The sequence below is a fragment of the Streptomyces durocortorensis genome, assembly GCF_031760065.1.
In the GTDB taxonomy this organism is placed as follows: Bacteria; Actinomycetota; Actinomycetes; order Streptomycetales; family Streptomycetaceae; genus Streptomyces.
Map to the genome: position 1 here is coordinate 3374953 of NZ_CP134500.1, position 114708 is coordinate 3489660.

General features: G+C 72.1%; 101 protein-coding genes, 1 tRNA gene and 1 pseudogene (2 of these 103 cut by a window edge). 60 read left to right on the forward strand and 43 right to left on the reverse strand.

Annotation, left to right across the window (positions count from 1 at the left end):
- From RI138_RS14870 to RI138_RS14890, 5 genes are all read left to right on the forward strand, one after another.
- Positions 1-8830, forward strand: partial view of a non-ribosomal peptide synthetase gene (locus RI138_RS14870; RefSeq protein ID WP_311120311.1) — the 3' portion only. The gene continues 2567 nt to the left of window position 1, outside the view; the window shows 8830 of its 11397 coding nt (coding positions 2568-11397); the start codon falls outside the window, past its left edge; the stop codon is at positions 8828-8830.
- The gene (locus RI138_RS14875) at positions 8827-9672 is read left to right on the forward strand and encodes an ABC transporter permease (RefSeq protein ID WP_311120312.1); all 846 of its coding nucleotides are present in this window, start codon (positions 8827-8829) and stop codon (positions 9670-9672) included. Before RI138_RS14870 ends, RI138_RS14875 begins: the two co-directional genes overlap by 4 nt.
- 214 nt (positions 9673-9886) lie before the next feature.
- The gene (locus RI138_RS14880) at positions 9887-10105 is read left to right on the forward strand and encodes an MbtH family protein (RefSeq protein WP_311120313.1); all 219 of its coding nucleotides are present in this window, start codon (positions 9887-9889) and stop codon (positions 10103-10105) included.
- A gap of 4 nt (positions 10106-10109) precedes the next feature.
- Positions 10110-11063: an ATP-binding cassette domain-containing protein gene (locus RI138_RS14885; protein WP_311120314.1), complete on the forward strand. Its 954-nt coding sequence runs from the start codon at positions 10110-10112 to the stop codon at positions 11061-11063.
- Positions 11064-11111: 48 nt separating this feature from the next.
- Positions 11112-12071: an ArsR/SmtB family transcription factor gene (locus RI138_RS14890; RefSeq protein WP_311120315.1), complete on the forward strand. Its 960-nt coding sequence runs from the start codon at positions 11112-11114 to the stop codon at positions 12069-12071.
- A 37-nt stretch (positions 12072-12108) separates the two neighbouring features.
- On the opposite strand, the gene RI138_RS14895 is transcribed toward RI138_RS14890, so the two are convergent.
- The 11 genes from RI138_RS14895 to RI138_RS14945 all read right to left on the reverse strand — a co-directional run bounded on the left by RI138_RS14895 (position 12109) and on the right by RI138_RS14945 (position 23695).
- Positions 12109-12624 (reverse strand): flavin reductase family protein, encoded by a 516-nt coding sequence (locus RI138_RS14895; RefSeq protein ID WP_311120316.1) that lies wholly within the window; start codon positions 12622-12624, stop codon positions 12109-12111.
- Positions 12621-13931, reverse strand: a complete 1311-nt coding sequence (locus RI138_RS14900; protein ID WP_311120317.1) for a cation:proton antiporter — start codon at positions 13929-13931, stop codon at positions 12621-12623. The genes RI138_RS14895 and RI138_RS14900 overlap by 4 nt, the downstream gene beginning before the upstream one ends.
- Positions 13931-15481: a tryptophan halogenase family protein gene (locus RI138_RS14905; RefSeq protein ID WP_311120318.1), complete on the reverse strand. Its 1551-nt coding sequence runs from the start codon at positions 15479-15481 to the stop codon at positions 13931-13933. Before RI138_RS14905 ends, RI138_RS14900 begins: the two co-directional genes overlap by 1 nt.
- Positions 15482-15682: 201 nt before the next feature.
- Positions 15683-18220: an ABC transporter permease gene (locus tag RI138_RS14910; RefSeq protein ID WP_311120319.1), complete on the reverse strand. Its 2538-nt coding sequence runs from the start codon at positions 18218-18220 to the stop codon at positions 15683-15685.
- Positions 18220-19011: an ABC transporter ATP-binding protein gene (locus RI138_RS14915; protein WP_311120320.1), complete on the reverse strand. Its 792-nt coding sequence runs from the start codon at positions 19009-19011 to the stop codon at positions 18220-18222. Before RI138_RS14915 ends, RI138_RS14910 begins: the two co-directional genes overlap by 1 nt.
- The gene (locus tag RI138_RS14920) at positions 19008-19766 is read right to left on the reverse strand and encodes a sensor domain-containing protein (protein ID WP_311120321.1); all 759 of its coding nucleotides are present in this window, start codon (positions 19764-19766) and stop codon (positions 19008-19010) included. The genes RI138_RS14915 and RI138_RS14920 overlap by 4 nt, the downstream gene beginning before the upstream one ends.
- Positions 19766-19999 carry a hypothetical protein gene (locus RI138_RS14925; protein ID WP_311120322.1) on the reverse strand — a complete coding sequence of 78 codons (234 nt, stop codon included), beginning with the start codon at positions 19997-19999 and terminating at the stop codon, positions 19766-19768. The genes RI138_RS14920 and RI138_RS14925 overlap by 1 nt, the downstream gene beginning before the upstream one ends.
- Entirely contained in the window at positions 19996-20352 is a 357-nt protein-coding gene (locus RI138_RS14930) for an ArsR family transcriptional regulator (protein WP_398863022.1), read from the reverse strand. The genes RI138_RS14925 and RI138_RS14930 overlap by 4 nt, the downstream gene beginning before the upstream one ends.
- A 90-nt stretch (positions 20353-20442) precedes the next feature.
- Complete coding sequence (locus RI138_RS14935) at positions 20443-21075, reverse strand: 4'-phosphopantetheinyl transferase family protein (protein WP_311120323.1); 633 nt, start codon at positions 21073-21075, stop codon at positions 20443-20445.
- Entirely contained in the window at positions 21072-22613 is a 1542-nt protein-coding gene (locus RI138_RS14940; RefSeq protein ID WP_311120324.1) for an amino acid adenylation domain-containing protein, read from the reverse strand. Before RI138_RS14940 ends, RI138_RS14935 begins: the two co-directional genes overlap by 4 nt.
- Positions 22614-22705: 92 nt before the next feature.
- Entirely contained in the window at positions 22706-23695 is a 990-nt protein-coding gene (locus RI138_RS14945) for a TauD/TfdA family dioxygenase (RefSeq protein WP_311120325.1), read from the reverse strand.
- A 231-nt stretch (positions 23696-23926) separates the two neighbouring features.
- Between RI138_RS14945 and RI138_RS14950 the strand changes: the two genes are divergently transcribed.
- Positions 23927-25426 (forward strand): anthranilate synthase component I family protein, encoded by a 1500-nt coding sequence (locus RI138_RS14950; protein ID WP_311120326.1) that lies wholly within the window; start codon positions 23927-23929, stop codon positions 25424-25426.
- Positions 25423-26025, forward strand: a complete 603-nt coding sequence (locus RI138_RS14955) for an anthranilate synthase component II (protein ID WP_311120327.1) — start codon at positions 25423-25425, stop codon at positions 26023-26025. The genes RI138_RS14950 and RI138_RS14955 overlap by 4 nt, the downstream gene beginning before the upstream one ends.
- Here RI138_RS14955 and pdxR read toward each other — a convergent pair.
- Positions 26012-27400: a MocR-like pyridoxine biosynthesis transcription factor PdxR gene (gene pdxR / locus RI138_RS14960; RefSeq protein WP_311120328.1), complete on the reverse strand. Its 1389-nt coding sequence runs from the start codon at positions 27398-27400 to the stop codon at positions 26012-26014. The two genes, RI138_RS14955 and pdxR, sit on opposite strands and share 14 nt — an antisense overlap.
- A 159-nt stretch (positions 27401-27559) precedes the next feature.
- On the opposite strand from pdxR, the gene trpD reads away from it, so the two are divergent.
- Entirely contained in the window at positions 27560-28633 is a 1074-nt protein-coding gene (gene trpD, locus RI138_RS14965; protein WP_311122898.1) for an anthranilate phosphoribosyltransferase, read from the forward strand.
- A gap of 40 nt (positions 28634-28673) precedes the next feature.
- Here the strand turns inward: trpD and trpC are convergent, their stop codons facing one another.
- A complete protein-coding gene (gene trpC, locus RI138_RS14970; protein WP_311120329.1) occupies positions 28674-29498 on the reverse strand; it encodes an indole-3-glycerol phosphate synthase TrpC in 825 nt (274 codons plus the stop codon).
- 189 nt (positions 29499-29687) lie between these two features.
- Between trpC and RI138_RS14975 the strand changes: the two genes are divergently transcribed.
- The 4 genes from RI138_RS14975 (at position 29688) to RI138_RS14990 (ending at position 34148) form a co-directional block, all read left to right on the forward strand.
- Complete coding sequence (locus tag RI138_RS14975) at positions 29688-29858, forward strand: hypothetical protein (protein WP_311120330.1); 171 nt, start codon at positions 29688-29690, stop codon at positions 29856-29858.
- Complete coding sequence (locus tag RI138_RS14980) at positions 29855-32149, forward strand: TOMM precursor leader peptide-binding protein (protein WP_311120331.1); 2295 nt, start codon at positions 29855-29857, stop codon at positions 32147-32149. Before RI138_RS14975 ends, RI138_RS14980 begins: the two co-directional genes overlap by 4 nt.
- Before the next feature lie 144 nt (positions 32150-32293).
- Positions 32294-33508, forward strand: coding sequence for a sensor histidine kinase (locus RI138_RS14985; RefSeq protein WP_311120332.1), 1215 nt, complete (start codon positions 32294-32296; stop codon positions 33506-33508).
- 28 nt (positions 33509-33536) lie between these two features.
- Complete coding sequence (locus RI138_RS14990; protein ID WP_311120333.1) at positions 33537-34148, forward strand: response regulator transcription factor; 612 nt, start codon at positions 33537-33539, stop codon at positions 34146-34148.
- A gap of 43 nt (positions 34149-34191) precedes the next feature.
- Here RI138_RS14990 and RI138_RS14995 read toward each other — a convergent pair whose 3' ends face one another.
- From RI138_RS14995 to RI138_RS15020, 6 genes are all read right to left on the reverse strand, one after another.
- Positions 34192-34818, reverse strand: coding sequence for an NADH oxidase (locus RI138_RS14995; protein WP_311120334.1), 627 nt, complete (start codon positions 34816-34818; stop codon positions 34192-34194).
- A 188-nt stretch (positions 34819-35006) separates the two neighbouring features.
- Positions 35007-35633: a hypothetical protein gene (locus RI138_RS15000; RefSeq protein ID WP_311120335.1), complete on the reverse strand. Its 627-nt coding sequence runs from the start codon at positions 35631-35633 to the stop codon at positions 35007-35009.
- Between the two features lie 23 nt (positions 35634-35656).
- Complete coding sequence (locus RI138_RS15005; RefSeq protein WP_311120336.1) at positions 35657-37180, reverse strand: HAMP domain-containing sensor histidine kinase; 1524 nt, start codon at positions 37178-37180, stop codon at positions 35657-35659.
- Positions 37177-37860: a response regulator transcription factor gene (locus tag RI138_RS15010; RefSeq protein WP_096630620.1), complete on the reverse strand. Its 684-nt coding sequence runs from the start codon at positions 37858-37860 to the stop codon at positions 37177-37179. The genes RI138_RS15005 and RI138_RS15010 overlap by 4 nt, the downstream gene beginning before the upstream one ends.
- Positions 37861-37883: 23 nt before the next feature.
- Positions 37884-39614, reverse strand: coding sequence for a murein biosynthesis integral membrane protein MurJ (murJ, locus tag RI138_RS15015; RefSeq protein ID WP_311120337.1), 1731 nt, complete (start codon positions 39612-39614; stop codon positions 37884-37886).
- 8 nt (positions 39615-39622) lie between these two features.
- A complete protein-coding gene (locus RI138_RS15020; protein ID WP_311120338.1) occupies positions 39623-40837 on the reverse strand; it encodes a lipid II:glycine glycyltransferase FemX in 1215 nt (404 codons plus the stop codon).
- Positions 40838-41135: 298 nt separating this feature from the next.
- On the opposite strand from RI138_RS15020, the gene RI138_RS15025 reads away from it, so the two are divergent.
- From RI138_RS15025 to RI138_RS15040, 4 genes are all read left to right on the forward strand, one after another.
- The gene (locus RI138_RS15025; protein ID WP_311120339.1) at positions 41136-42341 is read left to right on the forward strand and encodes a L,D-transpeptidase; all 1206 of its coding nucleotides are present in this window, start codon (positions 41136-41138) and stop codon (positions 42339-42341) included.
- Between the two features lie 298 nt (positions 42342-42639).
- On the forward strand, positions 42640-43149 hold the full coding sequence (locus RI138_RS15030) for a DUF3515 family protein (protein ID WP_311120340.1): 510 nt from the start codon (positions 42640-42642) through the stop codon (positions 43147-43149).
- Positions 43150-43256: 107 nt separating this feature from the next.
- A complete protein-coding gene (locus RI138_RS15035; protein WP_311120341.1) occupies positions 43257-44882 on the forward strand; it encodes a serine/threonine-protein kinase in 1626 nt (541 codons plus the stop codon).
- A 112-nt stretch (positions 44883-44994) separates the two neighbouring features.
- On the forward strand, positions 44995-46206 hold the full coding sequence (locus tag RI138_RS15040; RefSeq protein WP_311120342.1) for an NADH:flavin oxidoreductase: 1212 nt from the start codon (positions 44995-44997) through the stop codon (positions 46204-46206).
- Here RI138_RS15040 and RI138_RS15045 read toward each other — a convergent pair.
- The 5 genes from RI138_RS15045 to RI138_RS15065 all read right to left on the reverse strand — a co-directional run bounded on the left by RI138_RS15045 (position 46190) and on the right by RI138_RS15065 (position 51582).
- Positions 46190-47206, reverse strand: a complete 1017-nt coding sequence (locus RI138_RS15045) for a D-alanyl-D-alanine carboxypeptidase family protein (protein WP_311120343.1) — start codon at positions 47204-47206, stop codon at positions 46190-46192. The genes RI138_RS15040 and RI138_RS15045 overlap by 17 nt on opposite strands.
- Before the next feature lie 137 nt (positions 47207-47343).
- A complete protein-coding gene (locus RI138_RS15050) occupies positions 47344-48597 on the reverse strand; it encodes a sensor histidine kinase (protein WP_311122899.1) in 1254 nt (417 codons plus the stop codon).
- A gap of 29 nt (positions 48598-48626) precedes the next feature.
- Positions 48627-49400: a two-component system response regulator CseB gene (cseB, locus tag RI138_RS15055; protein WP_311120344.1), complete on the reverse strand. Its 774-nt coding sequence runs from the start codon at positions 49398-49400 to the stop codon at positions 48627-48629.
- A gap of 20 nt (positions 49401-49420) precedes the next feature.
- Positions 49421-50416 (reverse strand): endonuclease/exonuclease/phosphatase family protein, encoded by a 996-nt coding sequence (locus RI138_RS15060; protein WP_311120345.1) that lies wholly within the window; start codon positions 50414-50416, stop codon positions 49421-49423.
- Positions 50417-50637: 221 nt separating this feature from the next.
- Positions 50638-51582 (reverse strand): carbon-nitrogen hydrolase, encoded by a 945-nt coding sequence (locus RI138_RS15065; RefSeq protein WP_096632910.1) that lies wholly within the window; start codon positions 51580-51582, stop codon positions 50638-50640.
- A gap of 173 nt (positions 51583-51755) precedes the next feature.
- On the opposite strand from RI138_RS15065, the gene RI138_RS15070 reads away from it, so the two are divergent.
- The 8 genes from RI138_RS15070 (at position 51756) to RI138_RS15105 (ending at position 63447) form a co-directional block, all read left to right on the forward strand.
- Positions 51756-52826, forward strand: a complete 1071-nt coding sequence (locus RI138_RS15070) for a LacI family DNA-binding transcriptional regulator (RefSeq protein ID WP_311120346.1) — start codon at positions 51756-51758, stop codon at positions 52824-52826.
- A 233-nt stretch (positions 52827-53059) separates the two neighbouring features.
- Positions 53060-53245 carry a plantaricin C family lantibiotic gene (locus RI138_RS15075; RefSeq protein WP_096632908.1) on the forward strand — a complete coding sequence of 62 codons (186 nt, stop codon included), beginning with the start codon at positions 53060-53062 and terminating at the stop codon, positions 53243-53245.
- A gap of 101 nt (positions 53246-53346) precedes the next feature.
- Positions 53347-56373 (forward strand): type 2 lanthipeptide synthetase LanM family protein, encoded by a 3027-nt coding sequence (locus RI138_RS15080; protein WP_311120347.1) that lies wholly within the window; start codon positions 53347-53349, stop codon positions 56371-56373.
- Between the two features lie 101 nt (positions 56374-56474).
- Positions 56475-56675, forward strand: coding sequence for a class II lanthipeptide, LchA2/BrtA2 family (locus RI138_RS15085; protein ID WP_096632906.1), 201 nt, complete (start codon positions 56475-56477; stop codon positions 56673-56675).
- Between the two features lie 136 nt (positions 56676-56811).
- Positions 56812-59661 carry a type 2 lanthipeptide synthetase LanM gene (lanM, locus tag RI138_RS15090; protein ID WP_311120348.1) on the forward strand — a complete coding sequence of 950 codons (2850 nt, stop codon included), beginning with the start codon at positions 56812-56814 and terminating at the stop codon, positions 59659-59661.
- 11 nt (positions 59662-59672) lie between these two features.
- Entirely contained in the window at positions 59673-61823 is a 2151-nt protein-coding gene (locus RI138_RS15095; protein WP_311120349.1) for a peptidase domain-containing ABC transporter, read from the forward strand.
- Positions 61824-61861: 38 nt separating this feature from the next.
- Complete coding sequence (locus RI138_RS15100; protein ID WP_311120350.1) at positions 61862-62602, forward strand: ABC transporter ATP-binding protein; 741 nt, start codon at positions 61862-61864, stop codon at positions 62600-62602.
- On the forward strand, positions 62599-63447 hold the full coding sequence (locus RI138_RS15105) for an ABC transporter permease (protein WP_311120351.1): 849 nt from the start codon (positions 62599-62601) through the stop codon (positions 63445-63447). Before RI138_RS15100 ends, RI138_RS15105 begins: the two co-directional genes overlap by 4 nt.
- A gap of 99 nt (positions 63448-63546) precedes the next feature.
- Here RI138_RS15105 and RI138_RS15110 read toward each other — a convergent pair whose 3' ends face one another.
- The 4 genes from RI138_RS15110 to RI138_RS15125 form a co-directional block, all read right to left on the reverse strand.
- Positions 63547-63741, reverse strand: a complete 195-nt coding sequence (locus RI138_RS15110; RefSeq protein ID WP_096626472.1) for a hypothetical protein — start codon at positions 63739-63741, stop codon at positions 63547-63549.
- Positions 63742-63790: 49 nt separating this feature from the next.
- On the reverse strand, positions 63791-64414 hold the full coding sequence (locus RI138_RS15115; RefSeq protein WP_311120352.1) for a helix-turn-helix transcriptional regulator: 624 nt from the start codon (positions 64412-64414) through the stop codon (positions 63791-63793).
- A gap of 260 nt (positions 64415-64674) precedes the next feature.
- Positions 64675-65856, reverse strand: coding sequence for a sensor histidine kinase (locus RI138_RS15120; protein ID WP_311120353.1), 1182 nt, complete (start codon positions 65854-65856; stop codon positions 64675-64677).
- Positions 65853-66503, reverse strand: a complete 651-nt coding sequence (locus tag RI138_RS15125; RefSeq protein ID WP_311120354.1) for a response regulator transcription factor — start codon at positions 66501-66503, stop codon at positions 65853-65855. The genes RI138_RS15120 and RI138_RS15125 overlap by 4 nt, the downstream gene beginning before the upstream one ends.
- Before the next feature lie 457 nt (positions 66504-66960).
- Between RI138_RS15125 and RI138_RS15130 the strand changes: the two genes are divergently transcribed.
- The 14 genes from RI138_RS15130 (at position 66961) to RI138_RS15195 (ending at position 79714) form a co-directional block, all read left to right on the forward strand.
- Positions 66961-68289, forward strand: coding sequence for an ATP-binding protein (locus tag RI138_RS15130; protein ID WP_311120355.1), 1329 nt, complete (start codon positions 66961-66963; stop codon positions 68287-68289).
- On the forward strand, positions 68286-68690 hold the full coding sequence (locus RI138_RS15135; protein ID WP_311120356.1) for a roadblock/LC7 domain-containing protein: 405 nt from the start codon (positions 68286-68288) through the stop codon (positions 68688-68690). The genes RI138_RS15130 and RI138_RS15135 overlap by 4 nt, the downstream gene beginning before the upstream one ends.
- Positions 68687-69061, forward strand: a complete 375-nt coding sequence (locus RI138_RS15140; protein ID WP_096626484.1) for a DUF742 domain-containing protein — start codon at positions 68687-68689, stop codon at positions 69059-69061. The genes RI138_RS15135 and RI138_RS15140 overlap by 4 nt, the downstream gene beginning before the upstream one ends.
- The gene (locus tag RI138_RS15145) at positions 69036-69626 is read left to right on the forward strand and encodes a GTP-binding protein (protein ID WP_311120357.1); all 591 of its coding nucleotides are present in this window, start codon (positions 69036-69038) and stop codon (positions 69624-69626) included. Before RI138_RS15140 ends, RI138_RS15145 begins: the two co-directional genes overlap by 26 nt.
- 65 nt (positions 69627-69691) lie before the next feature.
- Complete coding sequence (locus RI138_RS15150; protein ID WP_311120358.1) at positions 69692-71107, forward strand: cytochrome P450 family protein; 1416 nt, start codon at positions 69692-69694, stop codon at positions 71105-71107.
- Between the two features lie 281 nt (positions 71108-71388).
- Entirely contained in the window at positions 71389-72519 is a 1131-nt protein-coding gene (locus RI138_RS15155) for a cytochrome P450 (protein ID WP_311122900.1), read from the forward strand.
- Positions 72516-73361, forward strand: a complete 846-nt coding sequence (locus RI138_RS15160) for an enoyl-CoA hydratase/isomerase family protein (protein ID WP_311120359.1) — start codon at positions 72516-72518, stop codon at positions 73359-73361. Before RI138_RS15155 ends, RI138_RS15160 begins: the two co-directional genes overlap by 4 nt.
- A gap of 31 nt (positions 73362-73392) precedes the next feature.
- On the forward strand, positions 73393-74394 hold the full coding sequence (locus tag RI138_RS15165) for a TerC family protein (protein WP_311120360.1): 1002 nt from the start codon (positions 73393-73395) through the stop codon (positions 74392-74394).
- A gap of 61 nt (positions 74395-74455) precedes the next feature.
- Complete coding sequence (locus tag RI138_RS15170) at positions 74456-74656, forward strand: hypothetical protein (protein ID WP_096626489.1); 201 nt, start codon at positions 74456-74458, stop codon at positions 74654-74656.
- A gap of 251 nt (positions 74657-74907) precedes the next feature.
- The gene (locus RI138_RS15175; RefSeq protein ID WP_311120361.1) at positions 74908-75711 is read left to right on the forward strand and encodes a VOC family protein; all 804 of its coding nucleotides are present in this window, start codon (positions 74908-74910) and stop codon (positions 75709-75711) included.
- A gap of 190 nt (positions 75712-75901) precedes the next feature.
- Positions 75902-76297, forward strand: a complete 396-nt coding sequence (locus RI138_RS15180) for a TOBE domain-containing protein (protein WP_103509654.1) — start codon at positions 75902-75904, stop codon at positions 76295-76297.
- A 79-nt stretch (positions 76298-76376) separates the two neighbouring features.
- Complete coding sequence (gene modA, locus RI138_RS15185) at positions 76377-77195, forward strand: molybdate ABC transporter substrate-binding protein (protein ID WP_311120362.1); 819 nt, start codon at positions 76377-76379, stop codon at positions 77193-77195.
- A gap of 83 nt (positions 77196-77278) precedes the next feature.
- Positions 77279-79225 carry an ABC transporter permease gene (locus RI138_RS15190; RefSeq protein ID WP_311120363.1) on the forward strand — a complete coding sequence of 649 codons (1947 nt, stop codon included), beginning with the start codon at positions 77279-77281 and terminating at the stop codon, positions 79223-79225.
- Between the two features lie 123 nt (positions 79226-79348).
- On the forward strand, positions 79349-79714 hold the full coding sequence (locus RI138_RS15195) for a PH domain-containing protein (RefSeq protein ID WP_096626497.1): 366 nt from the start codon (positions 79349-79351) through the stop codon (positions 79712-79714).
- 17 nt (positions 79715-79731) lie between these two features.
- Here the strand turns inward: RI138_RS15195 and RI138_RS15200 are convergent, their stop codons facing one another.
- Positions 79732-80502, reverse strand: a complete 771-nt coding sequence (locus tag RI138_RS15200) for a peptidoglycan recognition protein family protein (protein ID WP_311120364.1) — start codon at positions 80500-80502, stop codon at positions 79732-79734.
- Positions 80503-80674: 172 nt separating this feature from the next.
- Here RI138_RS15200 and RI138_RS15205 point away from each other — a divergent pair, with 172 nt between their 5' ends.
- Both RI138_RS15205 and RI138_RS15210 read left to right on the forward strand, forming a co-directional pair.
- Positions 80675-82210, forward strand: a complete 1536-nt coding sequence (locus tag RI138_RS15205) for an APC family permease (protein WP_311120365.1) — start codon at positions 80675-80677, stop codon at positions 82208-82210.
- A 1-nt stretch (position 82211) separates the two neighbouring features.
- Positions 82212-82637: a universal stress protein gene (locus tag RI138_RS15210; RefSeq protein ID WP_311120366.1), complete on the forward strand. Its 426-nt coding sequence runs from the start codon at positions 82212-82214 to the stop codon at positions 82635-82637.
- Positions 82638-82686: 49 nt separating this feature from the next.
- Here the strand turns inward: RI138_RS15210 and RI138_RS15215 are convergent, their stop codons facing one another.
- Positions 82687-83913 (reverse strand): cation:proton antiporter, encoded by a 1227-nt coding sequence (locus RI138_RS15215; RefSeq protein ID WP_311120367.1) that lies wholly within the window; start codon positions 83911-83913, stop codon positions 82687-82689.
- A 259-nt stretch (positions 83914-84172) separates the two neighbouring features.
- Here RI138_RS15215 and RI138_RS15220 point away from each other — a divergent pair, with 259 nt between their 5' ends.
- Together RI138_RS15220 and RI138_RS15225 are read left to right on the forward strand one after the other, a co-directional pair.
- Positions 84173-86440 (forward strand): MMPL family transporter, encoded by a 2268-nt coding sequence (locus tag RI138_RS15220; protein ID WP_311120368.1) that lies wholly within the window; start codon positions 84173-84175, stop codon positions 86438-86440.
- A gap of 50 nt (positions 86441-86490) precedes the next feature.
- Positions 86491-87576, forward strand: a complete 1086-nt coding sequence (locus RI138_RS15225) for an acyltransferase family protein (RefSeq protein WP_311120369.1) — start codon at positions 86491-86493, stop codon at positions 87574-87576.
- Between the two features lie 202 nt (positions 87577-87778).
- Here RI138_RS15225 and RI138_RS15230 read toward each other — a convergent pair whose 3' ends face one another.
- The 3 genes from RI138_RS15230 to RI138_RS15240 form a co-directional block, all read right to left on the reverse strand.
- Positions 87779-89365, reverse strand: a complete 1587-nt coding sequence (locus RI138_RS15230; RefSeq protein ID WP_311120370.1) for a DEAD/DEAH box helicase — start codon at positions 89363-89365, stop codon at positions 87779-87781.
- A gap of 201 nt (positions 89366-89566) precedes the next feature.
- Positions 89567-89770 carry a cold-shock protein gene (locus tag RI138_RS15235; RefSeq protein ID WP_015609674.1) on the reverse strand — a complete coding sequence of 68 codons (204 nt, stop codon included), beginning with the start codon at positions 89768-89770 and terminating at the stop codon, positions 89567-89569.
- A gap of 303 nt (positions 89771-90073) precedes the next feature.
- Positions 90074-90427, reverse strand: coding sequence for a MerR family transcriptional regulator (locus RI138_RS15240; protein WP_311120371.1), 354 nt, complete (start codon positions 90425-90427; stop codon positions 90074-90076).
- Positions 90428-90841: 414 nt separating this feature from the next.
- On the opposite strand from RI138_RS15240, the pseudogene RI138_RS15245 reads away from it, so the two are divergent.
- The 4 genes and pseudogenes from RI138_RS15245 (at position 90842) to RI138_RS15260 (ending at position 93964) form a co-directional block, all read left to right on the forward strand.
- Positions 90842-91398: pseudogene (locus RI138_RS15245) on the forward strand (hypothetical protein).
- Positions 91399-91408: 10 nt separating this feature from the next.
- Positions 91409-91996 (forward strand): uroporphyrinogen-III synthase, encoded by a 588-nt coding sequence (locus RI138_RS15250; RefSeq protein WP_096626515.1) that lies wholly within the window; start codon positions 91409-91411, stop codon positions 91994-91996.
- A 67-nt stretch (positions 91997-92063) separates the two neighbouring features.
- Entirely contained in the window at positions 92064-93326 is a 1263-nt protein-coding gene (locus RI138_RS15255; RefSeq protein ID WP_311120372.1) for an MAB_1171c family putative transporter, read from the forward strand.
- The gene (locus RI138_RS15260) at positions 93323-93964 is read left to right on the forward strand and encodes a phosphatase PAP2 family protein (protein WP_311120373.1); all 642 of its coding nucleotides are present in this window, start codon (positions 93323-93325) and stop codon (positions 93962-93964) included. The genes RI138_RS15255 and RI138_RS15260 overlap by 4 nt, the downstream gene beginning before the upstream one ends.
- Positions 93965-94057: 93 nt before the next feature.
- On the opposite strand, the gene RI138_RS15265 is transcribed toward RI138_RS15260, so the two are convergent.
- Positions 94058-95569 carry a ParB/Srx family N-terminal domain-containing protein gene (locus RI138_RS15265; RefSeq protein WP_311122901.1) on the reverse strand — a complete coding sequence of 504 codons (1512 nt, stop codon included), beginning with the start codon at positions 95567-95569 and terminating at the stop codon, positions 94058-94060.
- A gap of 249 nt (positions 95570-95818) precedes the next feature.
- On the opposite strand from RI138_RS15265, the gene RI138_RS15270 reads away from it, so the two are divergent.
- The gene (locus RI138_RS15270; protein ID WP_311120374.1) at positions 95819-96064 is read left to right on the forward strand and encodes a hypothetical protein; all 246 of its coding nucleotides are present in this window, start codon (positions 95819-95821) and stop codon (positions 96062-96064) included.
- A gap of 157 nt (positions 96065-96221) precedes the next feature.
- Here the strand turns inward: RI138_RS15270 and RI138_RS15275 are convergent, their stop codons facing one another.
- Positions 96222-96950 carry an alpha/beta hydrolase gene (locus tag RI138_RS15275; RefSeq protein WP_311120375.1) on the reverse strand — a complete coding sequence of 243 codons (729 nt, stop codon included), beginning with the start codon at positions 96948-96950 and terminating at the stop codon, positions 96222-96224.
- Between the two features lie 79 nt (positions 96951-97029).
- Here RI138_RS15275 and RI138_RS15280 point away from each other — a divergent pair, with 79 nt between their 5' ends.
- The 3 genes from RI138_RS15280 to RI138_RS15290 all read left to right on the forward strand — a co-directional run bounded on the left by RI138_RS15280 (position 97030) and on the right by RI138_RS15290 (position 99720).
- Complete coding sequence (locus RI138_RS15280) at positions 97030-97533, forward strand: peroxiredoxin (RefSeq protein ID WP_311120376.1); 504 nt, start codon at positions 97030-97032, stop codon at positions 97531-97533.
- Between the two features lie 104 nt (positions 97534-97637).
- Positions 97638-98147, forward strand: a complete 510-nt coding sequence (locus RI138_RS15285) for a hypothetical protein (RefSeq protein WP_311120377.1) — start codon at positions 97638-97640, stop codon at positions 98145-98147.
- A 118-nt stretch (positions 98148-98265) separates the two neighbouring features.
- On the forward strand, positions 98266-99720 hold the full coding sequence (locus RI138_RS15290; protein WP_096626527.1) for a flotillin family protein: 1455 nt from the start codon (positions 98266-98268) through the stop codon (positions 99718-99720).
- A 267-nt stretch (positions 99721-99987) separates the two neighbouring features.
- Here RI138_RS15290 and RI138_RS15295 read toward each other — a convergent pair whose 3' ends face one another.
- The 4 genes from RI138_RS15295 to cbiE all read right to left on the reverse strand — a co-directional run bounded on the left by RI138_RS15295 (position 99988) and on the right by cbiE (position 103204).
- Positions 99988-100659: a nucleotidyl transferase AbiEii/AbiGii toxin family protein gene (locus RI138_RS15295; RefSeq protein WP_096626529.1), complete on the reverse strand. Its 672-nt coding sequence runs from the start codon at positions 100657-100659 to the stop codon at positions 99988-99990.
- A complete protein-coding gene (locus RI138_RS15300; protein WP_311120378.1) occupies positions 100656-101003 on the reverse strand; it encodes a transcriptional regulator in 348 nt (115 codons plus the stop codon). Before RI138_RS15300 ends, RI138_RS15295 begins: the two co-directional genes overlap by 4 nt.
- Positions 101004-101186: 183 nt before the next feature.
- On the reverse strand, positions 101187-101936 hold the full coding sequence (cobM, locus tag RI138_RS15305; RefSeq protein WP_096626533.1) for a precorrin-4 C(11)-methyltransferase: 750 nt from the start codon (positions 101934-101936) through the stop codon (positions 101187-101189).
- On the reverse strand, positions 101933-103204 hold the full coding sequence (gene cbiE / locus RI138_RS15310; RefSeq protein ID WP_311120379.1) for a precorrin-6y C5,15-methyltransferase (decarboxylating) subunit CbiE: 1272 nt from the start codon (positions 103202-103204) through the stop codon (positions 101933-101935). The genes cobM and cbiE overlap by 4 nt, the downstream gene beginning before the upstream one ends.
- Before the next feature lie 207 nt (positions 103205-103411).
- Here cbiE and RI138_RS15315 point away from each other — a divergent pair, with 207 nt between their 5' ends.
- From RI138_RS15315 to RI138_RS15330, 4 genes are all read left to right on the forward strand, one after another.
- A complete protein-coding gene (locus tag RI138_RS15315; protein ID WP_311120380.1) occupies positions 103412-103804 on the forward strand; it encodes a YciI family protein in 393 nt (130 codons plus the stop codon).
- A 42-nt stretch (positions 103805-103846) separates the two neighbouring features.
- Positions 103847-105094: an RNA polymerase sigma factor gene (locus RI138_RS15320; protein ID WP_311120381.1), complete on the forward strand. Its 1248-nt coding sequence runs from the start codon at positions 103847-103849 to the stop codon at positions 105092-105094.
- Positions 105095-105190: 96 nt separating this feature from the next.
- A complete protein-coding gene (locus RI138_RS15325) occupies positions 105191-105919 on the forward strand; it encodes an HhH-GPD-type base excision DNA repair protein (protein ID WP_096626541.1) in 729 nt (242 codons plus the stop codon).
- A 143-nt stretch (positions 105920-106062) separates the two neighbouring features.
- A complete protein-coding gene (locus RI138_RS15330; protein WP_311120382.1) occupies positions 106063-107589 on the forward strand; it encodes a M28 family metallopeptidase in 1527 nt (508 codons plus the stop codon).
- Between the two features lie 57 nt (positions 107590-107646).
- On the opposite strand, the gene RI138_RS15335 is transcribed toward RI138_RS15330, so the two are convergent.
- Entirely contained in the window at positions 107647-109320 is a 1674-nt protein-coding gene (locus RI138_RS15335) for a helicase HerA-like domain-containing protein (RefSeq protein ID WP_311120383.1), read from the reverse strand.
- Positions 109321-109436: 116 nt separating this feature from the next.
- Here RI138_RS15335 and RI138_RS15340 point away from each other — a divergent pair, with 116 nt between their 5' ends.
- Together RI138_RS15340 and RI138_RS15345 are read left to right on the forward strand one after the other, a co-directional pair.
- A complete protein-coding gene (locus RI138_RS15340) occupies positions 109437-109733 on the forward strand; it encodes a type II toxin-antitoxin system VapB family antitoxin (RefSeq protein WP_096626547.1) in 297 nt (98 codons plus the stop codon).
- A gap of 185 nt (positions 109734-109918) precedes the next feature.
- On the forward strand, positions 109919-110518 hold the full coding sequence (locus RI138_RS15345) for a LytR C-terminal domain-containing protein (protein WP_311122902.1): 600 nt from the start codon (positions 109919-109921) through the stop codon (positions 110516-110518).
- A gap of 37 nt (positions 110519-110555) precedes the next feature.
- Here the strand turns inward: RI138_RS15345 and upp are convergent, their stop codons facing one another.
- A complete protein-coding gene (upp, locus tag RI138_RS15350; RefSeq protein ID WP_096626551.1) occupies positions 110556-111191 on the reverse strand; it encodes a uracil phosphoribosyltransferase in 636 nt (211 codons plus the stop codon).
- 102 nt (positions 111192-111293) lie between these two features.
- On the opposite strand from upp, the gene RI138_RS15355 reads away from it, so the two are divergent.
- The 4 genes from RI138_RS15355 (at position 111294) to RI138_RS15370 (ending at position 113136) form a co-directional block, all read left to right on the forward strand.
- A complete protein-coding gene (locus RI138_RS15355) occupies positions 111294-111545 on the forward strand; it encodes a hypothetical protein (RefSeq protein WP_096626553.1) in 252 nt (83 codons plus the stop codon).
- A gap of 239 nt (positions 111546-111784) precedes the next feature.
- Entirely contained in the window at positions 111785-112339 is a 555-nt protein-coding gene (locus RI138_RS15360; protein ID WP_311122903.1) for a tRNA adenosine deaminase-associated protein, read from the forward strand.
- A gap of 190 nt (positions 112340-112529) precedes the next feature.
- On the forward strand, positions 112530-112958 hold the full coding sequence (tadA, locus tag RI138_RS15365) for a tRNA adenosine(34) deaminase TadA (RefSeq protein WP_096626557.1): 429 nt from the start codon (positions 112530-112532) through the stop codon (positions 112956-112958).
- A 90-nt stretch (positions 112959-113048) separates the two neighbouring features.
- Positions 113049-113136, forward strand: a tRNA-Ser gene (locus RI138_RS15370).
- Positions 113137-113199: 63 nt separating this feature from the next.
- Here RI138_RS15370 and RI138_RS15375 read toward each other — a convergent pair.
- Both RI138_RS15375 and RI138_RS15380 read right to left on the reverse strand, forming a co-directional pair.
- The gene (locus RI138_RS15375; protein ID WP_398863051.1) at positions 113200-114396 is read right to left on the reverse strand and encodes an MFS transporter; all 1197 of its coding nucleotides are present in this window, start codon (positions 114394-114396) and stop codon (positions 113200-113202) included.
- Positions 114396-114708, reverse strand: the 3' portion of a protein-coding gene (locus tag RI138_RS15380; protein ID WP_311120384.1) for a GNAT family N-acetyltransferase. It continues 227 nt past the right edge of the window; the window shows 313 of its 540 coding nt (coding positions 228-540); its start codon lies beyond the right edge, outside the window; it ends in the stop codon at positions 114396-114398. Before RI138_RS15380 ends, RI138_RS15375 begins: the two co-directional genes overlap by 1 nt.

Below are 114708 nucleotides of genomic sequence, written 5' to 3' on the forward strand. Positions count from 1 at the left end.
CCGGGACCACCAAGTCAAGGTGCGCGGCCACCGGATCGAGCTGGGCGAGATCGAGGCCGCGCTGCGTGAGCTGCCGCAGCTCGCGGACGCCGCCGTCGCGGTCCACCAGGACACCGCCGGGCGCAAGCGGCTCACCGGCTACCTCGTCCCCCGCGGCGGCGGGGAGGCGGACACCGGCCGGGTCCGGGAGCTGCTGGGCCGCAAGCTGCCCGGCTACATGGTGCCCGCGGAGTTCCTGACGCTGGACGCCCTGCCGCTGACCGCCCACGGCAAGGTGGACCGCAAGGCTCTGCCCGCACCGGAACACGTCGCTCCCGAGGCATCCGGCGAAGCGCCGCGCGGCCGCGCGGAGGAGATCCTCACGGCCGCGATGGCCGAGACGCTCGGCCGTGTCTCCGTCGGCCCGGACGACAACTTCTTCGAGCTCGGCGGCGACAGCATCAACGCCATCCAGGTCGTCGGTCTGGCCCGCCGGGCGGGCCTGGCCATCAGCGCCCGCGATGTCTTCGAGCGCCGCACTCCGGCGTCCCTCGCCGCGATCGCCGGGCCGCTGCGGGAGCAGCCCGCCGCCGCACCGGACGACGGCATCGGCGAGAGCGAACTGCTCCCCATAGCTCACCAGTTGCGCGACTCGCTGGGGACCGCCGAGGGGCCGGTCCGCGAGTACAGCCAGTACGTCGCGGTCGAGGTGCCGGCCGGGGCGGGACAGGAGCGGCTGACGGCCGCGCTGCAAGCGGTGATCGACCACCACGACGCGCTGCGGCTGCGGCTGACGGTGCCCGTGCCCGGCGTGTGGACGCTGGAGGTCCGTCCGGTGGGCACGGTGGACGCCGCCGGAATCCTCACCCGGGTCGCGGCCGCCGACGGACCGCTCGCCGGTCAGATCACGGAGCAGGTCGCGGCGGCCCGTGCCCTGCTCGCGCCCGAGGACGGCACCGTACTGCGGGCCGTCCACATCGACGCGGGCCCGGACCTCCCCGGCCGGCTGGTCCTGGTGGCCCACCACCTCGCCGTGGACGGGGTGTCCTGGCGCATCCTGGTGCCCGACCTGAAGGCCGCCCACGAGGCCCTCGAAGCCGGGGCCACGGTGGCCCTCGATCCGGTCCCCACATCACTGCGCCGCTGGTCGCGGGAGCTGTCCGAGCACGCCCGCTCCGCCCGCAGGGTCAGCGAACTCCCCATATGGACAAGCCAGTTGACGGGCACGGACCCGCTGCTCGGGGATCGGCTGCCGGACCCGGCGAAGGACGTGCAGTCCACCGCCCGCCGACTGCGCACCGAGCTGCCCGCGGACCGCACCGCGGAGCTGCTGACCGCCGTGCCCGCCGCCGTGCACGCCGACATCAACGACATCATGCTCACCGCACTCGCCCTGGCCACGGCCGACTGGCGGCGCAACCGGGGCGCGGAAGGCTCCGAGCTGCTGGTCGAGATCGAGGGCCACGGCCGCGAGGAGTTCGCCGAAGGCCTGGACCTGACACGCACGGCCGGCTGGTTCACCAGCACGTTTCCCGTACGCCTCACCCCGGGCGAGATCGACTGGTCCGACGTGTGGTCCGGCGGCCCGTCCACGGGCGCCGCGCTGAAGCGGATCAAGGAGCAGCTGCGCGAACTGCCCGACCAGGGCATCGGGTTCGGTCTGCTGCGCCACCTCAACCCCCAGACGCAAGGCGCGCTCGCCCGGTTCGCGACCCCGCAGATCGGCTTCAACTACCTGGGCCGGTTCGGCGGTTCGGGCGCCGGCGGCAGCTGGTCGCTGGACGGCTCGGACGCCGTGGTCGGCCTCGGCGCCCACCCGCTGACCCCGCTGCGGCACGTGGTGGAGCTCTCCGCGGTCACCGAGGAGCGGTCCGGCGGCCCAGTGCTGGTCGCCGAGTGGGCCTGGGCGGGCGAGCTGCTGGACCAGCGCGACGTCAGCGAGCTGGCCCGCGGCTGGTTCCGCGCGCTGGAGGCGCTGATCGGCTACGCCCGTACCGCGGGCGACGGCGGCCGGACCCCGTCCGACTTCCCGCTGGTCCAACTGAGCCAGCAGGAGATCGAGGGGTTCGAGCGCGACCTGGGCCCGCTGGCCGACGTGCTCCCCGCCTCGCCGCTCCAGCAAGGACTGCTGTTCTCGGCGGAGTTCGACGCCGAGGGGCTGGACCCGTACACCTTGCAGATCGGCGTGGACACGCAGGGGCCGCTCGACACGGCCGTGCTGCGCGCGTCCGCCGAGGCCCTGCTGCGCCGCCACGACAATCTGCGCGCCTGCTTCCCCGACCGGACCGGCGGTGACCCGGTACAGGTCATCCCGGCCACGGCCGCCGTGGGCTGGCGCGAGATCGACCTGACAGGCCTGACCGGGCCCGAGCGGGACGCCGAGCTGGCCCGGGTGAGCGAGGCCGAGTGGCGCGGCCGCTTCGACATACGGCGCTCGCCGCTGGTCCGGTTCACCGTCGTACGGATCGACGACACCGGACCCGTACGCCACCGGCTGCTGTGGTCGGTCCACCACGCGCTGGTGGACGGCTGGTCGATGGCGATCTTCGCGCAGGAGCTGTTCACGCTGTACGCGCGGGGTGCCGCGCCGGACGCGCTGCCCGAGGTCACGCCGTACCGCGGCTATGTGGACTGGCTGTCCGCACGCGACGACGAGGCGGCTCGTACCGCCTGGAAGGCGGTGCTCTCCGGCATCGAGGAGCCGACCAGGCTGGTGCAGTCGGGGCGGTCCGCGGAACTCTCCCTGCCCGACGAGCTGGTGGTCGAAGTGGACGAGGAGCTCACCGCGGCGCTCGGCACCTGGGCCGGGGCCCGCGGCCTCACGGTCAACACCGTGATGCAGGGCGCCTGGGCGGTGCTGCTGGGCCGCCTGACCGGCCGCCGGGACGTGGTGTTCGGCGCGGTCAACTCGGGCCGCCCCGCCGACCTGGCCGGGGTCGAGTCGATCGTCGGCTCGTTCCTGAACACGCTGCCGGTACGCGTTTGCCTGCGCCCCGACCGCACGCTCCCCGAGGTGCTCGCCGAACTCCAGGAGCAGCAGTTCGCGATGGCCGAACACCAGCACCTGGGGCTGGCCGAGGTGCAGCAGATCGCAGGGGTCGGTGAGCTCTTCGACACGGTTCTCAGCTACAACAACTACCCGATGTCCGACGTCGGCGCGCTCGCCGGACTGGTGCCCGGCCTGAGCTTCGGCGGCGGCCACGCCAAGGTCGTCGCGGAGTACCCCTTCGCGCTGTCGGTCTACCCCGGTGCCCGGATGCAGCTGCACACGCAGTACGCCCCGGGATCGCTCACCCGCGCCGAGGCCGAGTCGGTGACCGGCCGGCTGGTGCGTCTGCTGCACCGGATCGTCGAAGGGCCGGACACACCGCTGGGCCGGCTCGACGTACTGGAGCCCGATGAGCGGCGGACCCTGCTCGGCGACTGGGCGGGCGAGGTGACGGCGGCCCCGCGGACACCGGTCACCGCCCTCTTCGAGGACTGGGCGGCGCGTACGCCCGACGCGCCCGCGGTGCTGTTCGACGGCGCCGAGATCACGTACCGCGAAGTCAACGCCCGCGCCAACCGGCTCGCCAGGCTGCTGATCGACCGCGGCGTCGGACCCGAGCAGCTCGTCGCCCTCGCGCTGCCCCGGACGCCCGAGATGGTGATCGCCGCACTCGGGGTACTCAAGACCGGCGCGGGCTATCTGCCGATCGACGCGGGCTACCCGCCGGAGCGGATCGCGTACATGCTCGCCGACTCCCGGCCCGTGGCCCTGCTGACGACGGCCGAGCCGGCGCTCGACCTGGACGTGCCGGACACTCCGGTGGTGGTACTGGACAACGGGTCCACCACCCGGGCGCTGGCCGGGTACCCGGACACCGACGTCCGGGACGAGGAGCGCACCACGCCGCTGCTGGCGCAGCACGCGGCCTACACCATCTACACCTCCGGGTCGACGGGACAGCCCAAGGGCGTCCTGGTGGACCACGCCGGATTCGCCGCCATGATCGTCAGCCTGACCGAGCGGTTCGGTCTGGACAACTCGGTGCGGGTGCTCCAGTTCGCCTCCTTCAGCTTCGACGCCTCGGCGTGGGAGCTGGGACTCGCCCTGTTCAACGGGGGCGCCGTGGTGGTCGCCGACGACGAGTGCCGTGACCCCGGGCAGCCACTGGTGGACCTGATCAACGACTGCGGTGTCACCCTCGCCGGACTGCCGCCCGTCGTCGCGGGCGCACTGCCCGAGGGGACGGTGCTGCCGGCCGGACTGACCATCGCGGTCGCGGGCGAAGCCTGCCCGCCGGAGGTGGTGGCGCGCTGGGCACCGCACGTACGGCTGTTCAACGGGTACGGACCCACGGAGGCGGTGGTCGCCTCCACCGTGGGCGGCCCGCTGAGCGCCACGGGCCGCCCGCCGATCGGGCGTCCGACCGCCGCCCACCGGGTGTACGTGCTCGACCGTGACCTGCGGCCCGTCCCCCAGGGCGTGATCGGTGAGCTGTACGTCGCCGGGGGCCTCGCCCGCGGCTATCTGAACCGGGCCGGGCTGACCGCGCAGCGCTTCCTGGCCGACCCGTACGGCACGCCGGGCACCCGGATGTACCGGACGGGCGACCTGGTGCGCTGGCTGCCCGAGGGCCGCCTCGACTACGTCGGCCGCAGCGACGACCAGGTGCAGCTGCGCGGCTTCCGCATCGAGCTGGGCGAGATCGAGTCGGTTCTCGCCGCACACCCGGAGGTGGCCGCCGCGGTCGTCATGGTCCGCGAGGACGCCCCGGGCGACAAGCGGGTGATCGCCTACCTGCTGCCGGACGGGGACGATGCGGCAGGCCCCTCGGCGGGCCCGTCCGAGCTCGCCGCGGCCGTACGTGAGCACGCCGCGAACGCGCTGCCGCAGCACATGGTGCCCTCCGCGTTCCTGGTGCTCGACGCACTGCCGCTGACCTCGGCGGGCAAGGTGGACCGCAAGGCCCTGCCCGCACCGGAGTCCGCCGGGCGGACCGAGGGCAGGGCGCCGCGCACTCCCGTCGAGGAGATCCTGTGCGGGCTGTTCGCGGACGTCCTGGGGCTGGACCGGATCGGCGTCGACGAGGACTTCTTCGCTTCGGGCGGTCACTCGCTGCTCGCCACCCGTGTGGTCAGCAGGGCCCGCTCGCTGCTCGGTGTGGAGCTGCCGATCCGGACCCTCTTCGAGGCGCGTACGGTCGCCGGGCTCGCCGAGCGGGTGGCCGTCGCGGCCGAGGCGAGGCCCGCACCGCGCCTCGCACCGAGGACCGGCGGCGTCGGGGACGGTGTGTCACCGCTGTCCTGGGCCCAGCAGCGGCTGTGGTTCGCCAACCGTCTGGAGCAGGGCCGGCGGGGCACGTACAACGTGCCCTTCGCCATCCGGCTGACCGGTGAACTCGACCTCCAGGCGCTCCAGTCCGCGCTGAACGACCTCGTCGGACGCCACGAGGTGCTGCGCTCGCTGTTCCCCGCCGTCGACGACGTGGCCTACCAGCGGGTGATGGACGCCCCGGCGGGCGACCCGGTGCTCGTGGCGCGCCGGGTCTCCGCGGCCGGGCTCGACCAGGCCCTCACCGAAGAGGCGGAGACCGGGTTCGACCTGACCGCCGCGCCGCCGCTGCGGGCCAGGCTGTTCGCACTGGAGGAGTCGGACGACACCTACGTCCTGCTGCTGGTCTTCCATCACATCGCCTTCGACGGCTGGTCGATCGCCCCGCTGGTGCACGACCTGACGGTCGGCTACCGGGCGAGGGCCGCGGGCCGGGAACCGCAGTGGACACCGCTGCCGGTGCAGTACGCCGACTACGCGGTGTGGCAGCGCCTCCTCCTCGGCTCCGCGGACGACCCCGACAGCATGCTGTCCGGGCAACTGGCCTACTGGACCGGGCATCTGGACGGGCTTCCGGACGAACTCCGGCTTCCCAGGGACTTCCGGCGGCCCGCCGTCGCCACCCATGACGGCGGCACGGTGGAGTTCACACTCGACGCGGAGCTGTACGCGGAGCTCGGCGGCGTGGCCCGGCAGTCGGGGGCGACGCTGTTCATGGTCCTCCAGGCGGCGTTCGCCGCGCTGCTGACGAGGCTCGGCTCCGGTACGGACATCGTGCTGGGCAGTCCGATCGCCGGCCGCACGGACGAGGGGCTCGCCGACCTGATCGGCACGTTCATCAACACCCTGGTGCTGCGGACCGACACGTCCGGCGACCCGGCCTTCCACGAGCTGGTGGACCGGGTCAGGGAAGTGAACCTGTCCGCGTACGCCAACCAGGACGTGCCCTTCGACCAGATCGTCGAGGCGCTCAACCCGGCACGCTCGCTGGCCCGGCATCCCCTGTTCCAGGTGATGCTCGTGATGCAGAACACCGACGACGCCGCACCGGCCGCCCTGCCGGGTCTCGACCTGACCATGCAGCCCGTGCCGCAGCGCATGACCAAGTTCGATCTGCGTCTGCAGTTCGACGAGTCGGACGACCCCGGGGCCAGGCTGCGCGGAGTGCTGGAGTACGCGACGGACCTGTTCACCCGCTCCACGGCCACCGTCCTGGTGGGTCACCTGCAACAAGTACTGCGAGCCGTGGCCGCCGACCCCGGGGCGCGGATCTCGACCATCGATCTTCTCGAAGGAAAGGAACGGCGGCTCGTGCTGACCGAGGGGAACCACACAGATCATGAGGCGGCCACGGGCACTCTGCCGGAGCTGTTCGAGGCTGCCGCCCGGCGCACCCCCGACGCCCCGGCCCTGGTCGCGGACGGTGCCACACTGACCTACCGGGAGCTGGACGCCAGGTCCAACCGTCTGGCGCGTCATCTGCTCGCCCTGGGCGCGGGGCCCGAACGGATCGTGGGCATCTCCCTGCCCCGCTCCCCCGACCTCGTCGTCGCGCTGCTCGCCACGGTCAAGTCCGGTGCGGCCTACACCCTGTTCGAGCCGACGCTGCCGGCCGGGCGGGTCGAGTCGCTGGCCGGGCAGGCCCGCCCGGTGGCGCTCGTCACCACGCCCGCATCGGCGACCCGGATGCCGCCCGGACACCCCCGGGTGCTGCTGGGCTCCCCGGCGCTCGACACCGTGCTGGACGAGCTGCCGGACACCCCACTGGTTTCGGCGGAGCGCGGGGACCCGGCCCCCGCCGACCCCGCGTGCGTCGTGTACGCCTCCGACGCCGACGGGCGGCTGCTCGGCACGGTCGTGGAGCACCGGTCGCTGGCCGCCCAGGTCTCCTGGGCCGCCGGGGACGAGGCGTCGGCGGGCGCCCGGACGCTGCCGTCGGCGCTGACGTTCGCCGGCACGGTGAGCGAGGTGTTCGGCCCGCTGGCCGCCGGTGGCTCCGTACTGCTCGACGAGCCCGCGGAGCAGCGTCACCTCTCCGTGGTGGACGGCGGCTTCACCATCGAGCCGGACGACCGGGTGCCCGCCGGCATCCTGGCCGGAGGGCGCCCCGGTGCCCACACCCACGCCTACGTCCTGGACGAGAAGCTGGCACCGGTACCGGTCGGGGCCTTCGGGGAACTTCACCTGGCGGGCGGCCTGCTGGCCCGCGGCTACCTGGGCAGGCCGGGCCAGACGGCGGAGCGCTTCGTCGCCGATCCGTACGGGCCCGCGGGCAGCCGGATGTTCCGCACCGGTGAGACGATGCGCTGGACCGAGGACGGCGTCCTGGTCCCGGCCGATCCCACAGCCGTACGTCCCGAGGTGACCGCACCGGACAGGGCCCCGGCGGCTCCCGCCCGCAGGGCGCCGCGGACCCGCCACGAGGACGTGCTGTGCGGGGTGCTCGCGGAGGCCCTGGGCCGGGACACGATCGGGATCGACGACAACTTCTTCGACACCGGCATGGACTCCATCCGGTCCATGCGGGTCGTCAGCGGCGCCCGCAAGGCCGGCATCGACATCAGCATCGCGGATGTGTTCGCGCATCAGACGGTGGCGGCGCTGGCCGCCGAGGTGGACCGCAAGGAGGGCCCGGTCCGGCAGGACCCGCCGCGCGGCTCGGTCATCGACGAGGTCTTCTCGGCGCTCGGTTCGCCGGACGAGCACGACCCGTTCGCGACGGTGGTCCCGCTCAAGCCGACCGGCACCAGGCCCCCGCTGTTCTGCCTGCACAGCGGTGTCGGCTTCGCCCTGCCGTATGTCGGCCTCGCCCGGCACATCGGCGACGACCACCCGATCTACGGCATCCAGGCGCCGAGCATCACCGAACTGGCCCCGCTCCCCGGGAGCGTGCGGGAGATGGCCGCGCAGTACGCCGCACTGATCAAGGAGGTTCGCCCGCAGGGCCCGTACCACCTGCTCGGCTGGTCGTTCGGCGGCTCGCTCGCGTACGAGATCGCCGTGGAGCTCCAGCGCGGCGGCGACGAGGTCGGCCTGGTCGCCGACCTGGACTCCTACCCGCGCACCAAGGACGACGAGGTCGGCGACGACCAGTCGCTGCTCGGCTGGGTGGTGGAGCTCGTCGGCCACGACAAGTCCGAGTTCGCCGGGCGGGAGCTGACCCCGGCGGACGTGGTCGGCGTGCTGCGGCGCGGAAACAGCCCGATGGCAGCGCTCGGCGAGGAGCGGGTGCTCGCGATGCTGGCGACGATGCGCAACAACGGGCGGCTGCTCAGCGAGTACGAGCCGCGTGCCTTCGAGGGGAAGCTCGACCTCTTCGTCGCCACGGCGAACCTCTCCGATCCGGAGATCGCCGACCGGGTCGGGCAGTGGACCCCGCATGTCAAGGACGCCCGGGTCGCCGTGCACCAAGTGCCGTGCAGCCACGACTACATGATGCACCCCGACCCGCTCGCCCTGGTCGGCGCGGCCGTCGCTGCCGAGCTTCGGCGGCTGCACATGACCGCGGCGCTCGCCGCGGGTGGCACCTCATGACCGCCACGGTCACCGCCGAAGCGGCCCGCTCGCTCGCGGAACCCGCCGGCAGGGGGCCCGCCGCCGCCGTCACCGAGACGCTGGCCGTGGCGGGCCGGCGCCTGCGGCATCTGCGCCGGGCGCCGGGCCGGTTCCTCGGCATCACCCTCAACCCGCTGCTGACCATGCTCGTCCTCGGATTCCTGCTGGAGAAGTCGCTGGTCATCCCCGGCTCGGGCGACTACCGGGAGTACCTGTTCGCGGGCGCCGTGGTGCAGGGCGCCCTGGCCGGAGTGGGGCCGACCGCCATCGCGGTGGCCAGTGACGTCCGGGGCGGGGTGATCGACCGGTTCCGGTCGATGCCCGTCTCGCGCGGGTCGGTGCTCTTCGGGCACACGCTGGCCGACTTCGTGGTCGGCCTCGGCGGTCTGGTGGTCGTCACCGGATTCGGGCTGCTGCTGGGGTGGCGTCCGCACGCCGGCCCGGCCGCCGTGCTCGCGGGCTTCGGGCTGATCGCGGTCTTCCTCTACGTCATGCTCTGGGTCGGTGTCCTGCTCGGCCTGACCTCGCGCAGCCTGGAGACGATCAGCTCGGTCACCCCGCTCGTGGTCACCGTGCTCCCGTTCCTGTCCAGCGCCTTCCTGGCACCGGCGAACCTCCCGTCCTGGCTGCGGACCTTCGCCGAGTGGAACCCGGTCAGCGCGGTGGCCCAGGCCTGCCGTGAGCTGTGGGGGAACCCGGTGGCCGAGGGCTCCGGCTTCCCGGCCGAGCACCCGGTGCTCGTCCTGGCACTGACGCTGGGCACCGTGTTCGTCCTCGCCGCCGCCACGGCGCTGCGCCGCTACCGCACCGTCGGCACCTGACCCCCCGCGAACCACCCTCCCGAGAGCCCGGCCGTCTCCCCCGACGGCCGGGCTCTCCCCCTTGTACGTGCGTCGTTCACGTGGACCGGCGCACTCAAGCGGTCCATCAGGCAGCGGTCAGCTCCGCGTCAGCTGGCCGGGACATGATCTGAAACGTACGGCGGTACCGCCGTAGCGAAGTGCGGCAGTCGAAGACAGAAACGGAGAGTGCGCTGTGAGCAACCCCTTTGACGACGCGGACGGCTTCTTCCTCGTACTGGTCAACGAGGAGGACCAGCACAGCATCTGGCCCTCGTTCGCCACGGTGCCCGACGGCTGGACCGTGGCACTGGAGGCCAGTACCCGGGAGACCGCGGTGGCCTTCGTGGAGAACAACTGGACCGATCTGCGCCCGCGTAGCCTGCGGGAGCAGAGCGCCGGCCCGAGCCGCTGACCCCATGGGCTCCGAACTGGCGATAGAGGCGACCGGGCTGCGCAAGCGCCACAAGGAGAAGCAGGCACTCGACGGCATCGACCTGTCGGTGCCGTCCGGCAGCGTACTGGGACTGCTCGGCCCCAACGGGGCGGGCAAGACCACCACCGTGCGGGTCCTGTCGACCCTGCTGGCTCCGGACTCCGGTTCGGCCCGGGTCGCGGGCTTCGACGTGGTGCGAGAGCCCCACGAGGTGCGCCGCAGAATCGCGCTGGCCGGTCAGTACGCTGCGGTCGACGAGCTGCTGACGGGCCGCCAGAACCTGGTCCTGATCGGGACCATGCTGCACCTGGGCCGGGCGGAAGCACGCCGTCGCGCCACCGAGCTGCTCGCGCAGTACGGGCTTCAGGACGCTGCCGACCATCCCGTACGTACCTACTCGGGCGGTATGCGGCGGCGGCTCGACCTGGCGAGCTGCCTGGTCTCGCGGCCCTCCGTGCTCTTTCTCGACGAGCCGACCACCGGCCTCGACCCGGCCAGCCGAATCCTGCTGTGGGCGGCGGTGCGCGACCTCGTGAACGAGGGCGTGACCGTACTGCTGACCACGCAGTACCTCGAAGAGGCCGACCAGCTGGCCGACCGCATCGTGGTGATCGCCGACGGGCGGGTGATCGCCGACGGCACGGCGGAGCAGCTCAAGGGCAAGGTGGGCCGGGCGAGGTTGCAGTTCTCCGTCGCCGACCGCTCCGAACTGCCGGCGGCGCTCGCGGCCCTGGCGCCCGTCACCGCGGCGGGCCCGCACGTGGACGAACAGCGCGGCACGGTCACACTGCCGGTCGTCGCAGGGCTGGAAGACGTCGCCGCGGCGGCGGCCGCACTCAGGGACGCCGGTGTGCAGGTCGCCGACTTCGGTCTGCGTCAGCCCACACTCGACGACGTCTTCCTCCATCTGACCGGCCATGCGTCGACACAGACGTAGGGCGCCTCTCCCGGAACTCCACGACACCGCACAGCGGGGGCGAGACCCATGCAGAGAATCCACTTCACCGCGTCCGACCTGGCCCGTACCCGGTTGCAGAGCACTCTCGGCCCCGTCGCCGAAGGTGTCTTCGCACTCGGGGTACTGGCCAGGTCGGGCCATGCCGACTACGCGAGATGGCGGGGCGAGGTCCTTGGGCGGCTTCGCGGGCGGGCCTCCTCCGGGCCTCCGCTCGCCCAGCTGCTGCGTAACCTCAGCGCCCCGGACGATCTGCTGTTCCTGCTGGAGCGGACGCCGCCGGCCGACGGCACCAGGCAGCCGGCGCTGCCCCGCTCCGATGCCGCCAGGCTGGCTCTCGACGTGTGGCGCACCGGCGTCGCGCCGTACTGGGAGCGCATCCAGGAGCGGCTGGAGGCCGAGTGCGAGGCCCGGGGCCGGATCGCCATGACCGGTGGGGTCGAGCGGCTGCTGGCCACCCTGCACCCCAGAATCCTGTGGAACGCGCCGGTCCTGGAGATCCACGACGGCCCGGACCGCGAGGTGCGCCTGGACGGCCGTGGTGTTCTGCTGTGCCCCTCGGTCTTCATGCCGGGGCGGGCCGGCCGGATCGTCGAGTCCGAGCGGGAGTCCGGCATGGCCGCGCTCGTGTTCGCCACTCCCGCATCCGCCACCCGCGCCGCCGACCTGTGGGGCAGCCCCGACAACAGTGTGCAGGCGCTCAGCGCGCTGGTCGGGCAGACCCGGGCGGCCGCACTGCGGGCGCTGACGGCCGCCTGCACCACCAGCCAGCTCGCCGACCGGCTCGGGATCTCCTCGGCGGGCGCCAGCCAGCATGCCGCCATCCTGCGGCAGTCGGGGCTGATCACCACGCGCCGGGTGCGCAACAACGTGCTGCACATCGTCACTCCCCTCGGCATGGCGCTGCTCGGCGGCCGGTTGCGCGACACGATGGCCCCTTCCGCGGGCAGGACCGCGGCGGACCTCGTGCAGAGGTCCGCCGCGAGCTGACGGCCGCTCCCGTCCCGCCGCCTCCCGTTCGCGCGGCTCAGTCCTGCGGCCAGCTGCGGAACTGCCGCAGGCCGTACAGCAGCGGAGCCCGGTCCACCCGCCGGGTGACCCGGCGGATCTGTCCGTACACCGTGACGTGGTCACCCACCCGCTGGGTCAGCAGCACATCGCAGTCGGCGACGGTGTGGGCGTCCTGCGTCAGGTGCGGTCCCGCCCCGTCCGGCTCGGACTCCCACGGGACCAGCTTGAAGCGGTGCTGGTTGCCGGAGGCGAAGAGCTCCGCGGTCTGCTGGGCACTGTTGTGCAGCAGGTTCACCGCGAAGCCGCCGGAGGACAGGACCGCGTCCAGGGTGGGGCTGCCGTGGCGGAGGCAGACCAGCAGGACGGGCGGTTCGAGCGAGACGCTGCACACCGACGAGCAGGTCATGCCGCGCGGCGTACCGTCGGGGTCCATGGCCGTGACGATGCTGACCCCGGTGGGGAATCCGCTCATCATCGTCCGGAAGTCGTTCGAGGTCGCCGTATCCGGCGTCCTGGTGGCCGAGTCGGTCATCGCGCTCCGCTTTCTGTCGGTACGGGAATTTCCGTCGGTGCGGGCCGTTCCGCCGGTAGGGGCCGTAGCCCGCGGCGCGCTTCCGTACGGCCGTCGGCAGCCCGGTCGAGGAGCAGGAGCAGCGGCCCGGTCATGACCGTGGTGGCCAGCGCCATCACGATCAGGGCCAGGGTCAGGGGCGCGGTGAGCAGCCCCGCGCTCACCCCGGCCTGAAGGACGATGAGTTCGGTGAGGCCGCGGGTGTTCATCAGCACCCCGATCCGGCCCGCCACCAGCGGCGGACTGCCGCTGAGGCGCGCCCCGCCGTACCCTCCGAGGACCTTGCCCAGGGTGCCCAGGACGACGGTGAGCACGATCAGCGTCCAGGAGGCGGTGGTGAGCGCTTCGGTGAGCACCGTGACGCCGGTGACCACGAAGAACGCCGGCACCAGTGCCCGGCCCGCGCGGGAGACCGTGGCCACGGCGCCCGCCCAGGGGGTCGAGGTGCCGCCCGGGATGGCCAGGCCGATCAGCGCGGACCCGAGGATCGCCGTCATGCCCAGGTGCTCCATGCCGAACGCCACCAGCAGGGCCGCGGTGCCCAGCAGCGCCGCGGCGCATCTCGGCAGCTTCAGGAGCATGCGCCCCGCCGCCGGGGTACGCAGCCCGTACCGGACGGCCAGGGCGCAGGCCACGCCCAGGACGACGGCCGCACCGGAGCTCAGTACCCCGGCGACCGTTCCGGCGCCCGCGGCGACCGCCACCGTGAGGAGCAGCCAGCCGATGGAGTCGATGAGGATGGCGGAGGTGAGCGCGAGGCGCCCGGCCGCCGACTCGGACATCCCCCGGTCGGCAAGGACGCGCGCCATGACCGGCACCGCGGTGATGGACATCGCCACCATCACCATCAGGAAGAACGCGGGAAGTGGCGCGCTTCCGCGTACCGCGGGGTCCCCGGTCGCCACCACCCATCCGGCCAGAGCGGCACCGGAGAGCAGTGGCAGGACCAGGGAGCCCGCGCTGACCCAGGCGGTGGTCCGCCCGGGCGGCCCGGCGGAGTCGCCGTGCAGTCCGTGGGCCAGGCCGACCAGGAAGAGCACCAGGCCGGCCTTCGCCACGAAGGTGAGGGCTTCGAGCACCGCGTCGGGCAGTGCGGCCTCGAACGCCCCGGGGCCGAGCAGGGCGAGCGCGGCGGGGCCGGCCAGCAGCCCCACCACGATCTCCCCGACGACCTCCGGCTGCCGGAGCAGCCGGGCGACCGCACGGCCCAGCACGGCGATCGACAGGACCACGGCGAGCGCCACGGCCACATGGGTGAAGTACAGCATCAGCTCAACTGTGAGAAGTAGTCGTAGGCCTTGGGCAGTGTCCTGGTCAGGTGCTCGGTCTTCTCCCGGATCGCCTCGAATTCCCGCTGCGCGGCGCTGGAGTCGGAAATCCTGAGTGCCGGAGACGGTTTCACTTCGATACCGCCGGTGCCGAGCAGGATGCAGCCCCACGAGTACGGCGGCAGCCCGTGGTAGTACGGGAACACCGTCTCGCTGTCCGGAAGCTGGGTCTTCCACTTCTCGATACGCTCGGCGAGACCGTCGGGCATCTTCCGGGTCTTGGCGTCTCGCCAGTACTGCGTGTCGTTCCGCTTGGCCCCCACGTAGTGAAGTACCAGGAATTCCCGGACACCGTCCATCACATGGGCGATGGCATCGTTGTAACGGTCGCGGTGGGTCTCGTTCCAGTTGTCGTCCGGGAAATTCTTGGCGAGCTGCTCGATCGCGTGGTGGATGAAGAAGATCCCGGTCGATTCCAGCGGCTCGACGAATCCACTGGTGAGGCCGATCCCCACGCAGTTCTTGACCCAGGAGTTCCGGCTGCGCCCGATGCGCATCTTGATGTGGTTGGCCTCGGCGTCGGCCGCGGCCGGGCCGACGAACTCGCGCAGGGTGCGCTCGGCCTCCTCGGGCGATATGTAGTCCTTGGCGTAGACGTAGCCGGTGCCGACACGGCCCATGAGCGGGATCGTCCAGATCCAGCCGGCGTCCTGGGCGGTGGCGGTGGTGCAGGGGCGGATACCGCGCTTCTCCATGTCCATGGGGACCTGGAGGGCGACGGCGCTGTCGTTGGGCAGCGTGTCCTGGTAGGAGATGAAGGGCTCTTCGAGAGCCTTGTTCAGCAGCACTCCGCGGAAGCCGGTGCAGTCGATGTACAGGTCACCGGAGATGTCGCCGTGCTCGCCGGTCCGCACCCCGGTGATCCAGCCGCGGCTGTCGAGGTCCACGCTCTCGACGTCGTCGATGATGTGCTTGACGCCGCGCTCCACCGAGTACGTCGTGAGGTACTTGGCCAGCAGGGCGGCCTCGAAGTGGTAGGCGTACGGGAACTGGGTCTTGCCCTGGTGCTCGGACATCGTCAGCCCCTGCATCTCGTCCGCGCCCTCGACGAAGGGCTGGTCGATCAGCGTGCCGTCGAGCTGCCGGGGGCTGAGCCCCGCGTCGATGACCGAGGGCATCACGAAGCAGTCCTTGTCGAACCGGCTCGTGGGCCCTTCCTGGAGCCACCAGTCCGTCAGCGGGAAGCCGTTGACCGACCGCATCTGCTCGAAGGGGTGGTAGAAGTAGTGGCCCTGCTCCCGCCAGTTCTCGAATCGCACTGCCAGCTTGTACGTGGCATTGCAGGCGGGCATCCAGTCCTTCTCCTTGAGGCCCAGGAATTCGAAGAAATGCCGAATGTCGCTGAATGTGGCCTCTCCCACGCCCACGGTCCCGAGGTGACCGGACTCCACCAGCGTGATGTCGATCCGGTCACCGAATGCAGCCTTGAAGTACGAGGCTGTCATCCAGCCCGCCGTGCCTCCGCCCACGATGACAACTCGGTTGATCATGCGTGCCCCCAATTCCGGTAATTGCGCGAGTTCCGACTGCAATTGAGGCTAGGGGCCGCCGGGCGGCATCGGTACATTCTTAAGCGTGCAACGAAAGTCGCAGGTGGTCCGCTTGATTTCGGCCACGCGATTCGCCGACGGCAGACGGCCGGGTCCCTCGGGACCCGGCCGTCTGCGTCACCTCACCGCTTCAGCACCGCCTCACTCCACCGCCACCGCCTCGGCCGGCCGGGAACGCATCGCGTACCGGGCCGGCAACAAGGTGGCGCCCAGCGTCAGCACACCGGCGAAGCCGATGACGGCGAAGTAGATCCAGGCGGGCCCCTGAGGCATCCAGGAGCCGCCCAGGGCGATCCCGAAGGGGGCGAGGGTGGCGATGGCCACGACCGTGCCCAGCACGATGCCCGACACGGCGACCAGTACCGATTCGACCGTCATCACCCGCAGGATCTGGCCGGGGGTGGCTCCGACGAGCCGTTGCAGGGCGAACTCCCTGCGCCGTTCGGCGGAGGACACGATCAATGTGTTGACCAGGGAGATCACCGCGTAGCCGATGATCGTGCCCGCCAGCAGGTAGTTGATCCAAGCACTGGTCCCGCTGTCCTGGCCGGACGCCTCGGCAGTGACCCGGTCCACGACCTGGAGGCCGGGCTGCACCTTCCCCAACTCGCTGATCGAGGAGACGAGTTCGGAGGGTGCGACACCGTCCCTGCCGGACACCAGAATCTGCGGCACCAGCCCGGTGGTGGAGTGCTTCAGCATCAGCTCGGCGGGCAGGAAGGCGGTTTCGAAGCCGGACCTGGCCTCGTACGAGGCGACCACCTTGAGCGGCAGCTTCGTGCCGTCGCCCAGCAGCACGGAGACGGTGTCGCCCACCGCCTGCCCGTTCTCCGAGGTGAGCGAGGCCGGCAGGACGATCGTGTCGCCGCGCAGATCCTTGAAGGAGCCCTTGTCCGGCGAGACCGCGAGGGTCGTGTCGGCGCTGCTCCCGGTGATGCCCAGCACGACCAGCTCGGTGTTGTCCGGGTCGTCCACCTCGTCCTCGTCCGTGGGCGGCTCGATGATGTACGCCGTACCGGAGGAATAGGCCGATGCCCCTGCCACGCCCGGGACTTCGGAGATCCTCTCCACGAGTCCCGGCTGCATCCCGCCGGTCGAGGAGCTCACCATGACGTCCGCGCCCAGCAGTTCGGCAGCGGCGTCCTTGGACGCGGCCGCCTGCGAGGTCTGCATGTAGATCAGGGCGGTGGCGAGCCCGGTGGCCAGCATCACGGGGGTGACCGCGGCGGCCACCCGGATCCGGCGGGCCCGCACGTTGTTCATGGCGAGCTCGCCCGCGAAGCCGGTGAAGGCGCGCAGCGGCCAGCGCAGGACGGCGATGAGCACACGGGTCAGTCCGGGGCTGATCAGCGCGATCCCGCCGGCCCACAGCAGGGCGGCGGGCCCGGTGGTGGCCGCTCCGATCGTGCCGTGCATGACGACTGCGGTGACGACCGCGAGAGCGGCGCCGCCGATGAAGCACAGCAGGGCCCAGGTCAGCCGGGAGCCGCTCAGCCAGCGGGTCTGGAGCCCGGACTCGGTGAGTGCGGCGGCCGGGCTGGCGACCGAGGCGCGGCGCGAGGCGATGTGTGCCGCGGCCACGGCGGAGGCCAGCGAGGCACCGGCCGCGACGATCACCGGCACGAAGCCCGCCCTGTAGACGATCTCGGGGGCGACGACCCCGCCACCGGCCAGCTGCTCCAGCATCCAGCGTCCGGCGAGCCGGCCGGGCACGATGGCCAGGGCGATGGCGGCGACGGCGATGACGAGGGTCTCGCCCACGACCATGCGGCGGATCTGCGCCGGCATCGAGCCGATCGCGCGGAGCATGGCCATCTCGCGCATCCGCCCCTGAACCAGCAGGGCGAGCGTGGAGCCGACGACGAACACCGCGACCATGACGGCGAGTCCGCCGAAGACGGCCGACATGGAGATCAGGTTGGTGGATGCCTGGAGCGCTTCGGGGAATTCGGCGACGCCGCGTGCGTGACCGGTGAGGGTCACGGCGGTCGCCCCCTTCACGGCGCCCTCGACCTGGGATGCCAACTCCCCTTCGGAGGTACCCGGCTTGGGCAGCACGGCGATGGAGTCGACCTGGTCCGGCTGCCCGAGCAGCCGTCCGGCCTCGGCGTCGGTGAAGTACAGGGCCTGCTCGGTGCCGGTCGAGGAGCGGACGGTGCCGGTCACCCTGACCGTCTCGGCCGTTCCGGCGACCGCGAGCCGCAGCTCGTCGCCGGTCCTGGCGCCGAGCCTCCCGGCCAGCTCCGCGTCGAGAGCCGCCTCGCCCGCGGCGCTCGGTGCCGCGCCGTCGGCGAGCCGGCCGCCGGTCAGTTCGGCGGACGACCAGCCGTGCCCGACCAGGCCGTCGCCGCCCGGGGCGGCCCGGTCGTCCTTGAGCGCGGAGACGGGGAAGCTGACGTCGGGCAGTGCGCGCTCGACGCCCGGCAGCGCCGCGATCCGCTGCGTCAGTGACGCGTCGAGGCGGGCGCGCTCGGGCAGCACGTCGTGGTCGAAGGACTGGTCGCCGGTGACGACGACGGGTGCGGCGGCGAGCCGCTGGGGCGGTACGACACTGCGGATGCCGGTTTCCATCAGGGCGCCGCAGGCCATCAGGACGGTGGCGCCGAAGAACAGCGCGACGAAGGAGGCGACGAAGCTGCCCTTGCGGAACTTCAGTGTTTCCCAGGCGAGTCCCAACATCACACGACCCCTTCGGCAAAGCCGGCCGCGGCGGGGTCGCCCCAGGCGCCCAGGTGGGTCATGCGCTCGGCGATCGCATCGGCGGACGCGCCGTACAGCTCGTTCACGATCCGTCCGTCGGCGAGGAAGACCACCCGGTCGGCGTGCGAGGCGGCGACCGGGTCGTGGGTGACGATGATGGCGGTCTGCCCGCCCCGGTGCACGGTCTCCCGCAGCAGGCGCAGCACCTCCAGCGCCGTACGGGTGTCCAGGGCGCCGGTCGGCTCATCGCCGAAGATCACCGCGGGCCTGGTGATCAGCGCGCGGGCGATCGCGACGCGCTGCTGCTGGCCGCCGGAGAGCTCACCGGGCCGGTGGGACTTGCGCGAGCCGAGTCCGACGCGCTCCAACACCGCGTCCACAGCGCCGCGTTCGGGCTTGCGCCCGGCCAGCCGCAGCGGCAGGGCGACATTGTCGGCGACGGTCAGCGCGGGCAGCAGGTTGAAGGCCTGGAACACGAAGCCGATCCGCTCCCGGCGCAGCCTGGTGAGTTCCTTCTCGTCCAGCCCGGTGAGCTCCTGGCCGTCCAGGACGACCGAGCCCGCCGAGGGCTGGTCCAGTCCCGCCGCGCACTGCAACAGGGTCGTCTTGCCGGAGCCGGAGGGCCCCATCACCGCGGTGAAGGTGCCGCGCCGGAAGCCGATGGACACGTCGTCGAGGGCCACCACACGGTTGCGCTCGGTGCCGTAGTGCCGACTGACCTTGTCCAGCCGTACGACGTCGTCGTTGCCTTGCGCGGGTGCGGTGGTCATGGAGTCATCCCCCTGGAAGGACTGGAAGGGCCGGCGGAGCTTTCGGGAACTGTCGGCCCGGCAAGCGGTCCGGGCTCGGCGAGCAGGCGCTTGGCCTCGGACAGCGGGTCGGAGCGCGGGCCGAGAACCTTGTGTGCCACGGTGGAGTGGAGCCTCGCCGCACCGACCACCGCGTAGACGGAGAGCGAGGTCAGAGCGAGAGCGACCGCGGCTGCCGCGAAGGCGGTGGGCAGGTCGTCGACGCTCAGCAGGCCGAGCGCGCCGCCATCCGGAACGGCCCAGTACCAGGCGGGTACGAGGACCAGGGCGATGGTGGTCAGCCAGATGAGGAGTGCCACGGCGTCCAGCAGCAGCAGCGGGACGAACAGGGCGATCAGATAGGCGCAGTCGCGCAGCGTGGTGGGGTCGCTCCAGCGGGCCTTCACCCCGGCGAGGACACCGGCGGGGGCGATGGTCCGGTACTCGGCCCTGACGGGGCCCGAGAACATCCGGGTGCGGGCCCGCTCGATCCGGGCACAGCCGCGCACGAGGGCCGCGGCGCCGATCAGGAGCGGCAGCCCGAGCATCGTGATGTTGAGCGTGAAGGACACGACCAGGACGGCCAGGCAGAAGGCGAACATGACCGGGCCGATCAGCAGATACCCGGCCAGGTAGGCGGTGGCCGCCCAGGGCTCCGACGAGCGGAGCAGACGTAAGGGGCTCTCGCCTAACCGCAGTTGGCCGGGGCCGCGTTCGCTTGTCTCAGTAGTGGTCATCAGTCGACACTTCGCAGCAGTCCCTCGACGGCGGTGAGCCGCGACGTCAGCTCCTTGAGCTCCTCACGGAGCGCCTCCTGTCCGGCGACGGCCTCTTCGGCGAGCTTGCGGTAGCCCGCCATCGCTACGGCGTCGGCACGATGCCGCTGAAGGGTGAAATAGGCGACCGTGCTCACACTGATGCCGCCGACCACCGTCAGGGTGAGCAGGATGGCGATGATGCCGCCAGTCATGTGGGGGTTCCCTTCTTCTTTCCTGTGTCGCGTTCCGCTGCCGCAGGCTGCATCCGGTCCTCCCGCAGCGCGGACAGGACGGTGTCGACCGTTACATGAACATCGAAGGGTGCCAGGGCGAAGAACTTCATCGCCTTGCCGTCGTCGGAGAGCTCCAGCGCCCCGGTGACGAGGCCGGCCTTCTCAAGCCGTTCCAAGTGCATGTAAAGAAGCGGCCTGGACAGGCCGAGCCTGCGGGCGAGTTCGCTCACGTGCACCCGCCCCTGAGCCAACTCCCCGATGATCCTAAGCCGTTGGGCATGCCCAACGGCAGCAAGCAGCGCAAGGAGCTCTTCGCTCGTCAGTGCACTCACCCCCTTCACTCCACCTGTAACTCAAGCCTTACAGGTGTCATGCGGGATGTCAATCGATACCGTGCCCGCGGTCACCGCTCCGCCCCGGGGTCAGGGGGGACGCAGATGCACATCGACGGGCGCGCCCCGTGCGTGCCGCCCCAGGACGGCGACGGCGAGCATGACATGCCGGTCGACGAAGGGAGCCGCGACCACCAGGTCCGCGAGATCCGGCAGCGGGAACAGCCGGGACGACCGGGGCAGGAACAGGAACCGACCCGCCGGAACGGGGCCGGGCCGCAGCAGTCCGCCGCGCCCGAGCCCCGTACCGTACGCCTTGCCCATGGCCTCCTTGTGGGTCCACAGCCAGAAGAACGCGGCGACCCGCTCCCGCTCCGGCCTGCCGCGCACCCAGGCCGCCTCCACCTCGGTGAACCAGCGGTCGGCCATGCGCTGCGCCCGGACCGGCCGCTCCACCTCCACGTCGACACCCAGCGGTCCGAGCCCGGTCAGCGCCAGCGCGGCGACGCCCCGCCCGTGGCTGAGGCTCACGTACGCGCCGCCACCGAGCCCGAACAGGTGGGGGCGCCCGTTGACCTCGTGGCCGAGCCGGAGGCTGCCGGGCTCCACACCGACCACACCGGCCGCAGCGGTCAGCACCCGGGCGCGGGACGCGTCGTTGCTGAGCCCGTCCGTCGCGGTGACGACCACGGTGACCCGGTGGGGAGCGAACAGGGTGCTCATCGCTCCCCGGCCAGTTCCTGGAAACGTCGCCGGGTGGCCCGTACGTCGCACTTCCCGTTGGCGTTGACGACCAGGCGTTCGACCACATGCACCTCGTTCGGCACCAGTACCGAGGGCAGTACACCGGCGAGCACGGTACGCACCAGGGCGGCGAACTCCTTCGCGTCGGGCGGCGGTCCGGCCGGCACGACGAAGGCCTCCAGGGTGTCCACCGGCCCCCGCACCACTTCGAAGGCGGCATCGGCCACGCCCGGCACGGACAGCACATGGTGGCGCAGCTCGCCGAGCTCGACACGGTGACCGCTGACCTTCAACTGGTCGTCCCCCCGCCCGAGGTACAGCAGCGTCCCGTCGGCGAGCAGTTCCACCATGTCACCGGTGCGGTACGCCCTCCCCGGGGTGCCCCCCAGGTCGCTCTCGTCGATGAATCCGCCGTCGGAGCCCCGCCCGCCGAGGTAGCCCGCGGCGACCGAACGCCCGGCGATCACCAGCTCCCCCGGGGCGCCGGGAGCGACCGGGCGCAGCTCGTCGTCGACCACATAGGCCCGGGTGTTCCAGGCCGGGGTCCCGATGGGCACCGTGGGGGTCGACGGCACACTGCCGCGGTCGAAGACATGGGCGCAGCAGCCGATGGTGGTCTCCGTCGGCCCGTAGTGGTTGATCAGCCGCACTCCGGCCAGCCGGGGCGCCAGCGTCCCCAGCAGGGCCGGGTCCAGTCCCTCGCCGCCGAACATCAGCGTGCGGGTCGCCCGGCCGTACTGCGGCGGCTCCGCCAGCACGTCGAAGAAGCGGGCGTGCGAGGGGGTCAGCTTCATGAAGGTGTACCGCCCGCCGCGCTCCCCGAACAGGGTGTCCTGGTCCCACATCCCGGCCACGGCCACCACCCGCCGCCCCTGGGCCAGCGGCACCCAGAGCGAGGTCATCGCGAGATCGAAGCCGAGACTGGCGAAGAGCGGGCTCCCGCCCCCCGACCGGCCGACGAGCGAGCCGCACCAGGCCACGTAGTTGGCGAGCGAACCGTGTTCGACCATCACGCCCTTGGGCACCCCGGTGGAGCCCGAGGTGAACACCACGTAGGCGATGTCGTCCGGGCGCGGCAGCGGCGGCTCCGGCGGCGCCGCCACCTCGGCGAGCGCGGCCACGTCCACGACGGGCACAGCGGGCCCCGCGGCGGGAATCCCGTCCGCGGCTCCGTCGTGCACCACGGCCGCCGGCCGCGCGCACCCGACCACGGTCGCGGTCCGCTCTTCCGGGTGGGTCGGATCGACCGGTACGTACACGGCGCGCAGCGTCATCACCGCGAGCGCGCCGGCGATCACTCCGGCCGTACGGTCGGCCCTGACGACCACCCGGTCGCCGGGCCCGACGCCGGCCTCGGCCAGGGCGGCCGCGATCACCAGCACGCGGTGCCAGAGGCCGGAGAAGGTCAGGACGGTACCCGCGCTCTCCACCGCGACGGCGTCCGGCCGCAGGCGGGCGTGTTCACGCACCAGGTGGATCACCGAGTCGGCCTCGACCGTGCGCACTGCTCCGCGCACCGGACCCGGATGTTGCACCGACGAGGACATCGCTACTCCCTGCTTCTCCTCGATGACCCCGTTCCGGGGCCTCCTGTTGGCGCGCCCGTTCGTCAGACGGCCGCGGACCGTCCGCTGCCCGGCTCGCCGAGCAGCTCGCGACGGGTGACCATGTCGCCCATCGCGACCATGATCTTCCGCTCGCCCCCGAACGGGTCACGGCCGTGCGACACGAGCATGTTGTCGATCACGACCACGTCACCCTTCTCCCAGCTGAAGCGGCGGGCGAGGGCGTCGTAGAGCCCGCGCAGGAGGTCGACCGTCGCCTTGTCGATCGACGTGCCGTCGCCGTATGCGGCGCTGCGCGGGAAGGCCGCCTCGTCCTCCCCGAAGAGGGAGGCCATCAGCTCCCGTACGGAGTCGTCCAGGCAAGCCGTGTGGTGCAGGAACAACTGGTTGAAGAAGACCGGATCGCCGCTGCCCGGGTGGCGGACGACGGCGGGCGCCCACTGCCGGGTGCGCAGTGTCCCGTCCGGGAGCCACTCGCACTCCACGCCCTGCGCGCCGCAGCGCCGCTCCACCTCGGCCCGGTCGTCGGTGCCGAACATGTCCTGCCAGCCGACGTCGAGGCCGTCGATGAAGTTCCGTACGTAGCGGATGCCGGCCGTCTCGAAACGCGCCCTGATGTCCTCGGGCAGCGCCGCGTACACCTCGCGACCGTCCACGATCGGTGTCGCACCGCCCTCACTCGCGGGCTGGACGCAGCAGAAGAACTGCCGGCTCGGCCACTGCGGCATGTGCGAGCTCTCGTGGTGGAAGAGGATCGACTGCTCGGCCGGATACGGGGTGGACTTGTAGACGCGATCGGCGTCCTTCTCGTGCGGCAGGTCGCCGTAGTCGCCGTACAGATCCGAGACGAGCGAGCCCGCCACCCCCTCGAAGGTCTCCGCGTCGGTGACCCCGAAACCGCGCAGCAGCAGCGCCCCGGACTCGCGCAGGACCGCATCGACCGCTTCCCGGTTGGCGGCCGCCCATTCCCGGGCATCGATTCCCGGTACCGCGCAGCGGACCACCGGAGGAAATACCTCCTTGTCGAATTGCACACCGCCACCGAACATCGCTTACCACCCTCTCGCTCGCCCGCTCCAGTGAGATGGAGCCTAAAGTCGCCGAAAGCTGCCCGCCAGACCCTTAAGCGACGGGTGAATCACCCAGGTGGGGAAGGCTTTTCCCGGGCTTTCCGATTGGACCGGAAAACAGCCGCCGGATTGGTCTGGATGTTCCTGCCGAAGAGCTGCTTCGCTGAATGGACTCGAAGCCACGGGGAGGACACCATGCCAGGAAATACAGCGATCGAGGTACGGGTCACGACGGCGACGCTGCCCGCGCACGACCCGCTCGAACTCTACGTACGGTTACGCGACGCGCTCCCGGCCGATGATGTCTTCCTCTTCGAGAACATCAACGGGCCTGGCCAGGACCGGAGTTCGGCCGTGGTCGGGCACGGCAGGCTGTGCGAGATCCGGGTGTACGCGGGCCATGTGGAGATCGACGGCGTCCCGGCCCTGACCGAGGCCCTCGTGGCGCTCGCCCAGGACGCCGGCCTCTCACCCGGGCTGGAGTTCACCGAACCGGACCGGGTGTGGGAACTGCTGTCCGCCGCCCAGCGGCTGTTCGCGGTGGAGAGCGACATCCCCGTCACGGAGTACGCCTTCGGCTTCCTGACGACCCTCTCGTACGAGTCCGCCTGGCACATGGAGACGCTGCCGCCGCGCACCAAGGCGCCCCGCTGCCCCGACATCACCCTCACCCTCTTCAGGGACACGGTCTGGTACGACCCCGAGTCGGGCTCGGTGCGTCATCTCACCGCTCGCAGCCGCCACTTCGCGGCCTCGGCCGACGTGGCCTGCGCCACGTTCGCGCGGGACGCGGCCGCCGCCGGGCCCGCCTTCGTTCCGGAGGCCGACGCCCCCCGGTCGGTCCACGACACCCTGGACCGGGCCACGTTCCTGAAGTGGGCCGAACAGTGCCTGGAGCACATCCGGGTGGGCGACATCTACCAGATCCAGATCGGTCACCGCATCGACGTCGAGACCGCCCTCACCCCGGTCGACGTCTACCGGCGGCTGCGCCACCGCAACCCGTCGCCGCACATGTACCTGCTGCCCCGCGCGGGCCTCACCCCGGACGGAGACGGGGACGGGGCGGCGCTGATCGGTGCCAGCCCCGAGCTGTTCTTCCGCGTCGTGGGCGACGAGATCGTCATGCGCCCCATCGCGGGCACCGCCCGGCGCGGCGCCGACGAGAGCGAGAACGAGCGGCGCGTCAAGGAGCTGCGGGAGTCCACCAAGGAGCAGGCCGAGCACATCATGCTGGTCGACCTGTGCCGCAACGACGTCGGCCGGGTCAGCCGTCCCAGCACCCAGCCGGTGGACCGGCTGATGGCCGTGGAGAGCTTCTCGCACGTGTTCCACCTGGTCTCGACGGTCGCCGGGACGCTGGAGGAGCGCGTCGACACCTGGGAGGCGGTACGTGCCACGTTCCCGGCCGGCACCATGACCGGCGCGCCGAAGATACGCGCCATGGAGATCATCGACGGCCTGGAGCGGGAGGCCCGAGGCAACTACGCGGGGGCCGTCGGCCTCGTCGACGTACGCGGCTGGAGCGAGCTCGCGCTGTGCATCCGCACGGTCGAGTACGACGGCAGGCGGTACACCACCCAGAGTTCGGCCGGTCTGGTCGCCCAGTCGCTGCCCGAGTCGGAGTGGCTGGAGACCCTGGTGAAGATGGGTGCCGCCTACTGGGCGCTCACCGGTGAGGAGCTGCTGTCATGAAGGTCCTGCTGATCGACGCGTACGACAGCTTCGTGCACATCATCGACCAGTACCTGCGCACGCTCGGCGCGCGGACCGAGGTCGTACGCTCCCACACCCGCTCTCCCGACGAACTGGCAGCGCTGGCTCCGGACGCCCTGGTGCTCGGTCCGGGCCCCGGGCACCCCGCCGCGTCCGGGCATGTGGAACTCGTCCACCGGTTCGCCGGCCGGGTGCCGCTGCTCGGGGTGTGCCTGGGGCACCAGGCGATCGCGCTGGCGTACGGCGGTCGCGTCGAAGTCGCCCCGCAGGTCATGCACGGGCGGACCAGCACGGTGAGCCACGACGGCGTCGCCCTCTTCCAGGGCCTCGGCAACACCCTGGAGGCCACCCGCTACCACTCGCTGATCGTCGCCGAGCCGCTCCCCGACGAGCTGGTCAGCACGGCCGTCTCCACCGACCACGGCTATCTGATGGGGCTGCGGCACCGCACGCTGGCGGTCGAAGGCGTGCAGTTCCACCCGGAGTCGGTGACGACCACCGGCGGCCTTCAGATGATGGAGAACTTCCTGGACAGCGCCCGCCCGGCGAGGAACGGCGTCCCGGTCACCAACGGCTGACCTCACCGAGCACCTGGACCGCCTCGGCCACACCACCGCGCGGCAGGTGGGCGTGGCCGATCACCAGCGCGGGCTCGTCCGGACGCGGCAGGCAGGTGAAGGCCGCGCCGCCGCGCACCAGGACCGAGCGGAGCAGTGCCCCGGCCACCAGCGCCCCCTCGTCGGTGTGCCGGGGCAGCCGCACACTGGCGTGCAGCCCGGCGGCGGGGCCGAGCACCTCGGCCCCGGGCAGATGCCGCACCACCGCCTCCTCCAACGCCTGTCTGCGGCTGTGGGCGACCTCCCTGAGCCGCCGCAGGTGCCGGTCGAGCAGCCCGCTTCGCAGAAGTTCGGCGAACGCGAGCTGGGTGTACGTGTCCGAGCCGAGGTCGTGCCGGCCGCGGGCGCGCGCGAGCTCGCCGAGGAGCCGCTCCGGGGCCGCCAGCCAGCCGAGCCGCAGCCCGGGGGCGAGGGTCTTGCTGGCCGTGCCCGCGTACACCACCCGATCGGGCGCCAGGCGCTGCAACGCGATCGGCGCGGCCCCGCGGTCGTACCAGAGCCCTCCGTCGTAGTCGTCCTCGATCACCCAGCTGTCGGTGGCGCGGGCCCACTCCACCAGTGCCTCGCGGCGCGCCGCGGAGAGCACGGCGCCGCTGGGGAACTGGTGCGCGGGAGTGACCAGTACGGCCCGCACTCCGGTCGCGGCCAGCGCGCCGACGTTGATCCCCTCCTCGTCGACGGGCACCGGAACCGGCGCGATACCGGCTTCCCTGATGAACTGCCGCTGCCCGGGGTGGCCCGGGTCCTCCACCGCGAGCACGTCGACCCCGAGGCGGGGCAGCGCGGCGCACAGCAGAGCGAGGGCCTGGGCGAATCCGGAGACCACCATCAGCCGGCCCGCATCGGTGCGCACTCCCCGCAGCCGGCCCGCGTACTGGGCGAGTTCGGCCCGCAGGGCGAGCTCACCGGCCAGCGGCGGGTAGCCGTGGCCCGTGGTGCCCGCGGACTCCAGCACCCTCGTGTAGCAGGTGAGCCATTCACGGCGCGGGAAGGCGAGGGTGTTGCGCCCGCCCGTGCGGAGATCCCACCGGATACCCGGTACCCGCCCCTCGTCCAGCAGCGCGGACGGGCCGGGGCGGCCGGGCAGGCGGCCGTTCACGCGGGTGCCCGAGCCCTGTGCCGCGTCGAGGTAGCCCTCCGCGACCAGTTGCCCGTAAGCCTCCACGACGACGCTGCGTGAGACGCCCAGGTCGTCGGCGAGGCGGCGGCTGGACGGCAGCCGGGTTCCGGGGTGCAGCGCACCTTCGGCTATTTCCCGCTTGATGAAACTCTGGATCTGCGCGGTCAGGGATTCACGGGAATCCCTGGCCACGTCGACGGCCATATGCAGGGACATGTCTTCTCCCTTCTCCGGAATTGGACTGGCATTCCTCGCGCCTACTGGTCTGGAGTCCTGCGGCGGGACTTCGCAGACTGGATCTCGGACAACGCATCCGGCGCAGTTCGAGGGGGATCTCCCATGACTACACAGCTGACCGAACAGTTTCCCGGCCACATGGCCGCTGACGTGGCGGCGCACCCCAGACGCCGTTCCTGGGCGGAAATCATCAACTCGCTGCTGGCCGGACGGAATCTGACCGGCGCCGAGACCGCCTGGGCGATGGACCAGGTGATGTCGGGACAGGCGGGCGGGGCGCGGCTGGCCGGCCTCCTGGTGGCGCTGCGTGCGAAGGGCGAGACCGTCGAGGAGGTCGAGGGCCTGGTGCGCGCCATGTACTGGCACGCCGTCCCCCTCGATGTCCCCGGGCCGACCCTGGACATCGTCGGGACCGGCGGTGACGGCTCGGACAGCCTCAACATCTCCACCATGTCCGCGGTGGTCGCCGCCGCCGCGGGTGCCCGTGTCGTCAAGCACGGCAACCGCTCGGCGTCCTCCGCCTGCGGCTCGGCCGACGTGCTCGAAGAACTCGGGGTCCGCCTGGACGTACCGGCGTCCGAACTGCCGGCGCTGGTGGACGAGAGCGGCATCGTGTTCTGCTTCGCCCCGAACTTCCACCCGGCGATGAGGCACGCGGCCGGTCCACGCCGGGAGCTGGGCATCCGTACGGTCTTCAACGCGCTCGGTCCGCTGACCAATCCCGCCTCCCCCACCGCCCAGGCCGTCGGGGTCGCCGACGCCTCTCTCGCGCCGCTCATCGCGGACGTGCTGGCCCGGCGCGGCGTCTCGGCCCTGGTGTTCCGGGGTGACGACGGCATGGACGAGCTGACGGTCACCACCACGTCCACCGTCTGGTCGGTGAGCGAAGGCGACGTACGGCGGGAGACCTTCGACCCGCGCGACATCGGGATACCGCTGTCGCCCGCGGGGGCGCTGCGCGGCGGCGACCGGACCCACAACGCGGGGGCGGCGCGCCGCATCCTGGCGGGCGGGCAGGGCCCGGGCCGCGACGCCGTCCTGCTGTCCGCCGCCGCAGGCCTGGCGGCCCTGGCCCCGTCGCACGCCCCGATCGCCGAGCGGCTGGCCACGGGCGTCCGGCAGGCGGCCGCGGCCATCGACTCCGGCGCGGCCGAAGCCACCTTGGAGCGGTGGGCGGCGCTCACCGGGAAGCTGACGGCGAACGCCGGTTGACCGGCTCCCCGCGGTGCGGCGGGGACGGGCGTCCCCGGGCTCATCGCGCCGCCGGCCCGCCCGCACCCCGGCGGCCGGCGGCAACCAGGGCAGCCACCGCCTCCCGCGGGTTCCCGCCGGTGACCAGTGCCTCGCCGACGAGCACGGCGTCCGCGCCGAGGGCGGCGAAGCGCGCCGCGTCCCCCGGCCCCCGCACCCCGGACTCGGCTATCCGGACGACGGTGTCGGGGATGGCCGGGGCGATGCGCGCGAAGGCCGTCCGGTCCACCTCCAGCGTGCGCAGGTCGCGGGAGTTGACGCCGATCACCCGCGCACCGGCCGCCAGGGCCCGCCCGGCCTCGACCTCGTCATGCACCTCGACGAGCGGGGTGAGGCCGATCTCCTTTGCCGACGCCACCAGTTCGGCAAGCTGCGGCTGTTCGAGCAGGGCCACGATCAGCAGCACCAGATCCGCGCCGTGCGCCCGCGCCTCCCACAGCTGGTACGCGTCGAGGACGAAGTCCTTGCGGAGTACGGGGATACCGCACCGGCCGCTCACCAGGTCCAGGTCGTCCAGGCTGCCCAGGAACCGGCGCCGCTCGGTCAGCACGCTCACCGCCGCCGCGCCGCCCGCCTCGTACTCGGCCGCCAGCGAGGCCGGGTCCCGGATGTCGGCCAGCGGCCCCTTCGCCGGACTCGCGCGCTTGACCTCGGCGATCACGTTCAGCCCCCCGGTGCCGCGCAGCAGGGACACACAGTCCCGCCCCGGGGCGCCGGACGTCGGCAAGGCCGCGACAACGTCCGCCAACGCGGCCTGCGACACCGATTTCTGACGTATCGACATGTCCTCGCGCACGCCGGCGGCGATCTGCTCCAGTACGTTCATGGGGCGAACCCTAGGGAGCGCCGGGGACCCGGTACATGCGCTTAAGCGGACGCTGAATGCCCCAGGACGCCGCATGAAATCTTCACCTCCCGATGGTGAGCCCGGCACTTTCTGCGCAGGTCCCCGCTTCGCAGAATCAGGTGTGCAAGGGCAACCCGACAGGCACACCAAGAACGGGGATCGACCACCATGAACGACATCACCTCGTCCGACAACCTGTGGACCGCCGACTCGGCCGGTGCCGTCCACCCCGGGCTCAGCCTGGTGATCGAGGACCTCGACGGCCTCGGCGAGCACACCACCGCCCTGTTCACCGTCTGCGTCCTCGCCACCCCGGACACAGGGCTCCTCGCAGCATGACCGCCGCCGGGGGGCTCGGGCAGAACACGCTGGTGGGATTCAAGAGTCATCTACGGCCGACCATCGTCCCCGGTGAGGCGGCCTATCTGATCTCGCCGCTCGGCATCACGGCACTCCACGGAGCGCACGCCGAGGTGCTGGTACCGCTGCTGGACGGCAGCCGCAGTCCGGACGCGGTGGTGCGGGACGCCGCCTGGGCGCTCAGTGCCGACGAGGCCCGCAGCGCGCTCGCCGCACTCGACATGGCGGGGCTGCTGCGACTGCGGCCCGAACCGCCCACCAGCCCGCCCCCCGGGAGGAACGACACGGCCGGCGAGGCGTACTGGGACCTCGCCGGTCTGGACGGCGGGCAGGCCGCCGCCGACCTCAGCGGCGCGCGGGTACGGATCGTCGCCCTGACCGACATCGACCCCGAGCGGCTGCGCACCGCCTGCCGCGACTCGGGCATCACCGTCGCGGAGCCCGGTGCCGCCGCGGACTTCGCGCTCGTCCTGTGCGACGACTACCTGTCCCCGCAACTGCGGGAGGTCGACAGCCTGCACCACGCTTCGGGCATGCCGTGGCTGCTCGCCAGGCTCGGCGGCGCCGACCCCTGGGTCGGCCCCGTGTTCCGGCCCGGCGACGGCCCGTGCTGGTCCTGCCTGGCGGTCCGCCTGCGCGGCCACCGGCGTTCGGAGGAGCCGATCCAACGGCACCTCGGCCTCGAAGGGCCGCCGGAGCGACCGCGCGCGGCGCTGGCGGCCTGCGAGAACATCGCGCTCCAACTGGCCGTCCTGGAAAGCGCCAAGTGGCTCGCCGGGGTGCGCAGGCCCTCGCAGAGTGCCGTGCACACCCTGGACACCCTCCAGCTGCGCGCCACCGCGCACCCTGTGGCGAGGCTGCCGCAGTGCACCGTGTGCGGCGACCCGCAACTGGTCGAGCGCCGTGTGAAGGCGCCCTTCACCCCGGCGTCCCGGCCCAAGGCTGCGGGAGACCTGAACGGGCACCGCGCACTCACCCCCGAGCAGGTGCTCGACCGCTACGGCCATCTGGTGGACCCGGTCACCGGCATCATCAAGGAGATCCGCCGGGCCCCGCGCAGCCCCGCGTTCGTCAACTCCTTCCTCTCCGGCCACAATCTCGCGATGGGCCCGCAGTCCCTGGCCGGGCTGCGCGCCGGACTGCGCGCGCTCAGCGGCGGCAAGGGCCTCACCGAGACCGAGGCGCGCACCAGTGCGCTGTGCGAGGCGGTCGAGCGCTACAGCGGGACCCGCCACGGCGACGAACCCGCCGTACGCGACACCTTCCGCGCACTGGGGCCGACGGCGGTCCACCCCAATGCCGTCCAGCTCTACGACGAGCGGCAGCTGCGGGAGAGGGACCGCTGGAACGCCCGCGGCTCCAAGCTCCAGTACGTACCGGACGTCTTCGACGAGAACCACCCCACGGAGTGGACGCACGTGTGGTCGCTCACCGGGAGGACCCAGCGGCTGCTGCCCACGTCGATGCTGTACTTCAACGAGGCCCGCGCACCGGACGGCCTGTGGGCCGACTCCAACGGCAACGCGGCCGGGAGCAGTCCCGAGGACGCGGTGGTGCAGGGCTTCCTCGAACTGGTCGAACGGGACGCGGTCGCGCTGTGGTGGTACAACCGCACCCGGCAGCCGGCGGTCGATCTGGACGCGGTTGACGAGCCGTACGTCGAACGGCTGCGTGACGGCTACCGGCAGGTGCACCGCGAGGTGTGGGTTCTCGACCTCACATCGGACTTCGGCATTCCGGTGATGGCCGCCCTGTCCCGGCGCACCGACAAGCCTGCCCAGGACGTGATCTTCGGCTTCGGCGCCCACTTCGACCCGCGTGTCGCCCTGCGCCGGGCGCTGACCGAGATGGGACAGCTGCTTCCCGCGGTGTGCGACGCGAAGCCGGACGGCACCGGATACCGCGTCCAGGACCCGGACCCGCTCAACTGGTGGCTGCGGGCCACCCTCGCCAACCAGCCCTGGCTGACGCCCGACCCGACGGCCCCCGCCCGCACGCCCGCGGACTGGGCGTACACGCCGCGCGGCGATCTGCTCGACGACGTCACCGCCATCACCGAGCTGGTACGGGAGCGGGGTATGGACCTGCTGGTGCTGGACCAGAGCAGGCCGGACCTGGGGCTGCCGGTGGTGAAAGTGATCGTGCCGGGGATGCGGCACTTCTGGTCCCGCTTCGCTCCGGGCCGGTTGTTCGACGTGCCGGTCGCACTAGGCCGGAGCTCGACGCCGACCAGCTACGAACTCCTGAACCCCATACCTCTGTTCGTATAATCGGCCAATCTCCACGCGCCTCACACGTCCATCGCCTATGATCCGCGAAGGTGCGCGAACGGTGCGACAGAAGAGGCCGCGAAGACGATGCCACCCCCCGAGCGATCCCCCCAACTGCCCGCGTCAGCACTAAAGTTGCAGGACATGGACAAGGACGAGGAGCAGAGGCGATCGGCGCCCATCGCCGGCCGTGACATCCCGGCGCCCCGACTGGCCCGTGTCATTCTCACCGCCGCCCTCCTGAGCTATCTGGCCATCACCACGCTCAACATCCTCGCGGCGGAGCTCAGCGGGCCCACACTCGCCGTGGGCCTGCTGAGCCTGGCCGCGATCTTCCTCATCCAGCTGCGCCACTCACAGGCCGGAGCCAACCGGGCACCGCTGCACCGACGCTGCACCACCCTGGGCATCCAGGCACTGCTCACCTACCTCCCCATCGTCGTGTTCCGCGCCGAATGGGGCGCCATGGCGGGGTTCCTGGCCGGATCGCTTCTGCTGCTCCTGCCGTCCAGGGTGGCCTGGGTGATGTTCGGGGCGGTGGGGCTGTCCATGCTCCTGCCTCCCGCCCTCGACGGCAGGTCGGCGCTCGACAGCGTCTATCTGTGCCAGTCCACGCTGCTCACCGGCCTAGTCGTCTACGGACTGTCCCGGCTGGCCGACCTGGTCAGCGTGCTGCACGAGACCCGTGACCAGCTCACGCGCATGGCCGTCACCAAGGAACGCCTCCGCTTCGCACGGGACCTGCACGACCTGCTCGGCTACAGCCTCTCGGCGATCACGCTCAAGAGCGAGCTGATCCACCGTCTCGTACCCACTCATCCGCAGCGTGCCATGGAGGAGGTCCACGACGTGCTCGCCATCTCGCGGCAGTCGCTCGCCGACGTCCGGATGGTCGCCAGCGGGCTGCTCAGCATGTCGCTGGCGGACGAACTCGCCTCGGCCCAGTCCCTGCTCGACGCCGCCGGACTGGAGGTGCGGGCCGACATACGGCTGGGGGAGATGAGCCAGCAGGTCGACACCGTGCTCGCGGCGGTCCTGCGCGAGGCGGTCACCAATCTCCTGCGGCACTCGAAGGCCAGCCGCTGCGAGATATCGGCCGTACGGGAGGACGGCCGGGTGAGGCTGTCCGTGGCCAACGACGGCGCCGACCCCACCTACCGTGACCCGTCGACACACATCGGCAGCGGCAGCGGTCTGGGAAACCTGATGATGCGGCTGAACGTCGTCTCGGGTGAACTGACCACGACCCGCGGGCCCGACGGATCGTTCCTGCTGCTGGCCGAAGCGCCGGCGGCCCCATCGAGACATCCGCCCGACACGGAGGACGACGTGGTGTCCTCACAGAAGCCGGCTGCCTGAGCCGGAAACAGATAGGGGGGCTCGGTCAGTGGCGATACGCCTACTGCTCGCCGAGGACATGAACATGGTTCGGGGCGCACTGGTGGCGCTGCTGAATCTGGAGGACGACCTCGAAGTCGTCAGCGAACTGGCGCGAGGCGACCAGATCGTGGACGCCGCCCTGGAGCACCGTCCCGACATCGCCATCATCGACATCGACCTGCCGGGCCTCGACGGCCTGAGCGCCGCCGCCCAGCTGCGCGAGAAGCTGCCGCAGTGCCGCACCCTGATCCTCACCAGTCTCGGCCGCCCGGGCACCCTGCGCCGGGCGCTGACGGCACAGGTGAACGGATACCTGCTCAAGGACGCCCCGCCCGGGGAACTCGCCCACGCGGTACGCCAGGTGGCGGCCGGGCACCGGGTCATCGACCCGCAGCTGGCCATCGCCGCCTGGGGCGGCGTCGAGACCCCGCTCACCGAGCGGGAGACCGAGGTGCTGCGGATGGCCGCGGAGGGCTCGGAGGCGGGTGAGATCGCCAGGCTGCTGCATCTGTCACCCGGCACCGTACGGAACTATCTGACGACGGTCGTGTCCAAGCTGAACGCCCGCAACCGGGTCGACGCAATCCGGATCGCCAGGGACTCGGGCTGGCTGCTCTGAAGAGTGCTTCCGCGTCAGGGACGCACAGTCGGGGGACTTCCGGTCAGGGGACTTCCACCGGCGACGCCATGCCCGCTGCGGCCAGATAGTCGAGGATGCTCTTCGTCACCGCGTCAGGCAGCGGAAGCGCCGCCGACGCGTCGGCCGGGCTGATCGGCCACGCCAGCATCGCGACCACCCACACCGCCTCGGGGCGGTGCAGCACCACCCGGTACGCGGACTCCGAGGACTCAAGCGCGAACCCCTTCGCGCACAACGAGAGCGACACGCCGGCCGGCAGCCGCACCGGGCGCCCGGCCGACAGCCGCATCAGGGCGAGGGGGGCCGCGCGGGAAACCGGCGACACCGACAGCAGCGGGCCCCCGAGGTCGTCGAGGCCCAGGGTGCGCACGAGAAGATGGGACAGCCGGGTCAGCAACGGCAGCAGCACCAGATAGGTGCCGACCCGGCTCTCCGTCCGCTCGGTCCCCGCTTCCAGGTTGGCCAGCAGGACCGGGCCCAGCTCCATTCGGCGCAGTGCCTCACGCTCGACCGGGCCGGGACTCTCGATCCGTTCCGTGCCCCACGGCCCGGTCAGTACCAGCTGGTCGGTGTGCTCGCCGGGTTCGAGTACGACGTCTTCGCGCAGCGCCCACAGATGGACGGTGCGCTGCCCGGCCGTGATCGACACGGCGAGCTCCCTTCCTCAGGAATGAATCCTGTCGAGTATCCGGCTGCCCGCCCCGGCGCCGAAAGCCAGGCCGTCACGACCCGGGCATGAAGATTTCATGTCCTGGCCAGCAGTGCCGGAACCGGACCGGTCGCAGGGGTCTCACAGGCCTCACAGGCCTCACGGGCTCACGGCCTCACGGGCTCACGTCACGGGGAAACCGTGGGCGCGCTTCCCGTGCCTGCCGTGCTTCCCGTGCTTCCCGGGGTGCGGTCGCAGGTGGTGGAGCTCGACGCCCCGTCCTGGCCCTTCAGCTCCACGACGATCCGGCCGTCGGCGGCCTGGCTGTAGGCGATCGTGCAGGTCAGCTGGCGTACAGCGGTGGCGTCCAGGGGTTTCAGGGGGAAGGGGAGGCGGATGGTGATCCTGCCGTCCGACGAGGGCTCCACTCGGACCTTCGCGCCGGGGCGGAGGGTGGGCAGGGACGTCGTCAGGCCCGCGGCCCGGTCCTTCTTCGCCGGTCCGGCGAGGAGGGTCCGGACGACCTTCTCCGTCGGTACCGGGCCGGGTTCGTCCTCGGAGCCCGGGGCGTCGGTGCCCGCCTCGAAGTACTCGCCGCCGAAGCCCCTCGCGGGCCCCGTCGTCCGGATCACGGGGTTCACCCCTCCGTGGGGGGCGCGGAAGAAGAGCAGCATCTCGGTTTCGCGGATGAAGAACGCCTCGACCGTCGCGGGGCCGCCCGCCTCGACGACGCCGGTCCCCTGGATGCCGCACCCGCCCAGCAGCAGCGGCACCGCTACCGCGACGGCAACGGCGGCCGTGCGTCGGGGACGCATGCGTCGAAACGGCCGTGCGCCGCTCATTCGGCCCTCTCCTCGGCTCGGAGCGCGGTCTCCGCGTGCAGCGGGATCTCGACGGTGAAGACGGCGCCGCCGCCGGGGGCGTTCCCCGCGCGGATCGTTCCCCCGTGCAGCCGTACGTTCTCCTGGGTGATCGCCAGCCCCAGGCCGCTGCCCGCCGAGCGGGTACGGGCCGCGTCGGCCTTGTAGAAGCGGTCGAAGATGTACGGGAACGATTCGGGGCGGATACCGGGGCCCCGGTCCGCCACCTCGGCGATCAGCACGGGCGTTCCCGAGGGGCGTTCCCCGGTGTGCAGGCGTACGGTGACCGGCGCGCCGCCGTGCCGCAGGGCGTTGCCGACCAGGTTGGCGATCACGATGTCGAAGCGGCGCGGGTCGAGCCGGGCCCGGATGCCGGCGGGAAGTTCGGTGCGGACCCGGTCGTCGTCGTCCCAGTGCCGGGTCTGGAGGGTCTTGCGGATGGCCTCGGCGACGTCGACCTCGTCGGCGTTCAGCTCGGCCGCGCGGGCGTCAAAGCGGGAGATCTCCATCAGGTCCTCGACGAGCACGGCGAGCTTTCCGGTCTCCGCGCTGACCAGCCGGACCGCCCGGGCGGTGTCGGCGTCGAGGTGGTCCGCGCCCTCGTCGAGCACCTCGGTGACGGCGAGCATTCCGGCGAGAGGCGTGCGCAGTTCGTGCGAGACGTCGGAGGCGAACCGTCGGGCTCGCGCTTCGGCCTCGCGCAACTCGTGTACAGAATCCTCCAGTTGGCCCGCAGACTTGTTGAAGGTGCGTGCCATGTCCGCCAGTTCGTCACTCCCACGCACCGGAATCCGCGTGTCGAGCTTGCCGCTGCCCATGCTCCTGGCCGCCTGGCTCAGCTCCCGTACCGGGCGCAGCACACTGCGCGCGGCGATCAGGCCGGGTATCAGCGCGACGGCGAGGCCGGGCAGAGCTCCGTCCCGGGCCGCTACGAGGAGGGCGTCGACGTTGAGCTGCTCGTCGGTCAGCCGCATGACGGCGTACAGGACGAGTCCGCTGGGCAGCACGCTGTACGGGCCGGTCTTGAAGACCGTGGGCATAGCGATGGTCAGGTAGGGGACGCCGTCCTTCACGACCCGCTGGAAGCTGCCGTACGGGTTGTCCAGCGCGGCCCGGCGCAGTTCGGGGGTGATCACGGTGGAGACGGGGTTCTCGCCCGAGGACACGCGGACCGAGCCGTACTCGGCGAACACCACCCACGGGCGCGGCTTGCCCCTGCGGGCGAGGTCCTGCAAGACCTCCTCGACGCCCTCCCCCTGTACGGGCAGCCCGAATCCCGTCTGCTGGACGTGCTCGCGGAACGTCGAGACCGCCGTGTCCTGGGCGGTCTGCAACAGCGCGTTGCGGGCCTCGCGGTAGGTCAGCGTGGCCGTCGTCCCGGCGCTGACCGCGGCGACCAGGAGGAAGGCGGCCAGCAGTCGGGTACGCAGGCCGAACGCCCGCACCCGGGGCCGCCGCTCGCCGCGTTCCCTGCCGTCGCCCGGCCCAGCGGTGTTGTTCACAGCGGGCCGAAGCGGTAGCCGAAGCCCCGCAGCGTCTGGACGTAGCGCGGGGTGCCGACCTCGTCCTCGATCTTGCCGCGCAGGCGTGCGACGCACGCGTCGACCAGGCGGGCGTCGGCGTGGTAGTTGTGCTCCCAGACGTTCTCCAGCAGTTGCTGCCTGCTGAACACCTGCTCCGGGGCGGCGGACAGGTGCATCAGGAGCCTGAGCTCCGACGGGGCGAGGGTGAGCGGGCGGCCTGCTTTGGTGACCGTCAGTCCGACCCGGTCGATGGTGAGTTCGCCGTACACCTCGATGGCCTGGCGGTCCGGTCCGCCGTCGTCCATGCGGCGCAGTACGGCACGGATGCGGGCCTCGATCACCTCGGTACGGGCGGGCTTGACGATGTAGTCGTCGGCACCGGCCTCCAGCCCGATGACCACGTCGAAGTCGTCACCGCGCGCGGTGAGCATGATGATCGGCAGCTGGCTGTACTCGCGGAGCCGCCGGCAGACCTGTACACCGTTCATACCGGGCAGCATCAGGTCCAGCAGCAGAAGATCGGGGCGGAACTCGGCCAGTGCGGCGAGACCGGCCTCGCCGGTCGCGACCGCCCGCACGTCGTGGCCGCGGCGGCGCAGACCGAGTTCGACCCCCTCGCGTACGGAAGGGTCGTCCTCGATGAGGAGCACACGGGGCATCGGCAGTTCTCCCTCGGCGGTGGTCAGGCCCGGGTCCGGCTGCGTCGTCGGCGTACGCGCCGGAGCAGCGCGTCCAGTTCGGCGAGTCGCAGCGGACGGGCGAGCAGGGCGAAGGTGAGGGCGACGGCGGCCGCACCGGCGGCCGCGGCGGCCAGGGCTCCCGCCCGCGCCGCGCCCAGGGCCGCGAAGTGGCCCAGCACGGTGGCGGGGACGGCGGCGAGCAGCAGCCGCGCGTGGGCGCCGACGGCGGCGGAACGCAGAAGCCGCGGGCGTGCGGCGGCGGGCGGCCCCGGCGGACGTGGAACGGCCGACGGTCCCGGCGGGGCCGCGGCAGTGAGCCTGCGGCTCAGGACCCGGGCGGTCACCGCCCAGCCCGCGCACAGCGCCAGGGAGTACGCCGCCGCCATCCCCGTAACCGCCCAGCGAGCGGGCAGCAGGTGGGCGGCGGCCACGGACAGTCCCGCGTTGAGCACCACGATCACGAGGTTGAGCAGGAACGGCGTACGGGTGTCGGAGAGCGCGTAGAAGGCGCGGGACAGCACGTACTGGCCCGACAGGGCGATGAGCCCCGGCGCGAAGGCCATCAGGATTCCCGCCATCGCGGCCGTGTCGTGGGCGCTGGTCCTGCCGTACCCGTAGACGAGGGCCATCACCGGGTGGGCGAGGGCGAGCAGCGCGCAGGCGGCGGGTACGACGGCGGAGGCGCAGACCCGCAGGGCGTGGGAGACGTCGCGCCGTACGGCGGCGGTGTCCCCGTCGGCGGCGGCCGCGCTCATCCGGGGCATCAGGGCGGTCACCACGGAGACGGTGACGATGCCGTGCGGGACGACCCACAGGACGTACGCGTTGTTGTACGCGCCGAAGCCGGGGGCGCCCTCGCTCCCCGCGGCCGTGGCCAGCCGGGTGGTGACCCAGTACGCGGCCTGGTTGGCCAGGACCAGCAGCACCAGCCAGCCGGCCGACCGCAGGGGGCGGGTCAGTCCGCTGCCACGCCAGTCGAAGCGGGGCCGCCAGCGGAAGCGGGCCGCGCGCAGAGCGGGGACGAGGGCGAGTGCCTGGACGGCGATACCGGCCGTCGTACCCCAGCCGAGCACGGCGGTCTCGGTCGCGGTGAGCGTGTCCCCGCCCCCCATGGCCAGGGCCAGGTACAGCCCGAAGACGGTCATGACGACGATGTTGTTCAGCACCGGCGCCCACATCATCGCGCCGAAGCGGCCGCGTGCGTTCAGGACCTGTCCGAGCAGCGTGAACAGTCCGAGGAAGAAGATCTGGGGCAGGCAGTAGCGGGCGAGCGCGGTCGTCATGGCGGCCTGTTGGCCGGTGTAGCCGGTGTACGCGTCGATGATCGCGGGGGCCGCCCATACCGCGGTCGCGGTGAGGGCCAGCAGGGCGAGGACGCAGACGGTGATGAGCCGGTCGGTGTACGCGGCGCCCCCGTCGGCGTGCTGCTTGGCGGCCTTGACCAGCTCGGGCACGAAGACGGCGTTCAGCGCGCCGCCCAGGAGCAGCATGTAGACGATGGTGGGCAGGGCGTTGCCGACCGCGTAGGCGTCGGCGGTCGGCCCGATGGTCCCCAGCGCTGCCGCGACCACGGCGGAGCGGGCGAAACCGGTGGCCCGGGCGACGACGGATCCGGCGGCCATGACGGCGCTGCCGCGTGCGGCGGAGGACTCCGTCTTCGTCGCCGCGGTCGTCGCTTCCGCTGCTGCGTCTGCCGCTTTCGTACTGTTGGTGCTCTTCGTGCTGGTTGGCATCGTCTGCTTCATCGGCGCTTCAGGTACGCCTGGAAGGCGTGGTGAAGCGCGTTGTTGGCGCTGCCGCCCAATGGTCTCTCCCATTCCCCCAACGTCTCGACGACCTGCCCCCCGGTGCCGAGCTTCCACCGTGACAATCCGAACGCACGCTCCGCCGGATCAAGAGTGGAGGGTACCCCGCGCATGTCGTAGACGTCGGCCCCGAGAGCGTGGGCGTCCAGCAGCATCCGCCACTGAAGAGCGTTGGAGGGCCGGACCTCCCGACGGTGGTCGGCCGACGCACCGGTCTGGTACCAGACCCGGCGGCCTACGGTGATCATCGTGTGGGCGGCCAGGATCTCTCCTCGGTGACGGGCCAGGTACAGCTTCATCCGGCCCGGTTCCTCGGCGTTGAGCGCCGCGTACTGACGCTCGTAGTAGGCGAGCGAGCGGCCGAGGCGGAAGCCGTCGCGTCGCTCGGTGATGTCGAGCAGCCGGCAGAACTCGGGGAGTTCCGCCGCACTGCCCACCACCACCTCCACGCCCTCCTTCCGGGCCCGGCGCACATTGCGCCGCCACTCCTGGTTGAGCCCGGACCACAGGTCATCCGCCGTCCGCCCGGCGAGCGGCACCTGGAAGACGTGCCGGGGCTGGGCGTCCCCGCCCCCCTCCTCCCCGGCCCCGCCACCGCCGCAGCGCTGCCAGCCCCGGGCCCGCAGCCGCTCGGCGACGGCGGTGCCGAGCGGGTCGACCTCGCTGGCGAGGACGTCATCCAGTCGTCGGCCCGGGCCGGTGAGCGGCTTGAGCAGGGCGGCGTCCCAGCGCCGGTAGGCGGGCGACGGGCCGATGCGTACGGCGAAGGCGCCCGCACGGCGCAGATGCTCCAGGAGCGGATCGAGCCAGCCGTCGATGCCGGGGTCGCCCCAGTCGGCGACGGGCCCTTCGGGAAGGTACGCGAAGTGCTTGCGGGTGCCGGGGAACTGCCGCAGCAGCACCAGGGCCACGCCCGTCAGCTCGCCCCCGTCCGGGTCCGGCCCCCAGCCGAGCAGCTGGGCGCGCCAGCCCTCCTTGACCTCGGCCCAGGAGGGGCACTGCAAGAAGCCGGCACCGAGGGCCGCGCCGCGCGGGGACGCGAGGAAGGTGCGGTAGGTCTCCGCGGTGATGGTTCGCAGGGCCACGCCCTCCCCCCGGTTCCGTGCTCGGCGGACGGGGCTGGACGACGACGGCACGAGCAGCGCTGACACGGTGTGAGCCTCTCCTTCTCCCGGGCTGTTCCGGGGCAACTCCCCGGACTGATCCCGGGCAACTCCCCTGGCCTGTCGCGGGGATGCAGAGGATGCTCACAGCCGTCCATGACCGCTCCGCGCGGCGAATGTGACCGGACCATGACCGTTCCTCACCAGTCGCCGTCACATCGCTCCATGGCAGCTGACCTCGGGGTTTCCGGCTCTACAGTCACGACATCGCCGACCCGCACGGCTCTCGCGCTCCCGTGCTCTCCGTGCTCCCGCCCTCTCGTTTCCCGTGCTCCCGGAGGTCCTGTTGTTCCGTACACGCGCACTCACCCACGCCCGCGCCCGGTCCGCCGTCGTGGCCGCCCTGCTGGTACCGCTCGCCGCCTGCTCGGCGAGCGCCTCCCCCAGCACCACGGCGGACTCCAAGGGGACACCGAAGGCCGACGACCGGCCTGTCACGGTCACCGTCACGCCCGCGGGACAGAAGGTTCCGGCCGGCGAGCCCGTCCGGGTCACGGCCGTGGGAGGCAGACTCACCTCGGTGACCGTCACCGACGCCGAGGGCCACCGGCTCGCCGGCGAGGTCGCCGCCGACGGCCGGTCGTGGGTCTCCGACCGCAAGGCCGTACCCGGCGCGGCGTACACGGTGACGACGGCGACCCGGAGCGCCGGCGGAATCGCCAGGAGCACCAGGGCCGGCTTCACCACCGCCCCGGCGGACAAGGTCAACAAGGTCGACTGGCGACCGGGCACCGGCACCACCGTCGGCGTCGCCCAGCCGGTCTCCCTGGTCTTCGACCATCCGGTCAGGAACCGGGCCGAGGTCGAGAAGCAGCTCAGGATCACCACCTCGAACAACACCGAGGGCTCCTGGGGCTGGATACGCGACTGGTCGGGCCGGGACCGGGTGGACTGGCGGCCGAAGGAGTACTGGAAGCCCGGCACCGAGGTCACACTCGACGCCGACCTGAACGGCACCGAATCGGGCCCGGACGGCGGCTGGTTCGTCCGCGACTACTCGACCACCTTCACCGTCGGTGACCAGCAGATCGTCAAGGTCGACCTCGACCGCCATCAGCTCACACTCATACGCGACGGCCGGACGATTCGGAACATACCGGTCTCCGGTGGTACGCCCGGCGGTGACAAGCGGTCCTGGCGCGGAACCGCCGTGCTCATGGCCAAGGAGGGCACGATCAACATGAACTCCGAGACGGTGGGCCTCGGCAACGCCTACGACAAGATGGTCGACCACTCGATGCGGCTGACCTGGTCGGGCATGTACGCGCACGCCGCCCCGTGGAACGCCCGCTGGTTCGGCAACTCCAACCAGAGCTCCGGGTGCATCGGGATGAGCGACGCGGACGCGGCCTGGTTCTACGGACAGGTGCGGCCGGGCGACCCGTTCGAGATCACCGGCAAGGACACCAAGGGCGCGGTCGAGCCCGGGAACGGCTTCGGCGCGTGGAACCTCTCGTGGGCGGAGTGGCAGGAGAAGAGCGCACTGCGGTAGCAGTCGTTCCGGGGGAAGGGCGGAGTGGGTCCGGAACGGTACGTCCCACTCCGGAGTTGGATCGGGTCGGGCCACCGCCGTCAGGTGACGAGTCCCTCCGAAGTCCGAGGCATCAAGGATGACACCAGGCAGGCACGGGAGGCGCGTCGCACCCGGCATCAGGTGGGCGACCGACGATCGCCGCGGACACCCGCGTAGCGCAGCTCACAGCCCGTCGAGGCCACCGGTTCGCGGTCGGTGCGCGTCCGCGCGATACGTTCTCGTATTGACCGATAAGCAACCCACACGGGGGACCGAGTTGACCAAGCTCCTTCGCGGGACGCTGTGCGTCACCGCAGCGTTGACCGCCTGCACGGCCCTTCTCGCCGGGTGCGGGCTGGGCGGCGGAGATCGGGGCTACAACCTCGTCAAGCCGCCTTTCTCGGGCAGTCCGGCCTGCACCGCGCTCACCGACAGGCTCCCCGAGGAACTGGGCGGACACCGTCTGGAGAAGCCGGGCGTCGACGGCGCAGCCGCCTGGGGAGACGGCGACATCATCCTGTACTGCGGGATGCCCGAGCCCGCTGCCGCCGGTGACTGCCGCACCGTGGGCGGGGTCGACTGGGTCGGCCAGAAGCCCGCCGACGACGGTACGGCCGAGATGTTCGCCACCTGGGGCCGCGATACGACCGTCCAGGTCCGGTTCGCCGGTAAGGACGCCGGCACCCCTGCCGTTCTCCAGTCGCTCGCGCCGGTCGTGAAGCAGATCAAGGAGGCTGAGGCGGGCACGGCGGGCGAGGCGAGCACGGGCTGCGGCACCGCCAGTTGAGTACCCGCGCGCGGACGCTGCCGCCACCGGCCGCTTAGGCTGGTCCCCAGGTCAACCAGCGGTTGACCTGGGGACCAGGGGACCGGAACACCGGGGGGTACGGGGCGATGGATCAGGCGACTGAGGTGTTCAAGCCGCTACAGGCGGACGATCCGCCCTCGGTGGCCGGTTACCGTCTCGCCGCCCGGCTCGGCGCGGGCGGTATGGGCCGGGTCTACCTGTCCTACACGCGGGGCGGCCGGCCCGTGGCCATCAAGGTGGTGCGGCCGGAGCTGGCCGACGACCCGGCCTTCCGGCAGCGGTTCCGCCGGGAGGTGGAGGCGGCCCGGCGGGTCCGGGGCGCGTACACAGCGGAGTTGATCGACGCCGAGGCGGACGGCACACCGCCCTGGCTGGCGACGCTGTACGTTCCCGGGCCCGCCCTGGACGCCGCCGTCGCGCGGCGCGGACCGCTGCCGGTACCCGCGGTGCTGTGGCTGATGGCCGGGGTGGCCGAGGCGTTGCAGGCGATCCACGGTGCGGGGATCGTGCACCGGGACCTGAAGCCGTCCAACGTACTGCTGGCCGCCGACGGGCCGCGCGTGATCGACTTCGGCATCTCACTGACCTCCGGCGTGACCGCGCTGACGGCCACCGGCGCCACCGTCGGCACGCCCTCCTACATGGCTCCCGAGCAGGCGTCCTCGGGTGAGATCACAGCGGCGACCGATGTCTTCTCGCTGGGCCAGACGGCGGCGTTCGCTGCGTTGGGCAGACCGCTGTACCGAGGCGGCTCCTCGGTCGGCGTGCTCTACCAGATCGTGCACTCCCGGCCCGACCTGTCACCTCTTCCCGACGAGATCCGCCCGTTGATCGCCCGGTGCCTGGCCGCCGACCCCGAGGAGCGGGCCACCCCGGCGGAGGTCGTGGAGCAGTGCCGGAAGCTGCTGGGCGCGGACGCCGAGGCGGGGGCGGGGCCTGCCGTGTGGCGGGAGGTCAGAGGTACGGAGGTGACAATTCCACCTCCGGTCGCCGACCTCACCCCGGTGCATACGCTGCTGTTGGCCGATCGGCCGCCGCAGCCCGACGGGCCGGACGGGCGGCAGACACCGGAACGGACACGGGCGCGCAGGTGGCGTACCGCGCTGATCGGCGCGGCCGCCGTGACGTCCGCGGCCCTGCTGACCGGGCTGACCTGGACCGTCCTCGACGCGACGAACGGGTTCCGCGACCGGGGTGCGACCGCCTCGGGCGGGCCGTCAGCACCCGGGGACCCGTCGGGGTCGAAGTCGGGAGCGGAGTCGGAGTCGAGGGGTGGTGACCCCACGCCGGACGCTTCGAACGCCTCCCCGGCCGGACCCACGGCATGGCAAGCCGTCCCCTACCCCCTCCAGATGCTGACCGAGAAGAACTCGCTCGCCCTCCAGGCGCCGGTCGACCGCGAGGACCGCGAGGGGGACCTCCGCTTCGTCTGTCAGCAGACCGGTTGCGCGCTGGAGAGCGACACCAGCGTGGTCGCCCTGCGGTACGGCAAACCGGGGGCCTCCCTCGAAGAGTGCCGTGCGTCCCTCCGCGGCGCCGACAGCCGCCGCCTCCCCCTGGCCGCCGCGGCTTCGGGCAGCGAGATCTGCGTCCGGCACCCCTCGGGGGACATCGCGCTGTTCGTGATCCAGGTGAAGTCGACCGCGCTGCCCGGGAGCGGGCACAGCTTCGTCACCGGTGACATGACGGTCTGGCGTGCGGAGAGTCCGTAGGGCGTAAGGGCCCGCGCCGAGACCTTGGCCACATCCGGCCGGTCCGGGGATGCCTGTGCTGCGGGGACGTGTTGGGGCGGGTGGAGATCCCGGCTACGAACAGGACACCGACATGGCTGACGACGTGACTACCTACGTGACCGATGCGGCTGGGACGGCAGGCGTCGGTGACGCCGCAGGCCTGGCCGACGATGCTGATGCTGCCGCTGCCGACAGGAGCGCCGCCCGCGCCGCCGCCGTCCTCTCCCGCCCGTTCTCCGTCCGTGGCCTCACCGCGCGCAACCGCATCGCCATGGCGCCCATGACCCGGCAGTTCGCCCCGGACGGCGTCCCGGGGCGGGACGTGGCCGACTACTACACCCGGCGGGCCGCCGGAGGCGTCGGACTGATCATCACCGAGGGCACCTACGTCGGCCACGACTCCGCCGGGTCCAGCGACCGGGTCCCGCGCTTCCACGGCGAGGAGCCGCTCGCGGGCTGGGCGAACGTCGTGGACTCCGTGCACCGCGCGGGCGGGGCGATCGTCCCGCAGCTGTGGCACGTGGGCGTCACCCGCGACGAGGGCGCCGGGCCGGTGCCGGGCGCCGATCCGGTCGGGCCCTCCGGGGTGGCCCTGAACGGCGAGCCCAAGGGGCGCGCCATGTCGCAGCGGGATCTCGACGACGTCGTCGCCGCCTTCGCCGACGCGGCGGCCGCCGCCGAGCGCATCGGCTTCGACGGCATCGAACTGCACGGCGCCCACGGGTACTTGATCGACCAGTTCCTGTGGTCAGGCACCAACCGGCGTACCGACGCCTACGGCGGCGACCTCGTCGCCCGGACCCGCTTCGCGGCCGAGGTCGTGGCCGCGTGCCGCGCGGCCGTGTCCGACGCCTTCCCCATCATCTTCCGGATGTCCCAGTGGAAGGCGGACGCCTACGAGGCGAAGCTCGCCCACAGCCCCGAGGAACTGGACTCCCTGCTCACGCCGTTGGCCGAGGCCGGTGTCGACGTCTTCCACGCGTCCACCCGCCGCTACTGGCTGCCCGAGTTCGAGGGCTCCGACCTGAACCTGGCCGGCTGGGTGAAGAAGATCAGCGGCCTGCCGACCCTCACCGTCGGTTCGGTCGGCCTGGACGGGGACTTCTTCAGCGCCTTCAAGGGCAACGGATCCGCCGTCACCGGCATCGACCAGCTGCTGGAGCGGATGGAGCGCGACGAGTTCGACATGGTCGCCGTGGGGCGTGCGCTGATCGCCGACCCGGAGTGGGCGGCGAAGACCCTGCGCGGGCGCACCGGGGACATCACTCCGTTCTCCGCGGAGATGCTCAAGTCCCTGCGCTGAGAGCGCGGCCGGGCGTCCGCTCCGCCGCCGCCGGGAGGTCCGCGCGGATCGCTGTGATCAGGGCGCGGCTCGCCTCGTGGGCGGCGGCGCTGCCCTCCGCAGGGGTGGTGCCCGCGCGCTGGTGCAGGACCACGCCGAGGATCAGGCGGCTGGTGCCGGAGACCTTCTGGGTGGTGGCCCAGACGAGGTTGCCGCCCGCGGGGGTGGACGAGCCGGTCTTCAGGCCGATCACCCCGTCGTGCCCGAGCAGTCTGTTGGTGTTGTGCAAGGTCGTACCGGTGCCCGGGGAGGTGACGGACTCGGTGGCCACGATCTCGCGGAACACCGGGTCCTTCATCGCGGCCCGGGCAAGGGTCAGCTGGTCGGCCGCCGTGCTCTTCGTGCTGGCCTCCATACCGCTCACCCCGGTGTACGTGGTGCGGTCCATGCCGAGTCCGGCCGCGGCCTTGTTCATCTTCGCCACGAACGCCTTCTCGTTGCCGGCGTCCCAACGGGCCAGGAGCCGGGCGATGTTGTTGCCCGACGGCACCATCATCAGCTCCAGCAGCCTGCGTTGGGTGTACGTCCGCCCGGCGAGCACGGGGGCGGTCGTCTCCACCGAGGAGTACGACTCGTTCGCCGCCCGCTCGTCGGCGGCAATGGCCGCGCCGGGGGCGCCCGCCCGTATCGGGTGGTCCTTCAGGATCACGTAGGCCGTCATGACCTTGGTGACGCTGGCGATCGGTACGGGCCGCTGCTCACCCCGGGTGCCGAGGCTGCCGATCCCCTCGACCGCCACACTCGACTGGCCATCCCGCGGCCACGGCAGGTGCAGGGACTTCGCGATCTGCGCGCCCCCGGACGCCTCGGACGCCCCGGACGCCTCGCCGAGGGAGCGTCCGCGCTCCGCCCCGTCGCCGAACGCGTACCAGCCGCCCGTGCCGACCGCGAGCACCACGGCTGCGACGCGAAGGACGGTGGTGGTGAAGGGGGTGGTCGGGGTGGTCGGGTCTTCGGGCATGGGTACCTCCAGTGCGCGGACGGGTTTCCCGTACCTGCGTCACCTTCGAGGAGTCGTATCTCCGGGCCCGTACAGCGCCGTTTCCGTCACCGCGTAAGTGCGTTTCGGTTCCGTATCAGCCGCCGTACCGGCCCTCGTCAGGCTGCCCCCGCGCCCAGGTCCAGGGTCGCGACCGCTCCCCCGCCCGGGGCGTTCGCGAAGGTCAGCCGGGCGCCGATCACCCCGGCCTGGCCCTGCGCGATCGTCAGGCCGAGTCCGTGGCCCCGGCCGCGTTCGCTCGCGCCGGTGCGGAAGCGCTGCGGGCCCCGGTCCAGCAGGTCGGGCGGGAAGCCGGGCCCGCGGTCCCGTACGACGATCCGGGCCCCGCCCACCGTCACCTCGACGGGGGCCGCGCCGTGCCGGTGGGCGTTGGCGACGAGGTTGACCACGATCCGCTCCACCCGGCGCGGGTCGGTCTCCACGACCTCGGCATCCCGGACGGTGACCCGGGTGTCCGTGCCCGTACGCCGCACCACATCTGCGACCAGTTCGCCCAGTGGCACCGGGTCGGGGCGGGCCCGCTCGCCGCCCGCGTCCAGGCGGGAGATCTCCAGCAGGTCCTCCACCAGGGCGTTCAGGGCCCGGACCCGGTCCCGTACGAGCTCGGTCGCCTCGTCGGTCTCCCGGAGCAGCCCGGCGGCGGTGACGAGGCCCATCAGCGGGGTGCGCAGTTCGTGCGCGACGTCGGCGGTGAAGCGCTGCTCGTTCTCCAGCTTGCGCTGGAGGGCGGTGGCCATGTCGTCGACGGCCGCCGACATCTCGGTGATCTCGTCGCGGGCCCGCCCGGCCCGGCCGATACGGGCGTCCAGGTCCCCGTCCGCGATCCGGCGGGCGGTACGGGCCCCGTGGCGCAGCCGCCGGTTGATCGGTTCGGTGGCGAGGGCGGCGAGCGGGACGACGACCAGGAGGGCGGCCAGGACGGATTTCGCGATGCTGCGGTCCAGGAGCTGGAGGCTGCGGACCTCGGTGCTCATGTCGTCCCGGACGACGAGGAACGCGTCGCCGCCGACGGCCACGACCCCCCACATCCAGTACCAGTTGGGGGGATCGGCGTCGTACCAGGTGGCGTATCTCCCGCTGGTGTCCGGCTGGTCGGCCAGATTCCGCGCCAGGGGTTCGGGCAGCTCGTGCCCGGCCCGTACGTCGATGTCGGCCGGAGCCTTCCCCGTACGGGAGAACTCCCGCTCGGCGGCGATCAGCCGGGTGAGGGCCCGGTCCTTCCCCACGCTCAGTCCGCGCTCGCGGGTCGCGTCGTGCACCAGGAAGCCGATCACGGCCGCGACCGCGCAGCAGGCGGCGGCGGCCAGTGCGGCGATCTTCCAGCGGAGGGCGCGGGGGTTGAGGAAGTCCAGGTCGGGGGAGTCCACGGGGCGTCGGCCGGTCAGTCCCGGACCAGCTTGTAGCCGAAGCCGCGTACCGTCTCGATCCGGCCGCTGCCGATCTTCTTGCGCAGCCGCAGCACGCACAGGTCCACGACCCGGGTGTCGCCCTCCCAGCCGTAGTCCCAGACGTCCCGCAGCAGCCGTCGACGGTCGAGCACGGAGCCCGGCGCTGCCACGAACTCCAGCAGCAGGCGCAGTTCCGTGGGCGTCATGGGCACGATCGCCCCGTCCCGGCGCACCTCCATGCCGAGCGTGTCCACGCTGAGGTCCCCGAAGACCAGGACGTGGCCGGGTGCCCTGTCGGGCTTCCCGGGTGCGGGCTCCCGCGCGTCCGGCCGGAACGTGGCGCGCCGCAGCAGAGCGCGGATACGGGCCACCATGACGGCGGTGTCGACGGGTTTGACCACGTAGTCGTCGGCCCCCGCCTCCAGCCCGGCGACCACGTCGAGGGCGTCGCCGCGCGCGGACATCATCAGGACCGGGACCGGGCTTTCCTCGCGGATACGGTGGCAGAGGCCGATGCCGTCCAGTTCGGGCAGCATCACGTCGAGGATCAGCAGGTCGTGGCCGCCCCCACGGAACGCCTCCAGACCGCTGAGCCCGTCGGCGGCCACCGCGACCCGGTAGCCGTAGCGCTCCAGCGCCAGCTGGACGGCACGCCGGATGGCGGCGTCGTCCTCGACCACGAGCACGCTGACGGGGTCCGGTCCCCTGGCTTCCGACACGCTGCCTACCTGGACTTTCGAGGTCGTGGGTCGCTCGGTCGCTCGCATCGTAGTCGGGGCGTGGCCGGTCACCGGCCCAGCGTCGCCGCGACGGGCAGGTGGTCGCTGCCGGTGGCGGGCAGGGTCCAGGCGGAGCGCGGGGTCATCCCCCGTACCAGGACGTCATCGATCCGCACCACCGGGAACGCGGCGGGCCAGGTGAAGCCGAAGCCGTCGCCCGCCTCGCGCTGCGCGGAGCGCAGCCGGGAGGTGACCGGGGCCAGCGCGGCATCCCGGAACGTCCCGTTGAAGTCGCCCAGCACGACGAGCCGGGGTGCGCGTTCCTCGCGCAGCGCGGCGGCCAGGGCGCGGGCGGCCTCGTTGCGGCGGCCCGTCGTGAACCCGGCCGCCGAGACCCGTACCGACGCGAGGTGGACGGCGTACACGGCGACGGGCCCCTCCGGGGTGCGTGCCGTGGCCCGTACCGCGCGGGTCCACGGCATGATCGGCACCGCCTTCACCTCCTCCAGCGGGTGCTTGCTCCAGAGGCCGACCCCGCCGAGCACCGCGTGGTGCGGGTAGGCGGCGGCCAGCTCGCGGGTGTACGTGGGCGCGGACGCGGCGGACAGCTCCTCCAGGGCCAGTACGTCCGCGTCCGCTGCGGCGAGCACGCGCGCGGTACCGACAGGGTCGGTGTTGCCCTCGTCCACGTTGTGGCTGACCACCGTCAGGTCCCCGGTGCCGGACCGGGCGTCCGCCCGCTTGTCGGTGAGGGCCCCGCCGAAGAGCGTCACCCACACCACGGCGGGCGCGAGGACCGCCACGGCGGCGAGCCGGGACCGGCACACGGCGGCGAGCACGAGGAGGACCGGGACGCTCAGGCCCGTCCAGGGCAGCAACGTCTGGAAGAGGCTGCCCGCGTTGCCGACGGAGTTCGGAATCCACGCGTGCAGCGCCATCAGCGCGGCCCAGACGACCGCTGCGGCGGCGACCCATCGGGCAGGGCGGCCCCCGCCGGGTGAGGGCGGCGGCGGAACGACGGTGTCCGTGGTGGGTTCGGCGGCGCTCTCCGGTGGGCTCAGCACGGCACAGGTCTCCCAACGTCGCGTACACCGGCGATCCGGTACGTCGACAGCCTCCGGGAATCCCGCTTCCGGCTGGTCAGGGCCATGCTTCGGGCACCGCACGGGTGTGTATCAGGTGCGTTTCGGTGTCCGGTGCGGATCGGTGCGCGGGCGCGGGCTCCTGGGCCGGGCCAGGCCCAGGAGCCGCTACGAGAGGGAGGTGCGGGGGGGGGCCGACGGGCTCAGCGGGTCTCGGTGAGCGGGCCGTACGCGTCGGGGCGGCGGGTGGTGAGGAACGGGAACAGCTCCAGCCAGTCGCGGCGGGCGTCGAGGTCGAGGTCGGCGACCAGGACGGCGGGTTCGTCGCGGGGGGCCTGGGCGAGGACACGGCCGTAGGGGTCCACGACGAAGGAACTGCCGTAGAAGGTGAGGCCGTTCTCGGCGCCGATGCGGTTGGGCACGATCATGAAGGTGGCGTTGGCGATCGCGTTGCCGGTGATCACCTTCTGCCAGAGCGGCTGGGAGTCGAAGCCGGGGAAGCCGGGCTCGGAGCCGATGGCGGTCGGGTAGACGAGGACGTCGGCCCCGGCCAGGGAGTAGGCGCGCGCGAGCTCCGGGAACCACTGGTCCCAGCAGGTCGGCAGCCCGAAGGCGGCCTCGTCGACCTCGACCAGCGGGAAGGCGTCGTCGCCCGCCGGACCGGCGCGGAACCAGTCGTCCTCGTAGTAGCCCTCGGTGACCGGGATGTGGGTCTTGCGGGTGCGCTGGGCGAGGGTGCCGTCGGGGGCGACGAGGATCGCCGTGTTGTAGCCGAGGCCGTCGTCCTCGCCGCCCGGCGCCGGGGCCTTCTCGTACAGCGAGGCGTGCACGTACACGCCGTGCTCGCGGGCGGCCTCGGCGGCGAACGTGAAGGTGGGACCGGTCAGCAGCTCTTCCGGCGCGGCGGGCTCGGGGTGGTCCGCCCTGCGGACGACGGCGAAGTACGGCGAGAGCGTCAGCTCCTGGAGGCACACCACACGGGCGCCCTCGGCCGCGGCGAGCCGGATGCCCTCCAGCAGCGCGGCGCGGTGCTCGGCCGGGTCCCGGTGCCACCGCTGCTGGACCGCCGCGACGCGCAGGGGTGCGCGCTCGGCGGGGCGGGTGCGGGTCGGGGAGGCGGGCGGGTTGTACGCGGTGATCAGACGCATGGCGGGTTCCAGGGGGGACGGGGGCGGAGGCGGCCACGAACTTCGGACGAGGTGCCGGAACGTTCCGGCGCGGACCGAATCTAGCCGTGCCGGAACGTTCCGGCAACCCTCCGCCCCGTACGGTCGCGAACCCCGACGGGGTGTCGCGGGCAACCCCCCTAGACTTCACCCCCGTGACCTCCCGGACCGTGACCCTGCTCGACGTGGCCCGTGCCGCCGGGGTCTCCAAGAGCACCGCGTCCGACGCCCTCCAGGGCTCGGGGCGGGTCGCGGAGGCCACCCGGGACCGGGTCCGCGCGGTGGCGCGGGAGCTCGGCTACCGCCCCAACAGCGCCGCCCGGCGGCTGCGCCGCGCCAGTACCGGCGCCGTCGGGCTGTATCTGCCCCAGACGGCGACCCGGCTGGACTACTACATGAACCTCGCCTTCGGCGCCGTGGCGCGCGCCCAGGAGGAGGGGCTCGACGTGGTGCTGCTGGCGCCCGCGGGCGCGGCGAGCGGGCCGGTCGGCTCGCGCGTCGACGGGCTCCTGCTGATCGACCCCGAGGTCGGCGACAGTGCGGTGCCCGGACTGCTCGACGCGGGCGTCCCGGTGGTCACCGGCGAGCGCTACCTCGGCCCGGCCGCCGGCCCCAGCGGCGCCGTGGTCTGCGACAACGCCGCCTCGCTGACCGCCCTCCTCGACCACGTGACCGGGCGCGGCGCCCGCCGCCCCGCCGTACTGGCCCCGGCGGGCACCTCCGCCTGGGCGACCGCGCTGCGCGCCACCGCGGCCTCCTGGGGCCGGGCCCACGGGGTGGAGGTCGCGCTGCGCACCGTGCCGTTCGCGGCGACCCCCGGGGAGGCCGAGGAGACCACCCGGGCGCTGCTGAGCGCCGACCCCGCCGTCGACGCCGTGATCTGCGCCCCCGACGGCTCCGCCCCCGGCGTCCTGCGCGCCGCGGCCGCCCTCGGCCGGGAGGTCGGCGGAAGGCACGGAACCGACGGAGGCAGCGGAGGCAGCAGCAGCGGAAACGGCGACGGCGGCAGGCTCGGCGGCGCCCCCCTCCTCGTCGCCTCCTGCGTCGACGGCACCGCCACCCGCAGCTCCGAGCCGCCCGTCACCGCCGTCGACCTGCGCCCCGCCGCGTACGGCCGCGCCTGCGCCGAGCTGCTCTGCGACATCCTCGCGGACCGCGCGGCCCCCGACACCGTCCGCGACCACGCCTGGTCCCTGGAGACCCGCGCCTCCACCACGCCCGCCTGAGCGGTCCACTCCAGGCGTCCCGACCGTCCCACCCCCTCCGGTTCCGTCCGCCCGGGCGGGTTTCGGGAGGGTTCACGGACGGGCGGAACGCTCCCCAGGGAGGGGGCGGAACCCGCCCCTGGGCGGGGGTAACCCGATGGCCTGATCCCTAGCGTTCATGGGGTCAACATCCATCCGGAACGGTCCGGCCGCCCCGCGGTCGCGCCGCTCCTCGCGTGAAAGGTGTGAGCCACATGGCGAACCCGAACGTCGGCATCCTCGAAGAGATCGACGACCAGAACCTCGACTCCGTCAGCGCCGCCGGCCAGGGCTGGGGAACCCTCGTGTCCTCCCTGTCCTGCTACGGCGCCAGCTACGTCCTGGGGAACAACGGGAACTTCTGCACCGCGACCGCGGAGTGCCAGAACAACTGCAAGTGACCTTCTGACGCCGGGACTCCACCTCCCGGCGTCACCCCCACTTCCCTTCACCCAGCGCCCTGCCTCCCGCCCGCCTCCCGCCCGCCCAGGATCCGGTGTTCATGAACAGTCACGACGTCTCCCCCGGCCCCGGCACGTCCGAAGCGCTTCGGACGTATCTGCCGGAGCTGACCGACCCCGTGCTGATCGCACACGTCGAGGAACGGCTGCGGGCAGCAGCAGGGGCAAGGACAGCCGCCGAGCCGCAACCCCGCCCCGAGCAACCCGTCCCGTACGACCCCTCCCTCGACCCCGACGGGCTCTTCCACGACTACTTCCGGCACTTCGTCGGGCCCTGGACGGACCTCGTCCGCGATGCCGCCGCGCAGTCCCCCCTGGTCGCCGACCCGGGGGCCGTGGTCGACGACTTCCTCGTGCACCAGACCGGGCTCGTCTCCCGGCTGATGATCCGCACCCTGGTCGAGGAGCTCCACCAGCGGCGTTCGGCGGGCCTGCTCGACGGGGGCAGCCCCGAGGAGCGGTACGCGGCCTTCCGGCGGTGGACCAACAGCGCGTCCGGGCACGGCGAGCTGCTCGGCCGCTACCCGCACCTCTTCCACCTGGTGCACAGCCAGGTCGGCTCCGCGGCCCGCTACGTCGTCGAGCTGCTCCGCGAACTCGACTCCGCCGCACCCCGGTTGGGCACCCTGATACCCGGCGGCGCGGGGGACGCCCGCGTCGAGCGCCTCGTCCTCGGCGAGGGCGACACCCACAACGGCGGGCGGTCCGTCGCACAGGTCCTGTTCACCGACGGCCGCCGGGTCCTCTACAAGCCGCACCCGATCGGCGCGGAGGCGGGCTACAGCTCCTTCGTCTCCTGGATGAACGGGCGGCTCGGCACCGATCTGCCGACCGTCGCCGTGCTGCCGACCGAGCACGGCGGGTTCGTCGAGTTCATCCCCACCGAGGAGTACGCGGGCGAGGAGAAGGACTACTTCGCCCGGATCGGCACCCTCGCAGGCATCCTCTTCCTGCTGCGGGCCACCGACATCCACTTCGAGAACATGGTCTCCTGCGCCGCCGGGCCGGTCGTCATCGACACCGAGACCCTGCTGTCGCCCCGGCTGAACCTCCCCGAGGCGTACGACGACGGGGCCGCCTCCAAGATCGCGGCGCTCACGCTCCGGGAGTCGATCATCGGTTCCGGGCTGCTGCCGCTCGTCGTGCGCGCCGGGGACGACGACCACGGCATGGACATCGGTGCGATCGGCTACGACACCGGCCAGCGTTCCCCGTACAAGTCGCTGAGCCTCCAGAACCCGGGCCGCGACGACATGTTCGTCGGGATGGTCACCACGACGACCACCGCCGCCAACGCCAACCTCGCCGTGCAGCGCGCGACCCAGCTGCCCGTCAACGACCAACGGGACATCATCAAGCGCGAGTTCAGCCGGGTCCTGCGGTACGCGGCACAGCAGCCGGACGCGGTCGTCCACGCGATCGAGGAGTTCCTCGGCGACGTGCAGTTCCGGCACGTCAACCAGGCGACCATCTTCTACACCCAGTTGCTGCGCATGGCGACGCACCCGCACGCGATGGCCGACCCGGTCGTCCGCGCAGCCGTCCTGAACCGGACCGTCCTGCGCACCGGCGACTCCCCCGAGATCGCTGACGCCGAGGTCCGGCAGATGGCCCGGGGCGACGTCCCCTACTTCTCGTACACCGCCCGGTCCCGCGCGCTCGGCTCCACGGACGGGACGGTCCGGGCCGACGCCCTGGCCGAACCGCCGCTGACCACCGTGCGCGAGCGGGTCCACGGGCTCGACGAGGCGGTCATCGAGCGCGAACTGCGCCTGATCGACTTCTCGTTCGTCAACAAGCTGCCGACCGAGCAGGAGGAGACCGGGTTCGTGCCCGTGCGCCCGGCGGGCAGGCCCCCCGTCGCCGTGGACCGGGACCGGTTCGTCCACGAGGCCGTACGGGTCGGGGAGCGACTGCTCGCGACCCGGGTGGCGAGCACCGAGCCCCGTCACCCGGCGACCTGGATAGCCCCGCAGGTCACCACCGACTCGCAGAGCCAGTGGAGTCCGGGCACCCTCGGCTACGACCTGTACGGCGGCAGCCCCGGGCCCGCCCTCGTCCTCGCCGCCCTGGCCCGCGAGACGGGACGGGCGGACTTCGCGGCAGCGGCGCGCGGCGTGCTGGACCCGGTCGAGGAGCAGCTGCGCGGCGGCGCCCTCGCCGAGCAGGGGGTGTCGGTGGGCGGGATGACCGGGATGGCCGGTACCGCGTACGCCCTCGTCGTGGCCCGTGACCTGCTGGACGAGCCGGAGGCCGGGCGCCTCGGCGAGCTGGCCCGGGAGCTGGCCCGGTGCTCGGGGGCGGAGATCGGCACCGACTTCCTCAGCGGCATGGCGGGCGCGCTGTCCGTCGGCCTCGCGCTGCACGAGCGCGCCACGGACCCCGCCGAACGGGCGGTCGTCGCGGAGGCGGTCCGCACCATCGCCGCCCGCGAGACCGAGGCGCTCGGCGGCTTCGGGCTCCAGGACCCCCGGGTCACCCCGTACACCGGTTACGCGCACGGGGCCATGGGCATCGCGCCCGTACTGCTGCGCTACGGCGCCGAGTTCGACGACCCGGACGTGCACGGGCTCGGGCTGCGCATCCTCGGCGCGGTCCTCGAATCCCAGGCGGAGAGCGACCGCGACTGGCCGCGCGTGTGGGGCGAGCCGGAGCGCTCGTACGGCTGGTGCCACGGCGCCCCCGGGATTCTGCTGGGCGCGCTGATGAGCAACCAGCACGCGCCCGGAGCCGTCTCACGCCCGGTGCTGGACCGGCTGGCGGAGCTGACCCTCGCCCGAGGCTTCGGCAACAACCCGACGTACTGCCACGGCGACCTGGCCGGAGCGGAGATCGTCCGGCTCGGGGAGGACCTGGTCCCGGGACTGTTCGGCGAGGGCGCCGGGGGCGGCGGTGCCGAGGACCTGTACCCGCGCCTCTTCGACGAGGTCGTCGAGCGGTACGGGCAGCGCTCGGACACCAAGTACGCGTACACCAACAGCCTCATGGTCGGGGAGGCCGGACTCGCCTGGTCCGTCCTCCACCACCTGGACCCGGGGAGCCACCCCTCCCTGCTGCGCCTCGCCTAGGGCTCGTCCCCGCGGCAGCGCTCCACGAACCGGGCCCGCGTCCTGCCGGGCCCTGGCACCACCCATCCACGCAGGAAGAAACAGAACAGAGAGGAACCGTCATGGGCGACATCGCCATGAACGACACCACCGGATACGTCAGCGCCGACGAGCTCGTGGAGCTCGCGGACGCGCCGGACTCGCTGGCCGCGGGCATCACGCCCACCATCGTCCCGGCCACCGCCGTCACCACGGTGATCGTCGGCGCCAGCGCCGCGATGCAGGGCGGCTGCCCGACGAGCGGCTGCACCAAGCGCTGCTGAACCCGCTGAGCCGGTGAGGCGCGGGCGCCCCGGAACCGTTACTTCCGGGGCGCCCGCCCCCACCCTCCCACCCCTGAACACCGCACACACCCCTGAAACGGCGGAAGCCGGCAGACGACGGCAAGAGAGTCCACGAGTGCACCTGAGCGACGCGTTCCTCGACGAGCTGGTCCAGCGCATCACCGAGGAGAGGGCAGACGTATTCGGCGCTTTCTACACGCCGTACCTCCGCGACGGCGCCCAGCGCATCGCCGGGCTCGCCGCCTCCCCCCAGGGCCCGGACGGCATCGACGGCGTGGCGGATCTCGCCGGGGTCGCCGAGTCCGCGCTCCGCTCCCTCATGAGCCACTGTGTCGAGACCGGCGTACGCACCCTGATCGCCTCCTTCCGCGCCCAGGACACCGGCTACGAGGCGTTCCACGCCCACCTCGCCGAGACCACGGGCCGCGAGGCGGTCCTCGCCCGATTCCCCGAGCTGGACCGGCTGCTGCGCCTGGTCACCGCCCGTACCGCCCGTACGGTGGCCGACGTGCTGCACGCCGCGGCCGCGGACCGGGCCGAGCTGGAGATACTCCTCGGCGGGCCCGGCCGCATCGTGTCGCTCACCCCGGGGCTCGGCGACGCCCACCGGGGCGGGCGGACGGTCTGCCTGGTGGTCCGGGACGACGGCTCGCGCGCCGTGTACAAGCCGCAGCAGGACAACTGCCAGCAGCTCCTGACCACCCTGCGCACGCTCCTCGACGCGGACGGTTCCTTCTTCGGGCCGCTGCACCCGCGCACCCTCGTCCGGCCGGCCCACGTCTGGCAGGAGTTCGTCGCGCACGCCGACCTCGACGGGACGGCGGAGCACAGCGCCCGCTACTTCCGGCGCTTCGGCCGGTCCGCCGCGCTCCTGGCCATGCTCGGGGCCACCGACCTGCACCACGAGAACATCATCGCCACCCCCGCGGGGCCGGTCGTCATCGACACCGAGACCCTGGTGTCGCTGCCCAACTCCGCACCGGGACAGTCGGGTTCCGCGGCCGCCGCGCTCAACCTGGACATCGAGCACTCCGTCCTCAACACCCTTCTCCTCCCGGCCCGTTACGCCGGGGCCAAGCTGGACGTCGACATCTCGGGGATCGGCTGCGTACGGCCCGAGGCGTCCGAGCACCTCCAGTCGTACGCGGTCGTGGACGCCGGGAGTGACGACATCCGCTTCGACCGCAGCCAGGTCGTCGTCGAGCACGGCGCCAACATGGCCACCGTGGCGGGCGAGCCGCTGGACCCGCGCCGCTGGACCGACGACCTCGTCGCCGGGTACCGCGAGGCCCGTGCCCTGCTCACCGCCCACCGCGCCGCCCTGGAGGAGGCCGTACGGGGCTCCGCGGACTGGGCGGTGCGCCAGGTCGTGAGGCCCACCTATGTGTACGCGCGGTTCCTGGAGGCCTCAACCCACCCCGTGCACCTGGGCAGCAGGAAGGACCGGGCCGAGCTGCTCGGGAAACTGCCGCGCCACTACCGGGGCACGGCTGCGGAGTCGGCGGACGCGGTGCACCGGGAGGAGGTCGCGGCGCTGCTCGACCTCGATGTGCCGTTCTTCACCGTGGACTGCGACTCCACTCTGCTGCGGGGCGACTTCGACGAGGAGATCCGCAGCGCCGCCCAGGTCACCCCACGGGAGTCCGCGGTCGCCGCCGTGGGGTCCTTCTTCGCCCGCCCCGCCGACCGCGACCCCACCTACATCCGCTACGCACTGGCCGGTTCCGCCGACGACGTGTGGGAGACCCGGAGGCCCGGGACCACGGCCGGCGGCGACCCGACGCTCCCCGGGCTCGCCGACCCGGGCGACTGGCACGCCCTGCTCCGTGGCCTCGTGGTCGGCGGGGCCGACGCCCCGACCTGGCTGACACCCCGCCTCCGGGGCGACGGGCTGCGCCTCGGCGGCGTCGACGCCACGCTGTACGACGGCGGCGGTCTCCTGCTGCACCTCGCGCAGAGCGCGGCCCGCACCGGCGTCTCCCCGGTCGGCGTGGACCTGGAGCGGGTGTGCGCCGGGGCCGTGCACACCCGGCCCACCGTGCTCGACGGGTCGCCGCTGTCGATGTCGCCGTTCACCGGAGTGCTCTCCGACCTGGTGACCGACTGGGAGATCCGGCGGCTGGCGGACCCGGACGCCCGCTTCCGGGACGACGTCCACTTCCGCCCGGCGGACGGCACGTTCGACGTCGACGCGCTCTCCGCCGCCGACTTCGACCACCTCAACGGCTACGGCGGCTACCTCGTCCACCTCGCCGCCCACACCCGGGCCGGGGCGGGTGAGGTGACCGGCGCCGGGGCCGAGCGGCTGCTGCGCCGCCTGGTCGCGGTGGACGGCGACCCGGCCACGTACGCCGAAGGCACCGAACTCGGGCTGGCCCACGGCCGGTTCGGCCGGATCACGGCCCTGTCCGCGATGGTCGCGGCGGGCCTGGACGGGGACAGCGGCGCCCGCGCCCATCTGGAGCTGTTCGCCGAGGCGTACGGCCGCCACCGCTGGCAGGACGCCGCCCTGCGCGACCGGGGGGCGGGCAGCACCGGCTGGTGCAAGGGGTACGCGGGCATCGCGTACGCGCACGCCACGCTGCTCACCGCCCTCGGTGAACCGGCGGGCCGCGTGGCGGATGCGGTCGCCCCGGAGATCGCCCGCGTGCTGGAACCGGGCCCCACCGGAACCGAAACCGGCACCGCACCCGGCCCCGACCTCAGCCTCTGCCACGGTCTCGCCGGCCGCATCGCGGTCCTGTGCCACCTGGCGGACCTGCTCGGCAGGCCCGACCTGCGCGACGGGGCCGCCGCCCTGCACACCGGCTTCCTCGACCGGTACGGGGAGGGCGGCTGGTCCTGCGGGATCGGCACCGAACCCCTCCTGCCCTCCTACTTCCTCGGCCTCTCCGGCTGGTTCGCGGCACAGCAGATGCTCGGCCACCCCGGAACGGGCCTCCCCCGCTGCCTCGGAGGCCGCTGATGGCATGGCGTATGCGCAGAGTCCGACGGGTCCGCGAGGTCCAGCAGTTCGCCCAGGCCGAGTGCGGCCTGTGCTGCATCGCGATGGTCCTCTCGGCGTACGGCTCCCGCGATTCGGTGGCCGCCCTGCGCCGCGAGCACGAGGTGGGCCGCGACGGCCTCACCATCAAGGAGATCGCGAGCATCCTGCGCGGCCGGGGCTTCCAGGTGCGGGCGTTCCGGGCCGGGGTCCAGCGGCTGGAGCAGCTCACCCTGCCGCTCATCGCGTACTGGGACGACAGCCACGTCGTGATCGTCGAGGAGATCGACGAGCGGCAGGTCACGGTCGTCGACCCCGGCGGCGGGCGGCGCAAGTACAGCACGGAGGAGTTCGCCGAGCACTACTCGGGCCTGGCCCTCGAAGCCGTACCGACGCCGGAGCACCGGCCGGAGCGGCACCGTGAGCCCAGCGTCTGGCGGGAGTTCGTCCGGTCGCTGACCGGCGCCCGGCGCCCGCTGCTCCAGGCGTTCCTGATGTCGCTGGTGCTGTACTCGTTCACGATCTTCATGCCGATCGCCACCCAGTACGCGGTCAACGACTACGCGGGCTATCTGGAGAAGGCCCCGATCGCCCTCGTCCTGGTGGCGTTCACCGCCCCGATGACGGTGTTCTTCGTGCTCTCGCTGCTCAGAACCGTGGCGCTGGCGTCCGTGATCCGGAGCCTGGGCGAGGCGATGATGGGGAAGACGTTCAAACGGCTCCTCGACCTGCCCTACAAGTACTTCGCCAACCGCTCGCAGGGGGAGCTGTTCTACCGGCTGTCGAGCATCACGTCCGTACGGGACATGATCTCCAGCCAGTTGTCGGTCGTGCTGCTCGACCTCGGCAGCCTGATCGCGATCTTCAGCTACATGTTCTACCGCTCGTTCACCCTGGGGGCTGCGGCCTTCGCGGTGTTCCTGACGATGCTGGCCGTCGCGGTGGCGACGTACCGGCCGATCCGGCGGATCACCGAGCGGGAGATCAGCGAGACGACGAAGTCCTCGTCGCTCCAGATGGAGGCGCTGTCCTCGATCGAGACGCTGAAGGTCTCCGGGATGACCGGGACGTTCTTCCGGGACTGGCAGAAGGTCTACGCGGCGGGGATGGAGCAGACCCGGCGGCGGATCGTCCTCCAGGGCGTGGCGACCAGCGGCTACGCGGTGTTCCAGGTGTTCGGGCCACTGCTCGTGCTGGCGGTGGGGCTGTGGCTGGTGCTGAACGGTTCGCTGGACCTCGGTTCGGCGGTGGCGGCGCAGACGCTGACCGCGACGAGCCTGGGCATGGTGATGTCGCTGTCCGGCGCGTTCACCCAGCTGATCACGGCGAACGCGCAGGTGGCCCGGGTCGGCGACATCCTCCACCAGCCGGACGACCCGGGGGCGTTCGGCGACCGCCCGGCCCTCGTGCGGGGCGCGGTGCGGCTGCGGAACGTGGGCTTCTCCTACCCCGGCTCCCGCACCCCGGCCCTGACGGACGTCTCGTTCGACATCCGGGCCGGGCAGCGGGTCGCGGTGGTGGGCAGTTCGGGCTCGGGCAAGAGCACGCTCGGCAAGCTGCTGATGGGGCTGTACCCGATCCAGTCCGGGGACGTCGGATACGACGGGGTGTCGATCCGCGAGATCAGTGCGGAGACGTTCTACCGGAGCGCCGCGTACGTCCCGCAGGACATCGTCCTCAGCAACCGCAGCATCGCGGACAACATCCGCTTCGGGGTGCCCGACGCCACGATGGAGGCGGTCGTGGACGCGGCGCGCCAGGCGCATGTGCACGACGACATCGCGGCGATGCCGCTGGGCTACCACACGCCGGTGCGCGAGATGGGCGGCAGCCTCTCCGGCGGCCAGCGCCAGCGGATCGCGCTCGCCCGCGCTCTGGCCCGGCAGCCCCGGGTCCTCGTGCTCGACGAGGCGACGAGCGCGCTGGACACGGTCACCGAGTCCCGGATCGCGGCCGCGCTGGAACGGCTGGAGTGCACGCGGATCATCATCGCCCACCGGCTGTCGACCATCGTGGACGCCGATCTGGTGGTGGTGCTGGAGCACGGCCGGGTCGTGCAGACCGGCCGCCACGATGAGCTGATCACCGAGCCCGGCCCGTACCGGGAACTGGTCCGCTCGCAGGTCGACCTGAACACGGTCTGAAGAGCCGGAAGAGTCCGAAGAGAAGGAGGCGCCGCCGCATGGCACAGGAAGCACAGCGACAGCAGGTGATCTCGGTCCGGGATCTCCAGAAGGAGTTCCGGGGAACGAGAGCCGTCGACGGGGTCTCCTTCGACGTACGGCCGGGCCGTGTCACCGGCTTCCTCGGCCCCAACGGCGCCGGGAAGACGACGACCCTGCGCATGGTCCTCGGGCTGGTCCGCCCCACCGGCGGCAGCGCGCTGCTGTGGGGCCGCCCCTACGGTGAACTGGCCGCCCCCACCCGGCGGATCGGCGTGGGCCTGGACGGCGGGGCGTTCGTCGGCCGCCGCACGGGCCGGGGCCATCTGCGCTGCTACGCCCCGGCCGCCGGGTGCACACCGCAGCGGGTGGACCAGCTGCTGGCGGACGTGGGGCTGACCGGGGCGGCGGACCGGCCGGTCGCCGGGTACTCGACCGGGATGAAGCAGCGGCTGTCCTTGGCCTCGGCGCTGCTGGGCGATCCGGAGCTGCTGATCCTGGACGAGCCGGCGAACGGCCTGGACCCCGAAGGGATGCTGTGGCTGCGGGAGTTCCTGCGGGACTTCGCGGCCTCGGGCCGGACGGTGCTGCTCTCCAGCCATCTGCTGGGCGAGATGGAGCAGACGGTCGACGACGTCCTGCTGATGCACCACGGGCGGCTGCTGAGCAACGGCCCCCTCGACGGTCTGCTGGAGCCGGGCGAACGCCTGGAGTCGGCTTTCCTGCGGCTGACACGGGCCGGGAACGGAGTACGGATATGAGCACGGGTACAAGCGCGGTGGCACCTGCGCGTACGGGCACGGAGACCGGGGCCGTCTCCCCGGCCGCCCTCCTGCGGTCCGAGGTGCTGAAGCTCACCACGACCCGGCTGTGGTGGGTCCTGCTGCTGGCCGTCGGTCTGTGCAGCGCGGCCCTCACGGCACTGATCGTCTTCGGCGCCCTCAACGCCCCCCGCAGCCCGCTGAGCTTCGGTACGGCGGGCGACGCCGTGCCCGCGTACAACCTGGCGGTGGCGCTCGCGTACGTCTTCCCGCTGGCCATCGGCGTCATCGTGGTGACGCAGGAGTACCACTCCCGTACGATCTCCGCCACGCTGCTGGCCGAGCCGCGCCGGGCCCGGGTCTACGGGGCGAAGCTCCTGGTGGGGCTCGGCACGGCGTTCGTGTACGGGACGGTGGCCGTGCTCTCCGGCGCGCTGGTGGCCGCCGCCCTGCTGTCGGGGCACGGGAAGCCCACGTACCTCACGGACGGCACGGTGCTCGGCGCGCTGGGCGGCAGCATCGTGGTGCTCACCCTGTGGGGCGCGATCGGCGTCGGGGTGGGGGCGCTGGTACGCAACCAGGTGGCCGCGATCGTCGGCATCCTGCTGGTCACCCAGTTCCTGGAGCCGACACTGCGCATCCTCGCCTCCTCGCTGGGCAACGCGGAGCTGGGCAATCTGCTTCCCGGCGGGGCGGGCGACCTGGCGGTCGGCGGCACGATCATGACGGCCGCCGCCGAGGCTGACGGCGGCTCGCAGGGCCTCGGCTTCCTGGTCCTCGCCCTGTACGCACTGGCCATCGGCGCTCTCGGCGCGGTGCGGTTCACCCGCTACGAGGCGGCCTGAGCGACGCCGGACGAGCCGACAACGCCGGGGCCGCCGCACGGATCGTGCGGCGGCCCCGGCGTTGTCGGCTCGCGCTCGGGCGCCCCAGGCGCCCCGGGCTCACTCGGCGCTGCCGGCGCCGCCCTTCTTCACCGCGTTCTTCTGCATCGCGACATTGGTGCACGCGAGTGTCACCGCGAGCAGAAGCGGAACCACGACGCCGGTGGGGTTGTCGCCGAAGAGCGGAGCGATCAGCGCGAGCACCACCAGAATGCCCACCGGGGCCCAGCGCAGCGCTTCCTTCTTCTTTTCCATGACAGTCTCCTTGACGTTGGTATGTACCAGTGGCGTTTGTGCGTGCCGGTCAGCCGGCCACCGGCATACGCGCCACGAGCTGGCTGCGGTCCCGGAATCCGGTTTTCTGCAGAATGTTCGACATATGGAACTTCACGGTGCTCTCCGCGATATAGAGGGCGCCCGCGATCTCACTGTTGTTCATTCCCTGCGACACCAGCGAGACGACTTCGTACTCCCGTGCCGTCAGGGCCGGATCCAGTGTCCGCCCCCGCCCCTGCGGGAGCACGGGGACGGCCGCCGGTGCCGGGGCCGCCACCGGTGCGGGCGCCTGCCCGCGCAGCAGCGGGCGGACGAGCGTGGGCGAGATCCACCCGTGCCCGGCCGCCACCTCCTGCACGGCCTCCAGGAAGGCCTCGTCCAGGTCGTCGCGGTCGACGACGGCCCGGACATCGGCCTGCACCGCTGCGAGATCGCGTATTTCCGAACCGTAGGTCAGCGCCACGACGGGCGCGGAATCCCGTATCTCGTCGAGCCGGTCGATATCGGCGACCAGGACATCGAAGGGCAGGAGCCCCCCGGCCCCCTCCTTCTCTGCCGCATTCCAGCCGCGATGGGCGAAGAGCCTGGTGAGTCTCCGCCGCAACGACAGTCTGGCGACCATCAGCCCGACAGCTATGCCGTCATCTGCCATTCCTGCCCTACTTCCCCCGTACGGCCGCCGTCGGGGCAATCGTCACGACGGCCCCCGCACGGCGTGCGCTGGTCAAGGCGCACAGCGATCCTAGCTTTTCCAGGGAAATGACAGCAACCAGCCAATCACTTAAGCGAGATCGGCCCGAATTATCCGGCCAATCGACGGGGAGACCCCCCGCCGGTCGGCGGGGGGCAGGGTTACGGATCTCCTCCTGGAGAGGGACCGCACGGGCCGTTCCGGCAGGTGCGGACACCCCTTCAGAAAGCCCCCCGGCAGGGAAACACGGCCAGGATCCGGAATCCGCCGCCCGGCTCGCGCTCCGAGCGGAACGTACCGCCGAGCAGCTGCGCGCGCTCCCGCAGACCGGCCAGCCCGTGGCCGCCGCCGGGGAGGTCCGGAGGGGCCGTGGCCCCGTCGGCCGGGGTGTTGCGGATCTCGACCCCGAGGCCGCCGTCGAGCGGCTGGACCTGTATGTCCACCTCGGCGCCGGGGGCGTGCTTGCGTACGTTGGTGAGGGCTTCCTGAACCGTGCGGTAGGCAGCCCGCTCCACCGCCCGGGGCCAGTGCCCGGCGGCCTCGGGAGCGGTGAGGGTCGCGCGCAGCCCGCTGTCGCGGACCAGGGCGGGGAGGTCGGCGAGGCGGGGCTGCGGGGCGAGGGTGGACGGTGCGACCCCGTCGGCGCGCAGCACGCCCACCATGTGCTGGAGCTCGGTGAGGGTCTTCGCCGAGAGGTCCCGGACGACCCCGGCGGTCGTCCGTACGGTGGCCGCGTCCGGGTCGCCGACCTGGAGCGCCCCGGCCTGGAGGCTGATCAGACTGACCTGGTGGGCGACGACGTCGTGCATCTCACGGGCCAGCCAGGCCCGTTCGGTGGACAGGGTCCGCTCGGCGAGGAGCCGGTGCTCGCGCTCCCGGGCCTGCGCGATCTCCCGCTGCCGTTCGCGTCGCAGCCGTGCCGTCCGGCCCAGGACCACGGCCCCCGCGCCCAGGACACAGGAGTCCAGCGCCGTGATCAGCGTCTCCCGGTCCGGAGCCAGCTCCGGGAGGCCCGCGATCGGGTACGGCAGGAACTGGGCCAGGGCGACCGCGGCGGCCCCCGCGACGCCGACGGCCACGCTGCGGCGGCGGTCGGCCAGGCAGTACAGCGCGATCAGCGGTGCGAAGGCGAGGTGGCCGGCGTACAGGCCGGGCAGCCCGACGAGCAGCACCAGCTCGGGCCAGCGCCGCCGCAGCACCAGCGCGCCCGCCGCGACGAGCGCCACCCAGAGGCCCGGGCCGGGCCCGAGCCCGTTGACGAGGAGCCCGTCGACCACGGCGATGCCGACGGGGACGGCGGCCCGCCCGGCGGCGCGGAGGCGGCGGGAGACACGGAGCCGGGGCAGGCGGAGGCCGGGCGGGCGGAGCCGCTTCACGGCGTCAAGGGGTGTACTGCCGGTCATGCCGGGCCGACACCCCCGAGCAGTCCCGCCCGGTCCGCGATCACGGCGGCCTGGACGCGGTTGACTCCGCCCAGCTTGCAGAGCACCGAGCTGACGTGGTCCTTGACCGTGCCGTGGGACAGCCGCAGCTCGCGGGCGATCTCGCGGTTGGAGAGTCCCGCGCCGACCAGGGCCAGGACCTGGCGTTCGCGGTCGGTCAGCGCCACTGTGCTGTCCGGCGCCCCCCGCGCGGCGGAGAGGTAGCCCTCGATCACCACGCCGGTCGCCTCGGGCGCCAGGATCCTGCCACCGGAGGCCAGGACGCGGACCGCTTGGACGAGCTGTTCCGGGGCGGTGTTCTTCATCAGTAAACCGGCCGCCCCCGCACGCAGCGCGTCGCCGACGTACTCGCCCGCGTCGAACGTGGTCAGCATCGCCACCGCGGGCGCGGACGGCAGGGCGGCCACCCGGCGCAGCACGGTCAGCCCGTCCACCTCGGGCATCCGGATGTCCAGCAGCAGCACATCGGGGCGCCCGTTCCGTACGCGGTCGACGGCCTCGACGCCGTCGCAGCAGGCGACCACCTCGATATCGGAGGCCGCACCCAAGATCAAATTCAGCCCGGACCGGACCAGCTGCTCGTCATCCACGACGGCAACCCGAATCACGATGCGCCCCTTCACCCGGCCGACCATGCGAAGGGTACGGCAGGAGGCGGTGCCCGTCGACGGAGGCCGGAATGTCGCATTCCGGGGGGGCGGCGCCCCCGACCAGGGACGCGGCACCCCACGGCCTAGAGCGTGGCGCCCTACGGCCACGGACACGGCGCCCTACGGGGAGGGCACGGGCGGCGTCCTGCACATCTCCCGGATGTGAACGTTCTGCGTCAAGTGGCAACCGGCATGGCGCTCTTGACATTTCAGCGCGCGGCCGATGATAAGATCATCTCACTTCCAGTGGGCTGATGGCATATGGGGGCATTCCGGGAGGAATGGATTCCTCGGCCCCACCTTCGGAGGGGCACCTCCCGAAGCGGCGCACGGCCCCGGCGAGATCCGCCCCGGTCGCGTGCCGCCTGACGGGGTGTCAAGCCGTTTCCCAGCCATGGCACTTGAAGTGAGTCTCATGACCTTTCCACAGGGCCCCGTCATCTGGGCGCTGGCTGTCGTAGCACTGGTCGCCGTGGGTGCCGTCCTGCGGGCTCGCGCGACCAACGTCAAACTGCGCAGACAGACCACCGAGCTGCGGGGTGAGCGCGACGCGCTCCTGCGCCAGCGGGACGAACTCCACGTCGTCCACAACGGTCTGCTCCAGCGTCAGGCCGCCGAGCTCGCGGAGGTCCGCAAGGACGCGGAGGAGGAGACGAAGGCGGTCCTCAAAGCCGCCGTCCGCACCCTCCAGGGCCTCGCCGACGAGCAGCAGGTCGTGATCGAGAAGGCCCAGCGCAAGTACGGCGACGACCCCGGCATCCTCGCCGACCTGATGGCCGTCGACCACGCCAACAGCCAGTTCGGCCGCCGCGCCCAGGGCATCGCGGTGCTCTGCGGCGGCTGGCTCGGGCGGCGCGAGACCGTGGCCTCCGTCTTCGACGTGGCCCGCAGCGCCCAGGGCCGTATCCGGCACTTCGACCGGGTCCGGGTCAACGGCCAGGTGAACTTCTCGGTGGTCAGCCGGGCGGTGGAGCCCGTCGCCGTGGTCCTCGCCGAGCTGCTCGCCAACGCCACGAACTACTCCGCCCCCGGCACCCCGGTGGAGATCAACATCCAGGCCGTGCCGACGGGCGTCTGCCTCATCGTCGACGACGCCGGTCTCGGCATGGGCCAGGAGGAGAAGGACCGCGCGGCGGCCCTCCTCTCCCCCCAGGCGGCGATCAGCGTCTCCAGCCTGGGCATCCCGCCGCAGTTCGGGTTCGCCGTCTCCGGGATGCTCGCCGCCCGCTACGGCTTCCGGGTCTCGGTGGACTCCGTTTCCCCCTATGGAGGCGTACGCGCGGTGGTCCTGATCCCCGACGAACTGCTCACCACCGAGGCGCCGCCCGCCGCGGCACCCGCCGAAGCTCCCGAGGCACCTCAGGTGTCCGGGATGTCCGAAGCCTCCGGGGCCCAGCAGTTCCCGCAGCCCCAGCAGTTCGCACAGCCCCAGCAGCTCCAGCGGACGCAGGCGCACCAGGCTGCGGACCGCCGCCAGGGCCCCGCCCCGGCCGCCCCGGCGCCCACCCCGCTCTTCCCGCCCGCTCCCCGGCCGGACACCGCCACCCAGCCGCTGGCCCAGATCAGCACCACCACCGGGGGGCTGCCGAAGCGTCGTCGCAAGAGCCCGGTCGCCGCGGTGCCATCGGCCGAGCCGCAGCCCGTGCGCAGCAACGAGGAGACCGCCTCCCGGCTCGGCGCGTTCCAGCGCGGCACCCGGTCCGGGCGGGACACGACGACCACGGAAGGACCCGAGTTCCAGTGAATCCCGATCTGTCCTGGGTGCTCAACGACCTGCTCCAGGTGCCCGGCGCCCGGCACGCGATCCTGGTGTCCGCCGACGGCCTGCTGCTCGCCAACTCCAGCGAGATCGGCCGGGACGACGCGGAGACCGTCGCCGCGGCCATGAGCTCCATGCAGTCCCTCAGCCGCGCGGTCGCCCCCTTCATCGGGACCCGTGACCCCGGCCGCTGGCGGCAGACGCTCCTGGAGTACGAGGACGGCTGGATCTTCCTCATCGCCGCGGGCAGCGGCGCCTATCTGGCGGCGACCGCGGCCGCCGACGTGGACATGGAGGCGATGTCCTTCCGGATGCAGCAGCAGGTCAGCGCGCTGGGGAAGGCGATGACCACGCCGCCCCGCCAGAGCGCGGGCAGCGAGATATGACCGCGCCGGGCGAGGAGCAGCAGGTCAGCAGCGGGTTCGTCCGGTCCTATGTCATCACCGGGGGACGCGGGCTGCCCGACGCGGAGGACCTCTCCCTCGTCACCCTGGTCACCCTCGCCCCCGACCGCCAGCCGCCGCCGAACCCGAGCCCGGAGGTGAAGGCGATCTGGGAGCTGTGCTCCGGCGGCTACCTGTCGGTGGCCGAGGTCGCCGGACACCTCGGCCTGCCGGTCGGGGTGGCCCGGCTGCTGCTCCAGGACTTAAACCAGCAGGGACACCTGCTGCGCCGGAAGGCGCCGCCGCCGGCCCAGCTCGTTGACAGGAAGATCCTCGAAGAGGTGTTGCATGGACTTCAGCTCCGGTTCGGCTGAGAGCATCTATGTGCCGGACGCGGTGCGGCGCGCGGCGAAGATCCTCGTCGTCGGGCACTTCGCCGTCGGCAAGACGACGCTGATCGGCACACTGTCCGAGATCACCCCGCTGCGCACCGAGGAGCGGATGACCCAGGCCGCGGCCCAGGTGGACGATCTGCGCGGGGCGCCCGACAAGAAGACGACCACGGTCGCCCTGGACTTCGGGCGGCTCACCCTCAGCGACGAGCTGGTGCTCTATCTGTTCGGTACGCCGGGGCAGCAGCGGTTCGTGGAGCTGTGGGAGGACATGGCGCGCGGTTCGCTGGGCGCGCTGCTCCTGGTCGACCCGGCCCGGCTCGCCGACACGTTCCCGGTCATCGACCTGGTCGAGACGTACGGACTGGAGTACGCGGTCGCCGTCAACAGCTTCGACCCGTACACCCAGCACGCCGAGGACGAGCTGCGCGAGGCGCTCGACCTGCTGCCGGACACCCCGGTCGTCTTCTGCGACGCCCGGGACCAGAAATCCTCCGCGCAGGCCCTGATCACTCTCGTACGCCATCTCCTCGCGCACGCGGCCTGACGCACCACAGACGTATACCGACGCCGGGGCCGACCGGGCCCCGCGATCACACCGAGGAAGCCGACATGGACCCGTCGCCGGGAGCCACCCCGTACAGCCCGCCCGCCGGGTGCCCCGCGCACCAGCAGCAGACGTCGCTGTACGGACCGGAGTTCGCCGCCGATCCGCACCGCGTCTACGACACCTTCCGGACGCACGGCCCCGCCGCCCCGATCGAGCTGGCCCCCGGAGTGGACGCCACGCTGATCGTGCAGCACGAGGCGGCGCTGCGGGTGCTCCAGAACCCGGCGCTGTTCGCCCGGGACTCGCGGCGCTGGGCGGCGCTGCGCGAGGGCGCCGTACCGATGGACAGCCCGGTGCTGCCGATGATGGTGTACCGGCCCAACTGCCTGTTCACCGACGGCGCGGAGCACCTGCGGCTGCGCAAGGCGGTCACCGAGTCGCTGTCCCGGCTCAACAGCAGCAGGCTCAGCCGGGACGTCGAGCGGATCGCCGACTACCTGATCGACCAGTTCATCGAGCGCGGCACCGCCGATCTGCTCAACGAGTACGCCAAGCTCCTGCCGCTGCTGCTGTTCAACCAGCTCTTCGGCTGCCCCGGCGACATCGGCGACCGGTTGACCCGCTCGATGTCGGCCATCTTCGACGGCGAGGACGTGCTGCGCGCCAACGCCGAGCTGACGGAGTGCCTGATGGAGCTGGTCGCGATCAAGCGCCGCCAGCCCGGCGAGGACATCACGTCCTGGCTGATCCAGCACCCGGCGGGGCTGCGGGACGAGGAGCTGAAGGACCAGCTGGTGATGCTGATGGGCGCGGGCGTCGAGCCGGAGCGCAATCTGATCGGCAACGCACTGCTGCTGATGCTCGCCGGGGAGCAGCCGGGCGCGCCCGAGCGGCGCGGTTCGGGGATGCTCGTCGAGGACGCGCTGGACGACGTGCTGTGGAACAACCCGCCGATCGCCAACTACGCGACGCACTACCCGGTGCGGGACATCGAGCTGGACGGGGTGACGCTGAAGGCGGAGACTCCGGTGCTGATCAGCTTCGCCGCCGCGAACAGCGACCCGTCCCTCACCGACGCCCGCCAGACCCTGAGCAAAGGGGCCCACCTGGCCTGGGGCGCGGGCCCGCACGTGTGCCCGGCCAAGTCGCCCGCGACGCTGATCGCGCTGACCGCGATCGAGAAGATCCTCAACACCGTCCCGGATCTCTCCCTCGCCGTCCCGGCCTCCGGGGTCGCCTGGCGGCCGGGCCCCTTCCACCGCGCCCTGGTCGCGCTGCCCGTACGGTTCACCCCGACGGCCGCCCGGCGCGCGGCGGCCGGGGTGCAGCCGCCGGCCCCGGCGCAGACCTCGGCGCAGCTGCCCGATCCGTACCGGACCGCGGCGCCGGCCTCCGCTCCGACGCACCGTCACGCTGCGGAGCCGGCCAAGAAGACCAAGGGTTGGTGGAGTTCGTTCCTCGACGTGTTCCGCGTCTGACCGACGTATGGCTCACAGGCCGACAATTCACTGGTGAAGACGGGCATTTGCGAACGATTGCATGTGACGGGGGCAACAGGGATCGACGCTTGGCGCAGATATCCGGAGGGGTAGGTTCAGGGCGGTAACCACGGGCCTAGGTCAAGGAACTCTGCGTGAGTATCACAGGCGGTAAAGACAGGACCCCCGACGGCCGACGCGCGGTGGTCGGCCTGCTCCGCAGACTCAACTCCCCGGAAGGGCAGGCCGAGCCCTACGGAATACTCGCGGAGCTACGGACGATGGGTGACGTCGTCCGAGCTCCGTGGGACGGGTACTTCGTCACCGGATTCGACACCTGCGCCAAGGTCCTGCGCGGCCGCGGCTGGCTGACCCCCGACTTCGCCTGGCAGGAGCGGCAGGAGGACAGCGAGCGCTGGGAGGCCGTCGCCACCCGGGAGATGACCGGCACGCTCTCCCGGCTCAACGCGCCCGAGCACACCTGCCAGCGACGCAGCCTCGGCAACCTCTTCGACCGCTCGACCATCGAACGCCTCACCCCCGACGTCGAGGGCCACGCCGACCGGCTGCTGGACGAGCTGGCCGACAAACTCCGCTGGGGTGAGGCCGACTTCGTCTCCACGGTCAGCGAGCAGCTGCCGATCAGCACGGTCGGCTCCTGGCTCGGCATACCGCCCGAGGACTATCCGCGGATCCTGGAGATGACGCACAACCAGGTGTACGCACAGGAGTTACTGCCGACCAAGTCGCAGCTCGCGGTCTCCGCCGGGGCGACCGTACAGCTGCGCGCCTACTTCAACGGCCTGATCGCCCGCCGCCGGGCCGAGCCGCGCAACGACGTGCTGACCGGCTGGATCCACACCTGGGACGCGATGGAACCGGACCGGGAGCGGGCGGACGAGATCCTCTACCGCCTCACCATGTTCGTCACGATCGCCTCGCTGGAGACCACCGCCACCCTGCTCTCCGCGATGACCTCGCTGCTGCTGGCCGAGCCCGGCCGCTGGGAGTGGCTGCGGGAGCACCCGGAGCACATCGACGCGGCCGTCGACGAGGTGCTGCGCTACGACCCGCCCATCCACATCAACACCCGGATCGCCGCCGAGGACACCGTCCTGGCCGGGGTCCCGATCAAGAAGGACAGTATGGTGCACGTCCTGTACGGAGCCGCCAACCACGATCCGCGGCGCAATCCGGACCCTGGCTCCTTCGACATCCTGCGCGGCGGCAGCCACCTCACCTTCGGCGGCGGGGTGCACTACTGCCTGGGCGCCGCACTGGCCAAGCTGGAGGCCCGGACGCTGCTGACGCGCATGCTGGACCGATTCCCCACGCTGCACACCACGTCCCCCGCGGTGTACGCCACCCGCATGGTCTTCCGCCGGGTCACCTCGCTGGGTGTGGCGCTGTGAAGCTCTCGCTGCCCGACTTCCTGAGCTCCTCCTCGCCCGCTCCCCGGCCCTCCACACCGGACGAGCCTCCCGCGACGGTACGCACCCGGCGCGAGGGGGCCGTTCTGCACGTGGAGCTGCACGCGCCGGAGACCGGCAACGCGGTGACCGAGGCGATGCTCGACGAGCTGCTGGACCTCTACACCGCCCCGGACCCCGAGGTGCGGGTCGTGGTGCTCAGCGGCGCCGGGGACGACTTCTGTCTGGGCGGCGACCGTACGGAGTTCGCCCGGTGGCTGGAGGAGGACCCCGCCGGCCGGGGCATCCGGGTCTCCGGGGAGAAGGCCCGCCGGGTCTGCGAGGCGATCTCCGGCAATCGGGCGGTGACCATCGCCCGGGTCCAGGGCAAGGCCGTCGGCGCGGGCTTCGCGCTCGCCCTCGCCTGCGACCTGCGGGTCGGCGCGGACACCGCCTCCTTCCGGCTGCCGGAACTGGCGCTCGGGCTGCCGACCGCCTGGGGCGGGCTGCTGCCCCGGCTGATCCACGAGGTCGGCGCGGCCCGGGTCCGCGAACTGATCCTCACCGGGCGTTCCTTCGACGCCACCGAGGCGCACGGGCTCTCCGTCCTCCAGCGCGTGGTGGCCGAAGCGGAGCTGGACGAGGCGGTCGCCGCCTGGGCGAAACCGGTGGTCCGCCGCCCGGAGGCCGCCCTGCGGGTGACCAAGGCGCTGCTCAACTCCTACGCCGCCGCCACCCGGCTGGCCGACCCCTCGTTCCTCGACGCTGAGCTGATGGCCTCGGTCGCGGCCGTGAATTCGCGCTCTCCGGCGCGCAGCAGCGGCCTTGGCGGGGCACACTCTTAAGAACCCAACGGGCGAAGGGGAGGTCTCCGGCGTGGATGTACCGGTGTGGCTCTGGATCGTGTTCGCGGTAACCGTGGTCGTCTCGCTGGCGGTCGACCTGCTGGCGCATCGCAAGGCGCATGTCATCGGCTTCAAGGAGGCCGGGCTGTGGAGCGCGCTGTGGGTCGGCCTCGCGCTGGTCTTCGGCGGGGTCGTCTTCCTGACCCTCGGGACGACGGCGGGCACGGAATACACCACCGCCTGGCTGCTGGAGAAGAGCCTCTCGGTCGACAACCTCTTCGTCTTCGCACTGATCTTCGCCTATTTCAAGGTGCCCCGGGAGTATCAGCACCGGGTGCTGTTCTTCGGCGTCATCGGCGCTCTCGTCTTCCGGGCGATCTTCCTGACAGCCGGTGTCGCGGTGGTGAACCGCTTCACGTTCGTGCTGTTCCTCTTCGCCCTGGTCCTTTTCTACAGCAGCTATAAGATCCTCAGCGGCCAGGAGGAGAATTTCGACCCGGGGAAGAGCTTCGCGGTACGGATGCTGCGGAAGATCATGCCGGTGCAGGACGAATACGCCGGCACGCACTTCGTCGTGCACAAGGAGGGGCGGCGGATCGGCACCCCGCTGCTCGCGGTGGTCGCCGCGATCGAGGCGGCCGACCTCATCTTCGCCGTCGACAGCGTCCCGGCCGTGCTCGCGGTCAGCGACGACCTCTTCATCGTCTACACCAGCAACGCCTTCGCGATCCTGGGGCTGCGGGCCCTGTTCTTCCTGCTGGCCGGACTGCTGGACCGGTTCCACTACCTGAGCCACGGGCTGGCGATCATTCTCGCCTTCATCGGGGTCAAGCTCATTCTCCAGGCCTGCCACAAGATGATCAGCACCTCCATTCCGGAGATCCCCTCGCCGGTGAGCCTGGCGGTGATCGTCGTCATTCTGGCGGTATCGGTGACCCTGAGCATCCGCCGCCCCCCGAGGCCCCCGGGCGAGCTGGGCGGTGCGGCCGGAACAGGCGGCACGGACGCCGGTACCGCCAATACCGACAAGTAAAGCAGCGGCAAAGCAGAGGAAAAGCCTTTCCAAAGCCCCTGGCCGGGCCTATCGTGAGGAAATGGCCAGAAAAGAGCGTGAGACCCGGCAGCGGGCCGCTTTCATGTGCCCGACCTGCAAGGAACCCGTCCCGTCCGAGATCCACCGCCACAAGACCCTGGGGATCTTCGTCCCGGTCTGGCGTCCGGGCCCCTGCCAGAACCCCGACTGCCCGGACTACGCCCCCGAGGAGCGGCAGCACCGGCACCGGTCGCGCCACTGATGTCCCGACGCGCGGCCTCACCCTCGGCTGACCAAGGGCTGTCCCGCAGTCCCTGAAGGATCAGCGCGCGGCGTCAGATGCGGTGCATTGCAAGGCGGAGGGACGTCCGCATACTGGATGTATGCGGGCGTTCCGACAACGCGGCAAGGTGCCGTAGCTGTCGTCGCGCGCCCGACAGGGACTGCGGGACGGCCCTTGGCGTTGGCCGTGCGGGTGGGGCCGACGACAGGGACGCAGGGAAGGACCGTGCCATGGCTGTACAACCGGAAGGCACCCCGTGCTGGGCGGACGCGATGTTCGCCGACACCGAGAGGGCCAAGAGCTTCTACGCGGATGTGCTCGGCTGGACGTTCGGTGAGGCCGCGCCGGAGTTCGGCGACTACACGCAGGCGTTCGCGGACGGCAAGGCGGCCGCCGCCGTCTCCCCGCCCATGCCGGGCGAGGAGGAAAGCCCTTCGGCGTGGTGTCTCTACCTCGCGTCCCCGGACGCCGCCGCGACCGCGGGCAAGGTCCGCGACAACGGCGGCGAGGTGCTGGTGGAGCCGATGCAGGTCGGCGACTTCGGCACGATGGCGCTGGCCCGCGACCCGGGCGGCGCCGCCTTCGGCATCTGGCAGGCGAACAGCCACGAGGGGTTCGAGACGGAGATGGGCGCCCCCGGCGGGTACTGCTGGGGCGAGGTCTTCACCCGTGACCCGAAGGCCGTAGACGCCTTCTACCCGGCGGTCTTCCCCTACACGGCACGGAAGTTCGACGACGAGTCGATGGACTTCGCCATGTTCGACGTCCAGGGGCAGACGGTCCTCGGCCGGATGGCGATGGGCGACGACTTCCCACCCGACCTGCCCTCCTTCCTGATCGTGTACTTCTCCGTCCCGGACTGCGACGCGGCGGTGGCGAAGGCGACCGAGCACGGCGGAGTGCTGCGGTTCGGGCCGATGAACAGCCCGTTCGGCCGGTTCGCGGCGCTCAGCGATCCGCAGGGCGCCTCGTTCGCGGTGATCGACGTGACGACCACCGAGGGCGAGATGCCGGCGACGAGCCCGGTGACCTGACCGGGACTGTCACCCGCCGACGGGAACGACCGGCACCGACGGGCCGCGACCGGAGAGAACGGCGCGGTCCGTCGACGTGCCCGGCAACGCCCGCCCCTCCCCGTACCTTCCTCCGAGATCCATCGCATCTGCGATGGACCATCGTCCAGAGAATGGCAAATACCAGCCTGATTGGCCTAGCGTGCTGCACATGCAGTCCTACACAATCGGCCAGGCAGCACGACTTCTCGGGGTCAGTCCCGACACCGCCCGCCGCTGGGCGGACGCCGGACGGGTCGCGACCCATCGCGACGAGGCCGGGCGCCGTCTGATCGACGGCCGCGCGCTGGCCGCCTTCTCGATCGAGGTCGGCCAGGGTGCGGGCGGCGAGGACGAGGCCCCCTACACCTCCGCCCGCAACGCGTTCCCGGGCATCGTCACCGCGGTGAAGCTCGGCGATGTGGCGGCCCAGGTCGAGATCCAGGCCGGTCCGCACCGGCTCGTCTCTCTCCTGACCAGGGAGGCGGTGGAGGAGCTGGGCCTTGAGGTCGGCATGCGGGCGACCGCCCGCGTGAAGTCGACCAGCGTGCACATCGACCGCACCTGAGGCCAACGGGACCGACCGGCCGACGGCCCGCCGCTGCCCCCGTTCCGCACCGCCTACGCATCCAAGGAGCCTCAGCCTCGTGTCCCTCCTGCTCACCCGCCACCGCGCGGCCGCCGCCGCCCTGGCCACCGCGCTCCTCGTCCCGCTCGCCGCCTGCGGCAACGACGGTTCCGCAGGCGGCGAGGACAGCGGCAGCGGCGCGAAGCCGTCCGGCTCCGCCTCGGGCGCCCCGGCCGCCGGCCTGACCGTGCTGGCCGCCGCCTCGCTCACCGACGCCTTCGAGGAGGCGGGGGCGGCGTACGAGAAGGAGAACCCGGGCACGGGGGTCACGTTCTCCTTCGCGGGCTCCCAGGAGCTGGCCGCGCAGGTGAGGCAGGGCGCCCCCGCCGACGTCCTGGTCACCGCCGACACCAGGACGATGGACGGTCTCTCCGGCGAGACCGGCACCCCGACCGTCATCGCCGGGAACCGCCTCGTCATCGCCGTCGGTGAGGGCAACCCGGAGAAGGTCGAGAGCCTCAAGGACCTCTCCGACCCCCGGCTGAAGGTCGTCCTGGCCGCCCCCGAGGTGCCGGTGGGCCGCTACGGCAAGCAGATCCTCGACGCGCAACGGATCAAGGTGAAGCCGGTCTCCCAGGAACCCAGCGTCCGCGCGGTCCTCAGCAAGGTCGAGCTGGGCGAGGCGGACGCGGGGCTCGTCTACAGGACGGACGCCGCGACCGCCGCCGGCAAGGTCGACGCGATCGACATCCCGGACGCCGAGAACGCCGTCACCTCCTACCCGGCCGCCATGCTGAAGGCGTCCGAGCACAGCGAGGCCGCCGCCGCGTTCGTCGCCTGGCTCACCACGCCCGCCGCGCAGAAGATCCTCCGGAGCGCGGGCTTCCAGCAGCCCTGACCGCACCCCGCACGCCCCGGCAGGCCCGTTCCGTCCGACGGGCCCGCCGGGTACCGCACTCCCGCCGCCCGACGAGGTCACTCATGAAACGACCGGCACCGCGCCCTACGCCCGGGGGCCGCGCCCCGCTCCTGCTGACGGTGCCCGCGCTGCTGGCCGTGGCGTTCCTGATGCTGCCGCTCGTCGGCATCCTGGCCCGTACCTCCTGGGGCGAGCTCGGGGCGCACCTCACCGCCGAGCCGACCACCCGGGCGCTGCGGCTCTCCCTGCTGGTCTCGCTCTGGTCGCTCGGGCTCTCGCTGCTGTTCGGGGTGCCGCTGGCCTGGCTGCTGGCCCGGGTGCCGTTCCCCGGCAAGGCGTTCGTCCGCTCGCTGGTGCTGCTGCCGATGGTGCTGCCGCCCACGGTCGGCGGGGTGGCCCTGCTGCTGGCCTTCGGCCGGCGCGGGCTGCTCGGGCCGTGGCTGGAGGACACCTTCGGCATCACGCTCCCCTTCCACACCTCGGGGGCCGTGCTGGCGGCGACGTTCGTCGCGATGCCGTTCCTGGTCATCTCGCTGGAGGGCGCGCTCGGCGGACTGCGCCCCCGGTACGAGGAGACCGCCGCGTCCCTCGGCGCCCCGCCGGTACGGGTGTTCCTCACCGTGACGCTGCCGATGGTCGCCCCCGGGCTCATCGCCGGAGCCGCCCTGACCTGGGCGCGGGCGCTCGGCGAGTTCGGCGCGACCATCACCTTCGCCGGGAACCTCCCGGGCACCACGCAGACCCTGCCGCTCCAGGTGTACCTGCTGCTCCAGGACTCCCCGGAGGCCGCCACCTCGGTGTCGCTGCTGCTCCTGGCCATCGCGATGATCGTGCTGATCGCCCTGCGCGGCCGCTGGACCGGCACCCCTGGCGACCACCGCGAGCGGACGGCCCGCCCGGAGGAGCCGGCGAGCACCACACCGGACGTCCTGCCCGAACCACCCCCGTACGTACGGGAGAAGGCCCCCCGGGAACGCTGGTCCCTGCACGCGGACGTCACCGGCTTCACCCGCCTCGCCCTGGACGCGGACCCCGGCACCACCATCGCGGTCGTCGGCCCCAACGGCGCGGGCAAGACCACCCTCCTGCGGGCCCTCCTCGGCCTCACGCCCCGCGCCCACGCCCGACTGCGCCTGGGCGACAGCGATGTGTCGGAACTCCCCCCGCACCGCCGGGGCGTCGCCTGGGTCCCCCAGGACGGGGCCCTCTTCCCGCACCTGAGCGCCCTGTCCAACACGGCGTACGGACTCCGCGCCCACGGCGTGCCCCGCGCGGAGGCCCGGCGCGAGGCCCAGGGCTGGCTGGACCGGCTCGGGGTGGGCCACCTCGCCCAGCACAGACCCGCGCAGCTCTCCGGCGGCCAGGCCCAGCGGGTCGCCCTGGCCCGCGCGCTGGCCGCCCGCCCGCGCCTCCTGCTGCTGGACGAACCGCTCGCCGCCCTCGACCAGAGCACCCGGGCCCGGGTGCGGCACACCCTGCGCGGGCACCTCGCGGAGTTCGGCGGGGTCTGTCTGATCGTCACGCACGACCCGGTCGAGGCGGTCTCGCTGGCCGACCGGGTCCTGGTCCTGGAGGACGGCAGGGTCCTCCAGGACGAGCCGCCCGCCGAGGTCACCCGGCACCCGCGCTCACCGTGGGTGGCCCGGATGCTGGGCCGCAACGCCTGGCCGGGGACCGCCACCGCCGACGGCCTCGCCCTGGAGGGCGGCGGGCACCTCGTGGTCGCCGAGCCCCTCCCCGCGAGCACGGACGCCCTCGCGGTCATCGCCCCGGAAGCCGTCTCCGTACACCGGGAGCGGCCCACCGGCAGCCCGCGCAACGTCTGGCCGGGCACGGTCCGCGAGATCACCTCGGGCGGCAGCAGACTGCGGCTGCTGATCACCTCGGCCGAGGCCCCGGACCTGGTCGCGGAGATCACCCCGCAGGCCGCGGCCGAACTGGGCATCGCCGAGGGGACGCCCGTCTGGACGAGCGTGAAGGCGACGGAGGTGACGGCCGTCCCCCTGTAGCGGCGGCGCGGCGGCCGGGAACCTTCGCCCCCGTCGGCACGTACTTCCTACGACGGCCGAGAGGCGCGAGGAGATGCTTCGGTACGACGGCCGGAAGACGCACAGACGCACCACGGGGGACCCATGGCACTGTTCGGCAACGCCCACACGATCAATCCGGCCACCGCCCAGCAGGACTACGCCCGGCTGCTCGGCCAGGGCGAGCAGGTGCACGCCGCGTTCCTGCTGATCCGCGACACGATCCTGTTCACGGACCGGCGGCTGATCCTCGTCGACAAGCAGGGCATCACCGGCAAGAAGGTGGAGTACCACTCCGTCCCGTATCGCAGCATCACCCACTTCGCCGTGGAGACGGCCGGGACGTTCGACCTCGACGCCGAGCTGAAGATCTGGATCTCGGGCAGCGCCACCCCGCTCCAGAAGACCTTCACCAAGGGCGTCGACATCTACGAGGTGCAGGCGATACTGACGCAGTTCGTCGCCCGGTAGCCACCCCGGCGCGGCGCTCAGAAGTACGGCCGCAGCCGGGCCGCCTCAGAGTGGCCCGGCACGGAGGCGCGCAGCTTCGCCGTGCGCTCCCGCAGCTGGGGCAGCAGCCCGTACAGCGCCTCGCCGGGGCAGCGGGTCTCATAGCTGTCACGGTGGCCGGAGATGACGTGCAGCCGGGCCACCTGGCCCTCGTCGAAGCGGCTCTCGTCGTTCGTCGAGACCAGCTCGACCGTGCCCAGCGGGTCCGCCCCGGGCCGCAGCTTCCAGGCGGCGAGCCGCACCAGCGCGTCCATCATGGGCTTAGGCACCTCGGCGCCCTCGCCGAAGTTGCCGATCGCCGCGACGCCGACGGTGTCGGTGTTGAACCCCTTGGTGTGGGCCCCGAGCACCGCCCGGGCGACCCCGCCGCCCCGGCCCTCGTAGATCGTGCCGCAGCGGTCGACGAGGAAGTTGTAGCCGATGTCGTCCCAGCCGTCCTGCTCGATGTGGCCGCTCTGGACGGCCCGGATCAGTTCGGGAGTGTCCGCGCAGTCGTAGTGGTTGGGGTTGCCGGTGTGGTGCACGAACAGCGCCTTCGCCGCACCGGTGTAGTGCGGCCCCTCCTTCACCAGCTCCTCGTCCGCGTGCCACTCCCGGCGGCTGACGACGGCGGGCTGCGGGAGCCCGCGCGGCGGCCGGGGCCCGGTGGCCAGCTCCGTCCGGGGCGCGTGGACCGCCGGGCCGTCCCCGAACACCAGGAGGGCCAGGGGCAGGACCAGGACGCCCAGGACGAGTCGGCGGGACCACATGGTCTCCACCCTGCGCCCCGCCCTCCGGCTTCGCAGAGGAGCGGGCCGATCGGGTGACCCCCGTCCAGCGGGGGCGTTTCATCCGGAATGCGCACCGGGGCGGGCGTTCTTACGATGAGGTCCGGATCATCCGCCGCACCCTGCGGGGGCAGCCCGGCCGGATCGAGGAACCATGGCCCACGACCGTATGCAGGACGAACCCGCGGTCGGCCTGAAGCCGAACGCCATCGGGTTCGTCGACGCCCTCGTCATCGGCCTCAACTCGACCTCCCCGGCCTATTCGCTGGCCGCCGTGATCGGCCCGATCGTGGCCCTGGCGGGGATCTACGCCCCGGGCGTCATGTTCGCCTCGTTCGTGCCGATGCTGCTGATCGCCTCGGCGTTCTACTACCTGAACAAGGTCGACCAGGACTGCGGCACGACGTTCTCCTGGGTGACCCGGGCGATGGGCCCGTGGGCGGGCTGGCTCGGCGGCTGGGCGATCACCATGACCGGTGTGCTGGTGGTCGGTTCGCTGGCCGATGTGGCGGTGAGCTTCACCCTGCTGGCTGTCGGCCTGGACGGCTGGGTCGACAACGCCTTCGTCCGCCAGCTGCTGACCGTGCTGCTGATCATCGTGATGACCGGGCTCTGTGTGATCGGCACCGAGCTGTCGGCCAAGGTGCAGAACGCGCTGATCCTTCTTCAGGTCGCGTTCCTGCTGGTCTTCGTCGTGGTGGCGCTGTACCGGGTGTACGCGGGTACCACCGGCTTCGACTCGATCGAACCGTCCCTGAGCTGGCTGCACCCGTTCGGCGCCGGTGGCGCCGCGCTGACCGGCGGGCTGCTGCTCGGGGTGTTCATCTACTGGGGCTGGGAGTCCGCGGTCAACCTCACCGAGGAGACGGAGAACTCGGCGAGCGCCCCGGGCAAGGCGGGCCTGTGGTCCACCGTGGTGCTCCTGGTGACCTATCTGTCGGTCGCCATCGCGGTCGTCGCCTTCGCGGGCACGGCGTTCCTGGCGGAGAACGCGGGCGAGGAGGAGTTCATCTTCGCCCAGCTCGCCGGGGACGTCCTGGGCGGCTGGGACTGGATCCTGCTGCTCGCGGTGGCCACCTCGGCGATCGCCTCGACGCAGACGACGATCATCCCGGCGTCCCGGACCGCGCTGTCGATGGCCCGGCGTCAGGCACTGCCGGAGCACTTCGGGCACATCAGCCCCCGGTTCCGTACCCCGGACGTCAGTACGTGGTGGGTCGCCGCGATCGCGATCGCCTGGTACCTGGTGGTGAACCGGATCAGCACCGAAGCACTGTTCGACTCCCTCACCGCCCTGTCCCTGCTCATCGCCTTCTACTACGCGCTCACCGGGGTGGCCTGCGCGGTCTACTACCGGCGTCACCTCACCGAGAGCGTGCACAACTTCGTCCTCATCGGCCTCGGCCCCGTGGTCGGCGCCGGGCTGCTGACCTGGCTGCTGGTGCGCTCGGTGATGGACATGTCCGACCCGGCCAACTCCTACAGCGGCACGTCCTGGTTCGGGCTCGGCCCGCCGCTCGTCATCGGCATCGGGATCTCCGTGGTCGGCGTGGTCCTCATGGTGGTCTGGCGGCTGCGCGACGCGGTGTTCTGGCAGGAGCGGCCCTCGGTCCCCGACCCGGACCTGGTGCACGCCACGGTCACCAGGTCCGGTGAGCCCGCCGGCTCCGGTGACGGTAAGGGGCTTTGAGATGTCGGTTGTGCTCGGTTACGACGAATCCCCCGGCGCCGCCCGCGCCCTGCGCATCGCGATCGAGGTGGCGGCGGCGTACGGGGAGGAACTGATCCTCGTGTACGGGGCGGCCGCCCCGGGCCTGCGCGACGGGGCCGAATACCGCAGCCACTACGACGCGATCCGGCAGGCCGGGCGCACCGGACTGGAGCACGCCCTGACGGCGGCCGAGGCGGCGGGCGTACCGGCGCGTGTGGAGGTGCTGGACGAGAGCCCGGCCCAGGCGCTCCTGGACGCCGCCCAGCGGCACGGGGCCCGGGTCATCGTGGTCGGCACCTGGGGCGAGAGCCCCATGCGCGGCGCGCTCCTCGGCTCGACCCCGCACAAGCTGCTGCACATGTCTCCCGTCCCGGTGCTGTGCGTCCCGACGGAGGACGCGCCCTGAGTGCCGGAGGAGGGCGCGCGCTCCCGAGGGCCGCCGAGGGCGCGGGACCTCACCACGCCTCGCCGCTCTCCGCCGCGCGGGTCGGCGCCTCCGGCCCCGCACCGCCCTCCTCCCTCCGCAGCAGCCGGAACGCCAGCAGGGGGAACGTCAGCACCGACACCAGTGCCGCGGCGACCAGAGCGGCGGCCTCGCCCGTACCGATCACCTTGTCGTCCAGGCCGATGGCGGTGATCGCGACGACCAGCGGCAGACAGGTGGAGGAGAACAGCGCGAGCGCGGAGCGGGGGGCCCGCCCGGTCAGGTCGCGCGGGGCCAGGAGGTACGCCGGTACGCCCCGCACCAGCAGGAACAGCAGCAGGAAGACCGGCACGAGCAGCAGCGGGCGGCCGCCGTCCAGGAGCGCCGCGAGGTCGAAGTCGATGCCTGTGACGACGTAGAAGAACGGGACCAGGAACCCGAACCCGATGGCCTCGATCCGCCCCAGGACCTCGCCGCTGCTCTCGGGCGCCGACCCCTGGAGGACCAGCCGGGTCAGCATCCCGGCGGCGAACGCGCCGAGCAGGGTGTCCAGGCCGAAGACATGGGCCAGGCCCAGCATCCCGGCGAGCAGCAGCATCACGAAGCGGACGGCGAACTGGCCGCTGCTGTGCAGGGTCATGGCGATGATCCGGGCGAACCACGGGGGCCGGGGCCGCATCGCCCAGAAAACCGCGCCCACCGTGATGGCGGCGAACCCCGCCAGGACCATGCTCGCCGCCCCCGGACTCCGCCCGCTGAACAGCAGGGCCATCGCCACGATCGGCCCGAACTCGCCGACCGCCCCGAACGCCATCACCACCGACCCGAACCTCCCCTCCAGCCGCCCCGAGTCCCGCAGGATCGGCAGGACCGCCCCCAGGGCCGTGCTGGTGAGCGCGGTGCCGATCACCAGGCTCTTGGCCAGGTCCGCGCCGCTGAGGAGCAGGGCGACCCCGAGCCCGGCGGCGAAGGAGAGAACCCAGGCCCCACCGCCCCGGCGCAGGGTGGCGCCACGGACCTCGGCGAACCGGATCTCGTACCCCGCGAGGAAGATCAGCATCGAGAGGCCGAGGTCGGACAGGGCGTCGATGACCTGGTCGTGATGGGCCCAGCCGAGCACATCCGGCCCGACCAGGATGCCGAGCACGATCTCGAAGATGACGACGGGGACGGACAGCCACCGCCCGGTCGCATAGCCGAGCAGCGGGGCGAGAACCGCCAGGGCCATGATCAGGACGAGGGTCCCGGGGTGCTCCATCGCTCGTGTATAGCAAGGGATGCGCCGTAATCACCCGCATTGACACCGAAAGTGCACTGCTGAGACGTCGCTTAGTCCGGGCAGTACGTGTCCCGCGCCGGGCGCGGCGGGGCGAACGCCGTATCGCCGTACAGGGCCCTGCGGACCGCACCCGTCACCCGTTTCCCCGCACCGGGGTGCCGCTCGGCGGCCGGAGCCGTTGAATGCGAAGTCCGGGGCGCTCGGGTATCGGGCATCGGGGTGGAGGCAGGAGAGCGGCATGCCGTCGACGCAGGTCCGTACGGGCCGGGGCACCGCCCCGCGCCGCCGGGGGGCACTGCGCCGCACCGGCGAGTGGTGCGCCCGGCACTTCCTGACCGTCCTCGTGCTGTGGGTGGCCGCGCTCGCCGGGCTCCAGGTCCTCCAGCACGCGTACGGCGGCGACTACTCCGACGACTTCTCGCTCCCCGGCACCCAGTCCCAGGACGGCCTCGACGTCCTGGAGGCCCACGCGCCGCAGGCGGGCGGCTACAGCGCCCAAGTGGTGCTGCACGACGCCGGCACGACGCTCACCTCGGTCTCCGACCAGGTCTCCACGGCCGTCGCCGACCTGGAGAAGCTGCCCGACGTGCTCTCCGCGCAGAACCCGCTGCCGCCGTCCGGCTCCACCCCGCCCACGCCGCCCGACCCGAACACCGGGCCGCTCTCCACCGACCGGAAGACCGCGTACATCACCATCCGCTTCAGCGTGCAGCCCTCCACCCTCGACCCGTCCTACCTCGACGGGGTCGACGCGGCGGTGCAGCCGCTGCGCTCGGCCGGGGTGGAGGTGGAGTACGGCGGTTCGCTCGGGGAGCTGGCCCGCCCCGAGCCCGACGACCGCACCAGCGAGGCGATCGGCTTCGGGGTGGCGATCGTGGTCCTGCTGATCGGCTTCGGCAGTCTGCTGGCCGCCGTGCTGCCGCTGGTCACCGCCCTGGTCTGCGCCTTGGGCGGGCTCGCCCTGCTCGGGCTGCTGGCCGCCGCGGCGACCTTCGCGACGGTCTCCCCGACGCTCGCCACGATGATCGGCATCGGCGTCGGCATCGACTACGCGCTCTTCCTGGTCACCCGGCACCGGCAGAACCTGATCGACGGCCAGGACCCGGTGACGGCTGCCGGGAACGCGGCCGCCACCAGCGGCCACGCGGTGCTGCTCTCCGGCTGCACGGTGATCATCGCGCTGTCGGGGCTGTGGGTCTCCGGGATCGGGTTCATCGGCAAGCTGGGCCTGGCCGCGGCGGTCACCGTCGTCACCGCGGTGATCGGCGCCCTCACGCTCGTACCGGCGGCCCTCGGTCTGATCGGCCGCCGGATCGACCGGGTGCACCTACGGAAACCGGTGGCCGAGACCGTACCGGCGACGGCGAACACGGAGGTCGGCGGCTGGCACCGGTACGCGCAGCGGGTCGAGCGACGGCCGTGGTGGTTCCTGGCGGGCGGGGTGGTGGTGCTGGCCGTCCTGTCCTTCCCCCTCTTCTTCATCCAGCTCGGCCACATCGGCGACGGCGCCGACCCGAAGTCGTTCACGGACCGGCGCGCCTTCGACCTGATGTCGGACGCGTTCGGCCCCGGCTCCAACGGCCCGCTGACCCTCGTCATCGACCAGAGCGACGTGCCGTCGGCCGACCGCTCGTCCCTCGCCGACCAGGCGCAGAAGGCGCTGGCCAACGTCCCGGACGCGGCGGTGATCACCCCGCTCGCCGCCACGTCGGACGGCGACGTGCTGACCGCCACCGCCTACTCGGTGGCCGCCCCGCAGGACGGGCGGACGACCTCCCTGGTGAACCGGCTCACCGACGACGTCCTGCCGCAGGCCGTCTCCGGCACCGACGCGAGCACGTACGTCACGGGCACGACCGCCGCCCAGGTCGACTTCCTGGACATCGTCTCCAGCCGCCTGCCCCTGATCATCGCGGTCGTCGTGGCCCTGGCGTTCCTGGTGATCCTGGCGGTCTTCCGGGGCCTGCTCGTCGCGCTGAAGGCCGCCGTGCTGAACGTCCTGTCGATCGCCGCCTCGTACGGGGTCGTGGTGGCCGTCTTCCAGTGGGGCTGGGGCGGTCCGGCGCTGGGAGTGTCGGGGAAGGTGCCGATCGAGAGCTATGTCCCGATGATGATGTTCGCGATCGTCTTCGGGCTGAGCATGGACTACGAGATCTTCCTGCTCTCCCGCATCCACGAGGCCTGGCTGCGCACCGGCGACGCGCGGGCGAGCGTCGCGCACGCACTGGAGATCACCGCCCGGGTCATCACCTGCGCCGCCCTGATCATGGTGAGCGTCTTCGCCGCGTTCGTGATCAGCGACAACATCGTGGTGAAGATGCTGGGCCTGGGGCTGGCCGCCAGCGTGCTCATCGACGCCACCGTCGTACGGCTGCTGCTGGTCCCGGCGGTGATGACCCTGCTGGGCCGGTCCGCCTGGTGGATTCCGGGCCCGCTGGACCGGTTCCTGCCGCACCTGGACGCCGAGGGGAGCGCGGAGCCCCACCTCACCACCGAAAGAAAGTGAGACAGAGCACAGCGGCCGGAGGGAACGCTTCCACCGCCTAGGGTGTCAGGATGCCTTCCCCCGTCGTCTGGAAGCTGCCGCGCCCCACCGCCGCCGCCTCGCCCGGGACCGGCGCGCCCGCCGCCGATGGCCGGGACCATTTCTTCGACAACGCGAAGTACCTGGCGATCGTGCTGGTGGCGATCGGGCACGCCTGGGAGCCGCTGCCACCCGGCCGTCTAGTGGAGGCGGCGTACACCTTCGTCTACACCTTCCACATGCCGGTGTTCATCCTGATCGCGGGCTACCTCTCACGGAACTTCGAGCTGCGGCCGGACCGGGTGTGGAAGCTGGTCACCAGCCTGCTGGTGCCCTACCTCGTGTTCGAGGTGCTGTACACGCTCTTCCACCGGGCGTTGCGCGACCCGGATTTCTCCCTGTCGCTGCTCTCGCCGTACTGGCTGCTGTGGTTCCTGCCCGCCCTGTTCTTCTGGCGGCTGTCCACGCCGATCTGGCAGGCCGTACGCTTCCCGGTGCTGGTCTCCCTCGGCATCGCCGCCCTGGCGACGGTGTCACCGGCCGCCGACGGGTCCCTGCCGGTCCAGCGCACCTTGCAGTTCCTGCCGTTCTACGTGCTGGGCCTGCGGCTGGGCCCGCAGCACTTCGCGCTCGTCCGCCGCACCTGGGTGCGCGTGGTCTCGGTGCCCGTGTTCGCCATCGGGATGCTGGTGGCGTACTGGCTGGTGCCCCGGACCTCCACCTCGTGGTTCTTCCGCAAGAACAGCGCCCAGGAGATGGACACCGCCCAGTGGACGGGCCCTGCGGCCACGCTCCTGCTGTTCGCGGCCGCCATCGTGCTGGGCGCCTGCTTCCTGTCCTGGGTGCCCCGGGGCCGCACCTGGATGACCGCGCTGGGCACCTGCACGCTGTACGGGTACCTGCTGCACGGCTTCGTCGTCCGCGGACTGTTCTACGGGGGCTTCTACGACCGGCAGGTCTTCGACACCACCACGGGCACGGTCGCCGTCACCGTGGGCGCGGCCGTCATGGTGACCCTGTTGTGCACTCCCCCCGTACGGCGCCTCCTGCGCCCGCTGCTGGAGCCCCGCATGACCTGGGCCAGACAGCGCACCCCCGCCCGGCCGGCCAAGGACTGAACAACGGGTCGACGGCTCCGCACGGACGCCGCCACCGTCACCCCGAGCAGCGTCAGCGTCCTCTTCATGGTGCGGATTCCCGTGCGGGCCGAAACCCGCGAGGCGCACCGACGCCCGGGCCCGGCGCCTTGTTACAGACGGTCACCTGACCGAGTGCCCCGGGGCACCGAGTGCCCCGGGAAGGCGCCGGTCCGTACGGGTCTCACGCGGCGCGGTTGCTCCGGCGCTGCGCGGCGGCCGCACGGGCCTCGCGCGTCGGCAGGTCCGGGCGACGGCTCCGGGCCGGAGCCCCGCCGCCGCGCTTGGTGCCCCGGCCCATGAACGCACCGCCACCGCGGCTGCCGCGCTCCTTGGGCGGGGCGGTGATGACGACCGGGACGCCCGAGGGCGCCTGCGCACCGGTGATCCGGCTCAGCTCGGCCTCGCCGGAGCGGACCTGGGCGATCTGCGGGGTGATCCCGGCGTCTGCCATCAGCCGGCTCATCTCGCGGCGCTGGTTGGGCAGGACGAGCGTGACGACGCTGCCGGACTCCCCGGCGCGGGCGGTGCGGCCGCCGCGGTGCAGGTAGTCCTTGTGGTCGCTCGGCGGGTCGACGTTGACGACGAGGTCCAGGTTGTCGACGTGGATGCCGCGCGCCGCGACGTTCGTGGCGACGAGGACCGTGACGTGCCCGGTCTTGAACCGCTCCAGGGTGCGGGTGCGCTGCGGCTGCGACTTGCCGCCGTGCAGCGCCGCCGCCCGGACCCCGCTCTGCAGCAGGTGGTCGGTGAGCTTGTCCACCGCGTGCTTGGTGTCCAGGAACATGATCACACTGCCGTCGCGGGCCGCGATCTCCGTCGTGGTGGCGTACTTGTCGGAGCCCTGGACGTACAGGACGTGGTGCTCCATCGTCGTCACCGCACCGGCGGCCGGGTCGACGGAGTGCACGACCGGGTCGTTCAGGTAACGCCGCACCAGCAGGTCGACGTTGCGGTCCAGGGTGGCCGAGAACAGCATCCGCTGCCCGTCCGGGTTCACCTGGTCGAGCAGCTCGGTGACCTGCGGCATGAAGCCCATGTCGGCCATCTGGTCGGCCTCGTCGAGGACGGTGATGGTGACGCGGTCCAGCTTGCAGTCGCCGCGCTCGATGAGGTCCTTGAGACGGCCCGGGGTGGCGACGACGACTTCGGCGCCGCCGCGCAGCGCACTGGCCTGGCGGCCGATGGACATCCCGCCGACGACGGTGGCGATGCGGAGCTTGAGCGATCGGGCGTACGGGGTGAGCGCGTCGGTGACCTGCTGGGCCAGCTCCCGGGTGGGGACGAGGACCAGGGCGAGCGGGCGCTTGGCGTCGGCGCGGCGGCCCGCGGTGCGGGCCAGCAGGGCGAGCCCGAAGGCCAGCGTCTTGCCCGAGCCGGTGCGGCCGCGGCCCAGGACGTCCCGGCCGGCCAGCGAGTTGGGCAGGGTGGCCGCCTGGATCGGGAAGGGCACGGTCATGCCCTCGGCGACGAGCGCCGCCTTCAGCGGAGCGGGCATCTCCAGCTCACCGAAGGTCTCGGCGGCGGGGAGGGCCGGGGTGACGGTCACGGGCAGAGCGAACTCGCCCTTCACCCCGGACGCGGAGCGGCGGCCGTAGCCACCGGACCGGCCGGAGCCGCCCGATCCGCCGGAGCCGCCGGAGCCGCCGGACCGCCTGGGTCCGCCGCCGAAGCCCGCGGCCCGGCGCTCACCGCCGGAGTGCCGGGGGGCGCCGCCGGAGCGGGTGCGGGAGAAGCGGTCGTTCGAGCGGGGCGTACGTTCGCGATTCATGCAGAACCTTTCCTCGATGAGGCACGTGGGGCACGTATCGAGGGATTCTCAGAATCGCAAGAACGAGCCGGTGAATGACAGATGAAATGACAAAAGAAAAACGAATGGGCCGCCCCCGGGGATCAGCACCCCGGAAACGACAACGAGCTGGGGCCCGCACCCCAAGGTGCGGGCCCCAGCTGCGCAGTACGACCTGAGTGATCAGGCGGGGGTGATGTTCTCGGCCTGCGGGCCCTTCTGGCCCTGCGTGACGTCGAAGTTCACCTTCTGGCCCTCCTGCAGCTCACGGAAGCCGCTGGCGGCGATGTTGCTGTAGTGGGCGAAGACGTCGGCGCCGCCGCCGTCCTGCTCGATGAAGCCGAAGCCCTTTTCCGCGTTGAACCACTTCACGGTGCCAGTAGCCATGTCATATCTCCTTAGGGGCAGAGCCCGCGGGCCCACACTGTGCGGGCCCCACGTCGCCGCGATGATTACCCCATCCGGAAAGAACACCGGAAATACAAAAGTGCACCCGCCGACATCCGACCGGCAAGAGCACTTGAAGTCTTTGGGAACCACAACTGCAACTGAGATCAACAGTAGCACGATGGAGCCCGAAGAGCCCGTGCCTAATATCACCGCGTCGGTCGGAACAGAAAAGACTCACGGCTCATTACGCGAAATTCTGTGCCCGCGAAAACAGATATTCTCGGGGTGGGACGGGGTCCGTCAGCGCTGCCCCGCCGGACCGCCGCCGGCCGGGGCGGACCGGCCGCGCAGCTCCTCGTTGAGGCGCAGCGCCTCTTCGAGCTGGTCCTCCAGGATGACGATGCGGCAGGCGGCCTCGATGGGCGTACCGGCGTCGACGAGCTCACGGGCGCGGGCGGCGATGCGCAACTGGTAGCGGGAGTAACGGCGGTGGCCGCCCTCGGACCGCAGCGGGGTGATCAGCCGGGCCTCGCCGACCGCCCGGAGGAACCCCGGCGTCGCACCGATCATCTCCGCGGCTCGCCCCATCGTGTAGGCGGGGAAGTCGTCGTCATCGAGACGGTCGGCGGCGTGCGAGGGGGTTTCCGGGGGCAATCTGCACCTCTCCTGTCACGCGGCACCGGAGGAGCCGGGCGCCGTACGCCTGCGGGGTACCCCTCTGCTGCGTACCGCTGTGTCACGTGACTGCACAAGAAATCCTAATGGCCCGGGAAGGTCATGTCTATCGCGACCGGAACAGGTTTGAGCCACCGGAGCGGGCACGGCGGACCTGCCGCGGAGGGTCGCTGACCGACTGGTCAGTTGTCGTCGGGAGGACCGCGGGGCCATAATGCACGCGTAGCCCTTCACGCATCCCCCGTCGTGAAGGGCTACACCCCTGTCCGGAGCCCCTTCCGGCGGGCGCGACGGCCTTCACGGGCAAGGGACTCCCCTCGTGGTCCCCTGCCCGTGTTTTTTCGAGTTAACAGTGACGTAGAGTGTTTACGCAAGCTCAGTTCCGACTCCGAGGTGCTCAGGAGGCCCGGATAGCCATGGACGACGGCGACGAACGCGGTCCGGAGCCTGCCGACCCCACCGCCCCGGACGAGCTGCCCCGCCTCGGCTCCCTGCGGGAAAAGGTCGAGTACATGGTCGAGAAGACCTTCCCCGGCCAGAAGATCTCGGGCCGGGTCTTCGCCGAGCTGGTCCGCGACCGCGGCGGTTCGCTGTCGCACAGCTACTTCTCCAACATCCTCGCGGGCAAGGTCACCCAGCCCTCCGAGGACATCCTCAAGGCCCTCGGACTGGGCTTCGGCGTGGACTGGCGCTTCTTCAAGGAGGAGTCCGAGGTCGTCGACGACGTCGTCGCCGGGCTCCAGTTCCTGGCCAAGCGCCGGACCGGGGAGATCAGCGGAGTGGCCGGGCGGGGGCTGAACGAGGACGGACTCCCGCCGGAACTGCTCCAGTTCGCCCTGTCCCTGCTGGAGGACGCGGCCCGCGAGAGGGAGGGAACCGGGGGTCCGGCCGGGGAGGACGGCGGAAGAGATTCCGCCGCGACCCGCCGCTCCGCGGGCCCGGCAGCGTAGCGTCTTCGCCATGTCCCTGCGGAAGCTGCGGAAAGAGTGCGAGGCCGGGCTCGCCGACCTGCCCATCCCGGTTCCCTTCTCGCTGGACGGGCTCGTCGCGAACATGGAGCAGGCGAGCGGGCGCACCATCCGGCTGCACGAGATGCCCGACCGCCTCGCCCGCGCCAACGCCGCCTGCGGACTGCGCCTGAAGGCGGGCGGCACCAGCCTCGTCCTCTACCGCCGCAGGCCGACGGCGTACCAGACCCAGCACGTCATCCTGCACGAGCTGTGCCACGAGTGGTTCGACCACGGCACGACGCTGGACGCCGAGCAACTGCGGGCGCTCCTCCCGGTCTTCGACACCTCACTGATCGCCCGGATGATCTCTCCCGCCGCCGCCGAGGCCTTCGCCTCCGGCGGCGGGACCGTCCAGGCCCGTGCGCAGTACGACACCCACGACGAACGCATGGCCGAATTCGGCGCCTCACTGATCCCCCGGATGGCGCGGGGCCTCACCACCGATGACATGGTGGGGCGGCTGGACAACTCCCTGTCCCGCCCGGTGGCCCACCGGCGGCGCGGGTTCTTCGGCCGAAGACGACCCGACGACGCCTGACACGTGCCACCAGCCCCCATCGCGGGCCCTCTCCCCCGCGCTCCCGACCCCGAGGACGAACACCGCCGTGACCCCCCTCGATCTCGCCGGCTACCTGATAGCAGGCCTGATGACGGCCGTTGCCCTGTGGCGCATGCCCGCCGCCCTGTGGGGCGACGAGGAGGACCGCAGACGAAGAGCCCTGTGGGGCTGCTACGCCGGATTCGCCATCGCCCTGTGGACGAAGACCGAGGCGGTGCGCATCGGCCTCAACAACAGCGCCGTCACCGACCTCGCCGTCCTCATCAAGCACTACACCGCCACGGTGGCGATTCTGGCCATCCTCAGCTACATCGTGGCCATCTACGGCAGCTATCCCGAAGAGGGCGCCGTCCCCCGCCACGTACGGTTCGCCCGGCTCGTACAGCGGCTCGCGGCCAAGGCGTCCGTCGCCACGCTGATCCTGCTGACCGTCCTCTTCTTCACCGTGGTCGACCGCTCCGAGCCCTCGGACCGCTTCGTCTCCGACCACGCCGGGGAGTGGGGCGCCACGCTCTACATGAGCGTCTTCTACCTCTACCTCGGGGCCGCGTCCGCCGTCTGCGCCTTCCAGTGGGCACTGGCCACCGCCGACGCCCGGCGGCGCCATCTGCGTATCGGGCTCGGGATGATGACGTTCGCGATGTTCATCGGCGTCGGCTACACCGTCAGCCGCACGCTGTTCCTGTGGATCAGCGTGGTGAACGAGCCGAGCGAGGCGTTCGCGCTGCGCTTCGACCAGATCACCGAGGCGGCGCAGCTGGTGCTGTTCGCCTTCTTCGCCCTCGGCGCCTCCATCCCCGCGTTCGCGGCCGGTGCGCGGCGGGCGAGGCTGTGGCGGGCCCAGGTGAAACTGCACGCCCTCTGGTACGAGTTGATGGCCGCCTTCCCCGACCAGCCCTTCGACCCGCCGGCATCCCTGCCCCGGGAGCTGACCCGGTTCAACGTTCCGGCGGACCTGCGGGTCGACCGCTGGGCCGCCGACATCGCGGACGCGGTGGAGAAGCTGCGCCACTACGTCCCCGACGGGCTGCTCGCCGCCGCCGAGGAGGCCGCCGCCACCGGCCCCCGAAAGGGGGAGGGTCTCGCCGACGCGTACTGGATCAAGGCCGCCCTCCTCGCGAAGGCCTCCGGCGCACCCGCCGGGGCGGCCGCGACGGTCGCCACCCAGCACGCCGCCGACCAGGACGGCGAGGTGGCCCGGCTGGTGCGGGTCGCCGCCGCGTACCGCACGGTCGGCGAGGAGCGCGCCCGCGCGGTCCTCAGGGCCGCGACGGCCGACACATCCCGTACGACGGAGAAGACCGCATGACCGGCAGCACCACCGAGGACACCGGCAGCACCACCGAAGACAACCGGGCCGCAGACGCGGGAGGGCCGACGACCTCCGTGGCGCGCACCGTCACCGACGTCCTCCAGCCCCGCAACGTCCTGCTGGCGGGCATGCTCGGCATCGGTCTGGCGGCGGCGGACGGTGAATGGACCGGGTTGCTCTGGGGCTTCCTCGGGGCGCTCTGCGCCGGGCTGATCCCGGCGGGGTACATCGAGTGGGAGCGCGGACGCGGCACCTGGGGCGACCGCCATGTCGTGGACCGTACGAAACGGGCGCCGATCTTCTTCGTGATCCTGGGCTCGATCGGCGCAGGTTCGGTGGTCATGGTGCTGGGGAACGCGCCCAGCGGAATCCTCGTCGCGATGCTGGCGCTGTGGGTGATGACGATCGGTCTGCTGGCCGTCAACACGGTGTGGAAGATCTCGGTCGACTCGGCCGTCGCCTCGGGGGCCGTCGCCCTCCTGGCCGTGGTCCACTCCCCCTGGTGGCTCCTGGCCTACGTGCTGACGACGGCGGTCTGCTGGTCGCGGGTGGCTCTCGGCTACCACACCGTCGCCCAGACCGTGGCGGGTGCGGGCCTGGGCGCGGCGACGACAGTGGCGTACGTGTTCGTCTGAGCCGGGGCTACGCGCGAGCCGAAGCCACTTCCGAACGGGGCTTCATCCGAGCCGAAGCCACGTCCGAGCCGGGGCTCGGGCGCCGGGGGTGTTTCAGACCCCGGCGCACTGCCCAATCCGGGGCCCGCGCACGTCGTTGGGCCGGCCGGCGGTGTCCGGGGCGGGCCGGTTGGCGGAGCAGGCGAGCGGCCCGGTGACGGTGTTGGCGGCGAGCTGTACGCCACCGGTGTTGCCGGTGAGGTGGACGACCCCGGTGACGGTGTTGGCGGTGCAGCCCGGCCCGCCCAGCCGTACGGGACCGGAGGCGCGGCTGACGGAGACAGGGCCGGTGACCCGCGATCCGCAGAGGTGGACGGCTGCCGCGCCGTCGGCCTGGAGCGGGCCCTCCAGCGTGGAGCCGGTGACCACGAGGGCGGCGCCCGGGCGGACGGTGACCGGCCCGCGCTGGGCGGCGCGCTCCAGGCAGGTGACGCCGCTCGCCACGGTCAGCGGCCCGTTGCGGGGCCCGGTGAGCGTCGTCGTACAGGCGGGGGCGGGCAGGATGCGGGCCTTGAAGTCGAGGGACCCGGCCAGCTTGCCCGGCTTGGGAGCGTCGATCGGCCTGGCCAGCTTGGCGAACGCACCGCCGGTCTCCTTCTTGCCGCCGTTCCACTCCGCGATCCGGCCCAGCTGGGCGGCGGTCCTCCCGTCGTCGACCACCGCGTCGGCCTCCAGCGCGGCCATCGACTTCGAGGCCGCCTTGACGAGATCGAGGTAGGGGCCGGGTTCCGTCAGGTCGTACGCGGACACGTCGTGCTCGCCGCGCAGCCAGGAGCCCCACGAGAACTCCAGGAACTCGGTCGCCCCGTCGGGGACTTCGTAGCCGATGCCACGCGTGAAGTAGACGAGGCTGCGGTAGCGGTCGTCGCGGAAGCCGCTGATGCCCAGGCGGTCCGGCAGCTGCTCCACGGCCAGCGGCCGGTTGTTCTCGTCGCGCAGCCACACCTTCTTCTCGGCGGTCATCCGCTGCCAGAACGCGGCGGTCGACAGGGAGCTGAAGTTGTCGGTGACGCGGAGCCGGACCGGCAGCCGGGTGGAGCCGCCGGGGCCCTCCAGGAAGGACGTCAGCGTGTGGTGCCCGTCGGTGAGGTAGAGCTTCCCGCCCGGCCCGACGACGGCCGTCTTCATCGGGGCGATGGTCTCCGGGGTCTCCTGCCCGATCGGTACGGTGCAGGAGAAGCTCGCCGGATCGTCCAGCCGGGCCCCGTCACGCACCGAGGCGGCCTCGCCCTGGCCGTTGGTCTCGCACCAGTCGTCGAAGCGCTTGTTGAAGTCGCCCGCCGCCTCGTCGCGGTCGCTGCCGTAGCGGCCGAGCTTGTAGAAGACCTGGTCGAAGCCGAGTACGGCCTGGGTCGGGTGCAGCTCCCCCAGGGTGACGCCGACCAGGTCCCCCGGCCGCGCACAGCGGTACGCCGCGGAGCCCGCGCTCCCGGCGCACGCCTGCTCGGCATCCGCTCCGACGGCGGCCGTTCCCGTTCCCGCACCGGTGACGACCGCGCCCGCGGCCAGCGCCCCGGCCAGCAGCAGGGCCCCGCGCCGAGGCAGCCCCGTACCCGATCCGTTCATCGACTTCATCGACCGTCGTCCCCTCCGGGCCGCGGCTCCTCCGCGTCCTCGGCAGGGACGATGGCAAGGCGCGGCGACGGGGTCGGGGACGGGACGTGAACGCACGATGACGCTGTCGTGCCACGGCGGGTCGGTGACTTCCCGGGATGCCCTGACGGGACCGACCGCTGGCGGTGCCGTCCGTTTGCGGGGTCGGCGGGCACCCGGTTACGTGGAGTACGCGACGCCCCCGTACCTGGAGGTACCCCTATGGCGAAGAACCGGTCCGCCCCCGCCAAAGGCCTGCGCGGCAGCAAGGCGGGGCTCGTGCTGAGCCTGGGCGGCAGCGTGCTCGCGGTCATCAGGGCGTCCAAGCAGGTCCGCCGGGCCAAGGGCACGCACGACAAGCTGAGCACCGCCGACGCGGTGGCCGGGCTGCTGCCGCTGATCACCTCGGCGGCGCTCGTACTGCGGCAGCTGCGGGGCCGCAGGCGGGAGACCCCCGAAGCGGCGTGACCCGCACGGTCGGGCCCCCGGGGTCGGACACAGCGCCGGCGGGCCTCCCGGGTCCGGGACGCCAGGACGGCGATGTCGTCCTCGGCATCCTCGCCGAACCGGTCGACGACGGCGAGCAGACAGGTCGCGGCCCGGTCCGGGCCGGACCTCCGGAGCCTCAGGGCTTGGCCGGAGCGGCCCCCTCCATCGCGGCGCGCAGCCGGTCGAGGTCGAGGGTGCCCTCGGTGGCTTCGGCGGTGGGCGGCAGGTCGAGGGCCGCCCGGACCGGCCCCGGCAGACTGCCGGACCCCAGCAGTCCGGAAACCAGCGCGGTGGTGAGGCGGTGCCAGGCCGGGGCGCGCCGGATCATGGCGTGGTCGCCGCCTCGAACGGTGACCATGCACGTCCGGGCACCGGCGCGACGGGCCCGCGCGGTGAGGGACTGGGAGGCCTGGGGGCTGGTCATCCGGTCCCGGCTGCTGTGGACGAGGACGACGTCGCGCCCCGCGAGCTGACTCACCGGGTCCCCCGGCGGACACCAGGGCGCGAGCCCGACGACGCCCCGCACGAGGGGGTGCCCGGCGGCGCACAGGGCGGCGCGGGCGCCCATGGAGTGGCCGAGGAGGACCACCGGTACGTGCCCGGCCTCCTCGCCGAGGGCGTCGAGGGCGGCCAGGGCGTCGTGGAGGGGGTCGGCACGGGGCCCGTTCCACCCCCGGTGGGCGTACCGAACCTGCCGTACGAGCACGTCGTCGGCGGACCCCCGGTCGGCCCGGCCGATGGCGCGGACGAAGGGCCGCATCCGCAGACCGGGCAGGTTCAGCGGGCCGGGCGGCGGGGGCCCCGTACCGCTCTCGCGCCCGCCGTGCAGGACGAGAACCGCGGCCGACGGCGGTCGTTGGGCCACACGTGCCTCCAGGTCCGGATGTGGACCGTTCACTGTACGGTCACGGGATCACCCGTGTACGCGACACCAAGGAGACGATATGGCAGCAGGACCTCAACTGGGCAGCGAGGCACCGGACTTCACACTCCCGGGCGGAGTCCTGCGGTCGGCTCCGGAATCCGCGGGGAGCACCTTCGAACGCACCGACCACCGACTCTCCGCCGCCCGCGGCCGGGCGGTGGTGCTGGCGTTCTACCCGGGGGACAACACCACAGTGTGCACGAAGCAGCTGTGCGCGTACTCGTCGGGAATGGAGGCCTTCAAGGGGCTCGACGCCGAGGTCTGGGGCATCAGTCCACAGGGTGTGGACAGCCATGAGTCCTTCGCCCGCGCCCACGGACTGCGCATGCCGCTGCTGGCCGACGAGGGCCGGGAGGTCGCCAGGTCGTACGGGGTCACCGCGCCGGGCATCGGGGTGCGGCGGGCGGTCTTCCTCATCGGCCCGGACGGCGTTCTACGCTGGAAGCACGTGGCGCTGCTCGGAGCGACCTTCCAGTCACTCTCCACGCTCACCGACCGTTTGTCCGGCATCAAAAGCGCATAAAGATTGCCGGAACCCGGCAGTGACCGGGCGGCCTGGCGTATGGGATCATCCAGCCAGATCGACGGAAAGCACTCGGGGGAAGTCGACAACAGGGGAGTGATCGTGTGACCTTCTTTCTCGGTCTCGGCATTGCGGGGATCGTCCTGCTGGCCTTCTCCCTGATCTTCGACGGGCTGCTCGAAGGGCTGCTCGGCGGGGTGACCGACGGCCTCTTCGACGGACTGCTCTCGCTGCCGGTGATCGCCGGGTTCATCTCGATGCTCGGTTTCGGCGGGGCCATCACGCTGGGCGCGACAAGCGCGGGACCATTCGTGGCGACGCTCATAGGCACTGCCTCCGGTGTCGCCGCGGCCTGGCTGACCTGGAAGCTCAGCAAGGCACTGATGCGGGACCAGACCCACACGACCCCGCGCGAGTCCGACCTCGTCGGTTCCTCGGGTTCCGTCGTGACGGCCATCCCGGCTGCCGGGTACGGCGAGGTGCTGCTGAACCTGGGCGGTCAGCCCGTGAAGTACGCGGCCAAGTCCGCCACGCCCGTCGCACGCGGGACGGAGATCTGGGTGGAAGAGACGCTGTCGACCACGTCGGTGGCGGTCCGCCCGGTGGAGCGCTGACCGAGCACCACCTCACCCCTGGATCTCCACCCCATCGACCTGAACACCGCAATCCGCAACCCGCAACCGTAATTCGCAATCTGCCGTCCCCCACCGGGAGGCAGGGGGGACACGTTTCATGAGTCCAGTCGTCATCGCCGTCATCGGCATCGTCGTACTCCTGGTCCTGCTGGGCCTGGTCGTCATCACGCGCTACAAGGTCGCCGGGCCCAGCGAGGCGTTCATCATCACCGGCCGCCGGGGCAAGAAGTCGACGGACCCGGTCACCGGACGCATCAGCGTCGACAACAGCGGCCAGAAGGTCGTCGTCGGCGGCGGCGTCTTCGTCGTGCCGTTCGTCCAGCAGAAGTTCACCCTGGACCTCTCCAGCCGCCACATCCCGATCTCCGTGCGCGGCGCGGTGACGCTGCGCGGCGTCAAGTCGAACCTCGAAGGCGTCGCGATCGTCAAGGTCGGCGGCAGCGAGGACGCGATCCGCGCGGCCGCCCAGCGCTTCCTCCAGCAGCAGGACGGCATCGTCGGCTTCACCCAGGAAGTGCTCTCGGGCGCGCTGCGCGCCATCGTCGGCCGGATGTCGGTCGAGGACATCATCCGGGACCGGGCCGCGTTCGCCGGGCAGGTCGCGGAGGAGGCCGAGGCCAGCCTCTCCGGCCAGGGCCTGATCCTGGACGCCTTCCAGATCCAGGACATCACCACCGAGGGCTCCTACCTTGAGGACCTCGGCCGCCCGGAGGCCGCCCGCGCCAAGCAGGAGGCCGACATCGCCGAGGCCATCGCGAAGCGGGCCTCGGAGCAGGCCCGGCTGAAGGCGGCCGAGGAAATCGCCATCGCCGAGCGGACGTACTACCTGAAGCAGGCCGAGATCAAGGCCGAGACCGAAGCCGCGGCCGCCAAGGCCAACGCCGCCGGTCCGCTCGCCGAGGCCGCCCGCCAGCAGGAAGTCCTCCAGGAGCAGGAGAAGGTCGCCGAGCGCCAGGCGGCGCTGACCGACCGCGAGCTCGACACGAAGGTCCGCAAGCCCGCCGACGCCGCCCGCTACCAGGCCGAGCAGGAGGCGGAGGCCCGCCGCATCGCCCAGGTCAAGGAGGCCGAGGCCGACGCGGAGCGCTCCCGCCTGACCGGTCAGGGTGAGAAGCTGCACCGTTCGGCCCTGGCCGACGCGGTCCGCATCGAGGGTGAGGCGGAGGCCGCGGCCATCGCCGCCAAGGGTTCCGCCGAGGCCGAGGCCATGCAGAAGAAGGCCGACGCGTTCGCCCAGTACGGCGACGCGGCCGTCCTCCAGATGCTGGTCGAGGTCCTCCCGGACGTCGTCGCGAAGGCCTCCGAGCCGCTGAGCGCCATCGACAAGATGACGGTCATCTCCACGGACGGCGCAAGCCAGCTGGCCCGCACGGTCACGGACAACGTCGCCCAGGGCGTGGAACTGCTCAACTCGACAACGGGCGTGGACCTCGGGGCTCTCCTGGAGAACCTGAAGGCCCGCACGATCTCGGGTACGCAGAGCCAGAGCCCGGAGGAGCCCGCCGAGGACTCCTCCTCGCAGAAGAACGGCGAGATCGAGATCAAGGGCTGACGCGCAAGGTCTCGCGCAGCACCCCTGTTCAGTGCCCGGGAGCGCCCTGTCGGCTCCCGGGCACTGCCATGTCCAAGCGGGCTCTCCCCATGAGTCCGGGCCCGCGCCATGATCACCCTGTCGTCCGCCACGGGACGGGCCCTACGGGCCGAGCAGAGTCATTGTCGGTGCCCGGCGACTGCCGCCCCGGCCCGGGTTCGGCCTCCGGGGGTTCCAGGTCCCGAAAGCTGGGTCCTGGACACCGATGGGCCGACCTCTCGGAGGCCGTCACTCCTCGTGCGGAGCCTCCAACTCGTGCAGCCTTTCCCCAATGTCGTCGGCCCAGATCTGCGCCCACTGCCTCAGCTCGACGATCTCCCGGTCGTCGAGTCCGTAGGCGGCGAATTCCGTGTCGTCGATCCAGTCGGCTCCGACCAGTCGAGCTTGAAGCTCGGTGAGATCGAAGGAATCGCGGGCATGGCGGCGACCGAGTTCTTCGAGTTCCACGGGGCTCCAGCGGTCGGTGCCGGCCCGCACATCGATCAGATCCCTGGCGAGCCCGCGATCGGCCAAGGCCCGGACCTTGGTCCCGACGACATCTTCGAGGGACAGCACCAAGCCGTGCTCAGTCTGTACGGGTGGCCGCCAGAGTGCTTCCTTGAGGATGTCGACCTCGCACTCTTCACGGCTGGCGGGGTCGGTAACCATCAGACGTGCGGACAGCGGGTCCGTCTCCAGGGCTTCGACGCACCATCCGCGCTGCTCCAGTCCGGTGCGCACGACAGCCGCGATGTCCTCCATACGATCCGGGTTCTCGGTCGCGACATCCAGGTCCTGGCTGAGCCGGTCGACCAGGCCGTGCGCCTGAACCGCGTAGCCGCCGGTGAGCGCAAGAGGGTAGACGCCACCCACGTCGAGCACGTCCGCGAGCAAGCGGCGGTGCAGCTCCGTGAGGTTCACACAGCGGCCCGGACGCTGTCGGCCAGTTCGGCGAAAGCGCCCTCCCAGGCCTCGCGAACATCACGACCGATCAGGGTGCGCAGCACGGGCCAAAGACCGACGAGGAGATCCCTGTCGAGGTACTGGACCAGGTCGTCGTGCTGCCCCTCGGCCAGGACGATCCGGTAGTAGCTCATCCGCAGCCGCGGCCGGTCAAGATCGAACGTGGTAAGCCCCGACCAAGCAAGGTGCGGGGGCAAGGACACCGGGCCGTGCTGGGGACCGGCAAGCTCGGAGAGCGCTGCTGGCAGTCGCCGGGCGAACTTGGCGCGACGAAGATCGGAAAGGCAGGGCTGAGATGCCATACAGGGATTATCCCGGAAGGTCAGGCAGTGGGCTGCTCGGTCCGCAGATAACACTCCTGCGGACAGGAGACTGAGTCCCGAGAATCCGCACCCCATCAGGGTAGCTCCATCGAAGGCGCCGAGTTCGGAGTCGAGGAGGCCCGCAGTATCGCGTGCGGGCGGCCTGCCCTCATCCGACGGCCGTCAGCACCCGCCCCGCTCCCGCCCCACCGAATAAAGGTGGCTGTCCCGGAACTGGTCCGACCCCAGCGTCCGCCCCACCATGATGACCGCCGTCCTGATCACGCCCGCGGCCTTCACCTGCTCGGCGATCGAGTCCAGGGGGCCCCGCAGGATGATCTCGTCCGGGCGGGACGCCATCGCCACCACCGCCGCCGGGCAGTCCGCCCCGTAGTGCGGGAGCAGTTCGGCCACCACGCGGTCCACGTAGCGCGCCGCCAGGTGGAGGACGATCAGTGCGCCGCTGCGGCCCAGGGTCTCCAGGTCCTCGCCCTCCGGCATCGCCGTGGCTCGCTGCGCGATGCGGGTCAGGATGACCGTCTGACCGACCGTGGGGACCGTCAGCTCACGCTTCAGAGAGGCGGCGGCCGCGGCGAAGGCGGGGACGCCGGGGACGATCTCGTACGGGACGTTCGCCTCGTCCAGGCGCTTCATCTGTTCGTTGACCGCGCTGAACACCGACGGGTCGCCCGAGTGCAGGCGTGCCACGTCGTGGCCGTCCATGTGGGCCTGGACGAGTTCGGCGGTGATCTGGTCGATGTCCAGGTTCGCCGTGTCGATCACGCGGGCGTCCTGCGGGCACTCGGCCAGCAGTTCCACCGGGACCAGGCTGCCCGCGTACAGGCAGACCGGGGCGGCGGCCAGGATGCGGGCGCCTCGCACCGTGATCAGGTCGGCCGCTCCCGGGCCCGCGCCGATGAAGTACACGGTCATGGTCTGTCTCCAATGTGCGAACTTGCCTCTGCCCCGAAGGGTTTACGTACCGACCACTGCGTCACCGGCATCGCCTGACGCCAGCCCGTGAAACCGCCCACCGGCACCGCGTGCGCCACCGCCAGGCGCACCAGCTCGCCCCCGTACGCCCGGTGCCGCTCCCCCAGCAGCGCCTCCGACTCCAGCGTCACCGTGTTCGCGACCAGCCGGCCCCCGGGGCGCAGCGCCTCCCAGCACGCGTCCAGCAGGCCCGGTGCCGTCAGGCCCCCGCCGATGAACACCGCGTCCGGCGGAACCAGAGAGGAGAGGGAAGCAGGGGCCGCGCCGGTGACGACCTCCAGCCCGGGCACCCCCAGCCGTTCCGCGTTCCGCGCGATCCTGGCCGCCCTCGCCGGGTCCCGTTCCACGCTCACCGCCCGGCACGACGGGTGCGCCCGCATCCACTCGATCGCGATCGAGCCCGATCCGCCGCCCACGTCCCAGAGCAGTTCCCCGGGTGCGGGAGCCAAGGCCGCGAGCGTGGCCGCCCGGATGTGGCGCTTGGTGAGCTGGCCGTCGTGTTCGTACGCCTCGTCCGGGAGGCCGGGCAGCAAGCCCAGGCGCAGGGCGTCCGCCCTCGCCCTGCACTCCACCGCGACCACGTTCAGGCGGTCCCCCGGCCGGTGCTCCCACGTCTCCGCTGTGCCCTCGACGTACGTCTCCGCCTCGCCGCCCAGCTGTTCCAGGACGCGCAGACGGCTCGGGCCGAAGCCATGGGCGGTGAGGAGGGCGGCGACCTCGGCGGGCGTGTTCGCGTCCGCGCTCAGGACCAGAAGCCTGCGGTCCTCGTGCAGCGCGGCGAGCAGGCGGGACGGCGGGCGGCCCACCAGCGTCACCACCTCCGTGGTCTCCAGCGGCCAGCCCAGCCTCGCGCAGGCGTACGAGAGGGAGGACGGGTGCGGCAGCACGTGCAGCCCCTCCGGCCCCAGCTCCTGTGCCAGTGCCCGGCCGATCCCGTAGAACATCGGGTCCCCGCTCGCCAGCACCGCGGTCCGGCGCTCCCGGTGCTCGGCCAGGAGACGGGGCACGGCGGGGCGCAGCGGCGTGGGCCAGGCCGTCCGTACGCCCGCGCACTCCGGCGGGAGCAGGTCCAGCTGGCGCGGCCCGCCGATCAGCACCTCCGCCTCGCGGAGCGCCGCCCTCGCCGGGTCCGACAGCCCGGGCCAGCCGTCCGCGCCGATCCCCACCACGGCGACGGGGTACCTGGGTGTGGGCGGCTTGGCAGGCACGGAGGGACCTCATGGTTCATCGTTCAGGGCCGGGGGAAGTCGTTCGGCACTTTACTGAACCGCCCGCTCCGGGCCCTCCGGCGGGTGAATCCCCGGGTGAATCCGGAGAAGAACCGCGCGTGGTGTCGAGAACCCCTCCCCGGCTCCGACGTCCCCTGTGCAAGCGGAAAGAAGAACGGACGAAGAACCGGCACGGAGGTTACGGTCATGAAGTATCTGGTGATGGTCCAGGCCAGCCAGGCGGACTACGAGGCGATGGCCAAGGCGTGGGACGAGAAGGCGATGCAGGAGATGTTCGCCTATATGGGCAAGATCAACGACGATCTCGCCGAGTCGGGTGAGCTGGTCACCGGCTACGGGCTGGTCGAGCCCGCGCAGACCCGGTTCGTCAGCCTCGACACCGAGGGCCGCCCGGTGGTCTCGGACGGGCCGTACAGCGAGACGAAGGAGCTCCTCGCCGGGTTCTGGGTGCTCGACTGCGAGACCCTGGACAGGGTGACCGAGATCGCCGCCCGCGTGGCGCGCTGTCCGCAGCCGCCCGACGCCCCGGAATACCCGGTGGTCATCCGGCCCCTGGACGGCGGCGGTCTCAACGAATAGCCGGAGGGAGCGCCCGGACCGACCGGGCATGGAGGTGCCCGGGTGGGCCCTGTGAGGGACGACATCGAGGACCTGCTGCGCCTGCACGCGCCGCAGGTCCTCGGCGCGCTCGTCCGCCGTTACGGGCACTTCGACCCGGCCGAGGACTCCGTCCAGGAAGCCCTGATCGCGGCCGCCGCGCAGTGGCCCGAGGACGGGGTACCGGACAACCCGCGCGGGTGGTTGATCCGGGTCGCCTCCCGACGCCTCACCGACCGGCTCCGCAGTGACGCCGCGCGCCGGAGGCGGGAGGAGACCGCGGCCGCCCTCACCCCGGCCGACGCGTTCGTCGCCCCGCCGCCCGGGGAGAGCCGGGCCCCCTCCGAGGACGACACGCTCACCCTGCTCTTCCTCTGCTGCCACCCCGCGCTCTCCCCCGCCGCCCAGCTGGCGCTGACCCTGCGCGCGGTCGGCGGCCTGACGACGGCGGAGGTCGCCCGCGCACTGCTGGTGCCGGAGGCGACGGTGGCGCAGCGCATCAGCCGGGCCAAGCGGGCGGTGCGCGACGCGGGGTTCCGGGCGCCGGAGCCGGCGGACCGCGACCGGCGGCTCGCCGCCGTCCTCCAGGTTCTCTACCTGATCTTCAACGAGGGGTACACCGCCACCTCCGGTCCCGACCTGCACCGCACCGATCTGGCCCGCGAGGCGATCCGGCTGACCCGTTCCGTGCGCCGGCTGCTGCCCCGCGAAGGGCGTGTGACCGGGCTGCTGGCGCTGATGGTCCTCACGGAGGCGCGCACTCCGGCGCGTACCGGGCCGGGCGGCGAGTTGATCCCGCTCGACGAACAGGACCGTGCCCTCTGGGACCGTACGGCCATCGCGGAAGGCACCGCCCTGGCGGAGGAGGCGCTCGCCCAGGGGCCCGCCGGGGACTACCAGCTCCAGGCCGCCATCGCCGCCCTGCACGACGAAGCCGCGCGCGCCGAGGACACCGACTGGCCGCAGATCCTCGCCCTGTACGACCTCCTCGTCCGGCGCACCCACGATCCCGCCGCCGCGCTGGGGCGGGCCGTCGCGGTGGCCATGGTCCACGGGCCGCACGCCGGGCTTGCCGAGGTCGACGTGCTGGCGGAGACCTCCTCGGGCACCGAGGCGGGGAGCTACCGCCTCGACGCCGTACGCGGCCATCTCCTGGAGCGCGCCGGGGAGCCGGACTCCGCCCGCGCCGCCTACCTCGCCGCCGCCGACGCCACCCTCAGCGAGCCTGAGGCCCGCTACCTGCGCGGGCGCGCGGACCGGATCGTTCCGTGAGCCGGTGACGGCCGGGTTCCACGCCGTACTCCCTTTGGCCGACCGGAACCGCGACCCCGCTCGCCGTCCCCCGCACCGCTCGGGATGATCAGCCCCATGACCACCAGCGACAGCGGCAAAGACCTCGGGCAGGGCTTCGGCGAGGACGTCGCCCTGCGGATCGCCCAGCAGCCGGAGGCCGACGAGCTGCTCGGCCGCAGCCCGCTGGCTGCCCTGGTCGGCATGCTGCTCGACCAGCAGGTGCCGATGGAGTGGGCGTTCACGGGGCCGTACACGCTCGCCGGGCGGATGGGCTCGGACGACCTGGACGCGGGGCTGATCGCCGCCCAGGACCCGGAAGCGTTCACCGCGCTGTTCACCGCCAAGCCCGCCCTGCACCGCTACCCGGGCTCCATGGCCCAGCGCGTGCAGCAGCTGTGCCAGTACCTGGTGGCGGAGTACGGCGGTGACGCGAGTGCGGTGTGGCGGGACGTTTCCTCCGGCTCGGAGCTGCTCGAACGCCTGAAGGCGCTGCCGGGGTTCGGCGAGCAGAAGGCACGGATCTTCCTGGCGTTGCTCGGCAAGCAGTTCGGCGTACGGCCCCCGGGATGGCGGGAGGCGGCGGGCCCGTACGGAGAGGCCGGATCGCGCCGCTCCGTCGCCGACATCACCGGGCCGGAGTCACTCGCCGAGGTACGCGCGTACAAGCAGGAGGCCAAGGCGGCAGCCAAGGCCGCGAAGACGGCGAAAGCGACGAAAGCAGCAAAGAAGGCCCCTGCGGCGCCGGCAAAGGCCGCGAAAAGGGCCTCCGCCACGAAGTCCGCGAAGAAGCCGCCCATGCCCTGACGCCCTCCCGAACCGGCCACCCGACCCGGCCCAGCGGTCAGAACCAGCCACAACGGTTCACAGAAGTCACTCCGCTCGCTAGCTTTCCCTGCACATTCGTTCAGACCGGAAGGACTCCTGTGCACGCAACACGTCGCAGAGCCATGGCTGTTGTGGCCGCCACCGCCCTGGCCACACCGCTTCTCCTGGCCGCGTCCCCGAACCACGGGCGCACCACGCCGCACGACCCCGCCAAGGAAGCCGCCAAGCTCTCAAGGAAGTTGGTGAAGAGCGCGTCCGCCCGCGACGCCTACCGCCACCTCCAGCAGTTCCAGGCGATAGCCGACTCGACCGGGGGCCACCGCGCCGCAGGGTCGCTCGGTCACGACGCCTCGGCGGCGTACGTCTACCGCCAGCTCCAGCGGGCCGGGTACCAGGTCTCGTACGAGAGCTTCCGCTTCACCTACACCCAGACGCTGGCCGAAAAGCTCTCCGTGACCGCCCCGACGCCCCGCGACGTGACGATCAAGGCGATGACGTACACCCCCTCGACCGAGGTGGGCGGGGTGACGGCGGCGCTCGTCGCGGTGCCCCTCGACGAGACCACCGGCTGCGAGGCGTCCGACTACGCCGCCGCGGACTTCACCGGCGCGATCGCGCTGATCCAGCGCGGCGGCTGCACCTTCGCCGACAAGCAGGCGGCCGCCGCGGACGCCGGTGCGGTCGGAGCGGTCATCTACAACAACACCGAGGGCGTGCTCTCCGGCACGCTCGGCGAAGCCGCCGCGGGCCGTATCCCGACCGGTGGGCTCACCCAGGAGGAGGGCGAGAAGCTCGCCGCCGACCTCGCGGGCGGCGAGGTCACGGTCTCCTTCGAGATCCGCGAGCTCCAGGAGGAGCGGGGCACCCGCAACGTCATCGCCGAGACGCGCGGCGGCAGCGCGGACCGCACCGTGATGCTCGGTGCCCACCTCGACTCGGTGACCGAGGGCCCCGGCATCAACGACAACGGGTCCGGTTCCGCCGGGCTGCTCGACGTCGCCCTGAAGCTGGCGAAGTCGAAGAGCAAGCCCGCCAACAAGGTCCGGTTCGCCTGGTGGTCGGCCGAGGAGAACGGTCTGATCGGCTCGGAGAAGTACGTCGAGGCGCTGAGCGAGAAGCAGCGCAAGCAGATCAAGCTCTACCTGAACTTCGACATGATCGCCTCGCCCAACGGCGCCCAGTTCGTCTTCGACGGCGACGACTCCGACGGGGTCGGCGCGGGCCCGGGCCCGGAGGGATCGGCCCAACTCGAACGTGACATCAACGAGTTCCTCGACGGCAAGGGCAAGCCGCACGAGGGCACGGACTTCACCGGCCGCTCGGACTACGGTCCGTTCATCGAGGTCGGCATCCCCTCCGGCGGTACGGACACCGGGGCCGAGGGCATCAAGACGGCGGCCCAGGCCGAGGTGTTCGGCGGCGAGGCGGGGATCGCGTACGACCCCTGCTACCACGCGGCCTGCGACGACCTGAGCAACATCGACATGGGCCACTTCGACACCAACATCGACGTGATCGCCAACGCCGTCGGGACGTACGCCCACGACCTGAGCTCCCTGACCCGCCCGGTCACCCCCGCCCCCAGCACCGGCACCCCGGGCAGCGGCGGCGGCCTCCGCGAGGGCCACGGCCACGAGGTCACCGAGTGACCGCCCCTTCCCGGAGCGAGTAAAGCCGTGAGCCCGGTACGGAACCCCGTACCGGGCTCACCGCCTGCGCCGGGCCGTGCCGAACAGCGAGCGCGAGATCTCCCGCCCCAGCTGGGTCCCCATCGAACGGGCCAGCGACCGGAACATCCCGCTGCCCACCACCTGCTCCACCAGTGAGGCGTCGCCCTCGCGCCCCTTCGCAGGACCTCCGCCGTCCCCCTCCGGCCCCTTCACCGCCGCGTCCACCGCATCCCGGTCCGCCGCATCCCGGGCGCGCTGCTCGTCGTCCGCCGCGAGCTTCTCGTACGCCGACTCCCGGTCCACGGCCTCCGCATAGCGCCCGTACAGCACCGACCCCCGCACCGCCGCCTCCAGGACGTCCGGCGCCACCGGCCCCATCAGCGACTCCGGGGCCCGCAGCCGGGTCGCGGCCACCGGGGTCGGCGCGCCCCGTTCACTGAGCACGGTCACCACCGCCTCGCCCGTACCGAGCCCGGTCAGCACCTCCCCCAGGTCGTAGGGGGAGTCCGGGAAGGTCCTCACCGTCGCCCGCAGCGCCTTCTCATCGTCGGGCGTGAACGCGCGCAGCGCGTGCTGGACGCGGCTGCCGAGCTGGCCGAGCACAGCGGCGGGCACATCCGTGGGTGACTGGGTGACGAAGAAGATCCCGACCCCCTTCGAGCGGATCAGCCGCACGGTCCGGGTGATCGACTCCAGAAAGGCCTTCGAGGCGTCACTGAACAGCAGGTGCGCCTCATCGAAGAAGAAGACGAGCCGCGGCCGGTCCGCGTCCCCGACCTCGGGCAGATCGTGGAACAGGTCGGCCAGCAGCCACATCAGGAACGTCGAGAAGAGCTGTGGCCGGTCCTGTACGGCGGCCAGTTCCAGTACGGAGACCAGTCCGCGCCCGTCCGGGGCCTGCCGGAGCAGATCGGCCGTGTCGAACTCGGGCTCCCCGAAGAAGGGGCCCGCCCCCTGCTGCTCGAACGCGGTCACCGACCGCAGGATCACCCCGGCCGTCGCCGTCGACAGCCCGCCGATCTCCTTGAGTTCGGCCCGCCCGGTCTCCGATACGAGAAAGGCGACGACGGCCCGCAGATCCTTGAGGTCGACCAGCTCCAGGCCCTTGGCGTCCGCGTAGTGGAAGATCAGCCCGAGCGACTGCTCCTGGGTCTTGTTGAGGCCGAGCACCTTGGCCAGGAGGACCGGGCCGAAGCTGGTGACGGTCGCCCGCAGCGGGATGCCGGGGCCGATGCCGCCGAGCGCGTAGAACTCGCTCGGGAAACCCGTGGCGCGCCACTCCTGCCCCACCTGGGCTGCTCGCTCGTCCACCGCCGCCCCGCCCTCTCCCGGGGCCGATACGCCGGAGACGTCGCCCTTGATGTCGGCGAGGAAGACGGGCACCCCGTGCGCGGAAAGCTGTTCGGCGATCAGTTGGAGGGTCTTGGTCTTGCCGGTGCCGGTGGCGCCCGCGACCAGCCCGTGCCGGTTGAGCATGGCGAGCGGGATGCGGACGGGGGCGGCGGACAGGCAGGCGCCGTCCCACAGCAGGGCGCCGAGGTCGAGGGCGTCGCCGGAGACGGCGTACCCGGCGGCGATCTCCCGCGCGGGGTCCGGCACGGGGTCCGGGTCCGAGTCGGCGCCCGGGGCCGTAGCGGGGTCCGGGTCCCCGTCGGCGCCCCGGTCCGTGCCCCCGCCCGTACCCGTTTCCGTGTTCGCGCTCCCGCTCATCCTGGTGACCCCTGTCCCGGTATCTCACGTTATGAAGCCGTATACGACCCTTGCGCAAGCATCGCAGTGAGGTTCCCTGGCTGCGCCCGGAGCCCCTTGCCCGGTAGGCTTTCCGTGTGATCTTCAAGCGCATCGGAAATGGGCGGCCTTACCCCGACCACGGCCGGGAAAGCACCCGACAGTGGGCGGATGTCGCGCCGCGTCCGGTCCGCCTGGACCAGCTCGTGACCACCAAGGGCCAGCTGGACCTGGAGACCCTCCTCGCCGAGGACTCCACGTTCTACGGCGACCTCTTCGCCCACGTCGTGAAGTGGCAGGGCGACCTCTACCTGGAGGACGGGCTGCACCGGGCGGTCCGGGCCGCGCTCCAGCAGCGCCAGGTGCTGCACGCCCGCGTCCTCGACCTGGGCTGACGCCCCCGGGAGCCTCGCCCGGCCCTCTTCACCCGGCCCTCTTCACCCGTACCCGACCCTCGCCTGCCGATTCGGGCCTTTCGGGTGCTTTCGTGCGCATCCGGGTGCCATACGTTGATCATTTAGTACGCATCATCACCGGGTCGCACTACGCTGCCTCCATGAGCATGCTCACTCCCCCCGGCATGGGCGGAAAGTACCGCATCACGGGCGACACCTACCCCCGCATGCGTCGCCCCCGGCGCCGCGGCAGGCTGGTCCTCGCGGGGGTCTGCGCCGTCGTCGCCCTCGGCCTGGCCGGCTGGGGCACGCTCCAGCTCATCGACGTCTTCACCGGCGGCGACAAGAGCGCCAACGCGGTCGGCCACCAGCGGGACTGCCCCACCCCGAAGCCGTCGGCCCCCGCCCGGGCGCTGCCGAAACCGGCCGCCATCAAGGTGAACGTCTACAACGCGACGACCCGCAGCGGCCTGGCCAAGTCCGCGGCCGAGGAGCTCAAGAAGCGCGGCTTCGCCGTCGGCGAGGTGGGCAACGCGTCCAAGGAGTACGACAAGAAGGTGCCGGGCACGGCCGTGCTGCTGGGCGCGCCGACCGCGACGAACGGGAGCTTCACCGTGCTCGGCACGCAGCTGGTGGGCACCGTGCAGAAGACCGACACCCGCAAGACCGCGGAGGTCGACCTGATCCTCGGCGCGAAGTTCAAGGCGTTCAACACCCCGCAGGAGGCGACCGCCGCGATGGCGGCCCTGACGGCGAAGCCGTCCCCGGCCCCGTCCTCCTGCTGAGCCTGCGGGTACCCGGGGTACCCGCAGGCCCCACGGACTACTCGGCCGTGCCGTACATCCGGTCACCCGCGTCGCCGAGGCCCGGCACGATGTAGCCGTGCTCGTTGAGCCGCTCGTCGACCGAGGCGGTGACGACGGTGACCGGGGTGCCCGCCAGCTCGCGCTCCATCACCTCGACGCCCTCGGGCGCCGCAAGCAGGACGACGGCGGTGACGTCGTCGGCGCCGCGCTTGATCAGCTCGCGGATCGCCGCGACGAGGGTGCCGCCGGTGGCCAGCATCGGGTCCAGGACGTAGACCTGGCGGCCGGAGAGGTCCTCGGGCATCCGCGTCGCGTACGTCTCCGCCTCCAGCGTCTCCTCGTTCCGGATCATGCCGAGGAAGCCCACCTCGGCCGTCGGCAGCAGGCGCACCATGCCGTCCAGCATGCCGAGGCCGGCGCGCAGGATCGGGACGACGAGGGGGCGGGGGTGCGACAGCTTGACCCCCGTCGTGGGCGTCACCGGGGTGTCGATGTCGACCTGCTCGGTGCGCACATCCCTGGTGGCCTCGTAGGCGAGGAGGGTGACCAGCTCGTCGGCGAGCCGCCGGAAGGTCGGGGAGTCGGTGCGCTTGTCGCGCAGCGTGGTGAGTTTGTGCGCCACCAGCGGGTGGTCGACGACGTGGATCCGCATGCGTCAACAGTAACCGTGCCGCCCGGCACTCTGCGCTGGCATCAACCACCTGTTCGGGGGGAAGGTGGGGGCATACGGACCCAGCATTGGGGTGGTGTGTCGATGCCGCACGGGGAAGAGCAGCGGAACCCGGGCTCACGCGGGGTGGGCGACGCGCTCGACGCGCGCGACCCGCAGGGCGTGACGGGTGATGTCGAGGACGCGCAGGAGAGTGACGCGGCCCGCCGCCGCCGACGCGCCCAGTTCCTCCGCGAGCTCCACGAGGCCAAGCAGCTGCGCGACCGGGTGCAGCCGCGCCGGGCCCGTGCGGCCCGTATGCGGCAACAGATGCGGATGCGCACGTTCCGCTGGTGAAGCCCCGTGACGCCCTCTCGTACCACCGGCGCACTCCCCCTCTGATCGAGCCCTCACCGGCTCCGTCAGGGCGAGGGCCGACCAGGCACTCCTGGAACTGATGGCCGACGCAACGGTCGAAGAGGTCTCGCACGGCGCTTGTTTCTGCCACGATGCCGATTGGGCGGGGCTCAGGGCGGACGGATCACCGGCTGCCCTCCCGTCGGACCGATTCACCTATGACCAGTGGGAGAGTCACGGTGTACTTCGCCGCACTGCTCGCGCGCACCGAAGACGGGTGGGAAGCGAGCGACACAGAGCTCGACGATGTGGAGACCCTGTCCGACCTGACGGATCTGGCCCGGGACGCCTCGGTGGACGAGGACACGGTCCTGGTCTACATCGAGCAGGAGGACGCCTGGTTCGGCGTCGTCCGGGTGGACGGTGAGGAGGACCCCCGTATCTACGTCTCGGACGCGTCCGCCGCCGCCCGCTCCTCGTACGGGGAGATCCTGCTCACCGACGAGATGCTCGGCCGCGAACCAGGGGCCGAGGACGAGATCGCCGCTCTGGAGGAGCTCGTCGACCTCGACGGCACCGAGGACGGCGAGCCGGAACGATCCGCCCCCGGGGCCGCCGGCCCGGACGACGACGCCGCCGACCCGGACGCCGTACCGGCGGGACCGATCGGTGAGCTCGGGGTCCTCGCGGACCTCGGGATGTCCGAGAAGGAGCTGCTGACCCTGCAGACGGACGGGCTCGCGGAGATCGCGGAGGCCGTGGGAGCGTCCGACGTCCTGGAATCGGTCCGCTAGGGCAGCGCCGGGGTGCGCCGTCCGCAGTCCGCTGACGGTCGTGCCCTGTCCGCTGTCCGCTGTCCGCTGTCCGTCGTGCCCTGTCCGCTAGGGTCCGCAGGTGACCGCACCGCCTCCGCGCCCCTCACCCCCGCCCTCCCCCGGTCCCGTACCCCAGCCCGATCCGGTACGCGACCCCTGGCAGTCACCGATGCGCCGCGCCCTGGCCCAGGCCGCGCAGGCGGCGTCGGCCGGCGATGTACCGGTCGGCGCCGTCGTCCTCGGCCCCGACGGCGCGCCGCTCGCCGTCGGACACAACGAGCGCGAGGCCACCGGCGACCCGACCGCGCACGCGGAGATCCTGGCCCTGCGCCGCGCGGCCGCGGCCCACGGCGAGTGGCGGCTGACCGGCTGCACGCTCGTGGTCACCCTGGAGCCCTGCACGATGTGCGCGGGCGCGCTGGTCCAGGCCCGGGTGGACCGGGTCGTCTACGGGGCCCGGGACGAGAAGGCGGGGGCGGCCGGATCTCTCTGGGACGTCGTCCGCGACCGCCGCCTCAACCACCGTCCGGAGGTCATCGGCGGGGTGCTGGAAGCGGAGTGCGCCGAGCAGCTGACGGCCTTCTTCCGGGCGCTCTGACCCCGTACGGTCGCGCGCTCCCGACCCCTGCGGTCCGGCCGCCGGGAACCGATTTCTTTCCGCGCCCCGGGATGGTCTAAGCTCTCTCTCGGTAGCGTGTCCGAGCGGCCGAAGGAGCTCGCCTCGAAAGCGAGTGTGGCGTAACCCGTCACCGTGGGTTCAAATCCCACCGCTACCGCTTCTGGAACCGTCTCCGACCCGCAGCTGCGGGTCGGAGACGGTTCTTTTCGTACGGCCCCGATCAGCTCGCGCCCGACGGAGCGTCCGACGGGACCTCCCCCAGCGCCTTCCAGCGGATGCGGGTCGCGCAGGCCGACACGAGGAGCGCCGACAGCGCGACCGCGCCCATGCCCCACAGCAGGCTTCCTGCGGCGGCGATGAAACCGATCATCGCGGGACCGGCCAGCAGACCCGTGGTGCCCATGGCGGCGACCAGGGCCAGCGCGTCCGGTCCCTGGCGGGCGGCGGCGACGTAGAGGCACGGGGTCACCGCGGCGATGCCGAGCCCGACGCAGGCGAATCCGATCAGTGTCGGCACCACGCCACCGACCAGCAGGGCCACCGCGAGGCCCGAACCGGCCAGCACGCTGCCGACGCGGACGACCCGGCCGTCGCCCCAGCGGGTGCGCCAGCCGTCGGCGAAGAGGCGGGCCACGACCATCATGACCGAGACCACCGCGATGCCCAGCGGGGCGACCTCCGCACCGGCCTTGACCACGTCCTCCAGGTAGAGCGCCGACCAGTCGTTCATGGCGCCCTCCGTGACCGTGCCGAAGGCCATCGCCAGGCCCATCCAGATCGTCACCTTGGTCGGCAGGGTCAGCTTGCGGCGGCCCTTGTCCTCCTTGGCCGCTTCGGGCCGGGGGTCCTCCGTGAGCAGTCCCGGCCGGGAGTAGGCGATCAGCAGCACCAGAACGACCGCCGCCACGCCGAAGTGGGCCGCGAGCGACGTGGTCCACAGGTTCATACCGGACGCCAGGAGCGCGGCCCCCAGCGAGCCCGCGCTGAACGTGGCGTGGAGCTGGGACAGTGCCGTGCGCTCGTAGCGGACTTCGAGCGCGGCCCCCTGGGCGTTCATCGCGACGTTGAGGCAGCCGACGGCGACCCCGTCGAGGCAGATGACCAGGAGGGCGACCGGGTAGTTCGGTGCCACCGCCAGGGCGAGCAGGAGCAGCCCGAGGGCGAGGGCCGAGACGAAGGTGAGGCGCCGGGAGCCCAGCCTCCTCATCAGCGGTCCCACGAGGGGGAACGAGCTCGCCGCGCCCGCCCCGCAGGCCATCAGGAGGAGTCCCACTTCCGCCTCGCTCAGACCGAGTTCCGTCTTGAGGGCGGGGAGCCGTGACGCCCAGGTGGCGTACTGGAAGCCGAGGAAACAGAACAGGGCCGCGATCGCCACCTGCGTACGGCGGAAATCGTCGTTGATCCGGAACACCGACATCAGCTCACTTCGTTCTTCCGCGACGCCCCGCGCGCCGGGGAACTCACCGCCATGGACATGTACACCGCGTCCTCGCCGTAGCCCGGCGGCAGCCCGACCTCGGTGTGGGGTGCGTAGCCACGGGCCGACCAGAAGGTGTCGCTGCCTCCCACGGCGATCAGGGAGATCCGTTCGTAGCTCCGCGAACCGGCGGTGGCGGACAGGTGGTCGATCAGCCGCGTGCCCCAGCCCCGGCGCCGGAACTCCTCGGCGACGACGCAGTCGTGCAGATGCAGATTGGCCGAGCGGAAGACGGTGTCCTCCGCCCGCCCC

What these genes read in the sequence shown, in the direction of transcription:
- RI138_RS15150 (WP_311120358.1), top strand. Translation starts at nt 69,692, where the DNA reads ATGGACCCGTCGCCGGGAGCCACCCCGTACAGCCCGCCCGCCGGGTGC.
- RI138_RS15145 (WP_311120357.1), top strand. Translation starts at nt 69,036, where the DNA reads ATGGACTTCAGCTCCGGTTCGGCTGAGAGCATCTATGTGCCGGACGCG.
- murJ (WP_311120337.1), bottom strand. Translation starts at nt 39,614, where the DNA reads ATGCCAACCAGCACGAAGAGCACCAACAGTACGAAAGCGGCAGACGCA.
- RI138_RS15250 (WP_096626515.1), top strand. Translation starts at nt 91,409, where the DNA reads ATGTCCCTGCGGAAGCTGCGGAAAGAGTGCGAGGCCGGGCTCGCCGAC.
- RI138_RS15080 (WP_311120347.1), top strand. Translation starts at nt 53,347, where the DNA reads ATGAACAGTCACGACGTCTCCCCCGGCCCCGGCACGTCCGAAGCGCTT.
- RI138_RS14910 (WP_311120319.1), bottom strand. Translation starts at nt 18,220, where the DNA reads ATGTTGGGACTCGCCTGGGAAACACTGAAGTTCCGCAAGGGCAGCTTC.
- RI138_RS15085 (WP_096632906.1), top strand. Translation starts at nt 56,475, where the DNA reads ATGGGCGACATCGCCATGAACGACACCACCGGATACGTCAGCGCCGAC.
- trpD (WP_311122898.1), top strand. Translation starts at nt 27,560, where the DNA reads ATGGCCGCTGACGTGGCGGCGCACCCCAGACGCCGTTCCTGGGCGGAA.
- RI138_RS14985 (WP_311120332.1), top strand. Translation starts at nt 32,294, where the DNA reads ATGGACAAGGACGAGGAGCAGAGGCGATCGGCGCCCATCGCCGGCCGT.
- RI138_RS15260 (WP_311120373.1), top strand. Translation starts at nt 93,323, where the DNA reads ATGACCGGCAGCACCACCGAGGACACCGGCAGCACCACCGAAGACAAC.
- RI138_RS15035 (WP_311120341.1), top strand. Translation starts at nt 43,257, where the DNA reads ATGGATCAGGCGACTGAGGTGTTCAAGCCGCTACAGGCGGACGATCCG.
- RI138_RS15155 (WP_311122900.1), top strand. Translation starts at nt 71,389, where the DNA reads ATGGGTGACGTCGTCCGAGCTCCGTGGGACGGGTACTTCGTCACCGGA.
- upp (WP_096626551.1), bottom strand. Translation starts at nt 111,191, where the DNA reads ATGCGGATCCACGTCGTCGACCACCCGCTGGTGGCGCACAAACTCACC.
- RI138_RS14935 (WP_311120323.1), bottom strand. Translation starts at nt 21,075, where the DNA reads ATGAGCACCCTGTTCGCTCCCCACCGGGTCACCGTGGTCGTCACCGCG.
- RI138_RS15375 (WP_398863051.1), bottom strand. Translation starts at nt 114,396, where the DNA reads ATGTCGGTGTTCCGGATCAACGACGATTTCCGCCGTACGCAGGTGGCG.
- RI138_RS15230 (WP_311120370.1), bottom strand. Translation starts at nt 89,365, where the DNA reads ATGAATCGCGAACGTACGCCCCGCTCGAACGACCGCTTCTCCCGCACC.
- RI138_RS15130 (WP_311120355.1), top strand. Translation starts at nt 66,961, where the DNA reads ATGACCTTTCCACAGGGCCCCGTCATCTGGGCGCTGGCTGTCGTAGCA.
- RI138_RS15335 (WP_311120383.1), bottom strand. Translation starts at nt 109,320, where the DNA reads ATGAGCGGGAGCGCGAACACGGAAACGGGTACGGGCGGGGGCACGGAC.
- RI138_RS14905 (WP_311120318.1), bottom strand. Translation starts at nt 15,481, where the DNA reads ATGATCAACCGAGTTGTCATCGTGGGCGGAGGCACGGCGGGCTGGATG.
- RI138_RS15175 (WP_311120361.1), top strand. Translation starts at nt 74,908, where the DNA reads ATGGCTGTACAACCGGAAGGCACCCCGTGCTGGGCGGACGCGATGTTC.
- RI138_RS15300 (WP_311120378.1), bottom strand. Translation starts at nt 101,003, where the DNA reads ATGGCATCTCAGCCCTGCCTTTCCGATCTTCGTCGCGCCAAGTTCGCC.
- RI138_RS14980 (WP_311120331.1), top strand. Translation starts at nt 29,855, where the DNA reads ATGACCGCCGCCGGGGGGCTCGGGCAGAACACGCTGGTGGGATTCAAG.
- cobM (WP_096626533.1), bottom strand. Translation starts at nt 101,936, where the DNA reads ATGACCGTGTACTTCATCGGCGCGGGCCCGGGAGCGGCCGACCTGATC.
- RI138_RS15315 (WP_311120380.1), top strand. Translation starts at nt 103,412, where the DNA reads ATGAAGTATCTGGTGATGGTCCAGGCCAGCCAGGCGGACTACGAGGCG.
- RI138_RS15000 (WP_311120335.1), bottom strand. Translation starts at nt 35,633, where the DNA reads ATGCGTCCCCGACGCACGGCCGCCGTTGCCGTCGCGGTAGCGGTGCCG.
- RI138_RS15270 (WP_311120374.1), top strand. Translation starts at nt 95,819, where the DNA reads ATGGCGAAGAACCGGTCCGCCCCCGCCAAAGGCCTGCGCGGCAGCAAG.
- RI138_RS15225 (WP_311120369.1), top strand. Translation starts at nt 86,491, where the DNA reads ATGCCTTCCCCCGTCGTCTGGAAGCTGCCGCGCCCCACCGCCGCCGCC.
- RI138_RS15095 (WP_311120349.1), top strand. Translation starts at nt 59,673, where the DNA reads ATGCGCAGAGTCCGACGGGTCCGCGAGGTCCAGCAGTTCGCCCAGGCC.
- RI138_RS14900 (WP_311120317.1), bottom strand. Translation starts at nt 13,931, where the DNA reads ATGCTGTACTTCACCCATGTGGCCGTGGCGCTCGCCGTGGTCCTGTCG.
- RI138_RS15170 (WP_096626489.1), top strand. Translation starts at nt 74,456, where the DNA reads ATGGCCAGAAAAGAGCGTGAGACCCGGCAGCGGGCCGCTTTCATGTGC.
- RI138_RS15355 (WP_096626553.1), top strand. Translation starts at nt 111,294, where the DNA reads ATGCCGCACGGGGAAGAGCAGCGGAACCCGGGCTCACGCGGGGTGGGC.
- cseB (WP_311120344.1), bottom strand. Translation starts at nt 49,400, where the DNA reads ATGCGAGCGACCGAGCGACCCACGACCTCGAAAGTCCAGGTAGGCAGC.
- RI138_RS15140 (WP_096626484.1), top strand. Translation starts at nt 68,687, where the DNA reads ATGACCGCGCCGGGCGAGGAGCAGCAGGTCAGCAGCGGGTTCGTCCGG.
- RI138_RS14890 (WP_311120315.1), top strand. Translation starts at nt 11,112, where the DNA reads ATGCAGAGAATCCACTTCACCGCGTCCGACCTGGCCCGTACCCGGTTG.
- RI138_RS14875 (WP_311120312.1), top strand. Translation starts at nt 8,827, where the DNA reads ATGACCGCCACGGTCACCGCCGAAGCGGCCCGCTCGCTCGCGGAACCC.
- RI138_RS15065 (WP_096632910.1), bottom strand. Translation starts at nt 51,582, where the DNA reads ATGCGTCTGATCACCGCGTACAACCCGCCCGCCTCCCCGACCCGCACC.
- tadA (WP_096626557.1), top strand. Translation starts at nt 112,530, where the DNA reads ATGCGCCGCGCCCTGGCCCAGGCCGCGCAGGCGGCGTCGGCCGGCGAT.
- RI138_RS15290 (WP_096626527.1), top strand. Translation starts at nt 98,266, where the DNA reads ATGAGTCCAGTCGTCATCGCCGTCATCGGCATCGTCGTACTCCTGGTC.
- RI138_RS14895 (WP_311120316.1), bottom strand. Translation starts at nt 12,624, where the DNA reads ATGACCGACTCGGCCACCAGGACGCCGGATACGGCGACCTCGAACGAC.
- RI138_RS15205 (WP_311120365.1), top strand. Translation starts at nt 80,675, where the DNA reads ATGGCCCACGACCGTATGCAGGACGAACCCGCGGTCGGCCTGAAGCCG.
- RI138_RS15045 (WP_311120343.1), bottom strand. Translation starts at nt 47,206, where the DNA reads ATGCCCGAAGACCCGACCACCCCGACCACCCCCTTCACCACCACCGTC.
- trpC (WP_311120329.1), bottom strand. Translation starts at nt 29,498, where the DNA reads ATGAACGTACTGGAGCAGATCGCCGCCGGCGTGCGCGAGGACATGTCG.
- RI138_RS15235 (WP_015609674.1), bottom strand. Translation starts at nt 89,770, where the DNA reads ATGGCTACTGGCACCGTGAAGTGGTTCAACGCGGAAAAGGGCTTCGGC.
- RI138_RS14915 (WP_311120320.1), bottom strand. Translation starts at nt 19,011, where the DNA reads ATGACCACCGCACCCGCGCAAGGCAACGACGACGTCGTACGGCTGGAC.
- RI138_RS15075 (WP_096632908.1), top strand. Translation starts at nt 53,060, where the DNA reads ATGGCGAACCCGAACGTCGGCATCCTCGAAGAGATCGACGACCAGAAC.
- RI138_RS15120 (WP_311120353.1), bottom strand. Translation starts at nt 65,856, where the DNA reads ATGACCGGCAGTACACCCCTTGACGCCGTGAAGCGGCTCCGCCCGCCC.
- RI138_RS15280 (WP_311120376.1), top strand. Translation starts at nt 97,030, where the DNA reads ATGGCAGCAGGACCTCAACTGGGCAGCGAGGCACCGGACTTCACACTC.
- RI138_RS14885 (WP_311120314.1), top strand. Translation starts at nt 10,110, where the DNA reads ATGGGCTCCGAACTGGCGATAGAGGCGACCGGGCTGCGCAAGCGCCAC.
- RI138_RS15220 (WP_311120368.1), top strand. Translation starts at nt 84,173, where the DNA reads ATGCCGTCGACGCAGGTCCGTACGGGCCGGGGCACCGCCCCGCGCCGC.
- RI138_RS15115 (WP_311120352.1), bottom strand. Translation starts at nt 64,414, where the DNA reads ATGGCAGATGACGGCATAGCTGTCGGGCTGATGGTCGCCAGACTGTCG.
- RI138_RS15105 (WP_311120351.1), top strand. Translation starts at nt 62,599, where the DNA reads ATGAGCACGGGTACAAGCGCGGTGGCACCTGCGCGTACGGGCACGGAG.
- RI138_RS15100 (WP_311120350.1), top strand. Translation starts at nt 61,862, where the DNA reads ATGGCACAGGAAGCACAGCGACAGCAGGTGATCTCGGTCCGGGATCTC.
- RI138_RS15190 (WP_311120363.1), top strand. Translation starts at nt 77,279, where the DNA reads ATGAAACGACCGGCACCGCGCCCTACGCCCGGGGGCCGCGCCCCGCTC.
- RI138_RS14975 (WP_311120330.1), top strand. Translation starts at nt 29,688, where the DNA reads ATGAACGACATCACCTCGTCCGACAACCTGTGGACCGCCGACTCGGCC.
- RI138_RS15195 (WP_096626497.1), top strand. Translation starts at nt 79,349, where the DNA reads ATGGCACTGTTCGGCAACGCCCACACGATCAATCCGGCCACCGCCCAG.
- RI138_RS15330 (WP_311120382.1), top strand. Translation starts at nt 106,063, where the DNA reads ATGGCTGTTGTGGCCGCCACCGCCCTGGCCACACCGCTTCTCCTGGCC.
- RI138_RS15210 (WP_311120366.1), top strand. Translation starts at nt 82,212, where the DNA reads ATGTCGGTTGTGCTCGGTTACGACGAATCCCCCGGCGCCGCCCGCGCC.
- RI138_RS15010 (WP_096630620.1), bottom strand. Translation starts at nt 37,860, where the DNA reads ATGCCCCGTGTGCTCCTCATCGAGGACGACCCTTCCGTACGCGAGGGG.
- RI138_RS15200 (WP_311120364.1), bottom strand. Translation starts at nt 80,502, where the DNA reads ATGTGGTCCCGCCGACTCGTCCTGGGCGTCCTGGTCCTGCCCCTGGCC.
- RI138_RS15110 (WP_096626472.1), bottom strand. Translation starts at nt 63,741, where the DNA reads ATGGAAAAGAAGAAGGAAGCGCTGCGCTGGGCCCCGGTGGGCATTCTG.
- RI138_RS14925 (WP_311120322.1), bottom strand. Translation starts at nt 19,999, where the DNA reads ATGACTGGCGGCATCATCGCCATCCTGCTCACCCTGACGGTGGTCGGC.
- RI138_RS14950 (WP_311120326.1), top strand. Translation starts at nt 23,927, where the DNA reads ATGCCAGGAAATACAGCGATCGAGGTACGGGTCACGACGGCGACGCTG.
- RI138_RS15215 (WP_311120367.1), bottom strand. Translation starts at nt 83,913, where the DNA reads ATGGAGCACCCCGGGACCCTCGTCCTGATCATGGCCCTGGCGGTTCTC.
- RI138_RS15265 (WP_311122901.1), bottom strand. Translation starts at nt 95,569, where the DNA reads ATGAACGGATCGGGTACGGGGCTGCCTCGGCGCGGGGCCCTGCTGCTG.
- RI138_RS15345 (WP_311122902.1), top strand. Translation starts at nt 109,919, where the DNA reads ATGGGCGGAAAGTACCGCATCACGGGCGACACCTACCCCCGCATGCGT.
- RI138_RS15325 (WP_096626541.1), top strand. Translation starts at nt 105,191, where the DNA reads ATGACCACCAGCGACAGCGGCAAAGACCTCGGGCAGGGCTTCGGCGAG.
- RI138_RS14920 (WP_311120321.1), bottom strand. Translation starts at nt 19,766, where the DNA reads ATGACCACTACTGAGACAAGCGAACGCGGCCCCGGCCAACTGCGGTTA.
- RI138_RS14955 (WP_311120327.1), top strand. Translation starts at nt 25,423, where the DNA reads ATGAAGGTCCTGCTGATCGACGCGTACGACAGCTTCGTGCACATCATC.
- RI138_RS15040 (WP_311120342.1), top strand. Translation starts at nt 44,995, where the DNA reads ATGGCTGACGACGTGACTACCTACGTGACCGATGCGGCTGGGACGGCA.
- RI138_RS15180 (WP_103509654.1), top strand. Translation starts at nt 75,902, where the DNA reads ATGCAGTCCTACACAATCGGCCAGGCAGCACGACTTCTCGGGGTCAGT.
- pdxR (WP_311120328.1), bottom strand. Translation starts at nt 27,400, where the DNA reads ATGTCCCTGCATATGGCCGTCGACGTGGCCAGGGATTCCCGTGAATCC.